The 115343-nt window shown below is 46.3% G+C and carries 92 protein-coding genes, 2 tRNA genes and 3 pseudogenes (2 of these 97 running past the window's edge); 60 read left to right on the plus strand and 37 right to left on the minus strand.

What is annotated here, in order from left to right; translation table 11 throughout:
• The 4 genes from pgi to AC0VXX_RS04510 all read right to left on the minus strand — a co-directional run.
• Positions 1 to 1383, minus strand: the 5' portion of a protein-coding gene (gene pgi / locus AC0VXX_RS04495) for a glucose-6-phosphate isomerase (RefSeq protein WP_475516099.1). The gene continues 255 nt to the left of window position 1, outside the view; 1383 of the gene's 1638 nt are visible here — the first part of the coding sequence; the start codon lies at positions 1381 to 1383; the stop codon falls past the left edge of the window.
• A gap of 15 nt (positions 1384 to 1398) precedes the next feature.
• Positions 1399 to 2355, minus strand: a complete 957-nt coding sequence (gene tal / locus AC0VXX_RS04500; protein ID WP_475516100.1) for a transaldolase — start codon at positions 2353 to 2355, stop codon at positions 1399 to 1401.
• A gap of 266 nt (positions 2356 to 2621) precedes the next feature.
• Positions 2622 to 3716: an OmpA family protein gene (locus AC0VXX_RS04505; protein WP_475516101.1), complete on the minus strand. Its 1095-nt coding sequence runs from the start codon at positions 3714 to 3716 to the stop codon at positions 2622 to 2624.
• Between the two features lie 230 nt (positions 3717 to 3946).
• Positions 3947 to 6310, minus strand: coding sequence for a phosphoketolase family protein (locus AC0VXX_RS04510; protein WP_475516102.1), 2364 nt, complete (start codon positions 6308 to 6310; stop codon positions 3947 to 3949).
• A gap of 431 nt (positions 6311 to 6741) precedes the next feature.
• Between AC0VXX_RS04510 and AC0VXX_RS04515 the strand changes: the two genes are divergently transcribed.
• On the plus strand, positions 6742 to 8220 hold the full coding sequence (locus tag AC0VXX_RS04515) for an alanine/glycine:cation symporter family protein (RefSeq protein ID WP_475516103.1): 1479 nt from the start codon (positions 6742 to 6744) through the stop codon (positions 8218 to 8220).
• 132 nt (positions 8221 to 8352) lie between these two features.
• Complete coding sequence (yaaA, locus tag AC0VXX_RS04520) at positions 8353 to 9126, plus strand: peroxide stress protein YaaA (protein WP_475516104.1); 774 nt, start codon at positions 8353 to 8355, stop codon at positions 9124 to 9126.
• Between the two features lie 137 nt (positions 9127 to 9263).
• Here yaaA and AC0VXX_RS04525 read toward each other — a convergent pair whose 3' ends face one another.
• The gene (locus AC0VXX_RS04525) at positions 9264 to 10667 is read right to left on the minus strand and encodes a M28 family peptidase (RefSeq protein ID WP_475516105.1); all 1404 of its coding nucleotides are present in this window, start codon (positions 10665 to 10667) and stop codon (positions 9264 to 9266) included.
• A 135-nt stretch (positions 10668 to 10802) separates the two neighbouring features.
• Here AC0VXX_RS04525 and AC0VXX_RS04530 point away from each other — a divergent pair, with 135 nt between their 5' ends.
• Positions 10803 to 11099, plus strand: a complete 297-nt coding sequence (locus AC0VXX_RS04530) for an ArsR/SmtB family transcription factor (protein WP_475516106.1) — start codon at positions 10803 to 10805, stop codon at positions 11097 to 11099.
• 149 nt (positions 11100 to 11248) lie between these two features.
• Here the strand turns inward: AC0VXX_RS04530 and rpsT are convergent, their stop codons facing one another.
• Complete coding sequence (gene rpsT / locus AC0VXX_RS04535) at positions 11249 to 11515, minus strand: 30S ribosomal protein S20 (RefSeq protein ID WP_110456555.1); 267 nt, start codon at positions 11513 to 11515, stop codon at positions 11249 to 11251.
• 247 nt (positions 11516 to 11762) lie between these two features.
• Here rpsT and murJ point away from each other — a divergent pair, with 247 nt between their 5' ends.
• The 12 genes from murJ (at position 11763) to AC0VXX_RS04595 (ending at position 25558) form a co-directional block, all read left to right on the plus strand.
• Positions 11763 to 13322 (plus strand): murein biosynthesis integral membrane protein MurJ, encoded by a 1560-nt coding sequence (murJ, locus tag AC0VXX_RS04540; protein ID WP_475516107.1) that lies wholly within the window; start codon positions 11763 to 11765, stop codon positions 13320 to 13322.
• 65 nt (positions 13323 to 13387) lie between these two features.
• Positions 13388 to 14323 carry a bifunctional riboflavin kinase/FAD synthetase gene (gene ribF / locus AC0VXX_RS04545; protein ID WP_475516108.1) on the plus strand — a complete coding sequence of 312 codons (936 nt, stop codon included), beginning with the start codon at positions 13388 to 13390 and terminating at the stop codon, positions 14321 to 14323.
• Positions 14324 to 14356: 33 nt separating this feature from the next.
• Positions 14357 to 17179 (plus strand): isoleucine--tRNA ligase, encoded by a 2823-nt coding sequence (gene ileS, locus AC0VXX_RS04550; protein WP_475516109.1) that lies wholly within the window; start codon positions 14357 to 14359, stop codon positions 17177 to 17179.
• 10 nt (positions 17180 to 17189) lie between these two features.
• Positions 17190 to 17702: a signal peptidase II gene (gene lspA / locus AC0VXX_RS04555; protein ID WP_475516110.1), complete on the plus strand. Its 513-nt coding sequence runs from the start codon at positions 17190 to 17192 to the stop codon at positions 17700 to 17702.
• A 4-nt stretch (positions 17703 to 17706) separates the two neighbouring features.
• Positions 17707 to 18129, plus strand: coding sequence for an FKBP-type peptidyl-prolyl cis-trans isomerase (gene fkpB, locus AC0VXX_RS04560; RefSeq protein WP_475516111.1), 423 nt, complete (start codon positions 17707 to 17709; stop codon positions 18127 to 18129).
• Positions 18130 to 18158: 29 nt separating this feature from the next.
• Entirely contained in the window at positions 18159 to 19088 is a 930-nt protein-coding gene (ispH, locus tag AC0VXX_RS04565) for a 4-hydroxy-3-methylbut-2-enyl diphosphate reductase (RefSeq protein ID WP_475516935.1), read from the plus strand.
• A 229-nt stretch (positions 19089 to 19317) separates the two neighbouring features.
• Positions 19318 to 19857, plus strand: coding sequence for a type IV pilus modification protein PilV (gene pilV / locus AC0VXX_RS04570; RefSeq protein WP_475516112.1), 540 nt, complete (start codon positions 19318 to 19320; stop codon positions 19855 to 19857).
• Complete coding sequence (locus AC0VXX_RS04575; RefSeq protein ID WP_475516113.1) at positions 19858 to 20877, plus strand: PilW family protein; 1020 nt, start codon at positions 19858 to 19860, stop codon at positions 20875 to 20877.
• 11 nt (positions 20878 to 20888) lie between these two features.
• The gene (locus AC0VXX_RS04580; protein ID WP_475516114.1) at positions 20889 to 21323 is read left to right on the plus strand and encodes a pilus assembly PilX family protein; all 435 of its coding nucleotides are present in this window, start codon (positions 20889 to 20891) and stop codon (positions 21321 to 21323) included.
• A gap of 4 nt (positions 21324 to 21327) precedes the next feature.
• Complete coding sequence (locus AC0VXX_RS04585; protein WP_475516115.1) at positions 21328 to 24858, plus strand: pilus assembly protein; 3531 nt, start codon at positions 21328 to 21330, stop codon at positions 24856 to 24858.
• A gap of 8 nt (positions 24859 to 24866) precedes the next feature.
• Positions 24867 to 25265: a type IV pilin protein gene (locus tag AC0VXX_RS04590; RefSeq protein WP_475516116.1), complete on the plus strand. Its 399-nt coding sequence runs from the start codon at positions 24867 to 24869 to the stop codon at positions 25263 to 25265.
• Positions 25262 to 25558, plus strand: coding sequence for a TapY2 family type IVa secretion system protein (locus AC0VXX_RS04595; protein WP_475516117.1), 297 nt, complete (start codon positions 25262 to 25264; stop codon positions 25556 to 25558). Before AC0VXX_RS04590 ends, AC0VXX_RS04595 begins: the two co-directional genes overlap by 4 nt.
• Before the next feature lie 84 nt (positions 25559 to 25642).
• Here AC0VXX_RS04595 and AC0VXX_RS04600 read toward each other — a convergent pair whose 3' ends face one another.
• Both AC0VXX_RS04600 and AC0VXX_RS04605 read right to left on the minus strand, forming a co-directional pair.
• Complete coding sequence (locus AC0VXX_RS04600; protein ID WP_475516118.1) at positions 25643 to 26134, minus strand: GspH/FimT family pseudopilin; 492 nt, start codon at positions 26132 to 26134, stop codon at positions 25643 to 25645.
• A gap of 144 nt (positions 26135 to 26278) precedes the next feature.
• Complete coding sequence (locus tag AC0VXX_RS04605) at positions 26279 to 26791, minus strand: GspH/FimT family pseudopilin (protein ID WP_475516119.1); 513 nt, start codon at positions 26789 to 26791, stop codon at positions 26279 to 26281.
• A gap of 288 nt (positions 26792 to 27079) precedes the next feature.
• Here AC0VXX_RS04605 and AC0VXX_RS04610 point away from each other — a divergent pair, with 288 nt between their 5' ends.
• Entirely contained in the window at positions 27080 to 27418 is a 339-nt protein-coding gene (locus AC0VXX_RS04610) for a P-II family nitrogen regulator (RefSeq protein WP_475516120.1), read from the plus strand.
• Positions 27419 to 27564: 146 nt separating this feature from the next.
• Here AC0VXX_RS04610 and AC0VXX_RS04615 read toward each other — a convergent pair whose 3' ends face one another.
• Entirely contained in the window at positions 27565 to 28587 is a 1023-nt protein-coding gene (locus AC0VXX_RS04615) for a LacI family DNA-binding transcriptional regulator (protein WP_475516121.1), read from the minus strand.
• A gap of 422 nt (positions 28588 to 29009) precedes the next feature.
• Here AC0VXX_RS04615 and AC0VXX_RS04620 point away from each other — a divergent pair, with 422 nt between their 5' ends.
• Positions 29010 to 31631 (plus strand): TonB-dependent receptor, encoded by a 2622-nt coding sequence (locus AC0VXX_RS04620; protein WP_475516122.1) that lies wholly within the window; start codon positions 29010 to 29012, stop codon positions 31629 to 31631.
• Between the two features lie 489 nt (positions 31632 to 32120).
• Here the strand turns inward: AC0VXX_RS04620 and AC0VXX_RS04625 are convergent, their stop codons facing one another.
• A complete protein-coding gene (locus AC0VXX_RS04625) occupies positions 32121 to 32840 on the minus strand; it encodes a SapC family protein (RefSeq protein WP_475516123.1) in 720 nt (239 codons plus the stop codon).
• 174 nt (positions 32841 to 33014) lie between these two features.
• Positions 33015 to 33965, minus strand: coding sequence for an IS30 family transposase (locus AC0VXX_RS04630; RefSeq protein ID WP_475516124.1), 951 nt, complete (start codon positions 33963 to 33965; stop codon positions 33015 to 33017).
• Between the two features lie 928 nt (positions 33966 to 34893).
• Between AC0VXX_RS04630 and AC0VXX_RS04635 the strand changes: the two genes are divergently transcribed.
• From AC0VXX_RS04635 to nagP, 5 genes and pseudogenes are all read left to right on the plus strand, one after another.
• Positions 34894 to 37629, plus strand: a complete 2736-nt coding sequence (locus AC0VXX_RS04635) for a family 20 glycosylhydrolase (protein ID WP_475516125.1) — start codon at positions 34894 to 34896, stop codon at positions 37627 to 37629.
• Between the two features lie 309 nt (positions 37630 to 37938).
• Entirely contained in the window at positions 37939 to 38847 is a 909-nt protein-coding gene (gene nagK / locus AC0VXX_RS04640) for an N-acetylglucosamine kinase (protein ID WP_475516126.1), read from the plus strand.
• 44 nt (positions 38848 to 38891) lie between these two features.
• Positions 38892 to 40022 carry an N-acetylglucosamine-6-phosphate deacetylase gene (nagA, locus tag AC0VXX_RS04645; RefSeq protein WP_475516127.1) on the plus strand — a complete coding sequence of 377 codons (1131 nt, stop codon included), beginning with the start codon at positions 38892 to 38894 and terminating at the stop codon, positions 40020 to 40022.
• Positions 40023 to 40126: 104 nt separating this feature from the next.
• Positions 40127 to 41263: pseudogene (gene nagX, locus AC0VXX_RS04650) on the plus strand (transmembrane glucosamine N-acetyltransferase NagX).
• Positions 41264 to 41506: 243 nt separating this feature from the next.
• A complete protein-coding gene (nagP, locus tag AC0VXX_RS04655) occupies positions 41507 to 42811 on the plus strand; it encodes an N-acetylglucosamine MFS transporter NagP (protein ID WP_475516128.1) in 1305 nt (434 codons plus the stop codon).
• Positions 42812 to 43116: 305 nt separating this feature from the next.
• Here nagP and AC0VXX_RS04660 read toward each other — a convergent pair.
• Positions 43117 to 43192 (minus strand) — tRNA-Thr (locus AC0VXX_RS04660).
• 21 nt (positions 43193 to 43213) lie between these two features.
• Positions 43214 to 43289, minus strand: a tRNA-Phe gene (locus AC0VXX_RS04665).
• A gap of 379 nt (positions 43290 to 43668) precedes the next feature.
• Here AC0VXX_RS04665 and AC0VXX_RS04670 point away from each other — a divergent pair.
• On the plus strand, positions 43669 to 44223 hold the full coding sequence (locus AC0VXX_RS04670; protein WP_475516129.1) for a cytochrome b: 555 nt from the start codon (positions 43669 to 43671) through the stop codon (positions 44221 to 44223).
• Positions 44220 to 44795, plus strand: a complete 576-nt coding sequence (locus tag AC0VXX_RS04675; protein WP_475516130.1) for a YceI family protein — start codon at positions 44220 to 44222, stop codon at positions 44793 to 44795. The genes AC0VXX_RS04670 and AC0VXX_RS04675 overlap by 4 nt, the downstream gene beginning before the upstream one ends.
• A 129-nt stretch (positions 44796 to 44924) precedes the next feature.
• Here AC0VXX_RS04675 and AC0VXX_RS04680 read toward each other — a convergent pair whose 3' ends face one another.
• Positions 44925 to 45566, minus strand: coding sequence for a trimeric intracellular cation channel family protein (locus AC0VXX_RS04680; protein ID WP_475516131.1), 642 nt, complete (start codon positions 45564 to 45566; stop codon positions 44925 to 44927).
• Positions 45567 to 46029: 463 nt separating this feature from the next.
• On the opposite strand from AC0VXX_RS04680, the gene ltaE reads away from it, so the two are divergent.
• The gene (gene ltaE / locus AC0VXX_RS04685) at positions 46030 to 47037 is read left to right on the plus strand and encodes a low-specificity L-threonine aldolase (RefSeq protein WP_475516132.1); all 1008 of its coding nucleotides are present in this window, start codon (positions 46030 to 46032) and stop codon (positions 47035 to 47037) included.
• A gap of 71 nt (positions 47038 to 47108) precedes the next feature.
• On the opposite strand, the gene AC0VXX_RS04690 is transcribed toward ltaE, so the two are convergent.
• The 3 genes from AC0VXX_RS04690 to AC0VXX_RS04700 all read right to left on the minus strand — a co-directional run bounded on the left by AC0VXX_RS04690 (position 47109) and on the right by AC0VXX_RS04700 (position 51247).
• Positions 47109 to 47795 carry a hypothetical protein gene (locus tag AC0VXX_RS04690; protein WP_475516133.1) on the minus strand — a complete coding sequence of 229 codons (687 nt, stop codon included), beginning with the start codon at positions 47793 to 47795 and terminating at the stop codon, positions 47109 to 47111.
• Between the two features lie 268 nt (positions 47796 to 48063).
• Positions 48064 to 49734, minus strand: a complete 1671-nt coding sequence (locus tag AC0VXX_RS04695) for an alkaline phosphatase (RefSeq protein WP_475516134.1) — start codon at positions 49732 to 49734, stop codon at positions 48064 to 48066.
• Between the two features lie 16 nt (positions 49735 to 49750).
• Positions 49751 to 51247 carry an alkaline phosphatase gene (locus tag AC0VXX_RS04700; RefSeq protein WP_475516135.1) on the minus strand — a complete coding sequence of 499 codons (1497 nt, stop codon included), beginning with the start codon at positions 51245 to 51247 and terminating at the stop codon, positions 49751 to 49753.
• 325 nt (positions 51248 to 51572) lie between these two features.
• On the opposite strand from AC0VXX_RS04700, the gene AC0VXX_RS04705 reads away from it, so the two are divergent.
• On the plus strand, positions 51573 to 51941 hold the full coding sequence (locus AC0VXX_RS04705; protein ID WP_475516136.1) for an acyl-CoA thioesterase: 369 nt from the start codon (positions 51573 to 51575) through the stop codon (positions 51939 to 51941).
• Positions 51942 to 52016: 75 nt separating this feature from the next.
• Here AC0VXX_RS04705 and AC0VXX_RS04710 read toward each other — a convergent pair whose 3' ends face one another.
• The 7 genes from AC0VXX_RS04710 to AC0VXX_RS04740 all read right to left on the minus strand — a co-directional run bounded on the left by AC0VXX_RS04710 (position 52017) and on the right by AC0VXX_RS04740 (position 57875).
• Positions 52017 to 52220 carry a hypothetical protein gene (locus AC0VXX_RS04710; protein WP_475516137.1) on the minus strand — a complete coding sequence of 68 codons (204 nt, stop codon included), beginning with the start codon at positions 52218 to 52220 and terminating at the stop codon, positions 52017 to 52019.
• Between the two features lie 223 nt (positions 52221 to 52443).
• Positions 52444 to 52809: a cytoplasmic protein gene (locus tag AC0VXX_RS04715; protein ID WP_475516138.1), complete on the minus strand. Its 366-nt coding sequence runs from the start codon at positions 52807 to 52809 to the stop codon at positions 52444 to 52446.
• Between the two features lie 620 nt (positions 52810 to 53429).
• The gene (cspE, locus tag AC0VXX_RS04720) at positions 53430 to 53642 is read right to left on the minus strand and encodes a transcription antiterminator/RNA stability regulator CspE (protein ID WP_475516139.1); all 213 of its coding nucleotides are present in this window, start codon (positions 53640 to 53642) and stop codon (positions 53430 to 53432) included.
• 792 nt (positions 53643 to 54434) lie between these two features.
• Positions 54435 to 54647 (minus strand): transcription antiterminator/RNA stability regulator CspE, encoded by a 213-nt coding sequence (gene cspE / locus AC0VXX_RS04725; protein WP_475516139.1) that lies wholly within the window; start codon positions 54645 to 54647, stop codon positions 54435 to 54437.
• Positions 54648 to 55229: 582 nt separating this feature from the next.
• Entirely contained in the window at positions 55230 to 56378 is a 1149-nt protein-coding gene (gene yiaY / locus AC0VXX_RS04730) for an L-threonine dehydrogenase (RefSeq protein ID WP_475516140.1), read from the minus strand.
• Positions 56379 to 56796: 418 nt separating this feature from the next.
• Positions 56797 to 57270 carry a LabA-like NYN domain-containing protein gene (locus AC0VXX_RS04735; RefSeq protein ID WP_475516141.1) on the minus strand — a complete coding sequence of 158 codons (474 nt, stop codon included), beginning with the start codon at positions 57268 to 57270 and terminating at the stop codon, positions 56797 to 56799.
• 290 nt (positions 57271 to 57560) lie between these two features.
• Complete coding sequence (locus tag AC0VXX_RS04740) at positions 57561 to 57875, minus strand: GNAT family N-acetyltransferase (protein WP_475516142.1); 315 nt, start codon at positions 57873 to 57875, stop codon at positions 57561 to 57563.
• 358 nt (positions 57876 to 58233) lie between these two features.
• Here AC0VXX_RS04740 and AC0VXX_RS04745 point away from each other — a divergent pair, with 358 nt between their 5' ends.
• Together AC0VXX_RS04745 and AC0VXX_RS04750 are read left to right on the plus strand one after the other, a co-directional pair.
• Positions 58234 to 59388: an efflux RND transporter periplasmic adaptor subunit gene (locus tag AC0VXX_RS04745; protein WP_475516143.1), complete on the plus strand. Its 1155-nt coding sequence runs from the start codon at positions 58234 to 58236 to the stop codon at positions 59386 to 59388.
• Complete coding sequence (locus AC0VXX_RS04750; RefSeq protein WP_475516144.1) at positions 59388 to 62501, plus strand: multidrug efflux RND transporter permease subunit; 3114 nt, start codon at positions 59388 to 59390, stop codon at positions 62499 to 62501. The genes AC0VXX_RS04745 and AC0VXX_RS04750 overlap by 1 nt, the downstream gene beginning before the upstream one ends.
• Before the next feature lie 154 nt (positions 62502 to 62655).
• On the opposite strand, the pseudogene AC0VXX_RS04755 reads toward AC0VXX_RS04750, so the two are convergent.
• Positions 62656 to 63707 (minus strand): annotated as a pseudogene (locus AC0VXX_RS04755) (metallophosphoesterase).
• Between the two features lie 406 nt (positions 63708 to 64113).
• Positions 64114 to 65778: an energy-dependent translational throttle protein EttA gene (gene ettA, locus AC0VXX_RS04760; RefSeq protein ID WP_475516145.1), complete on the minus strand. Its 1665-nt coding sequence runs from the start codon at positions 65776 to 65778 to the stop codon at positions 64114 to 64116.
• Between the two features lie 390 nt (positions 65779 to 66168).
• On the opposite strand from ettA, the gene glyA reads away from it, so the two are divergent.
• The 15 genes and pseudogenes from glyA (at position 66169) to AC0VXX_RS04835 (ending at position 83040) form a co-directional block, all read left to right on the plus strand.
• The gene (gene glyA, locus AC0VXX_RS04765; RefSeq protein ID WP_475516146.1) at positions 66169 to 67425 is read left to right on the plus strand and encodes a serine hydroxymethyltransferase; all 1257 of its coding nucleotides are present in this window, start codon (positions 66169 to 66171) and stop codon (positions 67423 to 67425) included.
• Between the two features lie 123 nt (positions 67426 to 67548).
• A pseudogene (gene nrdR, locus AC0VXX_RS04770) lies at positions 67549 to 68012 on the plus strand (transcriptional regulator NrdR).
• 37 nt (positions 68013 to 68049) lie between these two features.
• Positions 68050 to 69183 carry a bifunctional diaminohydroxyphosphoribosylaminopyrimidine deaminase/5-amino-6-(5-phosphoribosylamino)uracil reductase RibD gene (gene ribD / locus AC0VXX_RS04775; protein ID WP_475516147.1) on the plus strand — a complete coding sequence of 378 codons (1134 nt, stop codon included), beginning with the start codon at positions 68050 to 68052 and terminating at the stop codon, positions 69181 to 69183.
• 26 nt (positions 69184 to 69209) lie between these two features.
• Complete coding sequence (locus tag AC0VXX_RS04780) at positions 69210 to 69881, plus strand: riboflavin synthase (protein ID WP_475516148.1); 672 nt, start codon at positions 69210 to 69212, stop codon at positions 69879 to 69881.
• 67 nt (positions 69882 to 69948) lie between these two features.
• On the plus strand, positions 69949 to 71052 hold the full coding sequence (gene ribBA / locus AC0VXX_RS04785; RefSeq protein WP_475516149.1) for a bifunctional 3,4-dihydroxy-2-butanone-4-phosphate synthase/GTP cyclohydrolase II: 1104 nt from the start codon (positions 69949 to 69951) through the stop codon (positions 71050 to 71052).
• Positions 71053 to 71176: 124 nt separating this feature from the next.
• Complete coding sequence (ribH, locus tag AC0VXX_RS04790) at positions 71177 to 71653, plus strand: 6,7-dimethyl-8-ribityllumazine synthase (protein ID WP_475516150.1); 477 nt, start codon at positions 71177 to 71179, stop codon at positions 71651 to 71653.
• A gap of 14 nt (positions 71654 to 71667) precedes the next feature.
• Positions 71668 to 72072, plus strand: coding sequence for a transcription antitermination factor NusB (nusB, locus tag AC0VXX_RS04795; RefSeq protein ID WP_475516151.1), 405 nt, complete (start codon positions 71668 to 71670; stop codon positions 72070 to 72072).
• A gap of 386 nt (positions 72073 to 72458) precedes the next feature.
• On the plus strand, positions 72459 to 73421 hold the full coding sequence (gene thiL, locus AC0VXX_RS04800) for a thiamine-phosphate kinase (protein ID WP_475516152.1): 963 nt from the start codon (positions 72459 to 72461) through the stop codon (positions 73419 to 73421).
• Complete coding sequence (locus AC0VXX_RS04805; protein ID WP_475516153.1) at positions 73418 to 73912, plus strand: phosphatidylglycerophosphatase A family protein; 495 nt, start codon at positions 73418 to 73420, stop codon at positions 73910 to 73912. The genes thiL and AC0VXX_RS04805 overlap by 4 nt, the downstream gene beginning before the upstream one ends.
• A gap of 882 nt (positions 73913 to 74794) precedes the next feature.
• Complete coding sequence (locus AC0VXX_RS04810; RefSeq protein WP_475516154.1) at positions 74795 to 76369, plus strand: hypothetical protein; 1575 nt, start codon at positions 74795 to 74797, stop codon at positions 76367 to 76369.
• Positions 76370 to 76380: 11 nt separating this feature from the next.
• The gene (locus AC0VXX_RS04815; RefSeq protein ID WP_475516155.1) at positions 76381 to 77655 is read left to right on the plus strand and encodes an ankyrin repeat domain-containing protein; all 1275 of its coding nucleotides are present in this window, start codon (positions 76381 to 76383) and stop codon (positions 77653 to 77655) included.
• Between the two features lie 68 nt (positions 77656 to 77723).
• Positions 77724 to 78674: an IS30 family transposase gene (locus AC0VXX_RS04820; RefSeq protein ID WP_475516124.1), complete on the plus strand. Its 951-nt coding sequence runs from the start codon at positions 77724 to 77726 to the stop codon at positions 78672 to 78674.
• 279 nt (positions 78675 to 78953) lie between these two features.
• Positions 78954 to 80507, plus strand: coding sequence for an acyl-CoA synthetase FdrA (gene fdrA, locus AC0VXX_RS04825; protein ID WP_475516156.1), 1554 nt, complete (start codon positions 78954 to 78956; stop codon positions 80505 to 80507).
• Between the two features lie 2 nt (positions 80508 to 80509).
• On the plus strand, positions 80510 to 81931 hold the full coding sequence (locus AC0VXX_RS04830) for a YlbE family protein (RefSeq protein ID WP_475516157.1): 1422 nt from the start codon (positions 80510 to 80512) through the stop codon (positions 81929 to 81931).
• 173 nt (positions 81932 to 82104) lie between these two features.
• Positions 82105 to 83040: a carbamate kinase gene (locus AC0VXX_RS04835; RefSeq protein WP_475516158.1), complete on the plus strand. Its 936-nt coding sequence runs from the start codon at positions 82105 to 82107 to the stop codon at positions 83038 to 83040.
• A 238-nt stretch (positions 83041 to 83278) separates the two neighbouring features.
• Here AC0VXX_RS04835 and AC0VXX_RS04840 read toward each other — a convergent pair whose 3' ends face one another.
• From AC0VXX_RS04840 to AC0VXX_RS04850, 3 genes are all read right to left on the minus strand, one after another.
• Entirely contained in the window at positions 83279 to 84247 is a 969-nt protein-coding gene (locus AC0VXX_RS04840) for an oxamate carbamoyltransferase subunit AllH family protein (protein ID WP_475516159.1), read from the minus strand.
• Between the two features lie 4 nt (positions 84248 to 84251).
• The gene (locus AC0VXX_RS04845) at positions 84252 to 85109 is read right to left on the minus strand and encodes a LysR family transcriptional regulator (RefSeq protein ID WP_475516160.1); all 858 of its coding nucleotides are present in this window, start codon (positions 85107 to 85109) and stop codon (positions 84252 to 84254) included.
• Between the two features lie 137 nt (positions 85110 to 85246).
• Positions 85247 to 86170: a LysR family transcriptional regulator gene (locus AC0VXX_RS04850; RefSeq protein WP_475516161.1), complete on the minus strand. Its 924-nt coding sequence runs from the start codon at positions 86168 to 86170 to the stop codon at positions 85247 to 85249.
• A 210-nt stretch (positions 86171 to 86380) separates the two neighbouring features.
• Here AC0VXX_RS04850 and AC0VXX_RS04855 point away from each other — a divergent pair, with 210 nt between their 5' ends.
• Positions 86381 to 86866 carry a nucleoside deaminase gene (locus tag AC0VXX_RS04855; protein ID WP_475516162.1) on the plus strand — a complete coding sequence of 162 codons (486 nt, stop codon included), beginning with the start codon at positions 86381 to 86383 and terminating at the stop codon, positions 86864 to 86866.
• Positions 86866 to 88122: a cyanate transporter gene (locus tag AC0VXX_RS04860; protein WP_475516163.1), complete on the plus strand. Its 1257-nt coding sequence runs from the start codon at positions 86866 to 86868 to the stop codon at positions 88120 to 88122. The genes AC0VXX_RS04855 and AC0VXX_RS04860 overlap by 1 nt, the downstream gene beginning before the upstream one ends.
• A gap of 103 nt (positions 88123 to 88225) precedes the next feature.
• Here AC0VXX_RS04860 and pyrI read toward each other — a convergent pair whose 3' ends face one another.
• From pyrI to barA, 7 genes are all read right to left on the minus strand, one after another.
• Entirely contained in the window at positions 88226 to 88687 is a 462-nt protein-coding gene (pyrI, locus tag AC0VXX_RS04865; RefSeq protein ID WP_475516164.1) for an aspartate carbamoyltransferase regulatory subunit, read from the minus strand.
• 16 nt (positions 88688 to 88703) lie between these two features.
• On the minus strand, positions 88704 to 89633 hold the full coding sequence (gene pyrB, locus AC0VXX_RS04870; protein WP_475516165.1) for an aspartate carbamoyltransferase: 930 nt from the start codon (positions 89631 to 89633) through the stop codon (positions 88704 to 88706).
• Between the two features lie 537 nt (positions 89634 to 90170).
• On the minus strand, positions 90171 to 91832 hold the full coding sequence (gene recN, locus AC0VXX_RS04875) for a DNA repair protein RecN (RefSeq protein WP_475516166.1): 1662 nt from the start codon (positions 91830 to 91832) through the stop codon (positions 90171 to 90173).
• A 117-nt stretch (positions 91833 to 91949) separates the two neighbouring features.
• Positions 91950 to 92894 (minus strand): AEC family transporter, encoded by a 945-nt coding sequence (locus tag AC0VXX_RS04880; protein WP_475516167.1) that lies wholly within the window; start codon positions 92892 to 92894, stop codon positions 91950 to 91952.
• 404 nt (positions 92895 to 93298) lie between these two features.
• Positions 93299 to 93556, minus strand: coding sequence for a DUF3319 domain-containing protein (locus AC0VXX_RS04885; RefSeq protein WP_475516168.1), 258 nt, complete (start codon positions 93554 to 93556; stop codon positions 93299 to 93301).
• A 6-nt stretch (positions 93557 to 93562) separates the two neighbouring features.
• Complete coding sequence (locus AC0VXX_RS04890; protein ID WP_475516169.1) at positions 93563 to 94162, minus strand: YjaG family protein; 600 nt, start codon at positions 94160 to 94162, stop codon at positions 93563 to 93565.
• A complete protein-coding gene (gene barA / locus AC0VXX_RS04895) occupies positions 94155 to 96938 on the minus strand; it encodes a two-component sensor histidine kinase BarA (protein WP_475516170.1) in 2784 nt (927 codons plus the stop codon). The genes AC0VXX_RS04890 and barA overlap by 8 nt, the downstream gene beginning before the upstream one ends.
• 116 nt (positions 96939 to 97054) lie before the next feature.
• Between barA and rlmD the strand changes: the two genes are divergently transcribed.
• The 14 genes from rlmD to AC0VXX_RS04965 all read left to right on the plus strand — a co-directional run bounded on the left by rlmD (position 97055) and on the right by AC0VXX_RS04965 (position 112089).
• A complete protein-coding gene (gene rlmD, locus AC0VXX_RS04900; RefSeq protein ID WP_475516171.1) occupies positions 97055 to 98386 on the plus strand; it encodes a 23S rRNA (uracil(1939)-C(5))-methyltransferase RlmD in 1332 nt (443 codons plus the stop codon).
• Between the two features lie 168 nt (positions 98387 to 98554).
• Positions 98555 to 100759 (plus strand): GTP diphosphokinase, encoded by a 2205-nt coding sequence (gene relA / locus AC0VXX_RS04905; RefSeq protein ID WP_475516172.1) that lies wholly within the window; start codon positions 98555 to 98557, stop codon positions 100757 to 100759.
• A 67-nt stretch (positions 100760 to 100826) separates the two neighbouring features.
• Positions 100827 to 101630, plus strand: coding sequence for a nucleoside triphosphate pyrophosphohydrolase (mazG, locus tag AC0VXX_RS04910; protein WP_475516173.1), 804 nt, complete (start codon positions 100827 to 100829; stop codon positions 101628 to 101630).
• Between the two features lie 109 nt (positions 101631 to 101739).
• Complete coding sequence (locus AC0VXX_RS04915; RefSeq protein WP_475516174.1) at positions 101740 to 103377, plus strand: CTP synthase; 1638 nt, start codon at positions 101740 to 101742, stop codon at positions 103375 to 103377.
• 131 nt (positions 103378 to 103508) lie between these two features.
• Complete coding sequence (eno, locus tag AC0VXX_RS04920) at positions 103509 to 104804, plus strand: phosphopyruvate hydratase (protein ID WP_475516175.1); 1296 nt, start codon at positions 103509 to 103511, stop codon at positions 104802 to 104804.
• A gap of 100 nt (positions 104805 to 104904) precedes the next feature.
• Positions 104905 to 105204 (plus strand): cell division protein FtsB, encoded by a 300-nt coding sequence (gene ftsB, locus AC0VXX_RS04925; protein WP_475516176.1) that lies wholly within the window; start codon positions 104905 to 104907, stop codon positions 105202 to 105204.
• Positions 105205 to 105269: 65 nt separating this feature from the next.
• The gene (gene ispD / locus AC0VXX_RS04930; RefSeq protein WP_475516177.1) at positions 105270 to 106001 is read left to right on the plus strand and encodes a 2-C-methyl-D-erythritol 4-phosphate cytidylyltransferase; all 732 of its coding nucleotides are present in this window, start codon (positions 105270 to 105272) and stop codon (positions 105999 to 106001) included.
• A 51-nt stretch (positions 106002 to 106052) separates the two neighbouring features.
• A complete protein-coding gene (ispF, locus tag AC0VXX_RS04935; protein WP_475516936.1) occupies positions 106053 to 106535 on the plus strand; it encodes a 2-C-methyl-D-erythritol 2,4-cyclodiphosphate synthase in 483 nt (160 codons plus the stop codon).
• A 12-nt stretch (positions 106536 to 106547) separates the two neighbouring features.
• Positions 106548 to 107618: a tRNA pseudouridine(13) synthase TruD gene (gene truD / locus AC0VXX_RS04940; RefSeq protein WP_475516178.1), complete on the plus strand. Its 1071-nt coding sequence runs from the start codon at positions 106548 to 106550 to the stop codon at positions 107616 to 107618.
• Positions 107611 to 108360, plus strand: coding sequence for a 5'/3'-nucleotidase SurE (gene surE, locus AC0VXX_RS04945; RefSeq protein ID WP_475516179.1), 750 nt, complete (start codon positions 107611 to 107613; stop codon positions 108358 to 108360). Before truD ends, surE begins: the two co-directional genes overlap by 8 nt.
• Positions 108357 to 108992 carry a protein-L-isoaspartate(D-aspartate) O-methyltransferase gene (locus AC0VXX_RS04950; RefSeq protein WP_475516180.1) on the plus strand — a complete coding sequence of 212 codons (636 nt, stop codon included), beginning with the start codon at positions 108357 to 108359 and terminating at the stop codon, positions 108990 to 108992. The genes surE and AC0VXX_RS04950 overlap by 4 nt, the downstream gene beginning before the upstream one ends.
• 66 nt (positions 108993 to 109058) lie before the next feature.
• The gene (locus tag AC0VXX_RS04955; RefSeq protein WP_475516937.1) at positions 109059 to 109985 is read left to right on the plus strand and encodes a peptidoglycan DD-metalloendopeptidase family protein; all 927 of its coding nucleotides are present in this window, start codon (positions 109059 to 109061) and stop codon (positions 109983 to 109985) included.
• 77 nt (positions 109986 to 110062) lie between these two features.
• The gene (gene rpoS / locus AC0VXX_RS04960; protein WP_475516181.1) at positions 110063 to 111037 is read left to right on the plus strand and encodes an RNA polymerase sigma factor RpoS; all 975 of its coding nucleotides are present in this window, start codon (positions 110063 to 110065) and stop codon (positions 111035 to 111037) included.
• 164 nt (positions 111038 to 111201) lie between these two features.
• Positions 111202 to 112089, plus strand: a complete 888-nt coding sequence (locus tag AC0VXX_RS04965) for an IS982 family transposase (RefSeq protein ID WP_475514308.1) — start codon at positions 111202 to 111204, stop codon at positions 112087 to 112089.
• Positions 112090 to 112235: 146 nt separating this feature from the next.
• Here AC0VXX_RS04965 and mutS read toward each other — a convergent pair whose 3' ends face one another.
• Positions 112236 to 114803 carry a DNA mismatch repair protein MutS gene (gene mutS / locus AC0VXX_RS04970; RefSeq protein ID WP_475516182.1) on the minus strand — a complete coding sequence of 856 codons (2568 nt, stop codon included), beginning with the start codon at positions 114801 to 114803 and terminating at the stop codon, positions 112236 to 112238.
• Between the two features lie 333 nt (positions 114804 to 115136).
• Between mutS and recA the strand changes: the two genes are divergently transcribed.
• A protein-coding gene (recA, locus tag AC0VXX_RS04975; RefSeq protein ID WP_475516183.1) for a recombinase RecA crosses the window boundary here: on the plus strand, positions 115137 to 115343 show its 5' portion. The gene runs 855 nt beyond the window's last position; 207 of the gene's 1062 nt are visible here — the first part of the coding sequence; its start codon is at positions 115137 to 115139; the stop codon falls past the right edge of the window.

Here is a 115343-nt window from a genome sequence, read left to right on the forward strand (position 1 = left end):
GCCTTGCATCACTTTATGTTTAGCGATCAATATTTTTTCATCATGGCTTAATCCGCTAGCACTTAATTCGGCTAAGGCTTCATCATAGGTTCTACCTTGCATCATGGCTTGAGTTTGACCAAAACAGTTTGATGCAAGCTGTACATGATGCTCACCCAATGGATTATGACTTTGTAGCGGCAAAATAAAATCTGCCGGGATCAGTGCCGTTCCTTGGTGAATGAGTTGGTGATAGGCGTGTTGGCCATTGGTTCCTTCTCCTCCCCAGATAACCGGGCCTGTATTGTAGTCAACTTCAGTGCCACCTAATGTCACAGTTTTACCGTTACTTTCCATGTCTAGTTGTTGAAAATAGGCTGGTAGTCCGCGTAAGTAATGGTCATAAGTGAGCACCACATGAGACTGAGCATTATGGAAGTTATTATACAGCAGTGACAACAACCCCATGATAACTGGCATGTTTTGCTCTAATGGTGCGGTTAAGAAATGTTCATCCATCTCTTTAGCACCCTCAAGTAGGGCGTAAAAGTTATCCATGCCGATCAATAGCGCAATAGGCAAACCAATCGCTGACCATAGAGAGTAACGTCCGCCAACCCAATCCCACATAGGGAAAATATTATCAGCGTCCATGCCAAATTCTGTGGCTTTAGTTACGTTAGAGGTAACTGCAACAAAATGTTTTGCAACATCGGCCTGAGTGGCGCCATGGTCGAGAAACCACTGTTTAGCACTTAAGGTATTGGTGAGCGTCTCTTGCGTGCCAAATGACTTTGATGACATCACAAATAGTGTTGTTTCTGGATCAACCAAGCGTAATTTTTCACATAAAGAGGTGGCATCTACGTTGGCGACAAAGTGGCAATTAAGTGACTTATTCCAATAAGGACGAAGTGCCTGAGTCACTATTTTTGGGCCTAAAAATGAGCCTCCAATACCGATGGCAACGATATCGGTAATTGTTTTACCGGTATAACCGCGCCATTTTCCCGAGGTTACAGCATCGACAAATTGGGCCATTTTAGCCTGTGTTTGTTTTACCTCATCAATAATATTACGGCCATCGACCAATACTTGTTGATCTGCATGGGCGCGCAGCGCTGTATGCAATACAGCGCGTTGCTCGGTATTATTGATGATCTCTCCGCTGAACATGGCTTTGATTTTGGCCGTTAAATTGCTCTCATTAGCCAGTGAGAATAATAGTGAAAGCGTTTTCTCATTGGCTCTATTTTTAGAGTAATCAAGCCGTAAGCCACAGCAAGATAATGACATTTTATCAAATCGCAGAGGATCGCTATCAAACAGCGTACGCATATGAGGCAGCAGTGCCGTATGGGCTGCGATGGCAGCCCAAGTGTCGCGTTGAGTTAACTCTGTCATGAGATGCTCCGCCTTTTATGCTTGCAGTTGCGTTTTTAACATCTGTTCAAGTTTGCCTTGATCTACGGCAAAGTTACGTATGCCTTCGGCCAGCTTTTCTACAGCCATAGGATCTTGGTTAAACTCCCAGCGAAATTCGGCTTCTGACATCGGAGTGCCCGGTGCAACGATATCCGTTGTTGGGGTTAACTTTTGTACTACAGGGGTATGACTATTAGCCATCTCTTCAAGGAGGGCTGGACCAATGGTTAAGCGATCGCAACCAGCTAACTCCATTATTTCGCCGGTGTTACGGAAGCTGGCGCCCATCACCACGGTTTTAAACCCATGACGCTTATAGTAGTTGTAGATCTTGGTTACTGATACGACGCCAGGATCCTCGCTCGCCGCGTAGTCTTTACCTGTGTCTTTTTTGTACCAATCGAGAATACGCCCTACAAATGGCGAAATAAGATAAACACCAGCTTCGGCACAGGCCCGTGCTTGTGCAAAGCAAAACAGTAACGTTAGGTTACAGTTGATCCCTTGTTGTTCAAGCTCTTTTGCTGCGCAAATGCCTTCCCAAGTCGAGGCGAGCTTTATCAAAATACGTGATTTATCAATTCCAGCAGCTTCATAAAGCTTGATCAGCTTGTGTGCTTTATCGATAGAACCCGCTTTATCAAACGATAATCTAGCGTCAACTTCGGTCGAGATGCGACCAGGAACAATTTTTAGGACTTCTACACCAATATTGACAGCCAGTTTGTCGCCCGCGTCGGCTATTTGTTGTTCAAGATCGTCGCTCTGAGCCTTAGCCCAGACAATCGCATCATCTATTAGGTGTTGATATTCAGGGATTTGTGCTGCTTTGAGGATAAGTGACGGGTTAGTCGTGGCATCTTGTGGTTGATAACGCTTGATCGCCTCGATATCGCCAGTGTCGGCAACGATAGTGGTGATCGATTTGAATTGCTCTAGTGTATTAGCCATGAAAATTACATCCTTCTTAAGAAGCAGCTTAAGTTTTGTTGTTTACTAACCGCTATTAGACGCGATTTTGCCGATATTTCCAACCATGATTGAAAAAAAATTACAGAAAAGTTGCTAAATATCGTGCAGGTGCCCTAGCGGCGGCATATTGTCTAGCTATTTAGTTTATCTTATTGCTAATTAGTATACGTTGTTAAGTGTGGCAATAAATAAAATCGCTGCCTAAGCAGCGATTTTTATCCTTAATGGATGTGACTAGCAACTAATTACCGCATTACAGGTTCGGTACGCACACCAGTCACATGTGCCTCGATACGGCGGTTTGCTTTGTTTGCTTCAGCAGAGCGACCTTCAATGATTGGTTGGGTAATACCATAACCTTTTGCAGATACGCGATCTCGACTGACACCATATGTGTTTACCAGAATATCAGCAACCGCCATTGCACGGCGCTTTGAAAGATCCATGTTGTAATCGGGATCACCTACATTCGAGGCGTGACCAGAGATAAGTACGGTTGAAGAGGGGTTCTCCTTCATGTATGTCGCAAGTTTCTCTATACGCTCATATGATTCTTGCTTAACTGCTGCAGAGTTGTTGGCGAATAGAATAGAGCCAAGATCACGTTGCTCCGTTACTTCTTTGTAGATAGTACAACCATTGGCGTCGACTTTATGGGTTGTAGGAGTATTGGGGCATTGATCCATATCGTCGGTGACACCATCATTATCAGAGTCAACTGGAGCTGCAACTACAACTGGATCGGGCACGGTATGGCCGAAGCGATAACTTAGTTCAAGACCCCAGTAGTTGCTTTCCATCTCTAGGGTGTTCCATTTATCTTCATCGAGATTTTCATAGCGACGGTATTTAGCTTGCAGTTTGAAGTTTTCAGTAAAGTTATAGCCGATACCTGCACCAACATAGGGGGCAATACCGTTGTCGCTGTAGTATTCGCTACCCCACTGTTTGTTGTTTGAGAGCACGTAGTTCATAGCACCTGCTTCAGCAGAAAGGCTCCAACGATCCGCGAATGGCCAAAAACCAACTAAACCTAAGGTCATGCCTTTAGCGCCAGCATCATTGAGCTTGTTTGCATAATCAACCCACTCGGCGCGGCCAAGATCGCGGTAACCTAGTTCAACGCCGAAATAGTCGTTGAATAGATAACCACCAAAAACGTCCCAAGCATAAGGGTCATCTTCGCCACAGGTTTTCATGGTTTTTTGATCGCAGTTAGGTTCGTAGTTATTTACACCTAATCCACCACCGACATACCATGGGGTAAGTTCTTGTGCTGCATGGGCTGCAAATGGAAGCATTGAGGTCAGCAGAATTGCTTTTAATGTATTATTCATCATTTCAATATCCTTTGATTATTTATCTAGCCCCGAGAGTGTCTATATTGCACGAAAGACACGCTAGCACTTAATGGGGGATCCTTTGCTTTTATCGCTAGCCCTAATATTATCTGTCGATAATTCAGATTTTGCTATTTTTGTTGCAGGTTTTTTGGTTTTTAGTTGTTTTAGTGTAATAAAAAAAGGTGCTCATATGAGCACCTTTGGTCTTTTAGACGGTGAATATTGGCTTAACGAGTCCAGACCCAGTTTTCGATATTGCTTGGGTCAACGCCATTCGCCTTGATGTAATTCCGGTGGTCGACTAAGCGTTGTAGCATATCGGTTGTGATACCTACGTGCTGAGTTTCGTCGATAACGCCTTGTTGGAATAGCTTGTATGCCATATCGATAACAAGGTGGTAGCGAGAAGTACCGTTACGTACTCCCATATCGAATGGAGTCGTAGTCGAACCTTCCTCTTCGTAGCCTTTGATGCGGAATCTGCGGCTGCCTTTGTAATCAAAGACCAACTTTTTAATGGTATTTGGATAGCCGTGATAATTAAATACCACACCTTTATCGGCAGTGAACACTTCATCCATCAACCATGGCTTGCTTTGGAACTCTAGGCTACCTAGACCACTGCTAGTCAACTCAGTTACGCTGACAAAACGGATACGCACTTTTGGTAGTAGCTCTCTAATGAGCACGAGTGAAGCCATTGCTTCTTGTGTGACATAGTCACCACAACCAACAAGGACAACATCTGGATTTTCATCAGAGGCAAAGTCCCAAACCATTACACCATCTTTAGCTTGTTGGCGAGCTTCAGCAAGCGTTAGCCATTGTGGTAATTCTTTCTTACCTGCCACTAAGATGTTGAGCTTGTCACGATCTTGATATGCGCGCTCGGTATAGACTAGCGTGCTGTTACCATCAGCAGGAAGATACGCTGAGATGATCTTAGGATGTTTCTCTAACATCGCCCCTAAGAATGAGGGGTTTTGATGTGAGTAACCGTTATGATCTTGACGTTCAAGCAGAGAAGACAATACCACGTTACATGCAGGCACAGGCTTACGGAAATGTACACCTTGGCTAGCGTATACGTATTTACAGTATTGGTCTGCCATAGACGATACCACTTGCGAGAATGCCTCATATGTGGGGAACATGGCGTGACGACCCGTTACAGTGTAGCCGTGAAGCATACCAAACAGGAGGTTTTCAGACAGCAGCTCAATGACGCGACCATCGCGAGACATATCTTGATCCCAGCTCTCAATCGGCCACTGCCAAGCACGATCGGTTTCTTCAAATACGGCCTGAAGTTGATTTGAATAAGTTTCGTCTGGGCAGAAAATACGTAAGTTACGTTGATCTCGGTTGAGTTTCATCGCATCACGCATCCATTCCCCCATTTTATACATGGATAGACCACGTTGACCACGAGGGGTTTCTGCGCCATAGGCGAGTTTTTCTAGATCAGGTTGGGCTAATGCGCGAACCACTTCACCACCATAACTTAACTTTTGACGTCCGCAAGTGAGTTCTTTTGGAGGAAGTAAAGATTGGATCTCTTCATCAAAAATTAGTTCACCCTTTTCATTGATGCTGTATAGCTCGTCAAATTTATAGCTGGCTAACCAAGCTTCTAATGCATCAAGGTGACCTTTGTCTGTGGCGCACTTGTTAACGATAACTTGGTGTGACTCACAGTTACCTTCCAATTTCTTACCGCCAAATTCAGCAGTACCTGTCCAGCCTTTTGCGGTACGCATAAGGATAACTGGCCAGCGTGGCTTAACCACATCTTCGCCTGAGCGGGCACGCGTTTGAATATCGTTGATCATTGCATAAGACGTATCCATTGCCGCAATCATTTGAGCGTATACGTCTTCTTCAAGCTGATCATCAACGATAATGGGGTGGTAGCCTAACCCTCTAAATTCAAGATCTAGCTCTTCATGACTCATACGTCCCATACGTGTAGGACCTGAGATTTTGTAGCCATTAATATGCACAATCGGTAAAACAGCACCGTTATTTTTTGGTGAAACTAAGCGGTTAGCATACCAAGAAGCAGCTAATGGACCCGTTTCAGACTCACCATCACCAATGAGGCAAGCTGCAATTAGATCTGGATTATCAAGTACCGCGCCCCATGCAACAGAAAGAGAGTAACCTAGTTCACCGCCTTCTAGAATTTGTCCTGGTGCTTCAGGGTTAGCGTGTGATGGGTAACCATACGCTGCTGAAAATTTCTTACAGATATCTTCAATACCCGTCTCATTGTATGGAATGGTTTCTGGGTAGTAATGGCTAAGCGAACCTTCCATGAAAAGGTTCGCTTGTACTGCCGGGAATCCATGACCTGGGCCGACTAAATAGACGAAAGAGCGGTTATGCTTAGCAATGAGGCGATTAACGTTAGCATAAACGAAGTTAATACCAGGACATGTGCCCCAGTGCCCAAGCAGTCTAGGTTTAATATCGCTATGCTCTAAAGGACGTTTGTGAAGTACGTTTTGCTTTAAGTAAATTTGCGATGTGGCAAGAAAGTTGGTTGCTCTAACAAATTTCTTAAGTGCACTGATCTCTTGTTGTGACATAAAGAACCCCATTGATGGTAAGCATTAAAAGTTAATCAAATCTTATGTGGGTCACTATATTTGTAATTTTATTACAAAAACGTGTCCGATATCTTATTTTTAAAAAGTTATAATTTAGTGAGTATGTTAATTGTTTTGGTGTAGCCCTATTGTTGCCTAGGTTATCAGTGTGATTTATTTTTGTGATATTGCGTGATCGGCGTGTCGCATAGATGGGTAATTGTGATCTGGATCACATGGTGGTTTTTTGAGGTTATGCTATTTTGGCGCGTTGAATCCGGTAGGCATGATGTTTAGGCATCATGAAAGGACAATTCGAAAAGAAAATCCTACCGAGATTGTTCGATCAAATTGGGAAGGAAATTAAATACACTGACGCTGAAAGCGAGCCTGTTGGCCGTCTGAATTCGTTCTGGGGATTATCAAGTACTATGTTTGAATCTTTATTAAATTTAGTTGAAACGACGATAAATGCGATAAACGGTGTGCTATGGGGCAGTGTATTGATATACGTGCTGGTGGCTGCTGGGGTATTGTTTACTTTGCGTTTAGGTTTCATTCAATTTCGCATGTTTGGCCATGGCGCTAAACTGGTTATACAAGGTCGCGAGAAAATTAACGGCATTTCGTCATTTCAGGTGTTTTGCACCTCGATGGCGGCGCGAGTTGGCACCGGTAATATGGCAGGTGTTGCCGTCGCCATTACGGTTGGCGGTGCGGGTGCTATTTTTTGGATGTGGCTTATTGCATTGTTAGGGATGGCCACCGCATTTATTGAATCTACCTTAGCGCAAGTCTACAAGGTCAAAGACAGCGATGGTCAATACCGTGGTGGGCCTGCTTATTATATGGAGCGAGGTTTAGGTAAGCGATGGATGGGAACTGTGTTCTCAGTGTTACTGATCATCGCCTTTGGCTTTGCATTTAATGCAGCGCAAGCCAACACCATGACAGATGCGTTAAACAATGCCTTTGGATATGACAAAACCCTTGTTGGTCTGATCATTGTGCTTGCCGCAGCCTACATCATTACGGGTGGACTTAAGAAGGTTGCTAAAGCCTCTGAGCTTATCGTGCCTGTGATGGCGGTGGCTTATTTGGCCATTGCATTAGTGGTATTAGTGATGAATATCGAGCAAGTGCCAGCGGCACTAGAGTTCATCGTTAAAAGCGCCTTTGGATGGGAAGAAGCCGCTGGTGGTGCAATGGGCGCCATGATGGCAGGTATTGCTCGTGGCCTGTTTTCGAATGAAGCCGGTATGGGGAGTGCGGCTAACATTGCAGCCTCTGCAAGTCCTAACCCTAATCATCCTGCCTCTCAAGGTTTTGTACAGATGATTGGCGTATTTGTTGACACCATAGTTATCTGTAGCGCTTCTGCGGCGATTATCTTGTTATCTGGTGTGCTAGATAACCCTGGCGATCAAAAAGGCATTGGCTTGCTGCAGCTGGCGTTAACGAATGAAGTTGGCAACTGGGCGGCGTATTTTGTTGCATTTGCCATCATCTTATTTTGCTTCTCATCGATTATTGCCAACTACAGTTACGCTGAAAGCAATGTGATGTTCTTAACTAAAAGTAAAAAAGTGCTCTATGCGTTTCGTGCATTAGTACTTGCTATGGTGATGGCGGGCTCAGTGGCGTCATTACAGTTGGTGTGGAACTTTGCCGATCTTTCTATGGGAATGATGGCGTTAGTCAACATTGCGGCGATTGTAATGCTATCTAAGGTGGCATTTGCGGTGATTAAAGACTATGAACGTCAGATCAAAGCTGGAGAAACCCCCACATTTCATGCATCAGACTTTCCTGAGATCAATGGCTTAGACGAAGGTATTTGGAAAGGTAAGCCGAGTGCCACAATGCTCAGCAGTGATGAAAAGAAATCGAGTGCTGTACCTGAAGTGTAACTGCATTCAATGGGTTCGATTTAATAATTGAATCAACACTATCTAAAAAACCACGCCGTTTAAGCGTGGTTTTTTTATGGCGGCATCAGTATCATAGGAGCTATTGAATCCTCACCTTTCAAAGGACATCTAATGCTGATTTTAGTGTCGCCAGCCAAAACATTGGATTATGACAATCCCGCTAAAACCCAGGAATATACCCTGCCTGCCTTGCTGCAACACAGTGAGATGTTGATTGAGACTTGTCGACAATTAACCCCTGCTGATATTGCTTCCCTGATGAAGGTCAGCGACAAAATTGCTGGACTCAATGCGGCGCGCTTTGCCTCTTGGACTCCTGATTTTAATCTTGATAATGCCAAACAAGCGCTGTTCGCGTTTCGCGGTGATGTCTATACCGGCTTAGATGCTGATAGTTTATCTGAGACGAGTTTGCAGCGAGCCCAGGCACGTTTAAGAATACTGTCTGGTTTGTATGGCTTGCTGCGTCCATTAGATTTAATGCAGCCTTATCGTCTCGAAATGGGCACCCGCTTAGCTAATTCTCGTGGCAGTAATTTGTATCAATTTTGGGGCGATATTATTACCGAGCAGGTCAATAAGGCGATCGCAGAGCAGGGTGATGAACTGATTGTCAATTTAGCGTCTAATGAATACTTTAAATCGGTAAAACCTAAACAGTTAAATGGGCAACTGATCACCCCTATTTTTAAAGACCATAAAAATGGTCAGTATAAAGTCATTAGTTTTTATGCCAAAAAAGCCCGCGGTATGATGGCGCGTTATCTGTTAGATAATGATGTTAAAGATTATCAAGGGTTGATTAAATTCGATAGTGCAGGTTACTACTATAGTGAAGCCGAATCGACATTGCATGAGCCGGTCTTTTTGCGTGAAGCGCAGTAATGGAGTGCATAAAAGGCAGGCAACAGGCTAATGTTGAGCGATTAAAAGTTAAGTGATCGGTTAAGCTGTCTTTAACGGTAAAGAAATCCAATATCAGCGATGATATTGGATTTTTTGTCTGTGGTGCTGCCCTTGCCTTATTGTGACTTAGTCAGAGGTCTTAAGGGGATGTCTGATTGCGCCATCAAATAGGCAAATTGAGCATAGGCTGCCACATTTTGCGCTAACGCCTTAGGATCGATTTTATCTAGGGTATCATTAGGCGTGTGATGATAATCGAAATAGTCGCTGCCATCTTGGCGTAATGAAGCAACTGGGACGCCATAGCTAGGCAGCATAGAAACATCTGGTCCCCCTGAGGCGCTATTATTGCCAGGAGCGACATCATTGGCTTGCATAGATTGGGTCAGTTGTTGTAATGGGTTAAACGCATCGGCAGCCACGTTAAAATCAATTTGATAGATGCGTCCAGCACCAAAGTCAGACTCAGCAGCGATATAGTGTTTAGCTAACTCTTGTTGATGTTCTTTTGCATAGGTTTTGCCACCGATTAAGCCAATCTCTTCTGCTGCATACAGTACGACTCTAACCGTACGCGCAGGCTTGGTCGGTAGCTGTGAAATTAAATGGCCAGCAGTGGTGACAATCGCCACACCTGCGCCATCATCGATAGCACCTGTTCCTTCATCCCATGAATCTAAATGGGCACCAATCAGTACAATCTCATCGCGCTTGCTGCCGCCAGTGACTTCAGCAATCACATTGTAGGAGGTGGCATAACCTAAATTTGTCGGTGACATGTGCAATTGCAGCACGACATTGGGATCGCGTTTTAACATCAATCCTAATAAATCTGCATCTGGCGCCGACATGGCGGCCGCTGGGATTTTCGTTACCCCTTCTTGATAACGCATCATTCCAGTGTGCGCCATGCGGTCATGATCGGTGCCAATAGAGCGAATCACTATGGCTACGGCGCCTTTTTGGGCGGCAGCGACAGCGCCTTTAGAGCGGCCGCCAACGGTTTGACCGTAGCCTTTGCCAGTTTTAAAACGAGGGGTGCGATGATCGATAAATACAATTTTGCCTTCGACTTGCTGCCTGTCGGCTTGTTGGAGTGCGGCAAGATCTGCAAATTGAACAATCGGAGCGCTTATCCCAGCCGCTGGAGTCGCCACACTGCCACCAAGGGCGGTTATCACGATAGGTTGGGGATAGGGAGATACCACGCGAGCGCTAGCCTCACCACGTTGCCATACGGGGACTTTTACCGGTTCTTTATAGACCTTATCAAACCCTAATGAATTGAGTTTGTCTTCGGCCCATTTGACCGCAAGTAAATCTTGTTTACTGCCGGGTAAGCGAGGGCCCACTTCAACGGTTAATGATTCGACAATATCAAAGGCTAATGTTGAGTTTAATGCTTGTTGTTGCAGTTGCTGGCTCACCTCTTGATGATCATCTTGTGCGGGTGTTTGTTGGCAACCAATTATTCCAGCAAAAAGAGCACCGGAGAGTAGAGTAAGGGCAGAGCGTTTCATGAGTTTCCTTTGTTTTTATTACGTATGTCCCATTTTTGAAAACAATCTACTAAAAAGTGTGCTTTATGTCCCGACTATATCTTTAAGTCAACGCTATATTAGTGCCGGGGTTTGTTTTAGGAGAGATTGCTCGTAATGAATATAGAATTGATGCAACAACGAGCTGACAATGCTGTTGTATTGCTCAAGGCATTGGCCAACGAACGTAGGTTATTTATCTTATGTTACCTTCTGAGTGAAGGTGAGATGTGTGTAGGTGAGATGAATAAAAAGTTAGGCCTAAGTCAATCGGCGTTGTCACAGCACTTAGCGTGGCTTCGTAAGGATAATTTAGTTGAAACGCGTAAAGAAGCTCAAACCGTATTTTACTCGCTAAAGAGTGAAGAAGTGTCTGAGATCATTAAGCTGCTCAATACTATCTACTGTCATTAACCTTAAATGGTTAGCATTGCAGGCAAAACTGGCATAGCGAAAGCGTTGTCAGTTTTTTTATTGCCTTTAATGAGGCAATAAAAAGTGTTTGACTTATTTTAGATACAAAAAAACCGGCTTAAGCCGGTTTTTTTATGTCGCCAACAGAATTAAGCAGCTAGTGCTTTGATTCTGGTGTTCAAGCGAGACTTTTGACGAGCAGCTTTATTCTTGTGAATAAGGCCTTTAGTCGCCATACGGTCAACAATTGGTTGTGCAACATTAAATGCTTCAGTCGCCGCTTTGTGATCGCCAGCGTTGATAGCTGCGATAACTTTCTTAACGTATGAACGTAACATTGAACGACGGCTAGCATTATGCTGACGACGTTTTTCAGATTGAAGCGCGCGCTTCTTTGCAGACTTGCTATTAGCCAAGGTGCAACTCCTAAAAGGGTTAGATATTTTTAAAGGTCGAGGAATATGCCTTTTTTTAGTCACTTTGTCAATGACCATGATCGGATCTTTATCTTAAAGATAAATTAATCAGAGCATACTTGGCGTTCTTCAACCTAACTCGTGTAATATGGTGCGCAATTCTAGCAGCAAAAGCTGCGTTGGGACAGAGGATAAATAGACTTTTCGGTTTATTTTGTCGCTGTCTGTGCTCAGTTCAGGGGGCGTTTTGAGCAAGAAACTATTTAAGTCTGGCATGATTGTTAGTGCCATGACATTGATTTCTCGTGTTTTAGGGCTTGTGCGCGATGTGGTTATCGCTAACTTAATGGGGGCAGGTAGCAGTGCCGATGTGTTCTTTTTTGCCAATAAAATCCCTAATTTTTTAAGGCGTCTTTTTGCCGAGGGGGCCTTTGCACAAGCTTTCGTGCCAGTATTAACGGAATATCAAGAAAAACATAACGCGCAGGAGGTACGTGAGCTGCTGTCGAAAGTGGCTGGTACACTCGGTATTTTAGTGACGATAGTGACTTTGGTCGGGGTATTGGCCTCGCCAGTATTAACAGCCTTGTTTGGTGGTGGTTGGTTTTTAGCTTGGTTAAATGATGAGCCTAATGGTGAAAAGTTTGAACTGGCTTCATTAATGCTTAAAATTACCTTTCCTTATTTGTGGTTTATCACCTTTACTGCACTGGCTGGCTCAATTCTTAACACTCGAGGTCGCTTTGCAGTGTCGGCTTTCACGCCTGTATTTTTAAATGTGGCCATTATCGCGGCCGCTATCTATCTCGCACCAACATTACAAAAACCTGAAATTGGTCTCGCTTGGGGCGTCTTTTTCGGTGGCGTGATCCAGTTTTTGTTTCAAATCCCCTTTTTGTTACGTGAGAAAGCATTAGTTAAGCCATCATGGGGTTGGCACCATCCTGGGGTGGTGAAAATTAGAACCTTGATGATCCCGGCGTTATTTGGGGTGTCTGTGTCGCAAATAAACCTGCTGCTCGATACCTTTATTGCCAGCTTCTTGGTAACAGGCTCTATCAGTTGGCTCTATTATTCTGACCGCTTATTAGAGTTTCCCCTTGGGTTATTCGGCATTGCCATTGCAACTGTGATTTTACCTGCATTATCTAAACGGCATGTGAATGCGCAAGACGAAGGGTTTTCCCAGACCATGGATTGGGGGGTAAAAGCCATTTTATTGCTTGGACTCCCCGCCATGTGTGGCTTAATTGTGCTGGCTAAACCTATGTTGATGGTGTTGTTTATGCGCGGAGCCTTTAGCCTTGAGGATGTTAATATGGCGTCATACAGCTTGATGGCTTACGGCGCGGGATTACTCAGCTTTATGTTGATCAAAGTGCTAGCGCCAGGCTATTACTCTCGTCAGGATACCAAAACTCCAGTGCGCTATGGCATTATCGCTATGGTTAGTAATATGGGATTTAACCTGATTTTCGCCATTCCCTTTGGCTATGTTGGTTTAGCGATTGCCACTTCTATGTCGGCGTTGTTGAATGCCGGCTTGTTATATAGTGGTTTGCATCGTGCTGGTGTGTATCAAGTTAGTAAGCAGACTTTCATCTTTTTTATTAAAACCTTGGTTGCAGCCAGCTTGATGGTAGCTGTGTTATTACTACAATTACCTATTATAGAACAGTGGCTTGGCATGTCGTTCACTGCGCGAGCTATGACCTTGTCAAGCCTTATAGGACTCGGAGCTGTGGTCTACTCATTGACTATGATATTGTTAGGAATTCGTCCTTGGAGAGTGAAAGCTGGCTTTTGAGTGCTGATTATCGCGCTTAGCTGGTATATAATCCGCCAACTTATGCTTGCTAGTTATTGAATGTAATGGAACTGATCCGCGGTATACATAATATTTTACCTAGACACCATGGCTGTGTGCTGACGATTGGCAATTTCGATGGTGTCCATCGTGGCCATGCCGAAGTCATTACTGCGCTAGTCAAAAAAGCGCAGCAACATGGTGTCCCGGCAACGTTAATGACGTTTGAACCTCAGCCTCAAGAGCTGTTTCAAGGTGATAGCGCGCCTGCGCGCTTGAGTCTGCTGCGTGATAAAATTGTGTTGCTAGAAGAGTTAGGGATTGACCGTTTACTGTGTGTTAACTTTAACCGCAAGTTTGCCGCGATGCCTGCCGAAGCATTTATCGAACAATTATTAGTTAAACAGCTTGGGGTAAGATACTTAGTTGTTGGCGACGATTTTTGTTTTGGCCAACATCGAAGCGGTAATTTCGACATGCTTAAGCGTGCGGGCGAAAAGTTTGGTTTCGCGGTGGTCAGCACGGCAAGTTTTGTCCTTGGAGACAAGCGTGTCAGCTCCACCGAAATTAGAAAGCAGTTAGCACTGGGCAATTTAGAGCAAGCTAGGCGTCTACTAGGGCACCCTTTTACCCTGTGTGGCCGAGTTGCTCATGGCGAAAAAATTGGTCGTACTATCGGTTTTCCGACGGCCAACATAGCCTTAAAACGTAAAGTGTCTCCGGTGCGGGGCGTATTTGCTGTTAAGTTGTTTTGGGCTGGAAGTGATATCTATGAAGGTGTCGCCAACGTTGGTTTTAGGCCGACAGTCAATGGACAGCATTGTCAGTTAGAAGTCCATTTGTTTGATTTTGACGGTGATCTGTACGGAAAAACCGTTGAAGTTGAATTGGTGGCAAAAATTCGCGATGAACAGCCATTTAAATCGTTAGATGCGCTGAAGCGACAAATTAAAAATGATGCTGACAGAGCACTGGCTCTGCTTGGCTTTGATGCAGGCTGAGCTCTTTTAGCTAAATAAACGGTATAGGATCAAATGAGCGACTATAAATCTACTCTGAATTTACCGGAAACAGAATTTCCGATGCGTGGTAACTTGGCTAATCGTGAGCCAGAGATGTTGAAATCTTGGACCGAAAAAGGTCTATACCAAAAGATTCGTGAAAGTCGCACTGGGGCTAAGCCTTTTATTTTGCATGATGGTCCTCCATATGCAAACGGTGACATTCATATTGGTCACTCTGTTAACAAAATCCTTAAAGACATTATTATCAAGTCTAAAACCATGTCGGGTTTCGATGCCCCTTATATTCCTGGTTGGGATTGTCATGGTCTACCGATTGAACTTAAGGTTGAGCAGAAAGTCGGCAAGCCAGGTCATAAGGTTTCAGCAGCAGAGTTTCGTCAGCAATGTCGTGAATATGCCGCCAAACAAGTCGATGGTCAGCGTGAAGATTTTATCCGCTTAGGTGTGTTTGCTGATTGGCAAAATCCCTACCTAACCATGGATTTTAGCACCGAAGCCAACATCGTTCGTTCGCTATCTAAAGTGATTGAAAGTGGCCATTTACACAAAGGCGTTAAGCCAGTGCATTGGTGTACCGATTGTGGTTCTGCTTTGGCTGAAGCAGAAGTGGAATATGAAGACAAGATGTCGCCAGCTATCGATGTGGCATTCTCAGTGGTTGATAAACCTGCGCTATTAGCTAAATTTGGTTTAAGCGATTATCAGCATAGTATTTCAATGGTTATCTGGACTACCACACCGTGGACATTACCAGCTAACCGCGCCTTATCGGTCGCGGCTAACATTGAATATACCTTGGTTGAAATCACTATAGATGGTCATACTCAAGCCTTAGTGTTAGCCGATGAACTGGTCGAGTCGTGTGTTGAGCGCTATGGCGCACAAAGCCATACTGTGCTGGCGAAAGTAGCTGGCGCTGAACTAGAGCTATTACGTTTTAACCATCCCTTCTACGACTTTGATGTGCCGGTTATTTTAGGCGAACACGTAACTGTTGATTCTGGTACTGGTGTGGTGCATACCGCGCCTGGTCATGGTCAGGACGATTTCGTCGTTGGTCAAAAGTACGGTTTAGAAGTAGCGAATCCTGTTGGTGATAACGGGGTTTATAAAGCCGATACAGAGATCTTTGCCGGTCAACATGTATTTAAAGCCAACAAGAGTGTTATTGCGCTGCTCGAAGAGAAGGGCGCCTTAATGAATCATGTGGCGATTAATCACAGCTATCCGCATTGCTGGCGTCATAAAACGCCAATTATCTTCCGCGCTACGCCGCAGTGGTTCATCTCAATGGATCAAAAAGGGCTACGTACGCAAGCATTGAGCGAAATTAAACAGACTCAGTGGATCCCTGATTGGGGCCAAAGCCGCATCGAAAAAATGGTCGAGAACCGTCCTGACTGGTGTATTTCACGCCAGCGTACTTGGGGCGTGCCGATTACCTTGTTTGTACACCGTGAAACTGAAGAGTTACACCCAGACAGCGTGGCATTGATGGAGCGCGTGGCGCACCGCATTGAGCAACAAGGTATTCAAGCTTGGTGGGATCTCGATGCCGCAGAACTGCTTGGTGATGAAGCGGAGCAATACCGTAAAGTCACTGACACCTTAGATGTGTGGTATGACTCAGGTTCGACCTTCTCATCGGTTGTTGCAGCACGCCCAGAATTTCATGGTCATCCCATTGATCTGTATTTAGAGGGAAGCGATCAGCATCGTGGTTGGTTTATGTCATCGCTGATGATCTCAACCGCCATGAACGGTAAAGCCCCATACAAGCAAGTATTGACCCACGGTTTTACCGTTGATGGTCAAGGCCGCAAGATGTCTAAGTCTGTTGGTAACGTGATTGCCCCGCAGCATGTCACCAATAAATTAGGGGCTGACATTCTTCGCCTGTGGGTCGCAGCCACCGATTACAGCGGTGAAATGACGGTTTCTGATGAGATCTTAAAGCGTAGCGCCGATGCCTATCGTCGTATTCGTAATACCGCTCGTTTCTTGCTAGCTAACCTTACTGGTTTCGAGCCGGCAACCGATATGGTCGCCGTCGAAGACATGGTGGCGTTAGATCGCTGGGTTGTGCGCCGCGCCGCAGCACTGCAACAAGAACTGCTTGAAGCGTACGATCAATATAACTTCCACTTAGTGACGCAAAAACTGATGCAGTTCTGCTCTGTAGAGCTGGGCAGTTTCTACCTTGATATCATCAAAGACAGACAATACACCGCTAAAGACAGCAGCCATGCTCGTCGTAGCTGTCAGTCAGCCTTGTATCTGATTTCAGAAGCCATGGTTCGTTGGATTGCACCAATCTTAAGCTTTACCGCAGATGAGATTTGGCACTTACTACCGGGTGAACGTGGTGAATTTGTATTTACCGAAACCTGGTTTGAAGGTTTGCAATCGGTGACGCTTGAGTCTGACTTGAGTGATGCCTATTGGCAGCAACTGCTGAGCGTGCGTGATGAAGTCAACAAAGTGATTGAAAATGCGCGCCGTGAAAAACAAGTGGGTGGCTCGCTAGAGGCTGAAATTACTCTTTATGCCGACGAGACTCTTGCAAGCGCATTAAACACATTGGGTGACGAGCTGCGCTTTGTGTTACTCACCTCTAAGACCACAGTGGTTGATTTAACACAGGCACCTGCCGATGCCATAGTGACTGAATTGACAGGCCTGAAGTTGGGCTTGCACAAGTCGACTGCTCAGAAGTGTGAGCGTTGCTGGCATCACAGAGAAGATGTTGGCCAAGTGGCTGAGCATCCAACCTTGTGTACGCGCTGCGTGACTAACATCGAAGGTGACGGCGAAGTTCGTCAATTCGCGTAAAGGAATCGTTATGCCATCAAGCTGGAAAGAGAGTGGCTTACGTTGGTATTGGATAGTTGTGTTGGTGTTTATCGCCGACCAACTTTCCAAACAATGGGTGTTAGCCAAATTTGACCTGTATGAGTCAATCAAGTTGCTGCCATTTTTTAATTTCACCTATGTGCGAAATTATGGCGCAGCCTTTAGCTTTTTGAGTGATGCAGGTGGTTGGCAGCGTTGGTTATTTACCCTAGTGGCCGTTGGTTTTAGTACACTGCTGACTGTGTGGCTGCGCAAGCAGCACCGCGGTCTGTGGCGATTAAACTTGGCCTACACCTTGGTTATTGGTGGTGCATTAGGTAATTTAATCGACCGATTACAACATGGATTTGTTGTCGATTTCCTTGATTTTTATTGGAATACGAGTCATTTTCCTGCCTTTAATATTGCCGACTCAGCTATCTGTGTCGGTGCAGGGCTTATCATTATTGATTCGTTTATTACCGAGCGTAAACCAAACGGCGAAAGCGCCGCAAAGGGGTAATTAAGTGTCTGTATCTCGTTCGTTATTGTGCCACATGAATATAGTACTTGAAGATGGCTCGACTGCCGATAGTACCAAAGCATCGGGCAAGCCGGCTAAGTTAAACATTGGTGATGAGACGTTAAGCCCAGCTTTTGAAGCTGAACTTATCAATTTGGCTCAAGGCGATAAGCACAGCTTTACATTGCAAGCGGCCGATGCGTTTGGTGAGTCAAACCCAGATGCTATTCACCATATGGACAGAACAAAATTCCCTGCCGATATGAATTTAGAAGCTGGCGTGATAGTCAGTTTTGCCGGCCCTGGTGGCAGCGAAATTCCAGGAATAGTGCGTGACGTGTTAGGTGACTCGATAACGGTTGATCTTAATCATCCGTTGGCAGGCCGTGCCGTTACCTTTGAATTAGAAGTGGTTCAGGTACTTTAATTATGGCGATGACCAACCCTCCGCAAAGCTTGCAAATCAAACTGGCCAACCCTCGTGGTTTTTGTGCTGGCGTCGATCGCGCCATCAGCATTGTTGAGCGTGCGCTTGAACTGTTTTCACCGCCAATTTATGTGCGTCATGAAGTCGTGCATAACCGTTACGTGGTGCAAAACTTAAAAGATAGAGGCGCCGTGTTTGTCGATGAGCTAAATCAGGTTCCCGATGACAGCATAGTGATCTTTAGTGCTCATGGTGTTTCGCAGGCCGTTCGCGCCGAAGCTAAACAACGTGGTCTACGGGTTTTTGATGCCACCTGCCCATTGGTGACTAAGGTGCACTTGCAAGTGACTCGAGCAAGCCGTAAAGGCATCGAATGTATCCTTATTGGTCATGCTGGACACCCTGAAGTTGAAGGCACCATGGGTCAATATGATAACCCAGAAGGTGGGGTTTTACTGGTTGAGTCTCCAGCCGATGTCGAAGCTTTAGTGGTAAAAGATCCTGATAACTTATGCTTTGTCACCCAAACTACGCTCTCTATGGATGACACCGCCGACGTGATTGATGCTTTACAAAAGCGTTTTCCGTCGATTCAGGGGCCACGCAAAGATGATATCTGCTATGCCACCCAAAACCGTCAAGATGCGGTGCGCAATGTGGCCGATGATGTCGACTTGTTTATCGTGGTGGGCTCTAAAAACAGCTCAAACTCAAATCGATTAAAAGAGCTGGCGATAAAGAAAGGTACTCAATCATATTTGGTCGATAATGCTGACGATATCGTTGCCGCTTGGTTTAATGGAGTAGAGAAGGTGGCTGTGACTGCTGGAGCCTCGGCGCCAGAAGTCTTAGTTAAGCAAGTGATCGATGCTATAGCGCAGCTAGCGCCAAGCGTGATTACCGAAGTGGAAGGGCGCAAAGAAGACACCGTTTTTGCCGTACCTGCAGAGCTTAGGTAATTAACTCACTGTTTTGACAAAATAAGGAGGCCTAGCCTCCTTTTTTGTACTTAGAATTTGCTCAAATAATCGTTTTTATTCAATTCAGATTGACATATTACTAGCGAGTAACATTCGACTAATCTATCATTAACTAGTATAGTTTGTGATCAAGCTAACTTTCAGATTTTGTAGACTAAATCACTGAAATGGCTGTCAAAATAATGGCGTATATCGGAGAGTTGACACCATGAAAAACAATGGGGAAGGGTTTTCCCTGATAGAAGTGATGGTATCGCTAGTCATTTTAGTTATTGGCTTGGTGGGTATTTTTAATCTTCATGTTGTTGCCAAACGAGGCAGCTTTGAATCATTCCAGCAGACCCAAGCTTCTTATTACGCTAACGATATCATTAACCGCATGAAGTTAAATAGAGGCGAGATAGCTAGTTATGCTGGGGCCTATTCGGGAGCACCTTCTGCTGCGGGGAAAGAGTGTAAGGGGACTGCTTTATGTGATCCTGCTGAACTCGTTGCATGGGATTTATATGAGTGGCGTGCTTCTTTTGTAGGGACTGCAGAAACCCTGGGTGGGAAAAATGTTGGCGGATTAGATACGCCAACGGGGTGCATTAGCGTTGCTGATAATACGGTGACCGTTGTGATGGCATGGCGAGGCATAAGGGAAACACAAATTGATGCCGACTCACCCATTATCGACACATCACCAAAGTGCGCTGCTAGCACTGAAAACCGTCGTATCTATTCTATTCAAACAGTGATTATATAGATGAAAAATAAGTCAGGTCGTTATTATTTACAGTCAGGGCTATCACTTGTGGAGTTGATGGTTGCCTTGGTGATTAGCTTATTTTTAACTGCTGGCATATTCACCATGTTTAGCATGTCCTCCTCTAATGTCACCACCACCAGTCAATTTAACCAACTGCAAGAAAATGGCCGTATTGCCTTGGCGATTATGGAACGCGATCTTTCACAACTTGGGTTTATGGGAGATATGACGGGTACTGACTTTATCGTCGGTACAAATACCATCGTAGATAATGAGATTACAGGCGCTGATTGTGTCGGTACAGGGGCAAGGTCTGGTTTAAATAATGCCAGTTTACCCAATGATAAGCCGGCTCATTTTCGCCGTTTGTGGGGGTATGAGGCTGGTGTAAGTGGCGGTTCATTAACGTGTTTAGCGTCGTCAGGGGTAAATAATGCAACGGATGTACTGCAAATAAAACGTTTTATTGGACCAAGTGCAGGACCTGGTGATGGGAGTGTGCCTTCGGTTGGAGATGGCGATCATTACTTTGTATCTGCAACGTCTAGCCAAGCAGTATTTTTTAATGGCATCAACCCCTCTACTAATTTAACAAACTCTCGTGTATGGGAGTTTCAACATCATGTTTATTTTATTGGTGACGATGCTAATGGAATCCCCGTGTTACGCCGTAAAACCTTGACTGATACTGGAATGGATAACAACGAACAGCTAGTCGAAGGCATCGAGAATATGCGTTTTCTCTATGGATTTGATAATAATGGCGATGGTACGCCAGATCGTTACATTGCAGAGTCAGAGGTGACATCATTAATGTGGGATAATGAGTCTTTTCAGCGATTGGTGGCTATAAAAGTTCATTTATTAGTACGCTCTGTTGAACAGGATAGAAGTTACACGAACGAGACAGTATACACACTTGGTGATAAGACGATTGCTGCTCCAAAAGATAATTTTAGGCGCAAAGTGTTATCTACGACAATCATTCTCGAAAATCCCGTACTCATTAATAGTTAAGTAGGTATCAGATGAATAATCAAAAGGGTATTGTGCTTTTCTTCTCACTTATTGTACTCGTTATTATGACCGTTATTGGTATTGCACTGGCCGTTAATTCGACCCAATCACTGCGTATGTCGGGAGCTGGTGCAGAAAGAATAGAAGCAAAGGCAATTGCAGACGGTGGATTAGAACAGGTTATTGCAAATAATGCAGGCTCCTTACTTGCCAACATGTCTGCGCCAACATCGGCGAGTGAGTTTAATGCAACTCAGGTGATAACACCGCTACCAGAAACGGGAGTTCGAGATGTTGGGTGTCAAAGAACAACGAACGCAACTGGTGCAAATTTAGTTAGCTGTAGACGGTCTGAAGTGACGAGCAGTGTGGCATTCGGTCGTAATAATCTAGGGTCATTGACAGTCGCTGCCGGAGTTGAGCAGCAAGTGCTTACAGGGATTTAATATTATGTTTAAACAATTATTATGCAGCGCAGTCGTGGCTACCGTTATGGTTTCTGGAGTCAGCTTTGCTGACGATACCGAGCTCTATTTAGTCGATTCAACTGTGAGGACGGGCAAACGGCCGCAAGTATTATTCATCTTTGATAATTCGGGCAGTATGTCTACCGAAGATCAAAACGCGGTGAGTAACTACTGTTCGGCGGAGGCTGAGCGAAATAATGAGTGTGAATATGCCGACGGATTTGATGACTATCTCGAAGGTTATTCTGGTTATATTAATGATAAAGGTACCTATTGGAATGCGGGCGGAATAGATAACTCGAGTACTATGCCTACCCCTGATGAGCCTAAAGATGCTCGCCGTTTCTATGCAGAGAATAATAACTGTAACACCGCAGTAAATGCGCTAGCTGAGCGGGGGCGTTATACTGGCTATTTAAGAGAATACAAAAAATCTGGAAATACAGGCAAATGGGAGCCTTTAGCTAATAATAACGGCTTTAATCAAAATCAAATAGTTGATTGTTTTGAAGATATAAATAATCGCGATCCCAAAAACCCAGGGTTTGATAAGAGTAAACCGTTTGAAAATGGTTACCCTATTGATAGCACAGCGCAATATATTTATGGCTCATCAGAACAAGACAGACAATACAGTCTCGATAATAGTGAATTTGGTTTAGGTTCTCCGGTTACGCTTTATACCGCCCATTATTTGGTGTGGAATAAATGGGTAACAAGTACATCGGATGGTCAAAGTAGTGGTGGAACAGGCACTCGCTTAGAAGTAGCTAAAGAAGCGATAAAAAGTGCATTAAATGGCTTGAAAATCCCGATAGATGCAGGGTTAGCCGTTTTTAATTTGAATTACCCTAGTGATGGCTATGCCGATGGCGGGCGGATAATCTCTAGCATTAAACCAATGAACGATACGAATAAAAATGACCTTATTGCCTTGGTCGATAGCATGCCTGCAGAGACGAACACACCGTTGTGTGAGACATTATTTGAAGCTTATCAATATTTTAGTGGTGGCCCAGTTACATTTGGTAACGATGATAGCCAAGGTAGTCCGAATAATAAAATTAAGGATTATGTCCCCAATTCACCACCTAATATTTTGAGCTCGGGTAACTATAGTTCGCCTTTCAAAAAGTGCCCCGATACCGCCTACGTCATCTATATTACCGATGGCGCACCGACAATGGATAGTTCTGCAAATGGTGCCATTAAGGCGTTAACCGGTTCGGCTAAAGTCGCTGCCAATTATGACGGTTTTAATTTTGTTAATTCCAAAGGTAAAACAGAAACCAGTTATTTACCCGCACTAGCGGCTTATATGTCCAATAACGATTTAGTAACAGGAATAAAAGATGTATCGGGTGTTGATAATCGTCAAAATGTAAGGCTATTTACCATAGGGTTTTCGGATGGCGCTGATGTTGCTGCCTCTTTATTAGAAGAAGCGGCATTTCGAGGGGGAAATCCAAGAGACGATAATGGGGTGTCTAAAGGATATTATGTCGCTAAAACCGGGCTTGATTTAGTTGAGGCCATGGATGATGCATTAAAATCAATTTTATCTATTGATTCGTCATTTACCTCTCCGAGTATTGCCAGTAATAATTTCGATAAAACACAAACGTATAATTCAGCTTATTTTGCGATGTTTTTACCTAGCAGTGGCCCAAGATGGAGTGGTAATCTGAAGAAGCTTAAAGTTAACTCATCAGGGGAAATTGTTGGGCCTGGTGGTAGCTCAAAGGCGATCGACTCTAACGGTAATATTGCAGCCTCGACTTGCACCTTCTGGAACACTTGTGCCGCCAATAATATCGACGGTAATAAAGTTAATGCGGGAGGGGTTTTGCCAGCACTCAGAACAGCACTAAAAGGGCGTAATATTAAGACCAATAGTGCCGGAGCACTAATTGATATAGATGGTTCTCGATTTACGACCACCCATTCGCAAGTTGATCTTGATTGGCTCTATGGTGTCGATGTAGATGATAATGATAATGATGGTAGTGTGGTTGATGCCAGAGAAGATATCATGGGAGATCCGCTGCATTCGAAACCGCTGGCCATCAATTTTGGTGAGAAACCCAATCCAGACGGCACTGAAAATCTCGATGTTCGTATTTTAGTAGGTACCAATCAGGGGTTAGTGCATATGTTTAAAGATTCTGATTCAGGTAGCGATGATTATTCGGTTGGTGACGTGACGGAGTCTTGGGCATTTATACCTGATGAGCTGTGGCATAATGTTCCGACTTTAAGAGAGAATACCCCCACAGGAAGCCATAGTGTCTATGGAATGGATTTGTCACCCGTGGCCTATACAGAAACAGGGACTGATGGGAAAGTGAATAAAGCATGGGTTTTCCTCGGGATGAGGCGAGGCGGTGCATCTTATTACGCACTAGATATCACCAATCCAGACGCACCTAGTTTTAAATGGATGATTAATTCAGATACTGTGGGATTAGAAGATCTTGGACAAACTTGGTCTGAACCGACGGTTAGCTTTGTACCTGGCATAGAAAGTCCAGTGTTGATTTTTGGTGGCGGGATGTCATCCGCAGCAGGAAATGGGCAAGGGATATTTATTGTGAATGCAGAAACGGGGAATTTTATCAAAAAATTCACTGCAGACGATATGGGGAGCGTGCCTAATAAGGTTGCGATACTTGATAGTAATAATGATGGCATTACCGATAGAGTATACGCCTCTGATATTTCAGGTAATATCTGGCGAATGGATCTACCGTCTGCGGTTCAGAGTAGTTGGTCAGTGTTTAAGTTTGCATCGATTAGTGAAGGTCTGTCACCTAACAATAGGATGTTCTTTTCTGAACCCACTGTCGCACAAACACAGTTTAATAACATAAATAGTGAAGATGATGTTATTAGCTATCAAAATATTCCTTATGATGCCGTTACCATTGGTACCGGTAATAGAACGCATCCTAAGGACAAATCAACAAATGATATGTTTTATGTGTTTCAAGACCGTAATGTTGTCACTAAATCATACTTAGGTGATAACGCGCCTGCGCCATTGACGTTATCTAATTTGTATGACGTGACTTCTGCCGCCCCGAATACCCAGGCTGAAAATATTGCATTTGGTACTAAAAGAGGTTGGTACTTCAATTTTGAAGCAGCAGGCGAAAAGAGTCTATCTGCGTCATTGATTTTTAATGGCAAAGTGTATTTTACCTCATTTGTTCCTCCTGCAGAGTTAGAAGTCGATTTGGATGCTGGAATATGTGGTTTCTCTGGTCAGGGGCGTTTACGCGATTTCGATCTGCATCGTGGTACCCGTAGTTACAGTGAACCTTATTACGATATTGGTGAAAGGGTACCAGATACTCCACAAATTGTGATTCCTAAACCTGAAGATGGCGAAGAGTCAACGGCCTATATTATTGGTGTGGGTAAAGGGGAGTGCGAAAATGGCGAATGCAAAGGCACTATAGGACTGGGTGCAGGTTTAACCACCAATAGAATTTATTATCATTTAAATGAGTAAGCGAGTTAATGAAAAAAACTAATTTAGACGGCTTCACTTTGATAGAACTGATGATAACGGTAGCTATTATCGGTATCTTGGCGTCAATCGCTTACCCTTCATATATTGACTATATTACTAAAAGTGGTCGTGCTGAGGGGGTTGCCGCGATACTGAGGGTCGCTAACTTGCAAGAACAGTACTATTTGGATAACCGTACCTATGCGACAGACATGACTAAGCTTGGCCTTGCTGCAAGCCCGTTTGTGACCGAAGCGGGTCATTACTCTGTCACCTCGGCAGATACCAGTTCTTTTACCATCACAGCAACGGCGCAGGGGAGTCAAGCTCGCAGGGATACGAGTTGTGCGACAATCACCATGACATCTGCTGGTGTTAAAGGCCCGTCAACGGAGTGTTGGAAATGATTAAATTTATTATCGTAATATTATGTGCCGTGCCCCTTTTCGTTCTAGCTGAGGGGGGGAATAACAAACAAGATTATAAATGCCATATTAATACCGCCAAGGGAGATAAGGTGGTTTTTTATCGTTGGAAATCACAAGGTGTGGCGCTCAAAATCGCATCGCTTCCCGGTAAGCAATTAGTGGATACCAAGGGGAAAAAATATTTTATTCAAGATGTTGTTGAGTGTGTACCGTTAACAGAAGTGTTTAGCAGCGATAATTCTAAAGCGTTAGATGAGCGAACATTAAGATAGGCTTCGATAGCTATTAATATAAAGCCCTGTCATAACGACTTTTAGTCGTAATATGTTCAGGGCTTTTTATTATTTTGGTCGTGTTTATGAGCAAGTAATACCTGTCGAACCATAAGATATCAGCCCGCTGCTACTAATATTGATACTCTGTGATGAGTCGGCTTTACCGTTAGGGCAGTAGATAATGGTTCCTCCAGTTGATAAGCCTTCTGATGAAAAGGTGATGTTACCGCTAGGCCCTTTTATAGCATCCTGACTGTTAAAACCGTCGATCGCCCTCAATTCAGTTTCGGCGCCATTTGCGTTAATAAACACCCTAATGCCACCGCTCCAATCTGTTGTCGAACCACAAGAGGTTGCACTTGCAAATGGGCAGACATTGACCGTTGTGCCGTAACTAATTGCCTGGTTACGTGCAAATGCCATGATATTATGAATTTTTTCAATATTATTATTGGCACGAACACCTTCATAAATAGATATTAAAGAGGGAACGCCAATGGTGAGTAATATGCCAGCTATCACGATAGTGACCATGAGTTCGACTAGGGTGAACCCTTGTTGCGGATGTCGCATTGATATTGTCCTCGTTGTTATCGGGTTAAGTATAAGCGAGAACTTTTTCAATTTCAGTATATATAACTTATTCTTTTTAATGCCAATAAATTGGCATTAAAAAGGTTATCACACAATATGTGGCGTCGTGGGAAGAGGTTGGCATTACTTAATGCAGTTGATATCTTTTTTATTTGAAAACCGAACCCGACCAGCTTGATTAACTATAACGGCTCGTGCATTTGGGTTATCGGTAGAACTCGGGCAATAAATGAGTGTTCCATTCGTTCCTGAAGCGAGCCCGTCGGGTAAAAAACGAATCGCATCCCGATTATAAGTTACGCTATCGTTAGAATTAAATGGGCCTGTGGTTAATAGTAATTGGTCACTATTATCAAGTTGATTGAGCACGCCTGAATCGGTAAACACGGTTAATCCGTTCTGCCAATTGTCATCGCATTGGTTATCTTTTAGTGGGCAAATGGTGACGCGCAATCCGTAACTTATCGCCGCATTTCGGCCAAATTGTAATGTTTGTTGAATCTCTCTGATTGCGCTGTTTGCCCGCTGTGCATCATAAAGGTTACTTAAGCTTGGTGCGGCGATTCCGATTAAGATGGTGGCGACAACTAAAGTCACCATTAATTCGATGAGATTAAATCCATGATATTTTTTCATACTTCATCCCTGTGCGTACATAGTGATCGTATCCTGTGATCACATTCATGGGGTGTAACTTAGTGGGTCGGTTATATCGGCTGACTTAAAAATTGGCAGCAGAACTAAAGTATAGTTGTTGGAGGTTGTCGCCGCCCATTTGTTGTAGGATGTTGGTTGGTATTGTTCTTCGCCGCGGATTTTACTTCTGCTTGGTGTTGTAGATATTCAACTTCTGCGTAACCATATAGCGTGGTAAGCTAATAACAATATGTTGTTATTGCCAAATTAAGTTAAAGGGAGCGTTTGATGAAGAAAGTTGAAGCCATAATTAAGCCATTTAAGTTAGATGACGTACGGGAATCTCTGGCTGAAATTGGCATTACAGGCATGACAGTTTCTGAAGTCAAAGGTTTTGGGCGCCAGAAAGGTCACACCGAATTATATCGCGGCGCCGAATATATGGTCGATTTTTTACCTAAGGTAAAAATTGAACTTGTTATCCAGGACGAGCAATTAGAGCAGGCTATCGAAGTGATAGTCGATACCGCTAGAACGGGTAAAATTGGCGATGGTAAGATATTTGTTACCGAAATTGAGCGTGTTATCCGTATTCGAACTGGTGAAGAAAACGAAGAGGCGGTGTAATTATCGTGACTGCTACTAGTGACAGACCTTAGTCACTGGGACATCTTGTTATTGGTTGCCGTTAATCATCAAGCTATTAAAAAGCCGTTGCTACTAAACAACGGCTTTTTATTGCCTGCGTCGCGCGTCCATAACTAAGTTAACTCTTAGGATAACAGTGGGCTTGCAGAGGAATCTCTGATCACGGGCTCTGGCATAAACATATGCTCGGTTGGGGTGTCTTCTTGTTTGTTTTGCTGCGCAATGAGTAACTCGGTAGCGGTTTGGGCTATCTTATCGTTTGGCTGATGAACAGTGGTGAGTTTAGGCCAAGTTTGCCGCGAAAAAGGACTGTCTTCAAAGCCTACAATGGACAGTTCGGCGGGAATTGACACACCTTCTAAACGTGCTGCAAATAAGGCTCCTGCGGCAATTTCATCATTACAGGCGACAATAGCAGTCGGTCTTTCAGAGTTGCTTAACAGTGCTTTAGCACCTTCAACCCCAAATTCAAAAGAGTATTGACCATTAATGATATAAGTTTCATTAACGGGTAACTGGTTGTTTTGCATTGCTTGCTTAAAGCCAGCTAAGCGCTCTTTTGTCGATTCGTGCTGCTGATCACCGCTAAGAAAGGCGATCTGTTTATGGCCAAGATCGATTAAATGTTGGGTAATCGATACAGCGCCCTGTCTGTCGTTAACCAGTACGGTTAAGCCGCCATATTGATCTGCTGCTTCACCGGCAATAATACGCACATAATTAGCGTTAATGTTATCCAGTGCCGCGAGCACTTTGGGATCTTCTGACAGAGGCGGAGTGAGTACTAAGCCCGATAGGCGTGCGTGGCGCACCATATCTGTTAGTTCTTGGCAGATATTTTCGGACGTTGCGTCACAAGGATGGATCAGTAGCTCGTACCCCCTTTGTTTGCATGCTGATAAAATACCATTTTGCATATCAATGACATAGTAGGCATTTGGGTTGTCATACACAAAAGCGATGACATACGATTTGGTCCCTGCTAGGTTACGCGCGGCCACATTGGGTTGGTAGTTAAGCGCCGTAATGGCTTGATTAACCTTATCAATGGTGGCCTGCCTGACCGACGGCTCCTTGTTGGTGACTCTGGATACCGTCTTTATTGAGACTCCAGCGTACTTGGCGACATCATTTATGGTTACTTTCATCTAGTGGACACTCATTGTGATAGCTGCTAATTGCAGTCTACAGAATTTAATTTTTTCAAACGATGTACTGTATGACGACACAGCAGATCTCACTTCCCCTACCGACAATATTGCTAATTTTTATCTGATTAAGCAATCATCAAATCGATTTTAGCATTTTATTCGAACGATTCTCCTTAATCGATACTAAATCTAAACATTATTTTAAATGAATATTATCAGCAGCTTATATTCTATTTTCTAAATTAATTCTTTTTGGGTTTGTGATGGGGTAGACGATATTTTATCTCATTTGGTTATTTTGTTGTGGCGCAAGTGTTAATTGTTGTGTAATCTTTGTACTCACATGACAGCGTTGTCATTCCTGTTGAAGGAATGGGCATGAAACTAAAACGATAATAAAGTTATGGAAGGGATACGAGATGCGACCATCTACTTTTAAGAAAAGTATACTAGCTACAAATATTGCACTACTGATGAGCGGTGCAATGTCGGTTTCAGCCATCGCAGCGGAAGCTGAGGTAGAAACCGTTAATACCGATAATATTGAAAAAATCGAAGTGCGTGGTTTACGTGCATCGATGAAAGCGTCTATTAACGCTAAGCGCTTTTCTGATGCAGTTGTCGACGCTGTTACCGCTGAAGATATTGGTAAATTTCCCGATGGCGATGTGGGTGAGTCTTTAGCCCGTATCCCTGGTGTGACAGTTAATCGTCAATTTGGTCAGGGGCAGCAGGTGTCTATTCGTGGTGCTTCATCACAACTTACCCGAACGCTGCTCAATGGTCACTCAGTTGCCTCAACTGGCTGGTTTGATCAACAGGCTATTGACCGTAGTTTTAACTATTCACTACTGCCACCTGAGATGGTGAGCGGTATTGAAGTGTATAAGTCTTCACAGGCTGACATCACCGAAGGTGGTATCGGCGGCACTGTCATCGTTAAGACCCGTAAGCCGTTAGATTTAGATGCCAACACTGTGTTCCTAAGTGCTAAAGGTGATTATGGAACTATCTCAGAAGAGACAGATCCGGCGCTTTCAGGACTATACAGTTGGAAAAATGACAACGAAAACTTCGGTATTCTAGTGTCGGCAGCAGGCTCTCAAACTGAATATCAACGCAATGGTATCGAGACTTTATTGGGCTGGGGTGAAATTGTCCCCACGACATTCCAACAAGACAGAGAGCGTACGGCATATAACGTTGCAGCGCAGTATCGTCCTACAGATAAATTAGAGTTTGGCCTCACGGTAACCAGTATGGATTTAAAGGCGGATAACGCTAATACTTCTATTTTCTTGTTTCCAACTCAACAAGGTGTAAGTACCTGTAATCAAACCAATGCAGCCGGTGTTTGTACTGATATTACTCATACAGGTGAAGGCGGGTTTGCATGGGCACAAACTTGGGCTCGTCAAGCTGAGATGTCGTCTGACACCTATGACTTTGACTTTAAGTATGAAGCGGATAATTTCACTCTAGAAGGTCGTGTTGGTAATACCAGCTCAGATGGTGGCACGAGTCTAACGTCTAATTATGGTAATTCAATTGGTCAACCAGGTGACTTTGCTGGCCACTATGATGCTACCGGCGAAAAGATTCTTATCGATATTGCAAATAAAGATTTTGATGCCAGTGACTTTAATGAAAAACTGGCAACGGCTGGTTGGGCATTGAAAAAACAACCTAATACAGATGAAGAGACTTATGCGCAAGTCGATTTAACCTTCCCTGTTGACTTTGGGGCTATTACTTCAATTAAAACCGGTGTGCGCTACGCCGACCATGATGTGACTCAAGAAACTGATGCCGCTATTGTGGGTGATATCGCCGAAAAAGACGCCTCGGCTTATTATTCAGGTACCATGTCTTCAGGTGCTGGTTTTACGCTACCTAAGCCCAATTTTGATGCGATGATCAATGATGCATATGCCGCTGTTGATGGCTTTACTCGCGATAAGTCGGGTTACGGAACCTTGAACGAGAAAAACTTCGCGGCGTACGCGATGGCGAATTTTGAGGCCGATGGTATTCGCGGTAACTTTGGTTTGCGCTTTATCTCTACCGATGTCGAATCAGATTACTATGCATTGAGTGATTCAGGCCAATTTGCCGATGAGATGAGTACTGATAAGTCTAGCTATAACGATGTGTTGCCAAGTGTGAATATCGCATTTGATTTAGCTCCAGATCTGATTTTACGTACCTCTGCGGCGCAAGTTATATCGCGTCCTAACTATTCTGAGCTTTTTGCTACATCAACCTTACCAGGCTGGAATGACAACACGCCAAGCAATGAAAAACTAAACCGTGGCTCAGTTTCATTAGACCCGTTTAAAGCCACGCAAGCAGATCTTAGCTTAGAGTGGTATTTTGGCGGTGAAGGCTTAGCGTCGGTCACTTACTTTATTAAAGATGTCAGCTCATTTATTACCACTCGTCAAGAGTTGAAGCAGCAGATTGGTATTGAAGACAATAACCTTATCGCTCAAGGTGGAAGCGAATGCGGCGTTGGAATTTACGATTGCTGGACCGTCAGTGAAAAGTACAATGCCGATGGTGGTCGTATCGAAGGGATTGAATTACAACTTCAAGACTCATATGACAACGGTTTTGGCTACTCGGTTAACTACACCTTTGCCGATGCGGGTTCACCAGCGGAGAACTATCCTGATCAAGTAGGTGTCTTCTCTGACTCGTCTAAGCATACTGTTAACTTAGTCGGTTACTATGAGATGGAGAGCTTCAATGCTCGCTTGGCTTACAACTGGCGTAGTGAGTACATGATGCGTGAACTGCCAGGATTTTATGGCAACCGTCAACATGAAGACTATGGTTCACTCGACTTAAGCATGAACTACAGTATTACTGATTGGATGGACATTACCTTCGAAGCAGTTAATTTAACCGAAGAAGATAGCATACAAACAGGTGTTGCTCCGCTAGATGCCGAGGTTATCCCTGAATTTAAGGCCGATTATCCAGTGTGGAGCTTCGAAGGTGAAGCTCGATACAAGGTGGGTGTAGCACTTAGGTTCTAATCTCTGTTCTGATGATCTATCGTCATAAGCCCAGCATCTGCTGGGCTTTTTATTGGCAGCATGGCAAGGCTAAAACTCTTGCTATTAGGCTTGATAGGTCAGCTTGAAAAGCTAATACATGGGGATTTAGAGTGTCGTTATCATCACGGTGAGCGCAAAAGTGGCTTGGTAGGAGGCTGGGCGACTTACCGCTAATGATGGCTAGGTTAGTCGATATCTTGCACGGGCATAGGGCCTGCTCACATACAATTACTCGCTGTGTCATCACGACAAGGTCAGATGATAACAACTGATTCCGTGGTGTAGCTTGCTATTCTTGCTGAGTGAAGTATCAATAGAGACAGCATTATACGCTCGATATAACGCTGTCATATGACTTATTTTAAGGCGCTGCTAATAGGTTTAAACGAAGCGCTTGGCGATATGACTTTGTGTTATATCACCAAGTGTTAATGACGATTTCTCCCCACTAGATCATCGCGTGATGAGTTATTGTGGGCTGTCGTATTTATTCTGCTCAGCAATTAGTCTTGCTAATTGGTTTAACGAAGCTCTGTGAGCGTAGATAAGGGGCAGCAATCCTTTGTTTTTAAGAGCTAAAAAGTCGTCATCACTGATAGCATTAAGGTTTTCATCATCGATAACATATACGCCACTAATGTTGATGTGTTGTACGTCTTCGCCTCCCTTAATGGTGAGTTGTTGAGGGCTAAGCAGATTTTTATCAGCCAGATATTGGCATATAGCCTGTGTTTGTTGATGTAGTGCTGCAATATCCATTAAGGCGTTGGTTCGAGCAATAAGATAGTCGGTCTGTTCACCATTATCGGTAAAGAGTCTGATCCCTTCATGTTGTGAGAGTAAGGGGCTCTGCTCATCGATACAGATGATGAGTTCATCGCTTTGTGCAGATGTTTTTGCGATGGACAGAGGAGCATTACTAAACCCTAATGGGGTTACCGGCGAATGCCATTTTGCAGACTGACAATAGAGGTTTATTTTAGGTTTAATGCCCATCATTGCCACAGGGGTAAATTGACCAGTCTCGCTATTTTTCACAAACACAATCGGGAATTCAGCGGCTAAATTGGGGATCTCTCGCGCAACAACAGGGATTAAGTGCTGAGTTGAAAATCGACTGTAGTCTGTTGATTGAGCTAACTTGAAGTGCAAGTGTTTTTGTGAGGAAAGCGGTACGATTTGTGTCATTGCAGGTTACCTTTATTCAATGCATAGGCGTTAGTTTGAGTTGGCTAAAGTCAAATAGCCGCCTTTAACATTATCTCTAACGCTAATTAGTTTTATTAATTTAATGTTTTTTATTTGGCATTTTACTTTGATTGTTATTCGCGAATTCAACTCCGAAGTGCACCACTCGCTAAATTAGGCTGCCTTGCGTAATTCATTGAATACCGCAACAGGTTGCCTGAAGCCGAGGCACTTTCTCGGTCTGGCATTTAATGCCCGTTCAATCTCACTAATTTGCCTATCTGTTACCGTCCGCAAATCGGTGCCTTTCCGTATGTATTGCCGCAGCAAACCGTTGAAGTTTTCATTCAGTCCGCGTTCCCAGGACGAATAAGGGTTAGCGAAGTAGACATCCGTTTTAAGCTTTTCTGCGACCTGTTCGTGGTCACAGAATTCGCTGCCGTTGTCTGCAGTGATAGTTCGAACATAACCTCGATATTTCCACAACATGCCAACCATTGCCCGGGCCACATCGGCTGCGCTTTTCGCTGGCACTTTGCGTATCAGGTACAGCTTACTTTTCCGCTCAACCAGGCTGACAATCGCGCCCGTACCTTGCTTGCCCAGAACCGTGTCAGCTTCCCAGTCTCCGAACCGCTTTTTCTTGTTCACGATAGCGGGACGATGCTCTATGCCAACGCGATTCGGGATAATCACACGATTCGCGCGGTTACCTTTACGGTATCTTCGGTGACTCTGGCGTAGCTGTTTGTACAACTTGCCGCCGCATAATTTATCTCGCTGGACATAGCCATAAATCCACTCGTGACTGACGTTATATCCGATGATTTTACCGACACCGGCTATTTGTTCTGGACTCCACTTCTCATTGAGACCGAACTCAACAAAGGTGATGGTCAGTCCAGATACTCTAGACTTCGCGGACTGACAACGGCGTTTTAATGCCTTCGCCTGAGCGACTTCCGGCAAGTAATGGTTATCCCGAATTCGATTGCGATTTACTTCCCGGCTTATTGTACTGTGACTTACTTTCAGACGTTTTCCTATCTCCCGATAACTGAAACCCTCGCGTAAATAGGCCTCAATCTGGTATCGTTGTCCCTCGATCAACTGCTTGTAATTCATGGTAACTACTCATGTTTGTTTGGCGACTACAGAGTATCACCAACAGGCAGTTGATCTCTCCTCACCGTTTAACCATGAGTGGTGCACTTATTATCTGAATTCGGGTTTTGCTAATCGAGCTAATGTTGCTCGTTTTACCCCAAATAGTAAGAGCCGGTTTTATTGGCACCATAATGTCTAGTCATTAAGCAATTATTTTCTTTGCGCTAAAATAAGTGATTGCGGCGTTCACGTGTATGTTTATTAACGCATTTATTATTCGCGTAAGCATTGCATCCCTAGGCGTGATGGTCGAATAAACTGAGCTCAATTGTTACCGCACCATTAACCTCGCTTGGGTTACATTTAAGAGTAACACGACGATGTTATCAATTGTTGATTGTATTGTTGTGGAATTGTTGCTTTATTTTGTAACTCTAGATTGTGCCAATCTGGATGGATATATCAATGATTAAGTTAAAAAAAGCATGTTTTGTCAAAAAAATGTAGATATTCTGTTTTTTGTTGTGTAAGTTTACAGATGACAGCGTTGTCATTTGCTTGTGTGGCATCTCTGTTTGTAAGGTTTGCATGATGTAGGAAGAGGTCTCTTACATGCATGTGTTTGGCAGTTACCGCTTGGGTCAATCAAGCGTAATTGTGTTTGATGTTTCCTATAGTCTCTCCCCAGATGCTAGAGATAGCTAGGTGCTTTATTCTGTGAATAACAGTTACTGCACCTAGCATTTTTTTATGGCGATTTTTAGTGATTAATAGCGAAGCATCATAGTGGCTAACGGCCTTTAAAGTCGCTGTCGTGAAACCATTATTCGGCGTCATTGGCATGCAAAATACTGTGTTAATCATAAGTTGAATATATGCCATTGCGTATCGCTAAAGCCCGCAAATTCGGTATCACGCTTTGTGGATAAGATAATAGAGGAAGCCCATGAATAATAAACTTGTCGCAATCGCGGTGATGCTCACCTTATTCGGTGCAGCGTGTAGCGAAAACCCACTCGAGGTGATATCTCAGCCAAATCTTCAATCTGAATCTCAGCCCGCAGCAACGACCAATGCTGCCGCTGCCATTACGCCTGCATCTCAAAGCGGCACGATATCGCAACAGCAGTTACATGATTTTGCCAACACCTTGGCCGTCACCTATGCAACGCTGACTAACTATCCGCAGCAATGCACCAGTAGCGGTGTCGATGGGCGCTGTTTTGCCGCGCAAATCACTTTTACATCGACAATTGATTTTAAAGCGCGCGACTGGGCGATTTATTACAGCCAACTGCGGCCAGTTAAGGCGGTGTTATCACCGCAGCAATCGCCCGAGTTATCACCAGAGTTTGCTATTACCCATGTCAAAGGTGATCTACATAAAATTACCCCCACCGAGCAGTTTGCCGGTTTTGAGGCCGGGCAAACATACACTGTGGATTTTATCGGGGAGTTATGGCAATTATCTGAAACGGATGCGATGCCTAATTACTATATTGTGGCGCCTGGACTTGAGCCTGAGGTGATTGCCAGCACTCGCTTGGGTATCGATCCTGATACTGGCATGGAGACGCGCCCCTACGCCGTGGCATTTGTCAGTGAGCAAACTCAATATAAGCGCAGTGATACCGATACGCTTAAATGGGCCAAGGCTGAGGTGTTATTTGAGGCCAATGCCCAGGTGCAGCCGGAGCCGACACTTGCTATTAACACCATAATTCCTACACCTAAATCGCAAATTATCGACAGTGCTGCACCAGCGGTGTCACTCAGTTCTGGCTATAAGTTATCAGCTACAGAGGTCAAGCGTAGCGCAATTGATGCAGCATTGGCACGCCTTGAGCGCCTTGGTGTTACCGAGCAAAAGCAGGGGATATCGTTGACGTTACGCCCCTTAACGAAACCACTGATGGCAGGCGGTTATCAACTCTCCATCACACCTGATAACATTACGATCCGCGCTGGCGATGATGCCGGATACGCCTATGGTATCGCTTCGCTCACTAGCCTTATCGATGTGAATACGCTTAGCGTAAATACCATGCAGATTGAAGATGAGCCAAGATATGCCTTTAGAGGCATGCATGTCGATGTGGCGCGTAACTTTCACAGCAAGCAGTTTATCTTAGATCTGCTCGATCAGATGGCAGCCTATAAGCTTAACAAGCTGCACCTGCATATGGCCGATGACGAAGGCTGGCGATTAGAGATTGATGGCCTGCCCGAATTAACCGACATTGGCAGCAAACGTTGCCACGATTTGCAGGAAAATCGCTGTCTGTTACCGCAGCTGGGCAGTGGCCCCGACGCCGCGAGCGCTGTTAATGGTTATTACACTAAAGCCGATTATATCGACATCCTTAAATATGCTAACGCGCGCCAAATCCAAGTGATCCCCTCGATGGATATGCCTGGACATTCGCGCGCTGCCATTAAGTCGATGGAGGCGCGCTATCGTAAGTTGTTGGCAAAAGGTGATATTGCGGCGGCGAATCAATATCGTTTAATCGATCCCCAGGACACCACACAATACGCCTCAATCCAATATTATGACGATAATACGCTTAACGTGTGTCTGGAGTCTTCATTCGATTTTGTCGGCAAAGTGGTCGATGAGATAGCCCTGCTACACCAGCAGGCAGGCCAGCCATTGACCGTCTACCATATTGGCGCCGATGAAACGGCAGGCGCTTGGATTGAGTCGCCAGTATGCCAAGCGTTTTTACGCAATAACGATAAAGGCGTGGCCAGTAAGCAAGATTATGGCGCCTATTTTATCGAGCGCGTCGCCAATATTCTGGCTGAAAAAGGCATAGAGGCAGCGGGGTGGAGCGATGGCATGAGTCACACTCGCCCAGAGCGGATGCCGGCTAATATCCAGAGCAATATTTGGGATGTGATCTCCCATGACGGTTTTAAGCGTGCACACAAACAAGCTAATTTACAATGGGATACTGTGCTGAGTAATCCTGAGGTGCTCTATTTTGATTTTCCTTATGAGGCCGATCCGAAAGAGCATGGCTATTACTGGGCAAGTCGTAATACCAACGAGCGCAAGATTTTTAGCTTTATGCCCGATAACCTCCCCGCTAACGCTGAGCAGTGGACCAATATCGAAGGCCAACCTTTTACCGCTGACGACACCATTAAACTCAATGAGCAAGGGCAACGTCTCAGTGGTCCCTTAGCCCAAGGGATGACATTTCGTGGCCTTCAAGGGCAAATATGGAGCGAGACTATTCGTAGTGACGATGTTGCCGAATATATGATTTTTCCGCGTTTATTAGTACTGGCTGAGCGTGCTTGGCATCAAGCCGACTGGGAAGTGCCATATCAGTACCAAGGGGCTATCTATCATCAAGATAGCGGCTTCTTTACTGATGATATGCGCGCCAAGCAGCTGGCTCAATGGCAGGTATTTGCCAACACGCTTGGTCATAAAGAGTTGCTAAAACTTGATATGGCCAATATTGCCTATCGAGTGCCGACCCTAGGGGCGCGTATTAAAAATAGCATGTTGCAGATTAACCACTTCTATCCTGGTTTGCAGGCCCAATACCGACTGAATGGGGGGCAGTGGCAACCTTATACTCAACAAGTCGAGGTTGAGGGCAAAGTCGAGGTCAGAGGCGTGGCGGCGGATGGGCAGCGCAAAGGGCGCATACTCAGCGTCAATTAATCAGCTGGAATTTGAGAGTGACAACCTACTATCAGGGGCACTCTTTTCCTGCTCCACCATCAACTGGCCGCGGCATGACTGAGCCTTTTTGATGTGGTTTTACTTAGGTTTTCGATGCGAAGTTTGCAATATCAAGAGCAATAATCAATTCGATGCTAGATGGCATGTTAGTTGTCTATCGATAGCAATAAAATAAATGACAACGCTGTCATTGTTGTTGTAACATTGTATTAACTTGCAGTAGCGACCCAAAGTTATGGTTTCGATTAACGGTAATTTTGGATATTAACACGGTAAAAGAGGTCCGTAATGGGATTGAATCAGACGAAGGATACGCCCTTATACATAGGTATAGATGGTGGGGGAAGTAAATGCCGTGCGACCATCTATACTGCAGATAATCGTATTTTAGGCAGCGGCGTTGCAGGGCGCGCTAATCCACTTCATGGTTTATCGCAAACCTTTGAGTCGATTCAACAGTCGACCGCGCTGGCGTTAACCGATGCAGGATTAGCCTTAAGCGATAGCCGCCAGCTCATTGCCGGATTAGGGCTAGCAGGGGTTAATGTGCCGCACCTATACCAGCAAGTAGCAAACTGGCAGCATCCCTTTGCGCAAATGTATGTCACAACCGATCTACACGCCGCCTGCATTGGCGCCCATAATGGAGGCGATGGTGCGGTTATCATCACCGGTACGGGGTCGTGTGGTTATGCCCATGTCGGTGAGCAATCTTGTTGCCTGGGTGGCCATGGCTTTATGTTAGGCGATAAGGGCAGCGGCGCTTGGTTAGGGCTAAAAGCGGCCGAACAAGTGCTGTTACACCTCGATGGCTTTGCGCCGCCAACGGCGCTAACTGAGCGTTTACTAGCATATTTTAAGGTGCACGATGCCATGGGGATCGTGGCGCATTTAGCCGGACAATCCTCCAGCAGCTATGCCACGCTGGCACGGACGGTGTTAACCTGTGCCAATGATAATGATGAGGTCGCCAAAGCGATTGTGACCGAAGGCGCCGCTTATTTAAGTCAGCTGGCCCATAAACTGTTTGAGCTTAATCCACCACGTTTTTCAATGATTGGGGGCTTAGCCGAACCGTTAGTACCTTGGTTAGATAGCGATGTTGTGGCCAACATAGCGCCGGTGATCGCGCCGCCAGAATTTGGTGCCGCTTACTATGCCCGCCAGCAGGTGGCCGCACAATCCACCACACGTTAACTATTGCACGCCGCCAGCGTTAACGGCTTCAGGGGACATTAGTTATGCTACAAACTTTCATTGCTGAACGGCTGTTTGATGGTGAGCAGTTTCATCATCAGCTGCCCATCACGCTAGAAGATGGTCATATTCGCGTATTTGATACGGTATCGGGCGTTGAGCCCATTAAACTGACTGGCACCTTAGTGCCTGGGTTTATCGATATACAGGTGAACGGCGGCGGTGGAGCACTGTTTAATGCCGACCCCAGTGTTGAGTGTATTAACACCATAGGCCGGGCTCACGCGCAGTTTGGCACGACAGGATTTTTACCCACCCTGATCACCGATAAGGTAGAGGTGATGCAGCGTGCTGCCGATGCTGTAGCCCAAGCGATAGCTCAAGGTTGTCATGGTGTGCTTGGGGTGCATTTTGAGGGCCCGCACTTATCGGTGCCCAAAAAAGGGGTGCATCCGCAATCGCATATTAGGCGTATTTCTGATGCGGAATTAGCCATCTTTAGCCGCAACGACTTAGGCACCAAAGTCGTTACCTTAGCACCAGAAAATGTCTCCACTGAAGTGATTGAGGCATTAGTCGCGCAAGGGGTTAGGGTCTGCTTAGGCCATTCTAACGCCGATTATGACACGGTAGTAGCAGCCTTGGCTGCGGGGGCCACCGGCTTTACGCACCTATTTAATGCCATGTCACCAATGGGGTCGCGGGAGCCAGGCATGGTCGGCGCCGCCATCGAGAGTCGTGACGCCTGGTGCGGGTTGATTGTCGATGGTCACCATGTACATACCGCTGCCGCTAAAGTCGCGATTTACGCTAAACCTAAAGGTAAGGTGATGCTAGTGACCGACGCCATGCCGCCTGTCGGTATGGCGCAAGATGCCAGTTTCGAACTATTTGGCACGCAGGTGGTTCGCCAAGGCTCGCGTTTAAACGCGGTGACAGGTGAACTGGCGGGCTGTGTACTTGATATGATGGGAGCGGTGAATAATAGCGTCAACTTACTCGGATTATCACTCGATGAAGCACTGCGCATGGCAGCTCTCTATCCGGCGCAGTTTATCGGACATCAGGCGCAGCGGGGACAGCTGAGTGTTGGCGCCAAGGCCGATCTGGTACTGTTAGACCAGCACAAGGTACAGCAAACCTATATTGCTGGGCACTTGGTGTATCAAGGCTAACGCATTTGAATCAATAACAGGCCCTAAAAGTCATGCTTTTAGGGCCTCGCGCTATCTAGTGATAGATAAACTACATCTTTATAAACATCATAGGAAGTATGCCGATGCAAGCCGAACAGGCCAAGATGGCTAAGCCGAGATTAATGTCACTCGATGCTTTACGGGGCTTCGATATGTTTTGGATCTTAGGCGGTGAAGCCCTATTTGCCGGCCTCTTCGCTTTGACCAGCTGGCAAGGTTGGCGCATTGCCGATGCTCAGATGCAGCACAGCCAATGGCACGGGTTTACCTTTTATGATTTGATTTTTCCGCTATTTATTTTCCTTTCGGGCGTTGCGCTTGGCTTATCGCCTAAGCGGCTTGATATTTTGCCTTGGTCTGCTCGCTGGCCTGTGTATCGTCACGCAGTAAAACGTTTGTTATTACTGCTATTTTTGGGTGTGCTTTATAACCATGGTTGGGGTGTCGGGGTGCCGGCATCCTTGGATGATGTTCGTTATGCCAGTGTACTTGGGCGCATTGCCTTTGCCTGGTTTTTTGCCGCCATCTTAGTGTGGCATACCAGTTTGCGTACTCAAATTATCGTGGCGCTGGGGTTGCTGATTGGCTACGGTGCGATGCAATTGCTGCTGCCAGTACCGGGTGGGGGGGCAGGTGATTTATCGATGGCGGGTTCGATTAATGCGTATGTCGATAGTCATTTTCTCCCCGGGATCACCTACCAAGGACGAGCGACGGATCCCGAAGGGATACTATCCACTTTACCCGCGGTGATTAACGCCCTTGCTGGGGTGTTTACCGGGCGCTTTATTGTTAAAACGCACCCCAAAGGGGAGTGGACTAAAGTGGCGCTGTTGCTGCTGATTGGCGTTAGCGTATTAACCTTAGGCTGGTGGTGTGATGGCTTTTTGCCAGTAAATAAAGATCTGTGAACCAGCTCGTTTGTGTTGGTCACTACCGGCTGGAGCTTGTTGTTACTTGGCGTATTTTATGCGCTGGTGGATGTGCTGAAATGGCACAAATTGGTTTATGTTTTCGTGGTCATCGGCTGTAACGCCATCATCATCTATTTAGCCTCTAGTTTGGTGAAATGGGACTATATGGCACGCAGTCTCTTTGGTGGACTCATCGATGCATTACCCGCCAATGCGCAGATGTTGCCCGCCACGCTCGCCTTATTGCTGGTGCAGTGGTTGTTACTTTTTTGGATGTATAAGCGTGACATCTTTATTAAGGTGTAATTGTTGCGGCTGAGTGGGTTGCTAGGCTTTAGCCTGTTAAATCCAGCTGTTAGTGGTAAATTTAATAAAAACCCAAAATGACAGCGTTGTCTTTTTGGGTTTTATGTTTTAACATCGGTGAAACAAGGTGGCAAAAAGTCTGGTTGGATAAGCGTCGCCATTGTCATAAGTACCATTATCAATACTGAGCCGGTATAGGTTAATCCCATACCAATATATTAATTACTATAAGAAACTTGGCTTATGGAAATGACATTAAATAGCGAAAATAAGCGCAGCAGCGTGATCCCGATGGCGATTGTCGCAGGACTGTTCTTTATCTTAGGTTTTGCGACGTGGTTAAATGGGTCGTTAATGCCTTACCTCAAACAGATCCTACAACTCTCTCCCCTACAAGCGTCGTTAATCCTCTTCTCTTTTTATATTGCGGTGACATTTACTGCCTTACCCTCGGCATGGGTGATCCGCAAAGTAGGCTACAAGAGTGGTATGGCTTTAGGTATGGGGATCATGATGTTGGCGGGCTTACTCTTTATTCCCGCGGCTAAAACACAAATATTTGCGCTGTTTTTATTGGCTCAGTTAGTGATGGGGACTGGGCAAACTTTACTGCAAACAGCGGTAAACCCTTACGTGGTAAGAATTGGTCCAGAAGAATCGGCAGCAGCGCGCGTTAGCGTAATGGGGATTTTAAATAAAGGTGCGGGTGTGATTGCCCCTATGGTGTTTACCGCACTCATTTTAGACAGCTTTAGTGATCGCGTCGGCATAGAGCTTACCCAAGTTCAAATTGATGAAATGGCTAATAGCCTAGTGTATCCCTATATGGGAATGGCGTTATTTATCGGCTTTTTAGCCATTTTAGTGAAGAAGTCGCCATTACCTGAGCTGGCGAAGGAAGATGATGAAACCTTAAGCGGTAAAGGGCACACTCGCGAAGCGTTATCGCACCCTAATCTTGCCTTAGGTGTGGTTGCGCTATTTTTCTATGTCGCGGTTGAGGTCATTGCTGGCGATACCATAGGTATTTTTGCCTTAAGTTTAGGGATCGAAAAATACGGTGTCATGACCTCATATACCATGATCTGCATGGTGTTAGGTTATATCTTAGGTATATTAACTATTCCGCGCTTTATCTCCCAACCCACGGCATTAACCATCTCGGCAGTATTAGGTATCTTGCTGACGATGGGGATTTTATTGGGGAGTAATGAGTCCTATGTGATAGCCAACGCCCTATTGGTACCCTTAGGTGGAGTCATGCTGCCCGACACCTTGTTGATGATCGCCTTTTTAGGTTTAGCTAACGCCATTGTGTGGCCTGCTGTGTGGCCTTTGGCGTTGTCGGGTATGGGTAAGTTGACCAGTACAGGCTCTGCGTTACTGGTGATGGGGATTGCCGGTGGTGCGTTTGGTCCTTTATTCTGGGGGATAACCAGCTCTGCCACCTCTTTGGGATTACAAGGCGGCTATATGGTGATGCTACCTTGTTATCTGTTTATTCTGTTTTATGCCCTGAAAGGCCATAAGATAAAAAGCTGGAAGTGAGCCAGTGATTGAATAACATGATTATCAAAAGGAGCGCAGGCTCCTTTTTTTATGCGCTATTTTTATTGATAACAAGGCGCTATCTTTTGCTTATTTAAAGCCATTCAAGGGCAGGTTGGTATTGCGTGGCAGAGGATTACTTGGGCGTGGAACCATGACGTTTGCCTTTCGCCACACAAGCAAGGGCGCTTAGATAAATACATGATAAGCTTGGCTTAATCAATACCGCTTGACCGCTTGTTGATAAGCTTATGATAAATTTTAGGCATAAAAAAACCACTCAAAGAGTGGTTTTTTTATTTTTATGGTGCCGGCACCAAGAGTCGAACTCGGGACCTACTGATTACAAGTCAGTTGCTCTACCAACTGAGCTATGCCGGCTTAACTGTTACATCTAAATAGTGGTGCCCGAACCCGGAATCGAACCAGGGACACGAGGATTTTCAATCCTCTGCTCTACCGACTGAGCTATTCGGGCAACTAAACTAAGCGTTAGTTAACTACTTCAAACCAGGTGTTTGTAACCCGTCTCGTTTGGAGTGCGCGTATAATATAGCGATGATATTTTTCCTGCAAGTGCTTTTTTAGATAAATTTAACTGCATGGTCAGTTAGTGTGCTAAGTGGTTTTTTTTTATCAAAAACGCTGTTTTTTGATACTGATTTTGTGCGTTACCAGTATCGAAAGTGGCCTCAATCGCAACTGTTTTCGGCAAAAGCTTGCCTCGTTTGAGTCGAGTTATCTGGTGATTGTCAGCTAATTCTAAAAAATAGAACGTTATTGGCTAAATTACGCGCTATTCCCCTATTAAAATCGAAAGTAATATTAGCAACAGAATGAAGTGATAGGTTAAAACCATGATTAAGAATACGCAGAACCGTTATGGTGCGGTCAGTATGGTATTACATTGGGCATCGGCACTGGTGGTGATCGGCTTATTTGGGCTGGGTTTCTGGATGGTGGAATTAACGTATTACAGTAGTTGGTACCAAACGGCGCCAGCATTACACAAGAGTATGGGGATTCTACTGCTGCTTGCCACCGTTGTTCGCTTGATGTGGCGCTGGGGCAATCCTAAACCTTTGCCGTTACCACAGCATAAGCGTTGGGAAAAGCGGCTCAGCTCTTGGGTGCATGCTCTGCTGTACCTATTGTTAATGGCCATTTTTGCCAGCGGCTACCTGATCTCTACCGCCGATGGGCGCAGCATACCAGTATTTGAGTTGTTAGAGCTGCCCAGTATGGGCGAGTTATTTGCAGGCCAAGCCGATATAGCAGGCTTGGTGCATCAATATTTGGCCTATAGCCTTATTGGTTTAGTTATTGTTCACGCCCTAGGGGCGATTAAGCATCATATAATAGATAAAGATTCTACATTAATCAGAATGACTACATTTAAGGAGATAAAATGAAACAGGGTATGTTAAGCAGCGTTATTGCAGGTGCACTTATGATGTCGGCCCAAGTAAATGCCGCCGATTATATTATCGACACGCAAGGCGCCCATGCCTCGGTGCAGTTTAGTGTGAGTCACCTAGGTTACAGCTTTGTGGTGGGGCGTTTTAATGACTTTTCAGGTGATTTTAGTTTTGATAACAGCGATATTGGCGCCTCTAAGGTCAATGTCACTATCAATACTGCCAGCATCGACTCTAATCATGCTGAGCGTGATAAGCATCTGCGTAGTAGTGATTTTTTAAATGTGGCTAAGTTCCCTAAAGCTACCTTTACGTCGACATCTGTAGATCCACAAGGTGATGGCGAGTTTGTACTTAAGGGGCAGCTGAATCTTAACGGTGTGACCAAAGATGTCGCTATCGATGCCCATTTGGTGGGTGAAGGTCAAGACCCTTGGGGCGGTTATCGTGTTGGCTTCGTTGGCCAAACTGAACTCGCACTAAAAGATTACAATATTAAGATGGACTTAGGGCCAGCCTCCAGTCATGTTACTTTAGACTTAGTGGTTGAAGGTATTCGCCAGTAAGCTTAAAGCTTAGGTAGGTTCATCATGGCTTACCTGCTTGCTAATATAAGTAAGCAGGTAAGCTAAATAGCAATAAGTGAAAGCCTCGAGACCCAGTATCGTACTGCGGGTGCCGAGGCTTTTTTATACTTAACTTACTTCATTATCTTGATGATATTGGTAGTTAAACTTTGGCATGCTCCAGTGATAACGAATGGCTAGCATTCTAAAGCCAAAACCAAAAGTCAGTGACAGGGCTAAATTAAGCCAACTGGCTACCGCATAATGATCAAGGACGATATACAGACTCGCCGTGAGCAAGGCCACTAAGGCATAGAGCTCTTTTTGGAACACCAATGGCACTTGGTTGCATAAAATATCTCTGATCACGCTGCCAAATACCCCAGTGACTACCCCCATCACAATTGCCATAACGGGGCTAAAACCCAGCATTAAGGTCTTCTGCGCGCCAATGATTGAAAACACGGCTAAGCCGAGTGCATCTATGGTTAAAAATAATTTGGATAAATAGCGCATCACCGGCGCAATGATCACTGTTAGTAGTGAGGCAAAGGCAATAGCGACCAAGTAGTGCACATTTTCAACCCAGATTAATGGGTAGTTACCCAGCAACATATCTCTGAGTGTCCCGCCGCCAATGGCGGTAGCACAGCCGATGATCACCACGCCAAACAGATCCATTTGTTTGCGCCCAGCACAGAGTGCGCCGGTCATGGCTTCGGCGATGATGCCAATAAACCAAAGTAAGGTGATAAATTCAGCTTGTTGCATCTTTTGCTCTCGTTGATCAAATGGAGCCGGATTTTGCCTGATGACAAGGCAAATTGACAACGATATTTTTTATGGTTTTTGATTAGTTTTGTTAATGCTGCTTGGGTGCACCGTTGGACGTTTTTACTGATGTTGCGCGGCATCTTGCTCGATTTTCTTTTGTTTTTTACTTAGGGATTTTTATGTGTGGCCATGGCTTCTCATCGCGATTAGGTGTTGATCTAGATCTTGGTACCATTTTAGGGCTGACAGATTAAAGCACTTTGTGTAACCACTCACTTTACTGGATCTTTAAAGGCTTTGGTTTTAAAGGCTCTGGTTTTTAATCAAAGAAAAGGTTTTATAACGCTTTTTTCAATAAGGCGCTGTTTCAATAAAAAATCCTCTCCTATGCTGGCGAGGATTTCAGCCGAGGAGTAAGATGCCTGCACTGTGTATTGTGTAGCGATAGGATAGGGGAATAATGATAGATTTTCGCAGTGATACGGTAACCCAACCAACAGTGGCGATGCGTAAAGCGATGGCCAGCGCCGAGGTTGGCGATGATGTCTATGGAGACGATCCCACGGTTAACCGATTAGAGGCGATGGCGGCAGAACGCTTTGGTTTCGATGGCGCCCTGTTTACCTCGTCGGGCACTCAAGCCAATTTGCTGGCGCTGATGTCGCATTGTGAACGGGGCGATGAATACATTTGTGGGCAACAGGCGCACAACTATAAATTTGAAGGGGGCGGCGCCGCAGTACTTGGCAGTGTGCAACCGCAGCCATTAGCCAATCAGGCCGATGGCTCTATATTGCTGAGCGATATTGAAGCGGCCATTAAACCCGATGATATTCATTTTGCTAAAACCCGACTGCTTAGCTTAGAAAACACCATTGGTGGCAAGGTGTTGTCGGCACAATACCTAGCAGATGCCCAAGCGCTAGCATTCAACCATCGTCTTAAAATCCATCTCGATGGTGCCCGGATTGCCAATGCGGCAGTGGCCCAAGGCGTAGCGATAAGTGAACTTACCCAGTATTTTGATTCTGTGTCTATCTGCTTGTCAAAAGGTTTATGTGCGCCAGTGGGCTCGCTGTTGTTGGGTGATGAGCGTTTAATTAACAAGGCGCGGCGTTGGCGTAAAATGCTCGGTGGTGGCATGCGTCAAGCTGGCATACTGGCCGCCGCCGCAGAGCTGGCACTTAACGAGCAAGTCGAGCGTTTAGCCGTAGATCATGACAATGCCCATTATCTTGCCGAGCAGCTTCAGGGCGTGGCAGAGTTTGAGGTGAATGTCGCCGAGGTGCAGACGAATATGGTGTTTGCTAAAGTCAGCGATAAACTCGACATTACCGCTATTGCTAACTCATTAAAAAAACAAGGGATATTACTAAGCCCTGGTTCGGTGATGCGCTTAGTGACCCATGCCGATATTAGCCGCAATGATATCGATACCTTTATTACGGCACTTAAAGCCCTGCTTTAAACTAGGGTCGTTAGCCACTAGCCACCCATGGGCTGGCTTGTAGCTAACGATATAAAGGCTATTTGCCCACGCTAATGATGGTGGCCGCCGCTTGTCGGCTGAAGTTTTTCGCCATCTGACGAATAAAACCCAGAGCTGCCGTGCTGAATAAATCCTTGAGTGATCATTTTTGCGATAAAGGGATCGGATTCACTGTCACCCACATCGGCAAAATCAAGATCTTGATAGCCAGCGATAAGCCGATTAAAGCTATCGCTATCAATCGCTTTTAGTGTCGTCAATTGATAGCTTATGCGTTGATCTCCCGTATCGATTGTCAACGACTTAGGCAGTGATAGCTGTGGTAACCAGTCAATGCTGACTAATGGCTCTGCATCATCCTTGTTATGAGTATTGCGATATTGCTGCTGTGCGTAGCATTGGCTTTGGCTGCTGTCCACGAGAGAGAGCTGCGCTAGGGTATGGGGGGCGATAAGGTGAAATTGTCTGTCGATATCAGTGGCGATGTTCAGTGCGAGCAGATCGCCACGGCGATAGCTAATCGAGCGTTTTTCGGCGGGGAAATAACGCACATACTGCCCATTTTTATGCCACGCTTCAAAGCTGACTTGGTTATGTTGGTGGAGGATGTTGTCGTTAAAACGAGTCAGAATTAACCCTGTATGCTGCTGCGTATTGGTATGACGATCTGTGGTGGTGATCTGATAGCTTGCTTGAAATTGACTGCCGCTGATCGCGGTATCACATGGCTCATCCATGTCGGTTGCGATATTAGCCCCTATCCTTGGTGACGTTATTGATTGAGTGGCGTAAGCGCTATTGCATATAAGCATTAACGCGCACAATAGAGACATAGTTATTGCACTGCTTATCGGCTTCATGAGCGGTTGAGGGTGGCAATACATCGAAAGCTCCTTAGTCTTATTATATGCAATCAGTAAGTTGTAATTAATAAACCGCAGCCTAGGGCATAACACAAGATCACTCTTGTTGTTCTTCACTCATAGGCTGCAGTGCTTGCAATAGCTACTGCACGGCGGCATTAGCCTTATTGACTAAGTCGCCAGCGTAATTCATCACGTGAAAGAGATGATTTTGCTCCACGGTTCCCTCAATCAGGCTTGCACCAGGACCGCGAGCAAATATTGCCACATCTTCACCAGCGTGGGTTTCACTACTTAGCGGTACTAACGCCTCTTGATGAAAGCCCGCGCTTTGGGTATCGGTGTAATTAAGATCGACTCGCCCGGCCAGCGCCGCGGTGTTGTAACGCTCATCGCCTCCAGTTGCTAGCGATGCGAAGCCTAAACCGTTGGCGTAACCGACAGTGGTGTAAGGCATTCCGTTGGCATCGGTGGCGTTGGTTGCCGAGGGCAAGCCGTTGGCATCGTTACTTTTTACTAACCCTAAAATAGGGTTGCCGCGGGTGGGATAACCGGCAATCGTAAGCACGTGGCTATGATCAGCCGTTACCATCAACAAGGTATCGTTTGCCGACGTTTTTTCCATGGCAACACGAACGGCCTCTGACAGGGCAATGGTGTCGTGTAGCGCCCGTGCAGCATTACCTGCATGGTGTGCATGGTCGATACGGCCAGCTTCAACTATTAATACAAAGCCTTGATTATTTTTGCTGAGAATATCGATACTTTTTGCGGTCATCTCCGCCAATGAAGGCTCGCCTTTTACGCCGGTTTCGACTCGATCATAGTCATATTCCATGTGAGATGAGTTAAACAGCCCAAGCAGATGGTCGGTACTGGCTGGATCTAAGTTAATGAAACCGTCTCGATCGCTGACATATTTAGCGTTAGGGTAGAGAGCTAACCACTCGGCCGTTAAGTCTCGGCCATCGCTGCGCTTACCTGCTTTACCTGTGGCATCAACCATAGTACTAGGGATAAACGCACGGCGTCCGCCGCCCATGACCACATTGACCCCTTTGCCTTGGTTAAAATCTAATAGCTGCGCGGCAATATCTTTACAACCATTGGCCACCGCTTCGGCGGGCAGGTTGCTGTCTGCTTCCCAATCACGCTCGGGCACGTGGGCATAGGTTGCGGCGGGGGTCGCATGAGTGATACGCGCCGTTGACACTACGCCCGTAGATAGTCCCGCTATTGAGGCTAATTCCAGTGACGTCATGAGATTTTGTCCCGATGTTGATGCGCAGTCACCGCGCGTGACACCTTCGGCTTGTGAAATAACCCCGACATCGGTTTTCACGCCAGTGATCATCGCCGTCATTGTGCCTGCCGAATCGGGAGTTTGACCATCGACATTATAGGTTTTAGCTAAGCCAAGGTGGGGTAGGGTTTCAAAAGAGAGTGAGTTCTCCTCCCCTGTGGCGCCATTTAGTTGGCCTTCTAAGATGCGCGCGGCGGTGACTGTCGATACCCCCATACCATCGCCCACGAACAAGATGATGTTCTTGGCGGCGCCAGCATCAGTATTAGGCGTATAGTCAGCGGCTTGGGTGACTCTATTTTGCCCCTCGATATACCATTGGTTCACCGCGCTCCAATCTTTACCGTTTTGACCATTTGTACTATTTGTACTATTTGTACCATTTGTACCATTTGTACCATTTGTACCAGCCGAACCATCGGTGCCGTTTATGCCATTGTCACCATCGTTACCACAGGCCGTTAGTCCCAAAATGGCGGCGATAGACAGTACCAGTAATGTGTTGTTCATGGTTATAGCTCCTAAATTAATACTTAGTACCGCCAAGCGATTGGGCTTGGTTGATAATGTGGAAAATGACATTTTGCTCCATTACGCCTTTAACCAAGTTAGCTCCCGGCCCAGTGGCGTGTAGGCTAATATCTTCACCGGCGTGAGTTTCGCTACCCATAGGAATGAGTGCTTGCTGCATAAAGTCGTTTTGCTGGGTATCAACGGAAGTTAAATCATCACGTTGACCAATAACGGCGCCAGGGCCGTTGGTGTAGCCCAGTGTGGTGTAGGGCTTGCCGTCTAGGGCGGTTGATAAATTGCCATCAACATCATGCACTAGCCCCAAAATAGGGTTGCCGCGTTTAGGGTAGCCTGCGATGGTAAATACATGGCTGTGGTCGGCAGTGACCAAAATGAGGGTCTCTTCTGGGTTGGTGTTGTCATAGGCGGCTTGGACCGCATTGGACAGTTCCACAGCATCCATCAAGGCGCGCTTAGCATTACCAGCATGGTGAGCATGATCGATACGACCCGACTCGACAATCAACAAGTAACCGTTATCATTTTTATTAAGTAATTCAATGGATTTGGTTGTCATCTCTGTGAGAGAGGGCTCACCAGCCACATCGTTAGCTCGATCGAGTTCATATTCCATATGTGATGAATTGAATAGCCCTAGCAGGTGGTCGGTGTTGGCAACATCGATGGCATCGAAATCATCTTTATTCCACACGTAGGCGGCGTTATCGAAATTATCGAGCCACGCTTGGGTCAGATCTAGGCCATCTTTGCGGCTACCGTTTTTGTTTTCACCGTCGGTAACGGTATTGGGGATAAAGGCGCGGCGGCCTCCGCCCAGAGCGACAGACAAGGCATGGTCTTTGTCACGCATGACCATCTGATAAGCAATATCTTTACAATCATTAGCGAGGGCTTCGTCTGAAAGGTTACTGTCGGCTTCCCAATCTCGTTCTGGGCTATGGGCGTAGGTGGCGGCTGGCGTGGCATGAGTGATGCGCGCAGTACTGACGACACCGGTCGATAAGCCTTTGGCATTGGCAAGATCGACCAAAGTCACTAATTCATTCCCCTTAGATGATAGGCAATTGCCGCGTAAGCTAGTATCGGAAACCGATAGCACGCCAGCTTTAGATTTTACGCCTGTCGCGATAGCGGTCATGGTGCCAGCACTATCGGGAGTTTGTTGGTTAGTGTTATAGGTTTTGACTAATGCCGTGTGGTTGAACTGCTCAAAGCTTAAGGCGTTTTCTTCGCCGCCTTGGTTACCTGTGATCTGTTGACCTTGGTAGATACGCGCCGCGGTCAGGGTTGAAATTCCCATACCATCGCCGACAAATAAAATCACATTTTTAGCGTGGGTCTTGGTGGTTAAGTTGGCCTTATCCATAACCAATTGGGCACTATCGGTAAACCAGGGGCTGTTTGACTGAACGCTCGGTAGCACGGCGCTGTTGGCGGCCATGGTTACTAGGCTACACGAGATCAACGCCGCTACTCTTTTTATCATCATCGCTTCATCATCCGTATGTTGATTAAAATTAGTTATCAGTTGAGATAACGCGCGGTGATTGTCTGTTATCAAGATGACAGAAATGGGTCAGCAGGATTGCAGTTATATGAATAGCAAGCGCTTTTTTTGGGGGAGGTTATGGTTGAGTTTGGTGCAACTAGCACCAAAACGGTGCCGTCATTAGCGCTAAGCGATTTTTAACCAACTGATTATAAATAAATTATTATGTTGGCCTGATTGTTGATTAGGGATAAGAGAAGGATATTGGATGAGAGCAACGATTTACCTGGAGAGGGTGGATCATTTGTAAAATGGGAGAGCATAAATGAAATACTACAGCCGACGTTTTGTTAAACCAGAGCACCTCAATCCAGCAAATACGCTATTTGGTGGCCAATTACTCAGTTGGATAGATGAAGAAGCGGCCATTTTTGCTGCCTGCCAGATGCGCAGTCAAAGTATAGTGACCAAGATTATTTCAGAAATTAACTTCATGACGCCCGCTAGGCAGGGTGATGTCATTGAATTTGGTTTGGAGTTGATTAGTGCGGGGATGACATCGATCACGGTGCGCTGTGAGGTGCGCAATAAGGTCTCCTTATTACCTGTAGTGAGCATCGACAAGCTTATTTTTGTCAATGTCGATGAGCATGGTCAGCCTAAGGCTCATGGTGTGCGCGCCAATGCGGCCTAATGTGTCACCAGCTGGCGCTTATACCGTAAGCGCCTTATTTTATGATGTTACTGACGGGCATGTGACTAAGGTTTGTTAGTCTTCTTTGCTCAGGTCTTCTTTAACTGAAATGACGGCATCACGAGAGGCGTGACCAATTGCTCGGGTGACATCACGAGTGGTATGGCCGATTTCAGTGGTGACATCGCGGGTTGTATCGCCGATGGTGCGGCCAGTATCTTTTAATTCGGCGCAGCCACTAATGCTAATCAACGCCGCAAGGATAATAATGGTTTTCATGTGAGCTTATCTCGATAGGTAGTACGGCCATTCTAGCCCTTTATCTAACTCAGTAAAGTTATGTTTGCTGAATCGTAACCTTGAAAGCTTATTACCTATGGAGTGGATTAACGTATAGGTTGATTATCCAATTGACAGGCTGTGAGGGGTAAACGCTATAGGTCAAAATAAACTACCTCCGATGGTGGAGGTAGTATAGGGATGCTGGGAACTATTCTTGATGTTAGTCCAGTTTAGATAATCTCTGCTGATAGTCTTTGATCAGGTGCGCCATGATTTCTTGTACTGAAGTATCTTTAGTGAAGTCATCCATATAGATCTTAAAGGTGACTAAAATATGGCCGTTGCCTTTAAGACGACCACTGCTCATCGAAAAATAAGAGCTTTCACCGTCAGCTTCTCTGACAACAAACCCTTCTTGTTCAAAGATACGATGACCGGAGCGATCGTGCCATTTAGTGATGCGGTTGAGACCTATTTCGCATGATTCGTTAAATTCGACATGGTTTTGCCATGTGGTGGGATGAGCAGGATCTTTAATGTGTGGGCATCGAACTGTGTAGTTGTAAACATGAGAGATTGCTGTCATAAATTACCTACCTGAATTATGGATATCAATGCCATCATAGGCATCGCGTTTCTTTTCGGTCAATGTTTATTAGACTCAAAACATAGAGAAAACTGATTGAGCACTTGGAGTTATAACTCACTGTCGATCTTTTGTAACACGACTACAGCATGCATAACCTGTGCAATGTCTCATTTCTTATAGTCTTAAGTGTTTTACATTATCACTGCTTAATAAAGCAACAGCTAATCGAGTCGTGTCAAATATAGGGGCTGCAGAAAACGGCGGAGTGGCGTTTGATAACTCAAAGACAGTGACGGGAGTGGTAAAACATCATGCAAACAGGTCAACATAAACGCGAGGCGAACACAAAGCGAGTAAGTGAGAGATTAAAGCATTACAACAAGCAGGCCTGTTGTTTTTAGTTTTTTGTTTTGAACTTAACCACTACAGTATACATAATGCATGTCTTGAGGCATGTCGCATATCTTGAGGTATTTCATAGGTATGTATAGTTATCGCATACATTGTCGGTCGTTATTTATTATCTTTAGGGATAAAAGAGCAGCATGAAAAGCAGATACAAAAAAGGCGACCTAAGGTCGCCTTTTGTTCGCAGTTAAGCGGGGTAATGTAGCTGCTTATGCAGGAACTACGTTAGCCGCTTGAAGGCCTTTTTGACCTTGCTCAACTTCGAAAGAAACTTTTTGGCCTTCTTCTAGGGTCTTGAAACCGTCAGAAGTGATAGCACGGAAATGAACGAACACGTCAGCGCCGCCATTTTCTTGAGAGATAAAGCCAAAACCTTTATCTTCGTTAAACCATTTTACAGTACCAGTAGTTGTATTAGACATTATGTGTCCCTTATTTAAATTCATTAAAAAGTATCGCGATAGTGCGATGTGCTGAGTAGCTGAATTATTAAATTATTACGAGAAGCTAAGGGAAACGCTGAGTACAAAAAGGGTAAGGATTTGGCTTAGGGTTTTACTTTTACTTTTACTTTTTTAATAACTCTTGAACAACAGAGCGAGTGCATAATAACAGTCTTTGCAGAATTTGCACGCTTTATTTTTGCCACTCCCCTAGTGATTTAGGGTGAATTTTAGCTAATGCGATAGCAATCATCATCTTAAGCCTCAGTATTTTGCTATTTTATTTTTGCGCTGTTATCTCGTAATCGGCATTTAGCCGTTACCCATCTCTTAAAGTGGCATGGTGATATGGATTTTTAGGTCATAATACGCGTCAAAAAATGCGTAATACGGCTGAGGGTAAGTAGGGTTAAAAACGACGATAGGTTTATCCCTCTGCCTAACACCAACAATAGCCAAGCTTAAGCACCAGTATTAAGCAAAAATACTAAGCAATTGGTAGCGCTTGTGTGTCGCTCCCAAACTTGGTGCTTATGTGCGGGAATATGCGAGTCGGATCAAGGGGCAAATGGCTGCAGCGATAGCCGCTGTAATGCATATTTGATGAGCTAAGGACTGCCGCAAGCGACAGGGTTAAAGAGGAGCGCGTGCGTATTAAAGACAGTCTATCGATAAGGAATTATCGATAATGAGCGTTGATGATATTACAGATACAAAAAAGGCGACCTAAGGTCGCCTTTTGTTCGCAGTTAAGCGGGGTAATGTAGCTGCTTATGCAGGAACTACGTTAGCCGCTTGAAGGCCTTTTTGACCTTGCTCAACTTCGAAAGAAACTTTTTGGCCTTCTTCTAGGGTCTTGAAACCGTCAGAAGTGATAGCACGGAAATGAACGAACACGTCAGCGCCGCCATTTTCTTGAGAGATAAAGCCAAAACCTTTATCTTCGTTAAACCATTTTACAGTACCAGTAGTTGTATTAGACATTGTGTGTCCCTTATTTAAATTCATTAAAAAGTATCGCGATAGTGCGATGTGCTGAGTAGCTGAATTATTAAATTATTACGAGAAGCTAAGGGAAACGCTGAGTACAAAAAGGGTAAGGATTTGGCTTAGGGTTTTACTTTTACTTTTACTTTTTTAATAACTCTTGAACAACAGAGCGAGTGCATAATAACAGTCTTTGCAGAATTTGCACGCTTTATTTTTGCCACCCCCTGATGATTTAGGCCATATCTTGGCTAATTTCATAAAAATCATTGCGTTAAGTTGACATATTGAGTCGTTTTATTTTTGACTTAAATAGCGATAACCGCTTATTACCTAAAAAAGGGCGGGGGCGTGACTATATGTATGCTCTTTATCCATGTACTTTTGTTGGGCTTATTTTGTGCTCCGCACCAATAGAAAAGCGCGCCAAGTCGTCGACTGAGGCGCGCTTATAGCAAGCAAAATCGTTGCAGGGAAAAAGCAAGCTAAGGCTATTTTAGCGTAAATACAACTAAAGGACTGGTTGTGTGTTGTCCGCCAGCGTGCTTTATTCCGTGCTAGCTAAGATCTACAGTATTATTAAAGAGCCCGCTCAAAAATCTGACAAATCTCGGCGTGGGTTGCTTGTTTTGGATTAGTAAAGCCACAAGCATCCTTAAGTGCATTATCGGCAAGTGTTGGAATGTCTTCTGCTTTAACACCGAGTTTACTCAGATTCTCAGGGATCTTCACCGCAACCGAGAGTGTCTTAATTGCATCAATTGCCGCCTGAGCACCTTGTTCATCACTCATTGTACTCACATTAACTCCCATAGCTTTGGCCACATCTTTTAGACGAGTCGCTGCAACTTGTGCGTTATAAGCTTGCACATGAGGCAGTAGCAGCGCATTACATACACCATGGGGCAGATCGTAAAAGCCACCGAGCTGATGCGCCATTGCGTGCACATAACCTAGGCTTGCATTGTTAAATGCCATGCCAGCTAAAAATTGAGCGTAAGCCATCTGTTCACGGGCATTAATGCTTTTACCATTTTCAACGGCTTCTATAAGATTTTCCTGAATGAGCTCGATAGCTTTTATTGCGCAGGCGTCGGTAATGGGGTTAGCTGCCGTTGAGACGTAAGCTTCTACAGCGTGAGTCAAAGCATCCATTCCTGTAGCAGCCGTTAGGCCAGCAGGCTTAAGTAGCATTAACTCAGGATCGTTTACCGATAAGATTGGGGTGGTGTGTTTATCAACAATGGCCATCTTAATGTGGCGCGCTTCATCGGTAATAATACAGAAACGGGTCATTTCACTGGCAGTACCGGCAGTGGTGTTAATGGCAACTAAGGGTAATTGTGGCTTAGTTGACATGTCTAAGCCTTCGTAATCTTTAATACTGCCGCCATTAGTCGCGACTAAGGCGATCCCTTTAGCGCAATCATGGGATGACCCTCCACCTAACGAGATGACAAAGTCACATTTATTGGCGGTGAGCAGTGTCAGGCCCGCTTCGACATTAGTTAATGTTGGATTAGGTTGCACGCCGTCAAATACGGTTGAAGTAATACCGGCGTTTCCCAGTTTTTCTGCCATTTGTCCAACAAGGCCAATATCCACAAGAGGCTTGTCGGTTACGATCAATGCTCGTTGAAAGCCTAATGTTTTGATATCACCGATAGCATCGTCAACTGCACCTTGTCCTAACACGTTAACCGATGGGATAAAAAATTTAGCAGCCATTAAAATCTCCTTATCATTGGTTGGTACCTAAACGTTACCTAGTTATCTGAGCTAGGTATCTCATTTAGGCATGTAAACGTTCTGCTTTGGCTGTCCCTAACCTAACAACCTCACCTAAGTAAAAGCGTGATCTAGATCGGGTATTTGCCGGGGGTAGACGAATCGGGGGGAGGAGATGACGATAAATACGACAAACAATGTAAATTAACTAATGATAACTTACCCACTTGTCTTTTAAGGATTTTTTTGTTATCAAAATATGGTGGCGCAAGCCAGTTTATGGGATGTTTGTGTCGAAACGATGCAATCGTAAGCCTAAAACGAGCACGCTTTTGTCCCCTACGGCTAATGGCGTGTAGAGGGTGTCGTCCATGCCCCCTATTTAGCTTTAATATGTTCGAGCTGAGTAGGTCAATAATCAAAGCAGCAGCGCAGCATCTATCTCATGAAACTGATCCGTCGCATCGATTAGTGCTTTGGCCGTCAATTTGGGTACGCCATATACTTGGGTTTTTAATGCATATTTTTGGTTGATGTGTTGCAGTAATAATGCAAAATCACCATCACCAGAGAGCAAAATAATGCTGTCGACTTCATTAGCTGATTCCATGATATCAATGGTGATGCCCACGTCCCAGTCGCCTTTAGCACTGCCATCACTGCGCTGAATAAACGGCTTAAGTTTCACATCGAAGCCTATGTGTTTGAGCGCATCTTGAAACTTCAGCTGGCCATCGTCCCCCCTATGAATGGCATAGGCATTAGCGATGACAATATCGCCTTCATAGCTTAGGTGTTGCCACAACTTACGGTAGTTAAATTGGCGGCCATAAGCTTCTTTACAGGTGTAATAGATATTTTGCACATCGACAAATACGGCGAGTTTTTTCAAGGAGTGTTCCGAAGTTGAGCATGATTGCGCCACTATAGCACAAGGGCTGCGTAGCCACAGTCTTCACCTCGCACTAGCCATAAGCATCGCGCCTAATCACTCGTACTTTTGTTGTACCATGCAGCTGCAGCACTGTGGTGAATTATGACTCCTTTGTGTCATTTTCTGGTAATTAGGTGGCAAGTTAACATCGGGACTTAGTGTTAAAGTACATGGGCGTGAGTGATTTTCCTTGATTAAGGTAACGTTGATGTAATTGCGCTATTTCAACGGGGAACACACCTTCGCTGCTAAATTGATGTTGCCGATAAAACGGCACTAGCTCGGGGAGTGCAAATAAAAAGCTGGCGCAAGTATTGAGCTCTGGCGACAGTGCGCGCTACGCCTTGGTTGCGATGGTTTGGATGCACCAACATGCCGGTTAATAACTGATATGGCCCTATGGGCCTTAACCTTACCGCGGCAATCAATGGCTCTTGAGGATTATCATTGAGGTATTTCACCGCAAGGTGCTCTTTTTTTCGCAGTCGAGCATGAGGCATATGACGCTTGTAAAAAATAAACGCCTGTTGGCGCATCGAAGGGGCGAGCCAATAAAGCGTCACGGCTTATCCTATGAAAGTCTTATTCTTGTATAAAGTTCACTAAGCCTAGCAGAATGCGTTGGCGCTCGAAATAGCCAAGTCTTTATCTGTTATTTGTCATTTACGGTTGCCATCGCCAGAGATATTAACCATGACGATAGCGATAGCGTGAGCGGGATTAAGTGATTTTTGTGTGATATTTGTTCGCTTGTTTTGATTGAGTACCGTTTAAGTTGTCAGTTGTGCTTTTATGTTGTTTTCGTGTTGCTTTTCGGCGCTAATTTGCTTGTATTTACACTGATTTACCCTATAAGCGATGATTTGCCTTTAAAATGACGGCCACTCTCCAATGGCCTTTTTAATCGACGAATAATCAATAATGAAAAAACCGCGTTTAACTACCAGTACGATTATTATTTTAAGTTTATCTGCCGCTCTAATTTTTCAATTTATATCTCATTCAAACCAAGCTGCTCAAGCTGGTGGAAGCCGCGATAAAGGGGTTAAAAAATCGCGAGTCATTCCTGTGGTGACATCAGTCGTTACCGAGCAGAAGTTGAGCCAGCATCTGTCACTGGTTGGCAAACTTGAAGCTAATCGCTCGGTGCAGATAGCCGCCGAAGTAGCGGGAAAAATCACTCGTATTAATGTGGATGCTAACCAAGCAATAGTCGCGGGTCAGACCTTAGTGGTGCTCGAACACACCCGAGCTAAAGCCAATGTGGCTCAGGCGCAAGCCTATTTTCAAGATGAACAACGCAAGCTAACAGAGTTCCAAAAGCTTATTGGTAATAACGCTATCACTCAAACCGAAATCGATGCCCAAAAAGCCAGTGTCGATATCGCCTTGGCACGCTTGCAAGTGGCGCAAGCCGAGCTGGATTTTCACCTGATCAGCGCACCTTTTTCGGGGACGGCCGGGCTGGTGGATTTTAGTGTTGGTAAGATGGTCAGTGTGGGCAGCGAGCTGCTCAGCTTAGATGATCTGGCTTCAATGCGACTGGATATTCAAGTCCCCGAACTCTATTTGTCACGTTTACAACTCGGCATGTCGGTCACCGCAACGAGTCGAGCTTGGCCAGATGAGCGCTTTGTGGGCAACGTAGTGGCAATCGATCCGCGCATCAACCCAGAGACCCTAAACCTTAAGGTGCGGGTCAATTTCGACAACCCACAGCAGAAGTTAAAACCGGGTATGTTGATGTCAGCCAATATTGGTTTCTCACCCGTTAAACAACCAGTCGTGCCAGTGCAAGCATTGGAATATTCAGGCACTAAGCGTTTTGTTTATGTTATCGACAGTGACAATGTTGCGCGGCGAACACAAGTTACCTTAGGTGCACGTATTGACGATAAAGTGTTGATAAGTGACGGCGTTAATAGCGGCGATAAGATAGTGGTGCAGGGGCTAGTCAATATGCGTGATGGCCTGAAAATTGAAGAGGTTGCCCCAGCCAATTTAAGCCCTCAGGAGGCCTTGGCCAGCAGTGATGATATGAGTGCCACGCCTGCAGCTCAAGGAGGGCGTGGCTAATGTTATTGTCTGATGTCTCAGTTAAACGCCCGGTGGTTGCTATCGTTCTGAGCTTGCTATTATGCGTGTTCGGTATGGTCTCTTTTTCTAAGTTGGCAGTGCGGGAGATGCCCGACGTTGAAAGCCCTGTGGTAACTGTGATGACCACCTATGAAGGTGCCTCAGCGACCATTATGGAAAGCCAGATAACCACAGTGCTCGAAGATGAGCTTACTGGGATCAGTGGTATTGATGAGATCACCTCCACCACGCGTAATGGCATGTCACGTATTACCGTGACGTTCGATCTTGATTGGGATCTAACCGAAGGGGTCAGTGATGTACGTGATGCGGTGGCCCGTGCTCAGCGCCGCCTGCCTGAAGAAGCAAACGACCCTATTGTATCTAAAGACAATGGCTCGGGTGAGCCTTCGGTTTACATTAATTTAAGCTCATCGACCATGGACCGTACTCAGCTGACCGATTACGCGCAGCGGGTGCTCGAAGACAGGTTTAGCCTGATCAGTGGTGTCAGTTCCATCACCCTTTCTGGTGGATTATACAAAGTAATGTATGTGCAGCTTAATCCTGAGCAGATGGCTGGGCGTAACGTCACCACCAGCGATATTATTACCGCGCTGCGTAATGAAAATATTGAAAGCCCAGGGGGCGAGGTGCGCAATGATGTCACCGTCATGACGGTTCGTACCGCTCGCCTGTATCATCAGCCAGAAGATTTTGACTACCTGTTAGTGCGTACGGCAAGCGATGGCACTCCAATTTACCTTAAAGATGTGGCCTCGGTGTTTATTGGCGCCGAAAATGAAAACTCCACCTTTAAGAGTGACGGTGTACCTAACCTTAGTTTAGGCATAGTGGCGCAGTCAGATGCCAACCCACTCGATGTTGCTAAAAAAGTGCACCTTGAGGTCGATAAGCTGCAAAAGTTTTTACCTCAAGGGACGCAATTGGTGGTCGATTATGACTCCACCATCTTTATCGATCGCTCCATCAGCGAGGTATATAACACCTTGTACATTACTGGCGCGCTGGTGGTACTGGTGCTGTATATCTTTATTGGCCAGGCACGCGCCACGCTTATTCCCGCTGTGACAGTGCCAGTATCGCTGATCTCTTCTTTCATCGCAGCGCACTACTTTGGCTTTTCGATTAACTTACTGACCTTGATGGCGCTGATCCTCTCAATCGGCTTAGTGGTTGATGATGCCATCGTGGTGGTGGAAAACATTTTCCATCACATCGAAAAAGGCGAGCCGCCACTGCTTGCGGCTTATAAAGGTGCTCAAGAGGTGGGGTTTGCTGTGGTGGCAACGACGGCGGTATTAGTCATGGTGTTTTTGCCTATCTCTTTTATGGATGGCATGGTCGGGCGCTTATTTACCGAATTTTCTGTCATGTTGGCGATGTCGGTGATCTTCTCGTCCATAGTTGCGCTCACATTGACCCCAGTGCTTGGCAGCAAAATGCTCAAGGCCAACGTTAAACCTAACGGTTTTAACCGTTTCATGGACAGGCTCTTTAGCCGCTTAGAGCAGCACTATCGCTACTGGGTTGCTAAAGCTGTTAAGTGGCGTGCTGGCGCTCCGCTGGTTATCTTAGCTTGCATTATTGGCTGTGCTCTATTGCTGCAACAGGTACCAGCACAATTTGCGCCACAAGAAGATCGCGGCGTCATTTTTGCTTTTATTAAAGGCGCTGAGGGCACCAGTTATAATCGCATGACTGCCAATGTTGATATTGTTGAGCAACGTTTAATGCCGCTGTTAGGTGAGGGTATTATTAAGTCATTTAGCATCCAAGCCCCCGCCTTTGGCGGCCGAGCGGGTGATAAAACTGGCTTTGTGATCATACAGTTGGAAGATTGGCAAGATCGCAGCGTCAATGCGCAGCAAGCATTGGCCGTGGTCGCTAAAGCATTAAAAGGGATCCCCGATGTGATGGTGTATCCGCTCTTGCCCGGGTTTCGTGGTAAATCCAGTGAGCCTGTGCAATTTGTGCTTGGCGGCGCCGATTATGATGAGTTGTTTAAGTGGGCCAGTATTATGCAGCAGGAGGCTCAATTGTCTCCAATGCTCGAGGGCGTTGACTTAGACTATGCGCAAACTACGCCTGAGTTGTTGGTCACCGTTGACAGAGTTCGCGCCGCGCAATTGGGCGTTAGCGTCGCTCAAGTGTCGCAAACACTAGAGGTGATGCTGGGTGGGCGCAGCGAAACCACCTTTATCGATCGCGGTGAGGAATATGATGTCTATCTGCGGGGAGATGAAGACAGCTTCAACAGCATGGCGGATTTAAGCCAAATCTATATGCGCACTGCCACAGGGGAATTGATCTCACTGGATGCTATCACTCATATTGACGAGGTGGCTTCGGCTCACAAACTGAGCCATAACAATAAGCAGAAGTCGATCACCCTTAAAGCCAGTTTAGGTGAAGGTTACACCTTAGGCGAAGCGCTTGATTTTCTTGATGCCAAGGCGATTGAACATTTACCCAGTGACATTTCGGTGAGTTATACTGGCGAGTCGAAAGATTTTAAAGAGAATCAAAGCAGTGTGATGATAGTGTTCGCGTTAGCCTTGCTGGTGGCCTATTTGGTATTGGCGGCGCAATTTGAGAGCTTTATCAATCCACTGGTGGTGATGTTTACTGTGCCTATGGGGGTATTTGGTGGCTTCCTCGGGTTATACCTTACGGGCCAAGGGCTGAATATTTATAGCCAAATTGGCATGATCATGTTGATCGGTATGGTGACCAAAAACGGTATCTTGATCGTGGAGTTCGCCAACCAACTTCGGGATCGTGGTAGCGATATTGAGCAAGCGATTATCGATGCATCAGCCCGGCGCTTACGGCCAATCTTAATGACCGCATTTACCACCTTAATTGGTGCTGTTCCTTTAATTATGTCTACTGGTGCTGGGGCCGAGAGCCGCATTGCGGTGGGGACTGTGGTGTTTTTCGGTATGGCTTTCGCCACCTTTATCACCCTGCTGGTGATCCCTGCGATGTACCGCTTAATCTCGGGTCACACGACTTCACCAGGTTTTGTCGAGGCGCAGTTACAGCAGGCTATCGAGGCTCAGCAACAAGGGACTAAAGCTTTAGGCTAGGGGAAGGTTTTTCAGTCTAGCTTGACCAGCCATACCGCTGTCATTGACAGCGGTATGGCGTATTCATCTGTAATGCCTAACGGCAGATAAACCACTCTTTTATCATACCCATTAACCGTTTTACTCACAGTGGCTTGCTAGAGGTAAGGTACAGTTACAATATTGAACGCGCGCCATCATAGTGGCCACGGATTAATTGATTATCCTCGATAATCAGCAGTTCACCCGACTCACCTAGCTTGATGCTACTATCGACCGCGATCACTTGGTTATCAAACAGGCCTAACACTTGTGATTGCGAGGTATGGCCCACCACAATCCGCTTTACTTGAAAGTAAGCCAAGATGTTGTCTAGCTCCTGCTGATTAAAGTTAGCTTTAAAGTAGCCACGGTACCAAGTGGACCATTGCCGAAAAATAAAAAGTTAAGCAAATCATCTTGCTTCAGTTCGGGCTTAGACGTATCGATATGTTGTCGATATAAGGCATTGGCACGGCTTAAGGTTAATTTACGATCGATCCACTCTTGGCTTATGCCACCGTGTAAAAATAGCGTGTCATTAATTTTGACTATGGTGTGCTTACTTCTAAGCCATTGGCCTAGTACTGTGTCATTAGCATAGAGTGCATCATAACTGCGCCCCAGTTGTTCGCTGGCGGTGTGATAGCGCGGATGCACATAGCGGAGGTCACCGCGCATCACCATCTGTTCGTGATTGCCCATTAACAGATGCAGTTGGCCACCGGCCGCTTGGGCTTGCTGGTCAAGTTGATACATAAACCACAATACTTCATTAACCTGATGGCCACGGTCAAACATATCGCCTGTCATCACCAAGTGCGCATCTCCTGCGGCCCAGCGCTGCTGATTATCGATAACCTTATGACGACGCAGCAAGTTAATCAGTACATCGTATTGACCGTGAACATCGCTCAGGGCAATAACTTTGTTTACTCCTTCATAAGTATCGGGTAACAGCGCTGTCGCATGGGGATTCAGTGTGAGTTCGGGTAATTGGGCGCAATCACTGGGGCGGCGCAGCTTGGCTTGCTTAATCGGGGTTTGGGCCAATTGATTGTGGCAGATCCAGTGCGCCGTTTGTGGCTGGGCAGTCCCAGGTTCGATAAACACATAGGGGCCATCATGGATAGGCGTATTATCTTGCGCCTGTGGAGTAGCAAGCGAACTGTTACTGAGTAATAACAGCCAAAACAAATGGATAAATTGCAGGGGTTTCAAAGGTCTCTCTCTTTTATTCTGTCGACGCTAACGGGGTATTTGAGCGCACGAATGATCGGTTTTTCGCTGTGAGTTGCTGCCTGAGATGTTAGCACTATTTTGCATTGTTGTGTGTTTTTGTAGGCGGCGCTGGGGGATGAGGAGCAGAGGAGTTGCCTGAGACCTGATGAAACTCAACTCGTTTAAGCCTGTTCACTTCTGCCTTAAACTTCAGCCTCAAACACACGTCATTTAAAATAAGCTCCTTAAATATGCCTAAGTTGATGTTAATAGAAAACGGAGACCCTAGGGTCTCCGTTTGGTCGCTTTAAGCCGTTATCTATTAACCTTCGCTCGCCAGCATGAAGCCTGGTGATTTCGAACGTAAATGAGATTAGCTGATGCGCTTGTATTTTAGGCGATGAGGCTCGATGGCATCGGTGCCTAAGGTCTCTTTTAACCACGTGGTGTACTCGGTGTAGTTACCTTCGTAGAAGTTCACTTGGCCTTCGTCGCGATAATCTAAAATATGGGTAGCGATTCTGTCGAGGAACCAACGGTCATGGGAGATAACCATGGCGCAACCTGGGAATTCAAGCAGAGCTTCTTCCAAGGCGCGTAAGGTTTCGACGTCTAAATCGTTGGTGGGTTCATCGAGTAACAGTACGTTACCGCCCGCTTGCAACAGTTTGGCTAAATGAACTCGGTTACGCTCACCACCCGAGAGGCTGCCGATAATTTTTTGCTGATCGCCACCACGGAAGTTAAAGCGACCCACATAGGCGCGACTTGGGATCTCGGTGTTGTTGATCCGCATGATATCTTGGCCGCCAGAGATCTCTTGCCAAACGGTATTTTTATCATTCATCGAATCACGGAACTGATCGACCGAGGCAATCTTCACCGACTCACCAATTTCTATGCTGCCACTATCAGGCTGCTCGGCGCCGGTAAGCATCTTAAACAGGGTCGATTTACCCGCGCCGTTGGCACCGATAATACCCACGATAGCGCCTTTAGGCACTGAGAAGCTTAAATTGTCGATAAGGACGCGATCGCCATAAGACTTGGTCAGGTTGTTAACTTCAATGACCTTGTCACCCAAACGGGGTCCAGGTGGAATAAAGAGTTCGTTCGTCTCATTACGCTTTTGGTAATCGTTAGTATTAAGCTCTTCAAAACGCGCCATACGGGCCTTGCCCTTAGATTGACGGCCTTTAGCCCCCTGGCGAACCCATTCAAGTTCTTTGGCAATGGTTTTTTGGCGGGCGTTTTCGGTGGCCGACTCTTGTTTAAGGCGGGCATCTTTTTGCTCAAGCCAAGAAGAGTAGTTGCCTTCCCAAGGGATCCCTTCGCCACGGTCAAGTTCTAAGATCCAACCAGCGGCGTTGTCGAGGAAGTACCTATCGTGGGTAATAGCCACAACGGTGCCAGTGTAATCTTGTAAGAAGCGCTCTAGCCAAGCAACCGACTCGGCATCCAAATGGTTGGTCGGCTCATCGAGCAGCAACATATCGGGTTTTTCGAGCAGTAAACGACACAAGGCCACACGGCGACGTTCACCCCCAGATAAGACTTCAATTTTAGTGTCCCAATCTGGTAGGCGCAGCGCATCTGCGGCGCGCTCTAAGATGTTATCGAGGTTGTGAGCGTCTTGCGCTTGAATAATGGCTTCGAGGCGGCCTTGTTCTTTGGCCAACGCATCAAAGTCGGCATCGGGCTCGGCGTACAGCGCATAGACTTCATCTAAGCGAGCAAGGGCATTTTTCGCCTCGCTGACCGCTTCTTCAATCGCTTCACGTACGGTTTGCTGTTCATCCAGCTTAGGCTCTTGGGGCAGGTAACCGATTTTAAGGTCCTGCATGGGGCGGGCTTCACCCTCAATTTCGGTATCGAGGCCGGCCATAATGCGCAGTAGGGTCGATTTACCTGAGCCGTTGAGACCCAATACACCAATCTTGGCGCCAGGAAAAAAGCTTAAGGAAATATCTTTTAGGATCTGCTTTTTAGGTGGGACAATTTTGCCCACTCGTAGCATGCTATAAACAAATTGTGCCATAACAAATTTACTCTCCGACAAAACAATGGCGCCAATTCTACTGCAATCGTGTATGAACTTAAATCGTATTTTAGAAGATGGGCGCCGGCGGCGTGTGCATCAATTGCTTTTGGGCTGACTTTTCGGTTTATGCCACCCAAGGTTTATCCTAAAACGAAAACAGTGTTTTTTATCAAAGTGCTGTAAACAGTCACTTTTATGGCTTGTAACAGAATCCGCTTGCCAAACAATGACTCGCTTATGGCGTTGGCTGCAGTGGGGCGCTTAGATGAATATTTCTAAGCCTGAATTACGGCTAATTTCATGTTGCTAATGCTGGGATTGTGATCAATTGCACTGTAGAATACCGCGCAACCCTACTTAATAAGACTTTAACAGCTGGAGTGACCAATGCTGAAAAAAGAGATGAATATTGCGGACTTCGATCCACAACTGTTTCAAGCGATCCAAGATGAAACTCGTCGCCAAGAAGAGCACATCGAGCTTATCGCCTCTGAAAACTACACCAGTCCTCGTGTATTAGAAGCGCAAGGTTCTCAGCTGACTAACAAGTATGCCGAAGGTTACCCTGGTAAGCGTTACTATGGTGGTTGTGAGTATGTGGATATCGCTGAAGAGCTCGCTATCTCTCGCGCCAAAGAGCTATTTGGTGCCACTTACGCCAACGTTCAGCCTCACTCTGGTTCACAAGCTAACTCAGCGGTATTTATGGCGCTACTTCAAGGCGGCGATACCGTTTTGGGTATGAGCCTTGCCCACGGTGGTCACTTGACCCACGGCTCTCACGTGAGCTTCTCGGGTAAATTGTACAATGCCGTGCAGTACGGTATCGACGAAACCACTGGTAAGATTGATTACGCCGAAGTTGAGCGCCTTGCCGTTGAGCATCAACCTAAGATGATTATCGCCGGTTTCAGTGCCTACTCTGGTATTATCGATTGGGGCAAGTTCCGCGAAATCGCAGACAAAGTCGGTGCTTACCTGTTTGTCGATATGGCGCACGTTGCAGGTCTAGTGGCTGCGGGTATCTACCCTAATCCACTGCCACATGCACACGTGGTGACCACCACAACCCATAAGACTCTGGCTGGCCCACGTGGCGGCTTGATCTTGTCGGCCTGTGATGATGAAGATATTTACAAGAAGCTAAACTCAGCGGTATTCCCAGGTGGCCAAGGTGGCCCATTGATGCACGTTATCGCGGCTAAAGCGGTGGCGTTCAAAGAAGCATTAGAGCCTGAGTTTAAAACGTACCAAGAGCAAGTGGTAGTTAACGCGAAAGCGATGGCAAACACCTTTATCCAGCGCGGTTATGATGTAGTGTCTGGCGGTACCGACAACCACTTATTCCTGCTTGATTTGATTGCCAAAGATATCACAGGTAAAGACGCTGATGCTGCACTTGGCCGTGCCAACATCACAGTGAACAAAAACTCAGTGCCTAACGATCCTCGCTCACCTTTTGTGACCTCGGGTCTGCGTATCGGCTCGCCAGCGATCACTCGTCGTGGTTTCAAAGAAGCGCAAGCGATTGAGTTAACTAACTGGATGTGTGATGTGCTTGATGACATCAACAACGAAGCCACTATCGAGCGGGTGAAAAACCAGGTCCTTGATTTGTGCGCTAAGTTCCCTGTTTACGGTTAACCTTAAGGGTTAAATCAGGTAAACTTCGATGGCCGCTATTATAGCGGCCATTTTTGTATCTCTCAGTTGGCTTTTTTATGTATGCCAACCGATCTATTTAAGTGCTTTTATGCTGGAGGCTCAATGTATTGTCCGTTTTGCAGCGCAACCGATACTAAGGTGATCGATTCTCGCTTGGTTGCCGATGGCCATCAGGTTCGCCGTCGCCGTGAATGCCTAGAGTGCCATGAAAGATTCACCACTTTTGAAGGCGCCGAGTTAGTAATGCCGCGAGTGGTTAAGCAAGACGGTAGTCGCCAGCCGTTCGATGAAGAAAAGCTGCGGGGCGGCATGTTACGCGCAGTCGAGAAACGTCCGGTATCTATGGATGAAATTGAGCAGGCACTAAGTAAGATAAAGTCGACGCTGCGCGCCACCGGTGAGCGCGAAGTCACCTCTGAGATGATAGGTAATTTGATGATGGACCACTGGTCCACCTCGATAAAGTCGCCTATATCCGCTTCGCTTCTGTGTATCGCGCCTTTGAAGATGTGTCCGAGTTTGGTGACGCCATTGCGAAACTGCAGAGTCCTAAGTCGACCAAATAAACCGATTTTTAATCATTAGATTGCATGGATATGGCACATGGCGTGGTCAAAATTTGACATTGAAATGATGGCAAAAGCCATCAAGTTAGCGCGTAAAGGGCGCTATACCACTCGACCTAACCCGAGCGTGGGCTGTGTTATCACCCTGGCGGGCAAGGTGGTCGGCGAAGGTTATCATATTGCCGCGGGCGGCCCCCATGCCGAAGTGCATGCACTGCGCATGGCTGGCGAGCAAGCCCAAGGGGCAACCGCTTATGTCACTCTAGAGCCGTGTAGCCACTATGGCCGCACCCCGCCGTGTGCACAGGCGTTGATCGATGCGCAAGTGGCGCGGGTGGTGGTAGCGGTAACCGACCCTAATCCGCAGGTGTCTGGACGTGGTATCAAGATGCTGCAGCAAGCCGGCATTGAGGTCGATATCGAACTACTGCGTGATGAGGCGGCCGCGCTGAATCAAGGCTTTATGAAGCGTATGGCGACAGGATTGCCTTGGGTGAGCATTAAGTTGGCCGCCAGTTTAGACGGTAAAACGGCGCTGTCCAATGGCACATCGAAGTGGATAACGGGCGCTAATGCCCGTCGCGATGTGCAGCGAATGCGCGCGCGTCATTGTGCGGTGATAACCGGCATCGATAGCGTATTGCAAGATGATCCCAGCATGAATGTGCGCCATCAAGAGCTTGGCAGCCTAGCCGATTCTCTGCCTGCTGAGCTGTTAAAGCAGCCATTGCGGGTTGTGCTCGATAGTCAGGCGCGCTTAGGTAGCCAAGCAAAATTATTGGCCATCCCATCACCTATCCTATTGGTGTCTTGCACGCCTTATAGCCCGTCTGTACAGGCCTTCTGGCCACAACATGTGAGCCATTTACAGCTTGACGCCCAAGAGGGGCGCGTGCCGCTCGCAGCATTGCTGGGGCATTTAGGGCAAACGTGCAATAGCGTGATGGTCGAAGCTGGCGCTACCTTGGCGGGGGCTTTTATGGCACAGCAACTGGCCGATGAATTGGTCTTATACCAAGCGCCTAAATTGCTTGGCAGCCACGGGCGTAATTTACTCCAGTTACCCGACTATACTCAGATGACGCAACTGCCTAAGTTAGTGTTAACTGATGAGCGCAAAGTCGGTGACGATAGGCGTTTTACATTTAATTTAAGTGCACACTCCTGTTAAAGTGCAGAGCAACTAAGTAGGTAAAGATGTTTACTGGGATCATTGAGTCAGTAGGAAATCTAAGGAAAATTGAGCGCCGTGGCGACGATATTCGTCTCACCGTGGCCAGTGGAAAGCTGGACTTAAGTGATGTCAAACTTGGTGATAGCATTGCCACCAATGGCGTGTGTCTCACCGTGGTCGAATGCTTAAGCGACGGTTATGTTGCCGATATCTCAGCCGAGACAGTATCACTGACAGGCTTTGCCCATTATCAAGTGGGGCAAGCGGTTAATTTAGAAAAAGCTGTCACACCGACCACACGCTTAGGGGGTCATATGGTGAGCGGTCATGTGGATGGGGTCGCTTACGTCGACGACAGACAGTATCGTGGTAAGGCTATCGAATTTTGGTTAACACCGCCTCAAGGCTTAGCGCGCTACATCGCCCATAAAGGCTCCATTACTATCGACGGGGTTAGCCTGACGGTGAATGAGGTACAAGGCGAACGCTTTCGATTAACCATAGTGCCGCATACCGCGGGTGAAACCACCCTTATCAACTTAAAAACCGGCGATAGCGTCAATATCGAGGTGGATCTGATTGCTCGTCATTTAGAGCGTTTAATGACGTATTCGGGGCACAATGCAGATGAAAATGTTAGCAAAGCCCCAGAAGTGACGATGGATCTGTTAGCTCGCTCAGGCTTTTTAAGATAGAGGCTGGTAATGCCCGCTAATAGCAGATTAAATATTTATTACTAGAAGAACATTTCAAGGTCTAACAATGGCACTACATAGCATAGAAGCGATTATCGAAGATATTCGTTTAGGCAAAATGGTTATCCTGATGGATGACGAAGATAGAGAAAACGAAGGCGATCTTATCATGGCGGCAGATCTTGTCACCCCTGAGGCGATCAACTTTATGGCCACTTTCGGACGCGGCTTAATTTGCCAAACCATGACGAAAGCCCGCTGTCAGCAGCTGAATTTACCCTTGATGGTCACCAACAATAACGCGCAATTTTCGACTAACTTTACCGTGTCGATTGAAGCTGCTGAAGGGGTGACAACCGGTATTTCTGCTCAAGATAGAGCCGTGACCGTTAAAGCGGCTGTGGCGAAAGATGCTAAGCCAACCGATATTGTGCAGCCAGGGCATATTTTCCCGCTGATGGCCCAAGAAGGTGGCGTTTTAGTGCGTGCAGGTCACACCGAAGCGGGCTGTGATATTGCCCGTCTTGCAGGTTTAGAGCCTTCAGCTGTTATCGTTGAAATTCTTAATGATGATGGCACCATGGCGCGTCGTCCCGATCTTGAGATTTTTGCCGAAAAGCATGGCCTAAAAATAGGAACCATTGCTGATTTAATCGAATACCGCAATACCAAAGAGACCACTGTGGTGCGCGAGGCTAAGTGCAAATTGCCAACCCGTTTTGGTGAGTTTGAGATGATCACCTACCGTGACACCATAGACAACCAACTTAACTATGCCCTTATTAAAGGTGACGTTAAGCCAAACAGCTTAGTGCGGGTACACCTGCAAAATACCTTTAATGATTTACTGCACTCTGAGCGCGACGAAAAGCGCAGCTGGCCACTCGAAAAAGCCATGGCGCGTATTGCCGATGAAGGTGGCGTATTAGTCTTACTGGGTCATCAAGAGCACAGCAGTGAAATTTTGGCCAAGGTCAAAGCATTTGAGGCCCAAGACAAAGGCGAAGCCGCAGCCCCTGCACAATGGCAAGGCACCTCACGCCAAGTGGGCATTGGCTCGCAAATATTGGCCGATGTGGGCGTCACCACAATGCGCCTGCTGAGTTCGCCAAAGCGTTACCATTCGCTGTCGGGCTTTGGGTTAGAAGTCACTGAATATATTGCTGATTAATACTCATGTGAGTAAATTCACTCATTTGGTTTAAATTGCATGGGGATCAACGTCGTGTGCTGTGGTATTATACGGCCTCTTTTTTCCCGTGCCGGGTTTGTTAAAGCTAATTTAGGTAAGATAAATGAACGTAGTTCAAGGTAATATCGAATCGAAAAATGCCAAAGTTGCCATCGTGATCTCACGCTTCAACAGCTTTGTTGTTGAGAGTTTGCTTAATGGCGCGTTAGATACGCTAAAGCGCTTTGGTCAAGTTGCAGATGACAATATCACGATTGTACGTGTGCCTGGCGCTGTAGAGTTGCCTCTTGCGGCTCGTCGTGTGGCGGCAAGCGGTAAATTTGACGGTATCATTGCGCTAGGCGCTGTGATCCGTGGTGGTACTCCCCATTTTGATTTTGTTGCAGGCGAATGTAACAAAGGTTTGGCTCAGGTAGCGCTTGAGTTTAATCTTCCTGTTTCATTTGGTGTGTTGACCACAGATACCATTGAGCAAGCCATTGAGCGCTCAGGTACTAAAGCAGGTAATAAGGGCGGCGAAGCGGCTCTTAGTTTGCTTGAAATGGTCAATGTTCTGCAAGAACTAGAACAGCAGTTGTAAGATTAGGAACAAGAATGAAACCTTCAGAGCGCCGTAAAGCCCGCCGTCTAGCGTTACAAGCTATCTACTCATGGCAGCTAAGCGGAAATAATGTTGCCGATGTGGAGCATGAATTCCTCACTGAGCAAAAAATCGATGGTGTCGATGTTAGCTATTTTCGTGAATTGCTATCGGGAACCACCATCAAGTGCGCCCAGTTAGATGAGTTAATTACCCCTCATATTGAGCGTCCGTTCAATGAGGTTTCACCTATCGAAAAAGCGGTATTACGTCTTGCGACGTATGAGCTGACTTTCCGCAAGGACGTGCCTTTCAAGGTTGCGATTAACGAAGCGATTGAGCTAGCTAAGGCCTTTGGTGCCGAAGATGGCCATAAGTTTGTTAATGGCATTCTCGATAAGATAGTCGGTAGAAAGTGATAGTCGAAACGGTGTCCTAGGATGCCGTTTTTTTTGTTATCATCGCTAGGAACTGTTGATTTTTCACGCTTGTTTCTGCGCCTTGATGAGTGATGTTGGCAAGGTGTGGCTATGACTTGAGTGATACTTCGCCAATGGCTTAAACAGCACAATACTCGCTAAGCCTTGCGGTTATAGTGATTCGTCTCAATGCAGTACGCCATGATGAGCTTTTGGCTTAGCTTTTAAGCCTTATGTCTCAAGCTTTATGATTTAGGTTTTATGATTTAAGTCTTGCTCTTAACGCATCGAGTTCGAACCATCACTAAGCTCGAAAAACAATATTCCCTAGGTGTCGCCCGCATGGATGTGGGGTAAGACATTAACTTTATAATGGTTGTCAAACTGTGAAAGAGTTTAACGTAATTGAGCGTTTTTTTTCAGAGCGCGGTCAAGCTCGCCGCGACGTAGCATTAAGTGTCGGCGATGACTGTGCCTTGGTTAATCCAGCTGAACATAAATCTATCGCTATCTCATGCGATACTCTCGTTGAAAATGTCCATTTCTTGGCCGATATGCCCGCTAAGGCATTAGGTTATAAATCGGTGGCCGTTAATCTATCTGATTTAGCCGCCATGGGGGCTGAGCCTGCATGGATGACCTTGGCCATTACTCTGCCCAACATAGATGAAGCTTGGCTCGATGATTTTAGCCAAGGCTTAAGCGATGCTGCCCAGTATTATGGCGTGGCGTTAGTGGGGGGCGACACCACGCGTGGCCCGAAATCCATCACCATCACCATTAATGGCCAAGTCCCTAAAGGCAAAGCGTTAACCCGCAGTGGTGCTAAAAATGGCGATTGGATCTACGTGACCGGCACCTTAGGTGATTCAGCGTTAGGCTTAGCCATTTTACGGGGCGAGCAAGCGCTGAGTGGCGATGCCGCGCAGTATTTAATTCAACGTCATTATTATCCAACGCCAAGAGTTTTGGCGGGGCAATCGCTGCGGAATCTCGCCTCGAGCGCCATCGATCTATCCGATGGTTTGGTGTCCGATATTGGTCACATCCTCAAACACTCTAACGTGGGTGCGATTGTCGATGTCGATCAGCTACCGCTGTCGGCAGCCATGAGCGAGTCGGTTGAGTATGAGCAAGCGCTTAGCTATGCCCTGACGGGCGGGGAAGATTATGAATTACTCTTTACCGTGCCAGAATCACAGCGCGGCGCCCTAGAAACGTCACTGGCTCATGCCGGGGTCTCTTTTGCTAAAATTGGCCAGATCTCCACAGGCAACAAACTGCGTTTGATGAAAGAGGGCGCCACATTTAAGCCAACCAATTTTAGTTTTGAGCATTTTATATCATGAAGTTACGCTCGACCGATCCACTGCTGCGCAGACTCTCTCTTACTAATCCTATCCACTTTTTGGCGTTGGGCTTTGGCTCGGGTCTACTGGCTAAAGCGCCGGGAACCTATGGTAGTTTGGCGGCCATTCCGCTCTACCTACTGATGAGCTACCTCTCGTTACCTTGGTATCTTGGTGTGACGCTGCTATTGATGCTGGTGGGGTTTTATATTTGTGATAAAGCCTCTAAAGATATGCGTGTGCATGATCACGGCGCCATCGTGTGGGATGAAATTGTCGGTATGTTAATCACCCTGGCTGCTGCGCCCGCAGGCTGGGAATGGTTGCTGCTGGGATTTGTGCTGTTTCGCTTTTTCGACATCCTTAAGCCATGGCCGATCAAATGGCTCGATGCCAAGGTGCATGGCGGTTTTGGTATCATGATTGATGATGTCTTAGCTGGGGCCTTTGCGTTTTTGTGCCTGCAAGGGGTGGTATACTTCGCAGGTTAGGGGCGCCTTTGAATGAGAGTACTGGCTTGCTTAGCGTTTGCTTGAGTCGCATGACTGAGCTGAGTGTTTAAACTCGCCCCTTTATCTGGTGTGATGTTGAACGTTAGCCACGAGCTTACTTTGCTGTTTAGCCTATCTAGCCTATTTTGTTGCGCAAAGGCAAAATAGGCTAAATACAATTTTGACTTTTGACTTTTGACAATCTAGTTAGTCACACAGTCGATAACACAGGACCGCAATCAATTTTCATTGCAGTGAAAAAGTGAATAAAACCTCTTATCTGCATCAAATTTCACGTCACTATTTACCTGAATCATCTAAAGCATCTAAAGCATCTAAAGCATCTAAAGCATCTAAAGCATCTAAAGCATCTAAAACATCTAAAACATCTAAAACATCCTGATTATAACTTTGAATTACAATAGGTTAAATCTCATTACTGGCAAACCCTAGTAATTTATTTGCTTGGTTTTTCTCCTCTCAAAGTTTCCTTTCTACGTCTACTTCGGTGGTTGGTTATATCAAGATTGCTGGGCATCAACGTGCGAAGGTGATGTGGCGCGGTATAAAGGCAAGGTTGCGCAATAATCAAAAAAGACCAATGTGACATAGGTCATGCTTTGTTTGATTGTCTGTGAGGGGAGGGCGCCAGTCTAAGGGTGAGGCGGGTCACATAATTTAACCCTAACTTTATTACGTGTTATCAGCTTGTTGTGTTTTTGTTGTTATTTTGATCTTAAATTGTTTGTTTTGTTGTGGGTATCGGTAAAGCTAATCTTGGCCATTTAGTTTCCTAATTTATTGTGTCGCCTTAATTTTGTTAACTTTGGGGGGTTCGTTATTAACTCAAGTTAAATAATTAAATCACAATAGGACAGCGATATGGACATAAGTGATGTATGGCGCAAAGGTGATTGGGCCGCCTTCTTTGGCTTATTTACCAATAATTTAACCAATTTACTGACTATGATGGGCTTGTTGCTTTTTGTCGTCGGTTTACCTAAAGAATTTGTTATGGGGCAGGTCGCCCCGGCGTTTGGTTTGGCTGTAATGTGTGCCAGTATATTTTATGCTTGGTTCGCGTATAAATTAAAAAAAGAAACCGGTCGTGATGATGTGACTGCACTGCCATCTGGCCCGAGTGCCCCGTCTATTTTCACCGTGACCTTCTTGGTGATTATGCCAGTTTATCACACGACACAAGATGCCGCGTTTGCCATTCAAATCGCACTGGTCTGGTGTTTTGTTGAGGCGATGATCTTATTGGTCGGCTCATTCTTCGGTGACACTATCCGTCGCATCGTGCCTCGCACCGTACTGCTGTCTTGTTTGGCAGGCTTAGGCCTTACACTGTTGGCGCTTAACCCTATGCTGCAAGCGTTTTCAACGCCTGTAGTGTCGTTCGTCGTGCTGGGGCTTATTTTTATTAACTGGTTTGGTAAAAAGCCGCTGTTTCCTAAGATCCCAACCGGACTATTACTGATCATTGTCGGTACTGCGCTGGCTTGGATGTTTGGTTTGCAGTCTCCTGATGCGATTGTTGCCTCACTGTCGGATGCGGGCTTTAATCCTCCACAGCTGCATATCGACAGCTTTATGGAAGGGGTGCCACACGCCTTACCTTACTTGGCATCTGCTGTGCCACTGGGTCTAGCTAACTATGTGTTTGACCTTGAAAATATCGAAAGTGCCGATGCCGCTGGTGACTCTTACCCTACACGTAAAATCATGATGGTTAACGGCTGCGCATCAATGCTAGGTGCCTTTATGGGTAACCCTTTCCCTGTGACTGTGTATGTGGGTCACGCGGCGTATAAAGAGATGGGGGCAAGCATTGGTTACACCCTATTTAATGGCGTGATCATGTTCTTAGTGTGCTTGTTTGGTTTAGGTGCGCTGCTACTGAGCCTGATTCCAGGTGCCGCTATTGCGCCAATCTTAGTCTACATAGGTATTGTCACAGCTAACCAAGTGGTTCGCGAAACACCTAAATTGGAAGTGCCTGCCATCTTCGTTTGCTTGTTCCCTTGGATTGGCTACTGGGCATTAACCTTGTTCAAAAACACCTTGGCGACAGCCGGTACTAATGCCCATGAGGTCGGTATTGAAGCATTAGCGGCAAAAGGTATCTATTACCAAGGCATGGTGGGCTTAGGCAATGGTGCTCCGCTCGCGAGTCTGTTGTGGGGCTGTATGGTGGTCTTTGCTATCAATAATACACCGCAACGCGCCGTGGTTGCCGCCTTAGTCGCTGCTGGTCTATCAATGGTCGGATTCATCCATGCCAATGGGGTTGGCTTTGCTCAGCCTGAGTCGATGATGTATGTCTACTCCTACTTAATGATGGCCGGTCTGTTTGGGGTTAAACATTTTTACAACCTTAAAGAGAGTGCTAGAGAACCTTTAAGCAAGCCTGTGCCTGCGACCCCTGCAACTGAAGCTACTGAAGCCGCTTAAGGAGTTAACATATGAATGCAAATGCCCCTATGTCGTTGCATCAGCTGGTAAGTCACAATCGACTCGATGATGTGTTGGCCTATTTAACCCAGCAAGTTGATGTAGATACCCGAGATGAAAACGGCTGCACAGCCTTGATGATAGCCGTACAGCAAAACAACTTGGCGCTAGCTAAAGTGCTAATTGAACATGGCGCCGATGTGAATGCGCGTGATGTAAACCAGTTGACGCCTTATTTGTGCGCTGGTGCTAATGGCTTTCATGCACTCTTATCATTGACCTTAGCCCATGGCGCCGATGTTACTAGCGTTAACCGTTTTGGCGGCACGCCACTGTTGCCCTCGAGCGAAAAAGGCTTTTTACGTACGGTTCAGGTCAGCTTGGATGCGGGGATCCCGGTTAATCACGCCAATAAACTGGGCTGGTCTGCCTTATTAGAGGCAGTGATTTTAGGTGATGGCGGTTATTTATATGCCGACGTGATTGAGGTGTTACTCGACGCTGGTGCCGACATTCACCTTCAAGACCGCGATGGTCTGAGCGCGCTCGAGCATGCTAAAGCCCTGGGCCAGCACAATGTGGTCGCCTTGATGACCCAAAACGAGCAGGTTAAGCAAGGCTACAGTGCGTCACTGCGTTTGGTTAAACAGCATATTCGTCAGTTTGAATACCAAACTGCGCTGGCTATATTAACTGCAAATCGTCATGACTTTGCCAACCCAGCAGATTACTTCTACTACTGTGGTTATGTGCTGACAGAGTTAGCGCGCTTTGAAGAGGCGATAATCGCCTACCGCCAAGGCTTGGCTCTGAGTGATAATAAAGCGCAGTTTTATCTGTATATCGCTAATAGCTATCGACTTGCCAAACAACCTCAGCTTGCTCTGGCTGAATTTGATAACGGCGTTGCCGCACAACCAGAGTCGCCGTTTGTGCTGTACCACAAGTCTAACTATTTACGTGAGCTAGGCATGCATGAGGAAGCGGTCGCTGCGATGACCCAGTTATTGTCACAAAAACCTCATCGTTATGATTACTCCTTCCATCAAGCAAATAGTCTGCGTTCGCTAGGGCGACACTATGAGGCGATTGTTGCCATAGAAAATGCCATTAAACATGATAATCGCAACGGGCTTTATTATCAGCATAAAGCCAAGTCATTAGAAATAATGGGCCAGCTTGAACAAGCCATTACGGTAATAAAGCAAGCTATCGAAATTTGTGATGACGTTAATGAATTGATTGAGATCCCGAATTCAGATAATAAGTGCACCACTCATGGTTAAACGGTGAGGAGAGATCAACTGCCTGTTGGTGATACTCTGTAGTCGCCAAACAAACATGAGTAGTTACCATGAATTACAAGCAGTTGATCGAGGGACAACGATACCAGATTGAGGCCTATTTACGCGAGGGTTTCAGTTATCGGGAGATAGGAAAACGTCTGAAAGTAAGTCACAGTACAATAAGCCGGGAAGTAAATCGCAATCGAATTCGGGATAACCATTACTTGCCGGAAGTCGCTCAGGCGAAGGCATTAAAACGCCGTTGTCAGTCCGCGAAGTCTAGAGTATCTGGACTGACCATCACCTTTGTTGAGTTCGGTCTCAATGAGAAGTGGAGTCCAGAACAAATAGCCGGTGTCGGTAAAATCATCGGATATAACGTCAGTCACGAGTGGATTTATGGCTATGTCCAGCGAGATAAATTATGCGGCGGCAAGTTGTACAAACAGCTACGCCAGAGTCACCGAAGATACCGTAAAGGTAACCGCGCGAATCGTGTGATTATCCCGAATCGCGTTGGCATAGAGCATCGTCCCGCTATCGTGAACAAGAAAAAGCGGTTCGGAGACTGGGAAGCTGACACGGTTCTGGGCAAGCAAGGTACGGGCGCGATTGTCAGCCTGGTTGAGCGGAAAAGTAAGCTGTACCTGATACGCAAAGTGCCAGCGAAAAGCGCAGCCGATGTGGCCCGGGCAATGGTTGGCATGTTGTGGAAATATCGAGGTTATGTTCGAACTATCACTGCAGACAACGGCAGCGAATTCTGTGACCACGAACAGGTCGCAGAAAAGCTTAAAACGGATGTCTACTTCGCTAACCCTTATTCGTCCTGGGAACGCGGACTGAATGAAAACTTCAACGGTTTGCTGCGGCAATACATACGGAAAGGCACCGATTTGCGGACGGTAACAGATAGGCAAATTAGTGAGATTGAACGGGCATTAAATGCCAGACCGAGAAAGTGCCTCGGCTTCAGGCAACCTGTTGCGGTATTCAATGAATTACGCAAGGCAGCCTAATTTAGCGAGTGGTGCACTTCGGAGTTGAATTCGCGATTAAAAATAGCCTGCTGAATAACACTTAGTAAAGAGTCTTGTTAAGGATATTTAATTCTGTGATTAACTTTGATTTAGTAGTCGGTTTTAATTCGATCTTAATTAAAAGGTCAAAGCGTTTAGTTATTATTTACTCTTTTAAATAAAAGTCATACTCACCATGGGTGTAATAGTTGTTATGTACTGTATTAACTATTGCGTGGGCTATTACACCTTTTTTGTTGAAATATAGTAGAGGCTAATATGGTCGTAAAATTAATTGTAAAAAAGAATACCTATTTCGATTCGGTTTCATTAATGGCATTAACGACCAAAGTTAATGAAATTAATGATGTTGAACAGGCGTTTGTTGCCATGGCAACCGACATGAATAAAGGGGTGTTAGCCAACGTCGGTTTACTGTTACCCGAAGTGCAAACCGCCAACAGTGGCGATCTGTTTATCGTGGTGAAAGCGGCCACCGAGGAAGTGTGCGAAGCGGCGCTGGCCGAAGTGGAAGTGCTCCTTAAAGGGGATGATAAAGCGGCCACAGGTTTAGGTGCCAGTGAGAAAAAACATGTCACCTTAAAAAGCGCATTAAAGCACGCCCCCGATGCTAATCTTGCCGTTATCTCTGTACCGGGTGAGTTTGCCAAACGTGAAGCACTCGCGGCGCTGAATAACGACTTACACGTATTGATGTTTAGCGACAACGTGTCGGTGGCCGATGAGGTAGAGCTTAAAACCCTTGCCCACGAAAAAGGCTTGTTAATGATGGGCCCAGATTGCGGCACCGCCATTATTAATCATGTTGGTCTGTGTTTTGCCAACAAAGTCCGCCCTGGCAGCATAGGTATTGTCGGCGCATCAGGCACGGGCAGCCAAGAAGTGGCGGCGCGCATTCATGACTTTGGCGGCGGTATTTCGCAGCTGTTAGGTACTGGCGGACGCGACTTAAGCGCCGACGTGGGCGGCATCATGATGCTTGATGGCCTGCGCGCATTAGAAGCCGACCCTGCTACCGAGGTGATCTTAATTGTCTCTAAACCAGCGGCGAAAAGCGTTGAAGCTAAGGTGCTTGAACTGATTCAAAGTTTCAGCAAGCCAGTGGTGGTTTGCCTGTTAGGCGGTGAAGAAGCGCCAGTGGTTGCGGCGGGAGCTCATTTTGCTAAAACTACTAAAGAAGCCGCGTTACAAGCGGTTGTGTTAGCGGGCATCGATGAGGGCAGTATTAATAAGCGCGCCTTGAACTTACCGCTGATTGAAGAGATTAAAGCCAAGTTAGCACCTGAGCAAAAGTACATTCGCGGTTTATTCTGCGGAGGCACCTTATGTGAAGAAACCATGATGCTGGTGCGTGAGACTCACAGTCAGGCGTATAGCAATATCGCCAAAAAACCAGAGCAGCGCTTGGCGGACATTAATGTTAGCCAGCAGCATACCTTTATCGATTTTGGTGACGATGATTTTACCAATGGGCGTCCACATCCGATGATCGATCCATCATCGCGTATCGAACGTCTGCTCAAAGAAGCAGACGACCCAGAAGTAGGGGTGATCATTCTCGATTTCGTTATCGGTTATGGCTCACATCAAGATCCCGTCGGCGTCACCTTACCAGCCATTATCGAAGCTAAACAAAAAGCGGCGGCCCGTGGTCAGCACTTAGAGATCTTAGGTTACGTGCTAGGTACCGATCTGGATACGCCAAAACTGAGCGAGCAAGTCGATAAACTCGCCTCGGCAGGGGTCACCATTTCAAGCAGCAGTCAAAACACCGGGCTATTGGCAAGCGGGTTTGTGAGCAAGGGAGAATAACCATGAGCAAGATGACAGCACTATTTTCAAACTTAAACGTGATTAATGTAGGCCTTGAGTTCTTTAAAGACGATATCAGCAAGCAGCAAGCGCCGGTGACTCATGTGAGCTGGCAACCCATTGCCGGTGGTAATACCAAGGTGATTGCGGCGCTCGATAAATTGGCGCAGCCAGAGATCGCGCAAAAAATCGAGGCGGCCAACGAAGAGGCAGTCAATCGTATTATTAAATCACACCCTGTGTTGGTGGGTTATGAAAGAGCGATTGATGTGGTTCCAGGCATGACCAAGACCACCATTTTACATGCAGGCCCACCAGTATGTTGGGAAGATATGAACGGCCCAATGCGCGGCGCTGTGACTGGCGCACTGGTATTCGAAGGCTTGGCATCGAATCTTGATGAAGCGTTTAAATTAGCGGCATCGGGTGAGATCACTTTCTCGCCATGTCATGAGCACGATTGCGTCGGCTCTATGGCGGGTGTGACGTCGGCGTCTATGTATATGCACGTGGTCAAAAACATGACCTACGGTAATATCGCCTATACCAACCTCAGCGAGCAGATGGCGAAAATTTTACGCATGGGTGCCAACGATGAAAGCGTCGTCGAGCGCTTAATCTGGATGCGCGACGTATTAGGTCCAATGTTAAAAGCGGCCATGGATAAATCTGAACCTATCGACTTGCGCTTAATGCTCGCCCAAGCGTTGCATATGGGGGATGAATGTCATAACCGTAATAACGCAGGTACTGCCTTGTTATCACAGGCATTGACCCCTTTGATTTTAGAAACCGATTTCACCACCAAAGAAAAGCGTGAAGTGTTTGATTTTATTGCATCAAGCGATTACTTCTCTGGCCCAACGTGGATGGCGATGTGTAAGTGTGCCCTCGATGCTGGTCATGGGGTCGAGCACAGCACGCTGGTGACCACTATGGCGCGTAACGGCGTTGAATTTGGTATTCGTGTCAGCGGTATGGGTGGCTTTACTTGGTTTACCGGGCCTGCTCAAAAGGTTATCGGTCCACTGTTTGCCGGCTTTAAGCCTGAAGACTCGGGCTTAGACATAGGTGACAGTGCGATCACCGAAACCTATGGTATTGGTGGGTTTGCCATGGCGACCGCCCCTGCGATTGTGGCACTGGTTGGCGGCACGGTAAATGAGGCGATCGATTATTCTATCCAGATGGATGAGATCACTACCGCCAAGAATCCGAATGTCACTATTCCGTTATTAAACTTTAAAGGTATCTCATCGGGTATCGATATTAGAAAAGTGATGGAAACGGGGATTTTACCTATTATTAATACTGCTATTGCACATAAAGAACCCGGTGTAGGTATGATAGGTTGTGGTATTACCAATCCGCCAGTGGAATGTTTTGAAAAAGCTATTATTGCCTTTGCTAATAATATTTCATAACAGCTATTAATTGTGGTGTAGATATAAAAGCCGGCTCTGTTTTAATTTGTGTTTAAGGCAGGGGTGGGCCGGCTTTTATTATTTTTCTAAATTTTCTTTATTACCATTTATTGCAATGGCGTGTTTATTGTCTAGCACCATCATTGTGTATGGAATAAATATTGAGGTTCCCCATGAGAATTGTACTAGCCCTTGGTGGTAATGCGCTATTAGAGCGCGGTCAACCGCTCACCGCGACCAATCTTCGTAATAATATCAAAAAGGCTGCGGCATCAATTGCGGCCATTGCTAGAGAGCATGATGTGGTGATTGTGCATGGTAATGGCCCGCAAGTGGGGCTGCTGATTGAGCAAAATTGCGAATACCAAAAAGTGAATAGTGCGGTCACCGCCTATCCAATGGACGTATTGGGCGCCGAAACCTGCGGCATGGTCGGCTATATGTTGCAACAAGAGTTATTTAACAGTGACAATAAGTTAGATATCACCACTATTTTGACCCAAACCTGTGTCGATATAGACGATTCAGCGTTTAATGATCCGACTAAATTTGTTGGCCCCGTCTATAACGAAGACGAGATCGAGCGAGTTAATATTGCTAACCCGTCGACGATTTTTAAGAAAGATGGCGATTATTACCGCCGCGTTGTGTCTTCCCCTATGCCACAAGATATTGTCGAATCTAAGCAGATCAGTAGCCTGCTTGAAAATGGTAACACTGTGATTGCCTGTGGCGGTGGCGGCATTCCGGTATTTAAGGCTGACAATGGCAACCTAGTTGGCGTTGAGTGTGTTATCGATAAAGACTTAACGGCGGAGTTACTTGCCGAGCAAATTCAGGCAGATCTGTTTATTATTCTGACCGATGGGGCGGTTTACCTTAATTACGGTAAAGCCAATCAGCAGGCGATTAAAAATATTACCCCTGAAGAGCTCGATAAATACCATTTCCCGGCGGGTTCTATGGGCCCTAAAATTGATGCTGTGTGTAAATTTGTTTCTAAGGGATTGGGCGACGCAGCCATTGGCGCCTTAGATGAGTTACCCGCAGTGATTGCTGGGCGATCAGGTACGCGCATCACACTGGGCGAAACTGTTGAGTATTATTAAACATTACCGCTCATTTAGCCTGCGCTAGGAGCGAGCCAGTTTGCTCATTCGTCCATCGATATAAGCGCTCGCTTATGCTTTAAAAGCCTCAATATTGAGGCTTTTTTATTGCCAGCTTAAAAATTTTTAGCCTAAAACCTGCGATTTCACTCCGTCGGCTCTGTACCAAGAATGTGGTCATCAAGCAGATTTGTCCTGCGCTTTATTCGCTGGCCACTCAGCACACCGTCTTGTGTGATCAATCTATTGCAGCAGCGCCGAAGAGGGTTAAGCCCAAGTAGATACCACACAGGGTGTCGTGGCCCGAAGAGTGGCCATAGGCGATAACCTCATCGAGAACCTCGTTGAGCGCGGTATTGAGCCTATCATCTGATTTATGGGGCTGATTTAAACAGGCATACAGCTCGACGATCTCTTGGTTATATTGCTTGAGCGTGGCGTGCATTAACATGGCCTGACTCACATCTGTGGTTTGCGCCGCATTAGCTTGTACCGCTTGGGCCAGCGGATGAAAGTAAGGGTGCTGGCTAAAGTCGAGCCAGGAGAGTATACCCACCAGTAGATCGTCCATCGAGGGGGTTAGCCCGGCACCAAAGCCGATAATGGATTTAAGCGCAATCGTTGGGTTTTTCTGGGTTAACTCGGTGATAAATGCTTGTAGATGCGGGGTAATATATTTAGTCATCATCTCAGGTTGATACACCAGATGAGTGGCGATGTTGAGCTGAGACTGCTGACACAACAAGGGATAGATCCCCAGTGGCTTTTGATTGCGCTGCAAAAAATCAGCAATATGGGATTGAAGCTTCAATTGAAGGTTAAGCGCTCTTGGCAAAGCCACGGGTAAGCTGGGGCTAAAGCGTTCAATCTGCTCACTGACAATGGTTGTGCCTGTGCCTAAGTTAATATGCAATCTCAGATTATCGATATTGGCCCCTAACGCTAATAAAGCTGGGTCTATGCTGGTGTTATGGGTACAACGTAGCTCTACCTTAGTACCGACAATAAGCGATTTAAAATGGACCCCTTGCGGCAATAAGATGGCACTGGGGTTCATCTTTTTGGGTTGCGTCAGCAGGGATATCAAACCATAAGGGCTGTGCAGATTGCAGGCGGCGTTAAACACCGAATGCACGCTTGTGGTTATTGAGCCATGGTGGATGAGTTGAGCATAAATCGGCTGAGCAAGGGTTATCTTGGTCATCATCAGCTTAATAGGTCTTATGGTGCTTTAAGTTAAAGGTATTGATTATCTCATCGGCTATCTTAGTAACAATCATGTCATGAGTGTTATTAACATATAAGGCTAAATAAAAGTCATTGGGTGGGGCATAGGTTTGCAGCTCATCGATGACGCTATGTTCGGCCGTTTTACAGGTTTCCGGTAACAGGGTGATGCCAAAACCGATAGACGAAGCGGTAATAATGGCCGATAAGTTACTGCTGCAGTAGTTAATTTTGCTGCAATAACCCAATTGATCCATGGAGTTGAGTATATGTTCACGATACAAGGCTCCCGTGGGAAATAGCACTAACGGGATCATCTTGCTATTAAAGGTGGGGTGCGCCGCGCTGTCGAGCCATAAGAGCGGCTCTGTGCGATAGGCGTAGGCATTACCGAGTATGGGCTGCTTGACCAAAATAAGATCGTATTGGCCCGCTTGATAGGCCTGATACAGGCTGTTGCTCAGCCCCGAGGTAAATTCAAATAAGATATTGTAGTTATGTTGAAACTTCACAATGGCCTTGGTGACATCGACCGACAGATCGTCAGGCACACCTATCTTGATGATATTTTGCTCTGACTTTTCATGAAAGTTATCGACCATAGAGGTGTTCAAGTCGATAATTTTATGGGCATAACGTAGAACAAATTCCCCTTGCTCCGTTAGCGTTACCTTTTGCGGCGTGCGCATTAATAGCGTGCTGCCGAGCATAGATTCGAGACGGTTTATCTGTTGGCTAATGGTCGACTGAGAGTTATGAATTCTTTCTGCTGCGCGGGTAAAACTGCCAGTTTCACACACGGCGATATAGGTTAAAAATAACTGCGGTGGAATAAACTTCATGATGGGTCACCTACGTTTAGCTTGTTATTATATTTTTCGTAAAATGTGCTGTACCATTTTGAATGGGTTACTGACCGTGTTGTTTCACGCCCGACAACGCCTTACCGTGTGGGCGCTTAGTCGCCGAGTGTCGAGCTTTAGTTTTTTGCCCCCTTATCGCAGTCCAGTGTCTTACTGGTAAGGTGTTGCTTTTGTTGCCCCACTTGCTGCTCAAAGACAGCTTCTCGGTTGACCAGTATGCGGCCTATGCTGTCGGCGAGTTCGCTAATAATGGCATTGCCGTCATTAGTGTATAGCGACAGCGTCATGGGCTGCTCGTTACCTAAATGCGGGCAAGGAGTGACTCGCCGCCCGGCGGTAGCTCTTACGGGGAGCAGGCTATAACCTAAGCCTGCTTCGACGGCGCTAAGCAGATTATTTAAGCTGCCGCTGGAAAACGCCACATACCAGAGTTTACCCTCATGGGTGATGCGCTCAAACATGGTGTCGCGGTAGAGCCCGCCAGGAGGAAACGCGATTAAGGGTAGCGGCTCACTCCACTGGGGTTGGGTATCGAGAGATTGATACCAGGCCATGGGTTCGCTGATGGTCAATCTATGATCATCGGCGGCGTGGGTTTCTTTGACCACTAAAATATCAAAGTCGCCATTGCGGTATCTGTGGGTTAATTCGATGCTGAGACCTGTGGTGACATCGAGCCTAATTTCCTGATGCTGTTTAGCAAAATCGGCAAACACACCTATCATCTGCTCGGTGGCGATATCATCAGGGATGCCAATTTTTATTAGCGCGCTGCCAGCTGAGTTAGCCACCAATGCTTGGGCTTCGCATTGCAGCGCTAAAATTTTGCGCGCATAGCCGAGGAGTTTCTCACCTGAGTTAGTTAACTGAATAGGGCGTTGAGTCCGATCAAATAATGCCTTGCCGACGGCGGCTTCGAGGCGGTTTATCTGCTGACTTATTGTCGATTGTGTTAGGTGTAAATGTGCTGCTGCTAAGGTAAAGCTGCCAGTATCAGCAAGCACTACAAAAGCGCGCAGTAGACGAGGTTCAAACATCATGACACACCATCATCCATAGCATTAATCCTGTCTTTCGAGGGGGCTGACATTCAGCCGATAAATAGTAAGACCTTTAACTTAGTAAGGGAAATAGTATTTACGTTATGAATGGTTTCTATTTAAAAAAATCATTTTTTACCCGTCATGCTCACCTTTATAGTGTCAGCCTAGAGCAAGTCATGCTGCAATTGCAGTAGCAAAGGTGGAAAAATGCACAAATCAGATCCCTTTATTAAGCAAGCGTTAGCCCTTGCTGAGCAAAATGTGGCCGCCGGTGGCCGTCCTTTTGCTGCCATCGTAGTGAAACAAGGTGAGGTGGTAGCCACTGGGGTCAATCGTATTCTTCAAGAGTGCGACCCAACCGCTCACGCCGAGTTGCTGGCCCTAAGGGCCGCAGGTAAAGCTTTAAATGCCACCAGCCTTGAAGGCTGCAGCGTGTATGCCAGTGGCCAGCCTTGCCCTATGTGTTTGGCTGCCATGCGCATGGCGGGAATTAACCATTTGGTGTTTGCTTATTCGAACCAACAAGCACAGCCATATGGCTTGTCTACGGCGCATATTGCCATGGAGCTTACGCCGCCCCTTGAGCAGCAAAGCTGGCTGTCGGTCGAGCAGTGCTCGCCAAGTGATGCCAATGACAGCGAGTTGTATGCTAAGTGGGCAGAGCATAACGCGTCTAAACAGAAGGTAGACTAATGGGCCGTCAATTAAGTGTACGCACTCAGTCGTTATCTTTGCTGTTATTAATTGTCTTAATCGGTCTCAATCTGCGGCCATTTTTAGTGGCACCTGGGCCGCTGCTAGGCAGTATCGTTAATGACACCGGCCTCAGTTATTCCCAAGCGTCGATGCTAACCTTGCTGCCTATGATGTTAATGGGTATTGGGGCCTTTGTGGTGGCGGCTCGGCCTGCACTTATTGGCAGCCATGTAGGCTTGTTACTGGCGTTGGCGTTGATGACGCTAGGCTCAGCGCTACGCTATTTCGTCAGCGATGGCAGCATGCTTATTATCACCGCGCTGCTGTGTGGTGTGGGCGTGGCATTTATACAATCTATTTTACCGGGCATGATTAAACAGTTTTTTGCCCAGCACTCGGCGGTGGTCACCGGGCTTTATTCGGCGTCATTGATGATTGGCGGTGCGCTGGGCGCACAGCTAATGCCGATGTTATTACAATGGGGTTATCATTGGCAGCATGCTCTGGCTTTGCTGGCGCTGCCCTGTTTTGCGGCCTTGGTGGCGGCTTGGCTGGTACTTCACCTGCGTAAACAGATGCCGCCTACCCAGTGCGACGTTTTACCTGAAGTATCGCAAGCGCCTCAGTCAGCATTACAGGCAAGCTTATCACCACGACCGCTAAAGCGTTTACTGGCGCGTCCGCGAACGTGGACCCTAATGGCCGCCTTTGGCATAGTCAACGGCGGGTATGCTTCATTAGTCACTTGGCTGGCGGCCTTTTATCAGCAGCGTGGCTGGGATAATGTCAGCAGCAGCCATTTAATTGTGGTGATGGCGGTGACTCAAGCCTTGTTCGCCATTGGCTTACCAGCCTTGGCCAGAGGTTACACCGATAGACGCCCTTGGTTGTTGTTGGTGTTAGTGATGCAGGCCATCGGCTTTTGGGGATTTGCTTTTTATCCCGATAGCGCGCCGCAGTTATGGTCAATCTTGTGCGGCGCTGGGCTGGGCGGGGCATTTTCATTAACCATAGTCACAGCCCTTGATCATCTGCCTGCGGCGAAAAGTGCTGGGGCGCTCACCGCATTAATGCAAGGTGGCGGTTTTTTGATTGCCGCCGCCTTTCCGCTGATGTTTGCGCAGCTATTGCAATGGAGTGGTGATTTTGGCTATGGCTGGATGATGCATCTGGTGATGGTGTTAATGACCATGGTTATTTGCATCAGCTTTAATCCGAAACGTTATGCCCAGGTGATGTGCGCTACTGATTGAGAAGAGTTTTATTAGCGGGCATATGACTGATACAAGTAAAAGGGGAAAGCCTGCTCAATGTTGAGCAGGCTTGTTAGATGTGAGTGGCTGAGAAAATAGCGGCTTAGTGACGCTCAGTCACTATTTCACGTGAGAACACTTTCTCACAGTATTTACATTTTAGTTGTACATCTTGTTTTTTGGCGCTGACACTAAAGCTGCTGTCTACCGGCTCATTATGGGTGATGCAGTTGGTATTTGGGCACTTAAAAATGGCGTTGATCCGCTCAGGTAACGACAGGGTCAGCTTTTTAACGACCTCATAATTTTCAATCTGATTAACCGTAGCGTTAGGGGCGTACAGGGCCAATTGATTCGCCTGATCTGGGCTGATAAAAACATTTTCAATTTTAATCAGATCTTTAGCGCCCAAAGCAGAGGAGGGCAGATTAAGACCAATCGTGACTCGCTGATTGGTTTTATGCATCTGAAACAGCTTTAGCACTTTAATCCCCACATTGGCAGGAATATGGTCGATAACAGAACCATTCTTTATGGCTTCAACTTGTTGCGTTTCCTTGGTCATGGTGATTATCTCCTGCTTAAAGTTGTTCGTTCAGTACTAATGCCAGCAGTGCTTCACGGGCGTAAACGCCGTTTTGCGCTTGCTGGAAGTAATAAGCGTGCTTGGTCTTATCGACATCGACAGTGATTTCGTCAACCCTTGGCAATGGATGCAATACCTTTAGGTTGTCGCGCGCGTCAGCTAGCATGGCTGCATTTAGAATATAAGCGGCTTTCATGTGCGCATACTCTGATTCATCAAAACGCTCTTTTTGAACTCGGGTCATGTACAGTACATCAAGCTCAGGGATCACCTCTTCCATAGTGGCATGCAGGCTGTAACTGATCCCTGCTTGGTCTAACTCTTCACAAATGTAATCTGGCATGGCTAAAATTTCGGGAGCCACAAAGAAGAAGTTAATGTTATTAAACTTAGACAGTGCTTGGGTCAGGGAGTGGACGGTGCGACCATATTTTAGATCGCCAACGAAGGCGATATTTAAGTTATCTAATCGCCCTTGAGTTTCAAAAATAGAGAAGAGATCCAATAAAGTTTGTGTTGGGTGTTGGTTGGCACCGTCACCACCGTTCACAATCGGTACGCCGTTAGAGAACTCTGAGGCCAGACGGGCTGCGCCCTCTTGTGGGTGACGCATTACAAATGCATCTACATAAGATGAGATCACCTGCACTGAGTCTGCTAGTGTCTCGCCTTTTTTGGCCAGCGAGGTGTTGCCACCGTTATCAAAGCCAATCACAGTGCCGCCTAGGCGTTGTACTGCGGTTTCAAAAGAGAGGCGAGTACGTGTTGAGGGTTCAAAAAAACAGCATGCCACGACTTTATTTTTTAATAGTTCTGGATTTGGCTCTGCTTTTAATCTTCCAGCAGTTTCAACGATGAGTTCAAGTTCATTTCGGTTTAATTCCGGAATGGAGATGATATGTTTTTGAAACAACGAGTTCGCCATGGCTTCTCTTCCCTATAAATAGATAACGGATACAAATGGTTTTAAACTTTTTCTGCCACTGACATTCGAGATGAGCATCGAATAGCCTCGGGCAGATAGTCGTTTAAACTTGCCGGCTCTACGCAAAAAGCAGACAAAAAAAAGCCCCCTTAAGCAAGGAGGCTTTTTTTTGAAATCGAAAAACAGAAACATAAAACCAACGCCGCTTCTCGACGATAATGAGTCAAGTTGTGCTTAACTGTCTGGTTCATTGTTGCTCTCTGTTTTGAAAAATTCCGAGGGATTATACGCCCATTTTTTGCGATCGCAAGAGTTTGTATGAACTCGTTATTTTGAAAGCTTGGTGTCGCAGTGAATCAATTAAATGCTGCTTAAGACTTCGGCCGAGTCGTGACTTATATGGTTTTGTTTTTTCTTGCTAGGAGTTATGGAGAGCGCAATTCGCTCATTAAGTACAATGGGATGAGTGAGTTTAAATAGTGAAACACCGATATCAAAAAGCGAAGGTATTTCCTTCGCTTTAGGTGTTGCCAGTCTTTAACCTCTGAGTAGTTCTTTGGCGTTGGCTAGGGTGTTACTGGTAATGGTATCGCCGCCAAGTAAGCGGGCGAGCTCCTCGATGCGTTGGGTTTTATCCAGCGCTACCATAGAGGTCTCGGTTTGTCCGGCTTTACTTTGCTTATTCACAAACATGTGTTGATGACCATTTCCGGCGACTTGGGGCAGGTGGGTTACACATAGCACTTGAGTCGATTCACCCAGTGAGCGTAGCATTTTTCCCACCACAGCAGCAGTTGGCCCCGAGATGCCCACATCCACCTCATCGAAAATAAGCGTTGGTGTGGCGACCTTTTTCGCCGTGATCACCTGAATGCCAAGGCCGATACGTGACAGTTCCCCGCCTGATGCGACTTTCGAGATAGGTTGCAGTGGCTGCCCTGGGTTAGTGGTGACTTGAAACTCGATGGTGTCACAACCGTTGGGCGACATGATCGCTTCGTTAAAGCGGATATCGATAACAAATTTACCCTTAGGCATGCTGAGTTCATGAATCGATTGGGTCACCTGCTTGTCAAGTTCTTTGGCATAACGGCTCCGGCTTTGGCTGAGCTTTTTAGCATGAGCAATGAAGCCTAGCTTGCAGCTTTGCAGCTGCTCAGCGATTTCGTCAAGCTTCTCTTCGTCTGAGTCTAAGCTGCTTAGCTCTTGATTTAAGGCTTGATGGTGCTGATAAAGATCTTTGGCACTTACGTGATGCTTGCGCGCCAACTGCATGATTTTAGAGAGGCGCTGTTCAAGGTAAGCAAAGTGATCTGGGTCGAGCTCTAATCCATCGAGGTAGCGTTGCAGCTCGCTGCTGCTCTCTTGCACTTGGATTAAGGCGTCATTGAGCATATTGCCAATGCTGTTAAGGGCGGTGTCATAGCCCTCAAGCTCTTGAGCTTGATCTATGGCTAAGTTGAGCACCGATTCTACCGCACCTTGCTCGTTGTCTTGCAATAGGAAGAGGGTGTGTTGGCAGGCTTGCACTAAGGCGGTGCCGTTAGCGAGTTTTTTATGCTCGGCTTCTATCTCGTCAAATTCGTGCTCGCCTAAATCAAAGTCATTAAGCTCCTCAACTTGGTATTGCAGCAGTTGCTTACGGGCGATGCGCTCATGTTGCGACTGTTGTAGCTGTTTAAGCTCTTTTTCAATCAGTTTGTAGCGTTGATAGCTCGCACTGACGCTGTCGAGCAGCATGCGGTGGTTAGCATAGCTGTCGAGCAGTGTCAGTTGATGCTCGCTCTTTAACATGGCGTGATGGGCGTGTTGTCCGTGGATGCCGATCAGTAATTGTCCAAGTGCGCGAAGTTGACTAAGCGGTACTGGATTGCCATTAATGTAGGCGCGTGAGCGGCCGTCACTGTTGATGGTGCGCCTGAGTATGCATTCATCATCAAGATCAAGGTCGTTATCTTCGAGCCAGCGCTTTGCCAAGGGAATATCGAGCAGAGAAAAGCGGGCGCTGACCTCGGCTTTATCTGCGCCGGGTCTAACGGTACTGGCTTCGGCGCGATTACCCAGACACAGGCCTAGGGCGTCGATAGCGATAGATTTTCCGGCACCGGTTTCACCTGTGATACTGGTCATACCGGCTTTGAAGTCGAGCTCTAAAAAACGAACAATGGCAAAGTTATTGATGCTGAGCTGGCAAAGCATAATGACATCCTTTTACAAAGTACTGTATTAATGCACAGTATATACTGATTTTTTATACAGTAAATACCTGTGTGCTTTTTGTTCGCGAATTTTGTTGAATTTAAGGGTATGGCAGCGCTACAGCAAATGGTCAAGTAGTGGCAGTACCGCAAAGCTCAGTACTATCCCTAGGCTGATATTTTGCGCGCTGACGGTGGCATTAGTTTGAAAGCGGTGCGCCAATAGGTAGACGCTAGCAGCGGTGGGCAGCGCCGCTAGCAGCACTGCCATCTTAAGCAGTGGGCCGTTAACGCCAAAGGCTTTACACAGTAGGTAGGCAAGCAGAGGTTGTAATAGTAATTTTAATAGGTTGAGCAGGGTGAGTTCGGCGCCTGTAGAAAGCTTGCGCGGGGCGTTGCGGCCCTGCTGTTGGTTGGCTTTGCACAACACCATGCCAATGGCAAACAGGGCGCAGGGGCTAGAGGTCATGCCAAATTGGCGGATGATGCCGCTAATAGGGGCATAAAGGGTAATATTGGCCGCTGAAATGGCGACACCAATTAAGCTGCCGATGATGATAGGATTTTGCAGCAATGCCAAGCTTACAGTCTTAAGGGCGTTATCGGTTTGCCCTTGATACAGCGCGAGTTGGGCCAATACGATAGCAAATACGGTCACCGAGAGTAGGCTAGCAATGGCGGCTGCGGCCAGCGCCAACTGGTTGTTGGGGTACAACATCATCATTAACGGGATCCCGATAAACGAGGTGTTGCCAAAGGTGGTGTTAAGCGCTCGAATCGCCGCGAGATCGCGCTTCTTGTCGCGCCACAGCGAAATCCCCATAGTCAACAGGTAGATAATGGTCATCGCTAAGCTGTAACCGGCAATAAAGCCCCAGTCGGTGATCTGTTCAATTGGGGTTTCGGCTAATACAATCAGCATGATAGCCGGAAAGGCGATGTAATAGACGTACTGGTTGAGTACGTTATCTGTCTCTTGTGGCAAAATACGTGCTTTTTGTACTATGAAGCCTGATAGCATGATGCCAAAGACGATAAACAGAGGTGACAAAATAGGTAGCATACGACAAATTTATCCATAAATTGTGCTGGTGGTTAAACTAAGGGGCTTTCCCTCTCAGGCTGTTTTTATCCGTTAGCTTGTGACGTGGGTGGCTCAGTGTTGATGACATAGCCATCTGATATTATCCATCCACTGTGGCTCAGTATCAGTGCCTCAGTATCAGTGGCTCAGTATCTGTGCCCCAGTATTCGTTGCTCTGCATCATAATGATTAAGCCCAGCATAAACGCCAAAGACTAGCCGACCCTAACATAATTACCTGGAGACTCGCTATTGAGCTAAGGTCTAATCTGGCTTAACGTAAAGCCGCTTGACTCTATGTTATGGCGTTAATGGGGCGGTATTAGGCTAAGCCACTGAAGTAACTAAAACCACTAAACCACTAAACCTCTTAGCGTCATTCAGCTAACTGCGCTTATTGGAGCGGCGAGTGTCAGTTTGGTGAATATTAGCCTTAGGCGAGCTAGGTTGCGCGCTTCGCTCGGTATTCGCGGTGGGGGCGTTGACTGGTGGCAGCACGCCCAGTTCTTGATAGAAGTGTATCTGACGCCGTAATTCAAATAGGGAGCCACTGCGACGTTGCTCCCCTATGGTAAGTATCCAAGAATCGGTTAAGCCATCGTTGTTGGTTAACAGATAACCTTGGTAGATGAGCTTCTTCATGTGCAGTTACGCGACTGAAATGCCAATATTAGATACACCGGTTTCAATAATTTCTTTACGAAGGCCTTTAACAAAGTCGGCGCTGATCTTTGGATTTTGTTCAATGATATCCAGTAATGATGCCTGCAGCTCTTTTTCTTCGACCATTACGGGATGGTTAAAAATAAACTCATCTAAAGTGGCTTCATCCATTTCATCTTCGATTGTGGCTTCAATATAATTGGCGACTGTGCTCGAAGAGAGTTTGCTGATGTTGATAATATCGTCTTCCACTTTACTTTGCAGCGCGCTCAATAGTGAGGTTAATGCGACTGCGGCATCCATGGCAGGATAGACTCCATAAACGTCAAAGTCACTTGGCTCAGGAGTATTGAGATCGAGTCGTTCGAGATAGATGTCGATGTTGAGTTTCAATTTTTTGTCATACATTGACTGCCATAACAGGTTTAGTACTGTGTCTAATACCTGTGGATCGCCAAACTCACACACTTCACTAAACAGTTGGTAGTTGGGGTACATGCGCTGACACAGCGCGATAGCAAACAATTTTTTTTGCTCAAGCTCTAACGCTTTTAATCGTTTGAAGAACCCTGGTTTATTACTCATCGATCACATCCATAGATAACTGGGATATTACTTGGTTAGTGGCAGATTCTACCTTAGAAAGCTCATCAAGTAACTCTAGTATTTCAGGTTCTACCTCTTCAACACTGGCGCCATTTTTAAGTGATGACTCAATTTCTTTACATAAGCGTTGGGTAGTGGGTACGCCGCAGTAGCAGCTGGCGCCATGGAGTTTATGCACATGGGCTAGCATCGCTTTGGCATCGAGGGTATCAAGCGCCAAGGTAAGTTGATTACGGGTTTCTGGCAGCGAGTCTAACAACATCTGTAGCATCTCTAGTGCCAAGTCGGCTTTTTGATTCGCCTGAGTTAAACACAGTTCCCAATTGAGTGTCTGCTGTTCAAAGTGGGTAAACTTGGGGCGCACCTTCCAACTGTTAATGACCCCTTTAAGCGCCGCCTCGTCGATGGGCTTGGGCAGGTAGCCGTTCATGCCACTTTGGTTAATGCGTTCACGCTCTTCGGCGATGGCATGGGCGGTGACGGCAATAATAGGGGTGTTGCGATTTAACGAATGCTCACGGATCTGTTTAGTGGCGCTAAAACCATCGATTCCGGGCATCTGAATATCCATAAAGATTAAATCGAAGTGGCGTGATTTTGCGAGCTCCACAGCCGCCTTACCGTTATTGGCGACCGCCACGTGGGTGACTAGCTCGCGCAGCAAAGTGTCGATTAATTTAAGATTGGCCGGATTATCATCCACCGCCAGTACGCTAAGTGGCTCGCGGTTTAATGCTGGCACAACTTGTAATGGCTTAGGTTGTGACTCCGGCGGCGCACGGTAAGGATGGATAAGAGTGTTAGCTAATTCGCGCTCGCCAATAGGAGCATGCACAATTTTGTCGACAGCCGACTGGATCACATCAATATTGGTGGCGCTGTTGTTACTGCTACAGACATAGAGTGAGTAATCGCTAATGTGTCTAATCCGTGTCAGGGTATCGAGCAGTAAGGGGCTCTTGGCCAACTCGTTACAGCTAATGATGGCGTAATCGAAATGCAGGTCAGTGTTCTCCATCAACTCGTTGAATTGTTGCAAGGTGGTAACGGGCGTCACCTGCATTAGCCAGTGCTGCAGTAGGCGTTCATGCACCTGGCGTGACAGTTTTCTGGGCTCAAATAGTAAAATGGATTTATCTTTGAGCTTATGGGTATCTAAAGGCTGACTAATCGGATATTGGCTCAGTTTGAGCGGCAAGGTAAACCAAAATGTCGAGCCTTTATCTGGTGTGGAGTTGCACCCAATTTGGCCACCCATCTGATTGATCACCCGTTTGGTGATGATGAGCCCTAAGCCTGTGCCGCCAAAGCGACGTGATATGGATGAGTCAGCCTGACCAAATGCTTGAAATAGCTGATTTTGATGATGCTTGTCGATACCTATGCCGGTGTCGGTGACTTCGCAGCGAATAATGACCTTATCGGGCTCGGTGCCGGTAAGGCGCATCTTGAGGTGTACGCTACCTTCATCGGTAAACTTAATCGCATTACCCACTAGGTTAGTGAGCACTTGCCCCACCCTTAAGGCATCGCCAGAGACATTGTCGTTGATGGCGGGCTCGATATCGACCACCAGCTCTAACTCTTTCTCTTTGGCGCTGTTAGCTAACATAGAGACTGTGTCATCAACCACTTCACGCAAGGCAAATGGCATGTTTTCTAACACCATTTTGCCGGCTTCGAGTTTAGAGAAGTCGAGAATATCGTTAATGATACTAAGCAGGTTACTGGCGCTTTTTTCGATGGTTTTAATATAATCTTGCTGGCTGGTGTGCAGCGGGGTTTTTAGCAGTTGCTTAGCAAAGCCGATAACGCCATTGAGCGGGGTGCGCAGCTCATGTGACATGTTGGCTAAGAATTCTGATTTAATTCGGCTAGCTTCTAAAGCGCGTTTTTTGGCTAAGTCGAGTTCGACGTTTTGAATTTCAATTTGCTCTAAGGTTTCGCGCAGATCTGAGGTGGCTTGGTCGATGTTTTGCTGCATCTCCTCATGGTAATCCGACAGCGAGCTGGCCATGGCATTAATGCCGCGTTTGAGTAGGTCGAGCTCACCAATGAGATTGCCATCAACACGCGTATCGAGTTTTCCTTCACGTATTTTGGCGACTACGCGCACCATATCTGTGATCGGCTGAGTCACGTTTTTAACTAATCTAAAGGTAAATAGCAGGTTTAGTTGTACCCCAATTAGCACCATGATAAAGGCCGCCACCGCAGCGCGGTGCTGCTCTAGTAGGGCATTTTCTTTATTGAGTAAGACTGCGATATAACCCAATTTGGCTGAGTTAACTTGATCGGTGTTAGAGTAGTTCTCAAACGAACTGACGATCAGCTCGCGTTGGCTAGAAAGAATAGGGCTGCGCAAAATTAGGCTATCGCCAAACTGCTCAATATCGATGCCGTTTAATGAGTCTATGGGTTGGTTGTAACGCATAAACTCGTGACTTTTGTAGTGATGCGAGGTCACGATCACCCGGTTGTTAGTGTCGAAAATGGCGATAAATTGCACCAAGTTTGACTTATTGAGCTGTACCGAAGTAATGAGTCGTTTGGTGGTTTCAAAGTTTTTGGTTTCTAGACCTATTTCGGCGGCGATCGCCAAGGGTTCAATGATATTGCTACCACGTTCAATTAAGCTTTGTTCCAGCTCATAGAAGCGATTTATGGTAAAGTAACTGCCAAGTAAAATACCAACCAAAATAGTGGGGGCTAACGCCAGCACAAGAACCCAGGCTCTTAAGCTGTATTTAGTCATATTGTCGGCACTATTCATGGTGTTGGCTAATTTATAATGTTGTAGCGTATAGGTTACATTAAACTGCCTAACTTTGGGCAGTGTTTACTCCTATTTTTATCGTTTTAGAGGCCTAAATGGCGCAATTTTTTAAAGCTAAACCCAATAAAGCTAAGCAAATGTCAGCGAAGCAGCAATTTAATATCACTGAGCTTGATCATCTTGGCGCAGGGGTCTCTGAGGCGCAAGGCAAAGTGGTATTTGTGCCCGGCGCCTTGCCAGGAGAGACGGTCACGGCGCAATTAATTGAGCAAAAGAAACGTTTTGCTAAAGCAAAGCTGCTACGCATCGATGTGGCATCTAACCATAGAGTCGCCAGTGGCTGTGCATTCTATGGTCAGTGTGGTGGCTGCGATCTGCAGCACTTAGCAGTGCCAATGCAGCGCGAGTATAAGCAGCAAGCCTTAGTTAATTTGCTCGACAAAATGGGCCAAGCACAGGCGCTGCAGTTGGCTGAGCCACTGGTGGGTGAAGCGTGGGGATATCGGCGCAAGGCAAGACTTGCCACTCAGTATCAACGCGACAGTAAAACGTTGAGTTTAGGTTTTCGCGCTTTAGCGAGTAATCAGGTGGTCTCGATCGATCAATGCCCTGTGTTGGCGCCAGCACTATCGCAACTCATCGCCCCGTTAACCTTGTGCTTAAATACGCTAGAGGCCAAGCGCAGTTTGGGCCATGTCGAGTTAGTGGCGGTAGAGTCGGCCAATATGGTGGTGCTACGCATTACCCAAGCGCTAAGCGATGCCGATATCGCTCGCCTGCGTGCCTTTGGTGTTGAGCACGGCGTGCGCCTAGTGCTGCTCGATGAACATGGCCACATCGACAACCTAGATGGTGATACTAGCCTGCCGTATTACCGTTTGGATGACGGCAGTCAATTGGGCTTTTCACCGGGTAACTTTATTCAGGTTAATGCCGATGTGAATCGCAATATGGTAAAGCAGGCCATTGAGTGGCTAGATATTAAGCCTAGCGAGCGAGTGCTGGATCTTTTTTGTGGTGTAGGCAATTTCACCATTGCGCTGGCCAAAGCGGGCGCGCAAGTGGTGGGGGTTGAAGGTGTGCCTGCTATGGTGGCAACGGCCAAAGACAATGCGGTTGCCAGCGGCGTTAGTGGCGTTGAGTTTTACCATGCCGATTTGAGCGCCGATCTGTCTGAACAACCTTGGCTGGGGCAGATTGATAAACTGCTGCTCGATCCTGCCCGCGCAGGCGCGTTCGAGAGCTTACAATGGCTTAAGCAGATGAAACCTAAGGCCGTGCTGTATGTCTCTTGTAATCCGGTCAGCTTGGCCAGAGACAGTCAACAACTGCTGAAACAGGGTTATCGACTGCAAAAGCTGGGGCTAATCGATATGTTTCCGCAAACACATCATATTGAGGCGATGGCACTATTTGAGCGAGATTAAGGGGTTAAATACGCCTTTAGTGTAAATAACGACGCGAGTCGATTGACAATGTGGGCGTAATCCTCAAGATAGTGGCTTTGGTTTTTAGGTAATAGAATGATATTTCACCGCTGGCGATCCTGTGGTGAGCGCGCGCCGCCAATATCAGCAATAAAGGACAATCATTAGATGGTATCTATTAGAGAAGCACATTTTAATGACAAAGATTTTCAATTAACTGAGTGGGTTAATCGCTACATCGATAACGAGCAAGAAGCTGGTATTCTGCTCGATTTGATGAAAAAAATTGAAGGACTGGTCGTTAAAGAAGGGGCTCAACGCCATTTACTCAATCAGCGCGGCCGCGAGATGATTGAGATCCTAGCTCCGCTCAATATGGATATCGAAACCCTGCAAGCTGCGGTTATTTTTGTGGTGTATGACGCCGGACTGATAAGCGCCGAGCAGTTGCCTGAACTGTTTGGTGAAAAATTAGCGGTATTGGTAAAAAGTGTGGTGACCATGAATGCCATTGGCGCGCTCAAGGTGAACGAGCAAAGCCGCAATGCCGAGCCGCAAATCGATAATATTCGCCGTATGTTACTGGCCATGGTGGAAGATGTGCGCGCTGTGGTGATCAAGCTGGCCGAGCGGATCTGCCTACTGCGAGAAGTGAAAAGTGCTGACGAGGAGACGCGGGTCTTATTGGCTCGAGAGATTGCCGATATCTATGCGCCGCTGGCTAACCGCTTAGGAATAGGCCAATTAAAGTGGGAGCTCGAAGATATCTCATTTCGTTACCTGCACCCCGAAACCTATAAGGAAATTGCTAAACAGCTCGATGGTAAGCGGCTCGATCGCGAAAGCTACATCGACAATTTTGTGAAGCAGTTACAGCAGCGCCTCGATGAAGACCAAATTCGAGCCAAGGTGTATGGCAGACCCAAACATATTTACAGCATCTGGAAGAAGATGCGCGGTAAAGATCTGACTTTCGATGAGTTATTTGACGTGCGCGCGGTACGTATCGTTACCGACCGCCTGCAAGATTGCTACGGTGCCCTAGGGGTGGTGCATACCCTTTGGCATCATATTCCTAAAGAGTTTGACGATTATGTCGCCAACCCTAAATCGAATGGATATCAGTCAATCCATACCATAGTGGTTGGCCCCGAGGGAAAAACGGTCGAAATCCAAATACGTACCGAGCAGATGCACGAAGATGCCGAGCTTGGGGTGGCGGCTCATTGGAAATACAAAGAGGGCACCACAGGTAAGCAAAGCGGTTACGAAGAGAAAATCAACTGGCTGCGCAAGATTTTGCAATGGCAAGAAGATGTGGCCGAAAGTGGCAACTTGGTCGACGAGGTACGCAGTCAGGTCTTCGAAGACAGGGTGTATGTGTTTACCCCTAATGGCGAAGTGATTGATTTACCCATGGGCTCTACCGTACTGGATTTTGCCTATTATATTCATTCCCACGTCGGCCATAAGTGTATTGGGGCCAAGGTCGATGGCCGTATAGTGCCGTTTACTTATCAAGTTGAAACCGGTGAGCGTATTGAGATCATCACCTCGAAAACCCCCAACCCTAAGCGTGACTGGCTTAACCCTAATTTAGGCTATATTCGCACCTCGCGAGCGCGGTCGAAAATTCAGCATTGGTTTAAGCAGCAAGATAGAGATAAAAACATTGTCGCTGGGCGGGAGATGCTCGAAGCCGAATTAGCGCGCAGCAATCTTACCCTTAAAGATGCCAAAACGGCGGTCGAGCGTTTTAACATGGTCAGCATGGACGATCTGCTGGCGGGCATTGGTGGCGGCGATGTGCGTCTTAATCAGGTGGTCAACCATGTGCAGAGCCGGATGCGCATCAATGAGCTGTCAGAAGAGGAAGCCGTTGAGGACTTACTCAAGAAAAATCAATCTCGTACAGACCATAAAAGTAGAGGTCAGGTCGAGGTTAATGGCGTAGGGAACTTGATGAGCCATATCGCTAAATGCTGTCAGCCTGTCCCCGGTGATGATATTTTTGGTTTTATTACTAAAGGCCGCGGGATCTCGGTACACCGCGCCGATTGCGAGCAAGTGAAAGAGCTGATGAGGGTACATCCCGAGCGCAGCGTGGATGTGGTGTGGGGTAAAAATTACTCCGGTGGCTATAAGCTGCGTTTAAAAGTGTTTGCTAACGACAGAAATGGCTTGCTGCGAGATCTGACCTCAGTGCTGGCCGCCGAAAAATCGACGGTACTGGCGATGAGCTCATCTTTAGATGTTAAAAATCAAACTGTCATCATTGAGCTCGAGCTCGAGTTATATAATTTAGAGGGACTCTCTCGGGTGATGGCTAAGCTATCGCAAGTCGATGGGGTGATGGAAGCGCGGCGTACCTAATCGTGTCGCCCACAAACAGATAAGAGATAAAGGCGGCGAGAGTCGCCTTTTATTATGAGGTTGTTCGATGAAGGTCAATAACGATATTAACCGTTTACTCGAGATCATGAGTCAATTGCGCGACCCACAAACTGGTTGCCCATGGGATAAAGCACAAACCTATCACACCATAGTGCCATTTACTCTCGAGGAGGCCTATGAAGTGGCCGATACCATTGAACGTGCAGCGTTCGATGAATTGCCAGGGGAGCTTGGCGACCTGCTGTTTCAAGTGATCTTTTATTGTCAGTTAGCAAAAGAGCAGGGGTTATTTGACTTTGGTGTGGTGGTAGACAAAATCTGCCGCAAATTAACTGAGCGCCACCCCCATGTGTTTGGTGAATTGCCCTTAACATCAACAGCAGAAGTCAAACAAAGCTGGGAAAGCATAAAAGCCAGCGAGCGTGCTGGGCGGTCATTGCATTCGGTGCTTGATGATATTCCATTAAATCTACCTGCATTAAGCCGCGCGGCAAAAGTACAAAAACGGGTGGCCAGTGTGGGGTTCGACTGGGATGAATTGGCCCCTGTGGTGGCGAAAATTCACGAAGAGATAGCAGAGGTGCTAGAGGAAGTTAACGCACCAGAGCAGCAACCGCAAAGGATTAGTGAAGAGATGGGCGATCTGCTATTTGCGGTGGTTAATTTGTCTCGCCATTTAGGTGTGGAGCCCGAGCAAGCACTGCGCCTTGCCAATGGCAAATTCGAGCGGCGCTTTCGTGGTGTTGAAGCATTAGCTAACGCCGCCGAAAAGCCGATGAAGGCGCACTCCTTAGCAGAATTAGACGCTTATTGGGATCAAGTAAAGCGGGCCGAAACGGCAAAAGAGTAAAATATATCGCTTTGTTGTTTGTCGAATCAGCTGGGCTTTGGTATAATATTGCCCCGTCCTAGTGCTTTCATACAAGCACATATTTCCAACTCATTTTCTCAGGTTCAGCATGACTACAAGGTATATCTTCGTTACTGGTGGCGTGGTTTCATCACTAGGTAAAGGCATTGCAGCAGCATCATTGGCAGCAATTTTAGAGGCTCGGGGCCTTAATGTAACCATTATGAAGCTGGATCCTTATATCAACTTGGATCCCGGTACCATGAGCCCGACTCAGCACGGTGAGGTTTTCGTGACTGAAGATGGCGCTGAAACTGACCTCGACTTAGGTCACTACGAGCGTTTCATCCGCACTAAAATGAACCGTCGTAACAACTTTACCACTGGCCGAATTTACGAAGAAGTATTGCGTAAAGAGCGCCGTGGTGACTACCTTGGTGCAACCATTCAGGTTATTCCGCATATTACTAATGCGATTAAAGAGAAGGTGCTTGAAGGTGGTGAAGGTCATGATGTGGCAATCGTTGAGATTGGCGGCACGGTAGGTGATATCGAATCATTACCTTTCCTTGAGTCTATTCGCCAGTTAGGTGTTGAGCTAGGACGCGATCGTACCCTATTTATGCATTTGACCTTAGTGCCTTTCTTAGGCGCGGCGGGTGAAGTGAAAACCAAACCGACGCAGCATTCGGTAAAAGAATTACGTTCTATCGGTATCGCACCTGATGTATTGGTGTGCCGTGGCGACCGTGCGATACCTGCTAACGAAAAAGCCAAAATTTCGCTATTTTGTAATGTAGAAGAGCGCGCGGTTATCTCACTGAAAGATGTGGATAGCATCTATAAGATCCCAGCGTTATTGAAGGCACAAGGCCTTGACGACTTGGTCACCAAGCGCTTTGGTATCGACTGCAAAGAAGCGGACTTAAGCGAGTGGGAAAAGGTGATTTACCAAGAAGCCAATCCAACCGGTGAAGTCACCATTGGTATGGTAGGTAAATATATCGAACTACCCGATGCCTATAAATCTGTTAACGAAGCACTTAAGCATGCAGGCTTATTCAAGCGTGTGTCGGTTAACATCAAGTATATTGACTCTCAAACGGTAGAAGCTAAAGGTGTTGAAGTTCTCGAAGGCCTTGATGGTATTTTGGTTCCAGGTGGTTTTGGTGAGCGTGGTGTTGAAGGTAAGATTTTAGCGGCGCAATATGCCCGTGAAAACAACCTGCCTTATTTCGGTATCTGTCTAGGTATGCAAGTGGCATTAATCGAATTTGCTCGCCATGTTGCGGGACTTGAAGGCGCACATTCTACCGAGTTTAACAAAGAGACCCCTCACCCAGTAGTTGGACTTATTACTGAGTGGATTGACGAAGAAGGCAACGTTGAGCAACGCCATGAAGAGTCTGATTTAGGCGGCACCATGCGCCTTGGCGCTCAGCTATGTCACTTAATTGAAGGCACGAAAGCGGCCGAAGCTTACAAAGGCTTGACCTGTGTAGAGCGTCATCGTCATCGCTATGAAGTGAACAACACTTACAGAGAGCGTTTAGAAAAAGCCGGTTTAGTATTCAGTGGACTATCATCTGATCGTCAGTTGGTTGAGATGATTGAACTGCCAAATCACCCTTGGTTTGTGGCGGGTCAGTTCCACCCTGAATTTACATCAACGCCTCGCGATGGTCAGCCATTGTTTGAAGGCTTCATTGGTGCAGCCATCGCCTACCAAAAACGCGATTTAGGCTAAGCTATAGTGAACAGCCGCTTCCGGTTATCGGAAGCGGCTTTTTTGTTCCAGATGATGTAAATTTAACGACAAGTATTTTTTAGTTTTGTATTAACTTTTCATTTTAATCTTAAACTTAAGTCGAGGAAATTATGGCTAAAATTATCAATGTCATTGGTCGTGAGATCATGGATTCACGCGGCAACCCAACGGTTGAAGCTGAAGTGCATTTAGATGGCGGGTTTGTTGGTATGGCGGCTGCGCCGTCTGGAGCCTCTACCGGTAGCCGTGAAGCACTAGAGCTACGTGATGGCGACAAGAGTCGTTACATGGGTAAAGGTGTGTTAACGGCAGTCGCGAACATCAATGGTCCAATTCGCGATGCATTGCTGGGTAAAGATGCAGCAGCTCAAGCCGAGCTTGATCAGGTGATGATCGATCTTGATGGTACAGAGAACAAAGACAAGCTAGGCGCTAACGCGATTCTGGCTGTTTCTCTTGCTGCTGCTAAAGCCGCCGCTGCTTTTAAAGGCATCCCACTTTACGCGCATATTGCCGAGCTAAACGGTACTCCAGGCCAGTACTCTATGCCTGTGCCTATGATGAACATTCTTAATGGTGGCGAGCACGCCGATAACAACGTTGATATCCAAGAGTTTATGGTTCAACCTGTTGGTGCTAAAAGCTTCCGTGAAGCACTGCGCATGGGCGCGGAGATCTTCCATAATTTGAAGAAAGTGCTGCAAGATAAAGGGCTAAGCACCGCTGTTGGTGATGAAGGTGGGTTTGCACCTAACCTAGCATCTAACGCGGAAGCGCTAGCCATTATCAAAGTTGCAGTTGAAAAAGCCGGTTATACTTTAGGTGAAGACGTTACCCTAGCACTTGACTGCGCGGCTTCTGAGTTTTACAAAGATGGTCAATATGATCTGGCGGGTGAAGGTAAAAAGTTTGACTCGAACGGTTTCTCTGATTTCTTAAAATCATTGACCGAGCAATATCCGATTGTGTCTATCGAAGATGGCCTTGATGAGTCAGATTGGGATGGTTGGGCGTACCAAACACAAATCCTTGGCGACAAGATCCAACTTGTGGGTGACGATCTGTTTGTTACTAATACCAAGATTTTACAACGCGGCATCGACAACAATATCGCTAACTCAATCTTGATTAAGTTTAACCAGATTGGCTCTCTAACTGAGACCCTTGCGGCTATCCGCATGGCGAAAGCGGCTGGCTACACTGTTGTTATCTCTCATCGTAGTGGTGAAACGGAAGATGCAACCATTGCCGATCTGGCTGTGGCGACTGCAGCGGGCCAAATCAAGACGGGTTCACTGTGTCGTAGTGACCGTGTTGCCAAGTACAACCAATTGCTACGCATCGAAGAGCAGCTGGGTGAAAAAGCACCTTATAAAGGTCGCCTAGAGATTAAAGGGCAAGCATAAACGCCACTTTAACCAATAAATTATTAAAAGGTCACCACTTGGTGGCCTTTTTTGTTGTAATATCAGTGCAGAATTTCTAATAGTGATATAGCCATTAAGGATGAAGCGTCTTCTCATTGCCATGACCGTTTTATTTGGTCTACTTCAGTATCGACTCTGGTTTGGGCAAAATAGCCTGCCAGAATCATTTCAGCTGCAAGAGCAGATCGCGTTGCAGCGACAAAGTAATGCCAAATTGATCGAGCGTAATCAAGTTCTCAAAGAGGAGATTATCGATCTTCGTCGTGGAACCGAAGCACTCGAAGAGCGTGCGCGTAACGAACTTGGCATGGTCAAAAAAGGCGAAACTTTCTTTCGTGTTGTGGCCGAGCCCCAACGCAATGCAGATATTCATCGCTAACCGTATTTTATTACGTACCTTGGTACTAGGTGAAATCGGATCACCCGTGACATGAGTTTTGATTAATGACACCAATTATTGAACACCTAGTTGCAATTGTTCCCGCTGCTGGCATTGGCAGCCGCATGGGTGCCGATATCCCCAAGCAATACTTGATGTTAGAACATCAACCTATTATTGCTCATACCTTAGATGTACTGTTGCAACATCCTAGGATCGCCCAAGTAATAGTGGCGCTGAACCCAGATGATGTTTTTTTTGAATCCTTGCCTCAGGCTCAACACCCTAAACTAAAAGTGGTACAAGGGGGCAAGGAGCGAGCAGATTCGGTACTGGCGGGCTTATCGCATGTAGGGCAACACAGCTGGGCGTTAGTGCATGATGCGGCGCGGCCTTGTTTACACCCAAGTGATATTGATAAGTTAATCAGTGCTGTCGAGCAGCAAGCAGATAGTGCGCCTCAAGGGGCAATTTTAGCTATGCCAGTGCGTGACACCATGAAACGCAGCAATAAAGATGGCAATATTGATACCACTATCTGTCGCAACAACTTGTGGCATGCGCTCACCCCGCAACTGTTTCCTGCCACCTCGCTTAAGGCCAACCTCAGTAACGCGCTAGCGCAAGGGGTGAATATCACAGATGAGGCATCAGCGATGGAGTGGGCTGGTGCGGCGCCGCAATTGGTGGTTGGCCGCGCTGACAATATCAAGGTGACTCACCCTGATGATTTACGCTTAGCGGCACTGTTTCTCAACAGTCGTGATTCATTGACGGCTTTCAATCACAAACAATAAGCGTTAACAGCAGTAAGATGAGCTGCAACGCGGGGATGACAGGTAAGTATGATGAATATTCGCATTGGTCATGGTTTCGATGTCCATAAATTTGGTGGTGATCTGCCGCTGATTTTAGGTGGTGTTGAAGTCCCCTACGATACGGGCCTAGTGGCGCATTCCGATGGGGATGTGGTGTTACACGCGATTAGCGATGCCATTTTGGGCGCGATGGCGTTAGGCGATATTGGCAAGCACTTTCCTGATACCGATGCCGAGTTCAAAGGCGCCGACAGCCGAGTATTACTGCGCCATTGTTACCAACTTGCCATCGATAAAGGCTATCGCCTTGGTAACCTCGATGTCACAGTGATCGCACAGGCCCCTAAGATGCTGCCTCATATTGAAGCGATCCGCGCCTGTTTAGCCGCCGATTTAGACAGTAATATTGACGCAATAAATGTTAAAGCCACTACCACAGAGAAGCTGGGGTTTACTGGTCGAAAAGAAGGTATCGCGGTGGAAGCCGTAGTGCTGATGACGAGCAATAGTTAACAAGAGAATTTTATGAGTTCATTGCATTATTTACATGGCCAACCGCAAGCGAGCGCCGATCTTCGCACCCACAATCGTGATTTCATTGTTGAGGAGATTTTACCCTTTCTGCCTACCGGAGAAGGCGAACATCACATGCTGCATGTGCGTAAAGAGGGGTTAAATACCGCCGATGTGGCCAAAATGTTATCTAGTTTTGCGAAGGTCCATCCGAAAGAAGTCACCTTCGCCGGACAAAAAGATAAACATGCGATCACCGAGCAATGGTTTGGGGTCCGTATTCCGGGTAAAGAAACGCCAAAGTGGGATGAACTCAATAGTGAGCAATTGACCATATTAAGTAGCAGTCGCCACAGTAAAAAGCTGCGCACTGGTGCGCTGGTGGGGAATCGTTTCACCTTAACCTTACGTGCAGTATCAGATATTGCTGATGTCATTAAACGGATTGAATTAGTTAAGCAAACTGGCGTCCCTAACTATTTTGGCGAACAACGGTTTGGTCATGATGGTAAGAATCTCATTTTTGGCCGACAGATGTTGGCTGGCCGTAATGTGAAAGATCGAAACAAACGCAGCATGTATTTATCGGCTGTGCGCTCTAATCTCTATAACGAAGTGGTTTCTGCTCGTTTGGCAAAGTATGGTACCCAAGTGCTTGAGGGCGACTGTGTGATGTTGGCTGGCAGTAAAAGTTATTTTGTAGCCAACCCATGGGACGAGGCGTTGCTTGAACGTTTAGCCCAAAAAGACATTCAATTATCGGCACCATTATGGGGTCGTGGTCAACCGTTGTCACAAGCTGAAGCATTAGCATTTGAAACCTCCATTTCAGAGCAGTTTGCTGAAGATTGTAATGGACTCGAACAAGCGGGACTTAATCAAGAGCGCCGCACCTTGCTGCTTGAGCCGCAACATTTGAGTTATGAAACCGACGAAGATGCGCTAGTCATTAAGTTTATTTTGCCCGCAGGCTGCTTTGCCACATCACTGCTCAGAGAGTTGGTCGATTACCAAGACGTTAATGAGCGAGAGTTTAATGCCAGACTAACTGCTCGTGCAGAAGGTGTAGCCCAAGATGATTAAGATATTGGTGAGTAATGATGATGGTGTTACCGCGCCAGGCATCGCCGCCTTATCTCAGGCGTTATCAGCACAATATGATGTGATGACTGTTGGGCCCGATCGTAATTGTTCTGGTGCGAGTAACTCCCTAACCTTGACTAATCCATTGCGAATTAATAAGTTAGACAATGGGTATATCTCAGTTAGCGGTACGCCCACCGATTGTGTGCATCTGGCGATTCGCGAGTTGTACGAGCAAGAGCCTGATATTGTGGTCTCAGGGATCAACGCTGGTGCAAACATGGGCGACGACACTCTCTATTCAGGCACCGTAGCCGCTGCGATGGAAGGGCGTTTTTTGGGATTACCAGCTATTGCCATCTCTTTGGTGGGGCGCGAGCTCAATCACTATGACACAGCTGCAGCGGTGGCGTGTAAAATCGTGGCTGGCTTGATTAAGGCGCCGATCGCGCAAGATCAAATTTTAAATGTGAATGTGCCTGACTTACCGCTTGAACACATCAAGGGGATTAAAGTGACCCGCCTTGGCGCCAGACACAGAGCTGAGGGAATGGTGAGAACCTTAGATCCTGCAGGACGAGAGATATTCTGGCTAGGCCCTCCAGGTCAAGAGCAAGATGCCAGTGAAGGTACCGACTTTGATGCCGTCGCTAAAGGTTACGTATCTGTCACACCTTTGACAGTGGATCTGACCGCACATGAACAAATTCCAAAACTGAAACAATGGATTGAGCAACTATGAATGGTGTAGCCACCGCATCGGCATTGAATTTGGCAAGCGCTCTACGAGGTGCTGGGATCGGCAATCAAGCCGTATTGTCTGTCGTGGCAAAAACGCCCAGAGAGCTGTTTCTTGATGCAGCCTTGGGCCATAAAGCGTATGAAAATACAGCCTTGCCTATTGGGCAAGGTCAAACCATTTCGCAACCCTATATTGTTGCCAAGATGACCGAGCTGTTGCTTGAATCCAAGCCCAAAAAGGTGTTAGAAATCGGTACGGGCTCGGGTTATCAGGCGGCGATACTTGCTCAATTGGTAGATGAATTATGTACCGTTGAGCGGATTAAAAGTCTGCAAATTCAGGCGCGGCAACGCTTAAAACGTCTCGATTTACACAATGTGTCGTTTAAGTACGGTGATGGTTGGAAAGGTTGGGCTAATAAAGGTCCATTCGATGCCATCATGGTCACTGCGGCGGCGGCCAGTATCCCGCAAGACTTGTTGGCCCAGCTAAGTCCACAAGGCGTGTTGATTATTCCTGTTGGTCAAGAAACACAACAGCTGCTGCGCGTTACCCGTTATGGCGATGACTATCGGTCTGAAATGATCGAAATGGTCAAGTTTGTGCCGCTGGTTAATGGTGAACTGGCCTAATGCCAGTACAGATATCATATGCTTAGCCTTAGGCATATCGTGTCTGGCACAGTCGGCTGCACCTGCATGTGTGGCGGCAGACTTTCTGTGAGCGCTGGAGCGATACGATACCTGTTATTGCTTATGCTATTGCTGCAGCTCACGGCTTGTAGCTTTCAAGCGGATAGACCTGCACCTGTGGTGAGTATTAATTCCCCTGTTAAAAAACAGTATCAAAAAGGTGGTCTGACCTCTGAGCGTTACCGAGTCAAAAAGGGTGACACCTTGTACTCAATTTCGTGGGCTGCTAATAAAGATTTTGTTGATATCGCTAGGCACAATGGGCTTAAAAAGCCATATACCATCTATCCAGGACAGGTGCTAAATCTGAAGCTGACAAAGCCTGTTACAACTAGAGTTAAAGCTCCAAATCGGAGCGGAAATACGCCTAAAGTTGCAGTTAATCCAGTTAAAGCTGTTAATAAACAGGTGGTTATCGGTTCTGGTGTGGTCGGTGCCACGAAAGTAAGCGTCGCAAAAAAATCACTTGATCAGACCTCAAATTCTGCGTACCCTGTACCAACTAGTCAACAATCTGTTAACAATGTTATCCACAAGCCAAAGTCGACCTTGCCACAGAAAGTGCACCGTTGGCATTGGCCTGTAAAAGGAGCGTTGATTGGTAAATTCTCAGCCAAAGAGCAAGGGAATAAAGGAATTAAGATAGCCGGAACGCGAGGTGATCGCATTCAAGCAGCGGCAGATGGACGAGTCGTCTATGCAGGAAATGCACTTCGAGGTTACGGTAACCTAGTGATTATTAAGCATAGTGATGATTATTTAAGTGCTTATGCTCATGCAGATAAAATCTTAGTTAAGGAAAAGCAATTCGTAACAGCAGGACAAGCGGTTGCGAGTATGGGGAAAACGGGTACCAATCGGGTCATGTTACATTTTGAAATCCGATACCATGGTAAATCAGTCGACCCACTTAAATATTTGCCTAAAACATAATTTTTTTAGGAGCCATTTTGGCAATTGGAGGATAAAAACGTGCAGTAATTCAGTGAGTAAAATTTGGGAGAACTATTATGGGTCGTAAAAAATCTACCGCGGTGGCGGAGACCTTAGTTGACTTATCTAAGAATGAGTCTGATGTTTCACTGTTAAATAACAAAGAGAGCGTAAAAGAAGCCGAACTGGAACAGCAAGTACAAGATGACTTGCAAAAGAATTTAGATGCCACACAGCTGTATCTAAGTGAAATTGGATTTTCCCCCCTATTGAGTGCGGAGGAAGAGGTTTATTTTTCACGCAAGTCCCTTAAGGGCTGTGCTAAATCTCGTAACCGTATGATTGAGAGTAATCTCAGACTCGTCGTAAAAATCGCTCGTCGTTACAACAACCGTGGTTTAGCGTTACTCGACCTTATTGAAGAGGGGAATTTAGGCTTGATCCGCGCGGTAGAGAAATTTGACCCAGAGCGTGGTTTTCGCTTCTCAACCTATGCCACTTGGTGGATAAGACAAACGATAGAACGTGCCATTATGAATCAAACTCGCACGATTCGTTTGCCCATACATGTGGTCAAAGAGCTCAATGTTTATTTACGTACTGCCCGAGAGTTAGCGCATAAGTTGGACCATGAGCCAACCGCCGAAGAGATTGCTGAGAAGCTAGATCTTCCCAGTGCTGATGTGAGTCGTATGTTGAAGTTAAATGAGCGCATTACCTCGGTAGATACTCCGTTAGGCGGTGACAGTGATAAAGCTCTGCTCGATGTATTGGCCGATGACGACAGTGTCGGGCCTGACTATAAAGTACAAGATGAGGATATGTCTAAATCTGTGGTTCGCTGGTTAGATGAGCTTAACAGTAAGCAGCGTGAAGTATTAGCGCGCCGTTTTGGTTTATTAGGATATGAACCTTCAACCCTAGAAAATGTGGGCAAAGAGATTGGCTTGACTCGAGAACGAGTTCGCCAGATCCAAGTAGAAGCATTGAAGCGCCTTAAAGACTTACTTGGTGCACAGGGATTGTCGGTAGAAGCTATTTTTCGCCCATAAGGTCGCAATACTATCGAGTATTAAGTATCTGAGTCCGATCTTGCATCTCAGGGGTAGCATATAAGTTAAAATAGTTAACCTGAACTCGGGATAAGAAATTGAACTAATAGCCCTCTTTGTGATCAGATCTCTCGACCAAGATTAATCAATCACGCAGAGGGCATATGAATAATTTAGTGGATGTATTTTGTGATGTCGATGATTTTTGTAATGCTTTTATTCCTCAATGGGAACAACAGTGCCTAACCGATGGAACTCGCAAGCGTAAGCGCGCAGGCAGAATGACGATGAGTGAAATTATGACAATTATCATCGCCTTCCATATGTCTAATCATCGTGACTTCAAGAATTTTTACACAGGATATCTGGCTCGTTTCTACAAATCTGATTTTCCAAACTTACTCAGCTACACTCGATTTCTTGAAGTCATGCCGAGTGCAGTCATTCCAATGTGCAGTTATTTTTCCTCTTTAAAAAGCGAACCGACAGGCATCGAGTTCGTTGACTCAACGAGCATTAAGGTTTGTCATAATTTACGAATTCCAAGGCATAAAACGCTAGCAGGTCTCGCCAGCCGAGGAAAAGGCACGATGGGCTGGTTCTATGGTTTTAAACTTCATCTTATTGTGAACCATCGAGGTGGCATCGTTGCAGCCAAAATAACACCTGCGAATGTTCATGACACGAAACCCGTAAAAGATATGGTCGTTGAATCAATGGATAAACTCTATGCTGATAAGGGGTATATCGGCAAAGCGTTAGCAGGCGACCTATTAGAACGTGGGGTAACTATCGTTAATAACGTGCGTAAAAATATGAAAGCAAAGGCTTTATCATTATGGGATAGAGCCATGCTTTCTAGACGATTTATTATCGAAACAATCAATGACCAGCTAAAAAACATCTCACAAATAGAGCATACACGGCACCGCAGCGTACATGGTTTCATGCTTAATGTGATAGGTGGTTTAGTGGCTTATCAACTCAAAGAGAATAAGCCACAACTCAATATTACATCAGCAGAATTCAACGTGATTTCAGTGTTACGTTAAACCGATCTGAGGTTAGTTAAGCCTGATTGCCGTTATTATGGATATTGTAGAATATAAAAAAGCGCACCAAAACTGGTACGCTTTTTTGCTTTTAGCATTGAGTGTCAGGCTCAATAGCCTTACAGAGCCTTAGTTTTCACATTCGGTTAACGTAATTGCTTCAGTTGATATAGCAAATCCAGTGCTTGTTTAGGCGAGAGTTGATCGGGGTCGATACTGTCTAAGTGTTTAAGTGCTGCCGATTCTTCTGGCGCACTAAAGCTCATGACCTGTTGTGTATCACTTGGCAATCCATTATCTCTATCGCGGCTCTCTAAATGATGTAATTTGTGTTTAGCCGCTTGAACCACTTTACTTGGTACCCCCGCTAATGCTGCGACCTGTAGCCCATAACTCTTGCTCGCCGCCCCTTCTTGCACTGCATGCATAAAGGCAATGGTGTCTCCATGTTCAATGGCATCAAGGTGGACATTAACCACATTTTCCAGTAATTCTGGCAACTGAGTTAATTCAAAGTAATGGGTCGCAAATAGCGTCATCGCTTTGAGGTTATTGGCCAGGTGTTCAGCGGCAGACCATGCCAAAGATAAACCATCATAGGTCGAGGTCCCGCGGCCAATTTCATCCATTAAGACTAAACTTTCTGGCGTTGCATTATGTAAAATATTGGCAGTTTCTGTCATCTCGACCATAAAGGTTGAGCGACCCGAAGCCAGATCGTCGGCGGCGCCAATGCGAGTGAAAATACGATCTACCGGCCCAATGGCTGCGCGCTGTGCAGGCACAAAGCTCCCGATATGAGCCATTAGGGTGATCAACGCGACTTGACGCATGTAGGTAGACTTACCGCCCATATTGGGACCTGTTACGATTAACATGCGCCGCTGCGGGCTTAAGTTAACCGGATTGGCAATAAAGGGCGTTTGGCTAACCTGTTCGACAACCGGATGGCGCCCAGCATCAATATCAATACCGTTATGTGCGGTCAGTTCGGGGCGATGGTAATTGAGCAGATCGGCGCGCTCAGCAAAATTGCTGATCACATCTAACTCGGCAGCAGCCCTAGCAAATTGTTGTAGCTCATGCAGTTTAGGCATGAGCAAATCGAACAACTCGTCCCAGAGTTGCTTTTCAAGCGCCAACGCCTTGCCTTGGCTCGAGAGCACTTTCTCCTCATGCTCTTTGAGTTCGGCGATAATGTAGCGCTCGGTATTTTTTAATGTTTGGCGGCGTTGATAGCTTAGCGGCACTAAGTCAGATTCTCTGCGGCTAATCTCAATGTAATAACCATGTACGCGGTTATAGCCCACCTTGAGGGTCGATGCCCCGGTTGCTTGTTTCTCTCTGGCTTCCAGATCTGCTAGATAATCGGTGGCACCTTGGCTAAGTGCACGCCACTCATCGAGTTCTTGATGGTAGCCAGGTTTTAATACACCACCGTCACGGATCAGCATGGGGGGATTATCGACAATGGCACGGCTCAGCAATGCGTGCTCTTCGGGAAATTCTCCCAGCATTATCGCAAGGTTAGTCAAATGTTGACTATGGCAATTAGCTAATAGTTGTTTGATTGCAGGCAACAAGGATAACGATTGACGTAAGCGAGCAAAGTCGCGAGGACGAGCACTGCGTAGGGCTAAACGGGCGGTGATACGCTCAATGTCTCCCAAGGCTTTTAATTGCTCGTGTAAAGTTTCAACGTCGCCAGAGCTGAGTAGTTCTTCGACCGCATCATGACGGGCGCGAATAGTGTGATGGTTGCGCAGTGGCTCGTGTATCCAGCGCTGCAACATACGGCTTCCCATTGGGGTTGCCGTGTTGTCGAGGATAGCGGCTAAGGTGTTATCGAAGCCACCTTGCAGGTTTTTAGTCAACTCGAGATTACGGCGTGTCGCCGCATCGAGAATAATACTGTCACACTGATTAAAGCGAACAATCGAATTGATATGGGGTAAGGCGGTGCGCTGGGTGTCTTTAACATACTGCATCAGACAGCCCGCGGCTTGAAGCGAGAGCCTAACGTCACCTAACCCAAAGCCATAAAGATCTTTGGTGCCAAATTGTGCCAGTAATAATTGATAGCTAGTGTCGTAGTCAAATTCCCACTCTGGGCGCCGACGTTTGCCATTAAAACTGGCAATAAGGCCCATCTCACTAAAATCTTCACTGTGCAACAGTTCGGCAGGATTAGTGCGCTGTAATTCAGCTTCTAACGCTTCTCTGCTGGGAAGTTCAGTGACAACAAAACGTCCTGAGGAGACATCTAGCGTGGCATAACCGAAGCCGACTTTGCCATGATATACGGCTGCCAATAAATTATCTTGCCGCTCTTGTAATAAGGCTTCATCGGTTAAGGTGCCAGGCGTGACGATACGCACCACTTTGCGTTCAACTGGGCCTTTGGACGTAGCCGGGTCGCCCACTTGTTCACAAATGGCCACCGACACACGTAATTGCACCAATTTTGCTAGGTAGCCTTCGACCGCATGATAAGGAATACCCGCCATAGGGATAGGGTCTCCGCCACTCTTACCGCGAGCGGTTAATGAGATCCCCAGCAGCTCAGAGGCTAACTTGGCATCATCATAGAACAACTCATAAAAGTCACCCATACGATAAAACAGTAACATATCAGGTGCTTCGGCTTTTAGCGTCAGATATTGACGCATCATTGGGGTGTGTTTCTCGAGGTTTTGAATATCAACTGCGTTCATGAAGTAACCAAGGTATCCTGCAAAAAAAGCTCAGCATAACAACCCTTGGGTTGCTAGCGTATGATTGGCGCCAATATTAGCAATAATTTCACTTTAACGGGCGTATTTATCCAGCAAAAATTGTATTATTTAAACTCAACTGAGCTCACCCTTAGGCTAAGTGGCTGTTTTAAATTTAGTAAAAAATAATCATCAACAGCACTTGATACTGTATGATTGTACAGTATACTAGTCAGCATATTGAGACACATAAAGCACAGCTCGTTGTAAGCGCTATGCTTTATCCTAACGGATTTACCACAGCGCAACGCCTGTGATAGAGAGGAAAGCACCATGAAGATAGATGCAAATAAAGAGAAAGCCCTTAACGCGGTTCTAGGTCAAATTGAAAAACAATTTGGTAAAGGATCCATCATGAAGTTAGGTGAAAACCGCTCTATGGATGTTGAGACTATCTCTACAGGCTCTCTATCATTAGATATTGCACTCGGTGCAGGTGGTTTACCCCTAGGCCGTATCGTTGAAATTTATGGCCCTGAG

The sequence above is a fragment of the Shewanella sp. QJM3NY_23 genome (assembly GCF_056173105.1).

Excerpts from the sequence above, each read along its gene's own strand:
- tal (WP_475516100.1), bottom strand. The coding sequence starts at position 2,355 with ATGGCTAATACACTAGAGCAATTCAAATCGATCACCACTATCGTTGCC.
- AC0VXX_RS04505 (WP_475516101.1), bottom strand. The coding sequence starts at position 3,716 with ATGATGAATAATACATTAAAAGCAATTCTGCTGACCTCAATGCTTCCA.
- AC0VXX_RS04510 (WP_475516102.1), bottom strand. The coding sequence starts at position 6,310 with ATGTCACAACAAGAGATCAGTGCACTTAAGAAATTTGTTAGAGCAACC.
- AC0VXX_RS04515 (WP_475516103.1), top strand. The coding sequence starts at position 6,742 with ATGTTTGAATCTTTATTAAATTTAGTTGAAACGACGATAAATGCGATA.
- yaaA (WP_475516104.1), top strand. The coding sequence starts at position 8,353 with ATGCTGATTTTAGTGTCGCCAGCCAAAACATTGGATTATGACAATCCC.
- AC0VXX_RS04525 (WP_475516105.1), bottom strand. The coding sequence starts at position 10,667 with ATGAAACGCTCTGCCCTTACTCTACTCTCCGGTGCTCTTTTTGCTGGA.
- AC0VXX_RS04530 (WP_475516106.1), top strand. The coding sequence starts at position 10,803 with ATGAATATAGAATTGATGCAACAACGAGCTGACAATGCTGTTGTATTG.
- ribF (WP_475516108.1), top strand. The coding sequence starts at position 13,388 with ATGGAACTGATCCGCGGTATACATAATATTTTACCTAGACACCATGGC.
- ileS (WP_475516109.1), top strand. The coding sequence starts at position 14,357 with ATGAGCGACTATAAATCTACTCTGAATTTACCGGAAACAGAATTTCCG.
- lspA (WP_475516110.1), top strand. The coding sequence starts at position 17,190 with ATGCCATCAAGCTGGAAAGAGAGTGGCTTACGTTGGTATTGGATAGTT.
- pilV (WP_475516112.1), top strand. The coding sequence starts at position 19,318 with ATGAAAAACAATGGGGAAGGGTTTTCCCTGATAGAAGTGATGGTATCG.
- AC0VXX_RS04575 (WP_475516113.1), top strand. The coding sequence starts at position 19,858 with ATGAAAAATAAGTCAGGTCGTTATTATTTACAGTCAGGGCTATCACTT.
- AC0VXX_RS04580 (WP_475516114.1), top strand. The coding sequence starts at position 20,889 with ATGAATAATCAAAAGGGTATTGTGCTTTTCTTCTCACTTATTGTACTC.
- AC0VXX_RS04585 (WP_475516115.1), top strand. The coding sequence starts at position 21,328 with ATGTTTAAACAATTATTATGCAGCGCAGTCGTGGCTACCGTTATGGTT.
- AC0VXX_RS04590 (WP_475516116.1), top strand. The coding sequence starts at position 24,867 with ATGAAAAAAACTAATTTAGACGGCTTCACTTTGATAGAACTGATGATA.
- AC0VXX_RS04595 (WP_475516117.1), top strand. The coding sequence starts at position 25,262 with ATGATTAAATTTATTATCGTAATATTATGTGCCGTGCCCCTTTTCGTT.
- AC0VXX_RS04600 (WP_475516118.1), bottom strand. The coding sequence starts at position 26,134 with ATGCGACATCCGCAACAAGGGTTCACCCTAGTCGAACTCATGGTCACT.
- AC0VXX_RS04605 (WP_475516119.1), bottom strand. The coding sequence starts at position 26,791 with ATGAAAAAATATCATGGATTTAATCTCATCGAATTAATGGTGACTTTA.
- AC0VXX_RS04610 (WP_475516120.1), top strand. The coding sequence starts at position 27,080 with ATGAAGAAAGTTGAAGCCATAATTAAGCCATTTAAGTTAGATGACGTA.
- AC0VXX_RS04615 (WP_475516121.1), bottom strand. The coding sequence starts at position 28,587 with ATGAAAGTAACCATAAATGATGTCGCCAAGTACGCTGGAGTCTCAATA.
- AC0VXX_RS04620 (WP_475516122.1), top strand. The coding sequence starts at position 29,010 with ATGCGACCATCTACTTTTAAGAAAAGTATACTAGCTACAAATATTGCA.
- AC0VXX_RS04625 (WP_475516123.1), bottom strand. The coding sequence starts at position 32,840 with ATGACACAAATCGTACCGCTTTCCTCACAAAAACACTTGCACTTCAAG.
- AC0VXX_RS04630 (WP_475516124.1), bottom strand. The coding sequence starts at position 33,965 with ATGAATTACAAGCAGTTGATCGAGGGACAACGATACCAGATTGAGGCC.
- AC0VXX_RS04635 (WP_475516125.1), top strand. The coding sequence starts at position 34,894 with ATGAATAATAAACTTGTCGCAATCGCGGTGATGCTCACCTTATTCGGT.
- nagK (WP_475516126.1), top strand. The coding sequence starts at position 37,939 with ATGGGATTGAATCAGACGAAGGATACGCCCTTATACATAGGTATAGAT.
- nagA (WP_475516127.1), top strand. The coding sequence starts at position 38,892 with ATGCTACAAACTTTCATTGCTGAACGGCTGTTTGATGGTGAGCAGTTT.
- nagP (WP_475516128.1), top strand. The coding sequence starts at position 41,507 with ATGGAAATGACATTAAATAGCGAAAATAAGCGCAGCAGCGTGATCCCG.
- AC0VXX_RS04670 (WP_475516129.1), top strand. The coding sequence starts at position 43,669 with ATGATTAAGAATACGCAGAACCGTTATGGTGCGGTCAGTATGGTATTA.
- AC0VXX_RS04675 (WP_475516130.1), top strand. The coding sequence starts at position 44,220 with ATGAAACAGGGTATGTTAAGCAGCGTTATTGCAGGTGCACTTATGATG.
- AC0VXX_RS04680 (WP_475516131.1), bottom strand. The coding sequence starts at position 45,566 with ATGCAACAAGCTGAATTTATCACCTTACTTTGGTTTATTGGCATCATC.
- ltaE (WP_475516132.1), top strand. The coding sequence starts at position 46,030 with ATGATAGATTTTCGCAGTGATACGGTAACCCAACCAACAGTGGCGATG.
- AC0VXX_RS04690 (WP_475516133.1), bottom strand. The coding sequence starts at position 47,795 with ATGGATGAGCCATGTGATACCGCGATCAGCGGCAGTCAATTTCAAGCA.
- AC0VXX_RS04695 (WP_475516134.1), bottom strand. The coding sequence starts at position 49,734 with ATGAACAACACATTACTGGTACTGTCTATCGCCGCCATTTTGGGACTA.
- AC0VXX_RS04700 (WP_475516135.1), bottom strand. The coding sequence starts at position 51,247 with ATGATGATAAAAAGAGTAGCGGCGTTGATCTCGTGTAGCCTAGTAACC.
- AC0VXX_RS04705 (WP_475516136.1), top strand. The coding sequence starts at position 51,573 with ATGAAATACTACAGCCGACGTTTTGTTAAACCAGAGCACCTCAATCCA.
- AC0VXX_RS04710 (WP_475516137.1), bottom strand. The coding sequence starts at position 52,220 with ATGAAAACCATTATTATCCTTGCGGCGTTGATTAGCATTAGTGGCTGC.
- AC0VXX_RS04715 (WP_475516138.1), bottom strand. The coding sequence starts at position 52,809 with ATGACAGCAATCTCTCATGTTTACAACTACACAGTTCGATGCCCACAC.
- cspE (WP_475516139.1), bottom strand. The coding sequence starts at position 53,642 with ATGTCTAATACAACTACTGGTACTGTAAAATGGTTTAACGAAGATAAA.
- cspE (WP_475516139.1), bottom strand. The coding sequence starts at position 54,647 with ATGTCTAATACAACTACTGGTACTGTAAAATGGTTTAACGAAGATAAA.
- yiaY (WP_475516140.1), bottom strand. The coding sequence starts at position 56,378 with ATGGCTGCTAAATTTTTTATCCCATCGGTTAACGTGTTAGGACAAGGT.
- AC0VXX_RS04745 (WP_475516143.1), top strand. The coding sequence starts at position 58,234 with ATGAAAAAACCGCGTTTAACTACCAGTACGATTATTATTTTAAGTTTA.
- AC0VXX_RS04750 (WP_475516144.1), top strand. The coding sequence starts at position 59,388 with ATGTTATTGTCTGATGTCTCAGTTAAACGCCCGGTGGTTGCTATCGTT.
- ettA (WP_475516145.1), bottom strand. The coding sequence starts at position 65,778 with ATGGCACAATTTGTTTATAGCATGCTACGAGTGGGCAAAATTGTCCCA.
- glyA (WP_475516146.1), top strand. The coding sequence starts at position 66,169 with ATGCTGAAAAAAGAGATGAATATTGCGGACTTCGATCCACAACTGTTT.
- ribD (WP_475516147.1), top strand. The coding sequence starts at position 68,050 with ATGGCGTGGTCAAAATTTGACATTGAAATGATGGCAAAAGCCATCAAG.
- AC0VXX_RS04780 (WP_475516148.1), top strand. The coding sequence starts at position 69,210 with ATGTTTACTGGGATCATTGAGTCAGTAGGAAATCTAAGGAAAATTGAG.
- ribBA (WP_475516149.1), top strand. The coding sequence starts at position 69,949 with ATGGCACTACATAGCATAGAAGCGATTATCGAAGATATTCGTTTAGGC.
- ribH (WP_475516150.1), top strand. The coding sequence starts at position 71,177 with ATGAACGTAGTTCAAGGTAATATCGAATCGAAAAATGCCAAAGTTGCC.
- nusB (WP_475516151.1), top strand. The coding sequence starts at position 71,668 with ATGAAACCTTCAGAGCGCCGTAAAGCCCGCCGTCTAGCGTTACAAGCT.
- AC0VXX_RS04805 (WP_475516153.1), top strand. The coding sequence starts at position 73,418 with ATGAAGTTACGCTCGACCGATCCACTGCTGCGCAGACTCTCTCTTACT.
- AC0VXX_RS04810 (WP_475516154.1), top strand. The coding sequence starts at position 74,795 with ATGGACATAAGTGATGTATGGCGCAAAGGTGATTGGGCCGCCTTCTTT.
- AC0VXX_RS04815 (WP_475516155.1), top strand. The coding sequence starts at position 76,381 with ATGAATGCAAATGCCCCTATGTCGTTGCATCAGCTGGTAAGTCACAAT.
- AC0VXX_RS04820 (WP_475516124.1), top strand. The coding sequence starts at position 77,724 with ATGAATTACAAGCAGTTGATCGAGGGACAACGATACCAGATTGAGGCC.
- fdrA (WP_475516156.1), top strand. The coding sequence starts at position 78,954 with ATGGTCGTAAAATTAATTGTAAAAAAGAATACCTATTTCGATTCGGTT.
- AC0VXX_RS04830 (WP_475516157.1), top strand. The coding sequence starts at position 80,510 with ATGAGCAAGATGACAGCACTATTTTCAAACTTAAACGTGATTAATGTA.
- AC0VXX_RS04835 (WP_475516158.1), top strand. The coding sequence starts at position 82,105 with ATGAGAATTGTACTAGCCCTTGGTGGTAATGCGCTATTAGAGCGCGGT.
- AC0VXX_RS04840 (WP_475516159.1), bottom strand. The coding sequence starts at position 84,247 with ATGATGACCAAGATAACCCTTGCTCAGCCGATTTATGCTCAACTCATC.
- AC0VXX_RS04845 (WP_475516160.1), bottom strand. The coding sequence starts at position 85,109 with ATGAAGTTTATTCCACCGCAGTTATTTTTAACCTATATCGCCGTGTGT.
- AC0VXX_RS04850 (WP_475516161.1), bottom strand. The coding sequence starts at position 86,170 with ATGATGTTTGAACCTCGTCTACTGCGCGCTTTTGTAGTGCTTGCTGAT.
- AC0VXX_RS04855 (WP_475516162.1), top strand. The coding sequence starts at position 86,381 with ATGCACAAATCAGATCCCTTTATTAAGCAAGCGTTAGCCCTTGCTGAG.
- AC0VXX_RS04860 (WP_475516163.1), top strand. The coding sequence starts at position 86,866 with ATGGGCCGTCAATTAAGTGTACGCACTCAGTCGTTATCTTTGCTGTTA.
- pyrI (WP_475516164.1), bottom strand. The coding sequence starts at position 88,687 with ATGACCAAGGAAACGCAACAAGTTGAAGCCATAAAGAATGGTTCTGTT.
- pyrB (WP_475516165.1), bottom strand. The coding sequence starts at position 89,633 with ATGGCGAACTCGTTGTTTCAAAAACATATCATCTCCATTCCGGAATTA.
- recN (WP_475516166.1), bottom strand. The coding sequence starts at position 91,832 with ATGCTTTGCCAGCTCAGCATCAATAACTTTGCCATTGTTCGTTTTTTA.
- AC0VXX_RS04880 (WP_475516167.1), bottom strand. The coding sequence starts at position 92,894 with ATGCTACCTATTTTGTCACCTCTGTTTATCGTCTTTGGCATCATGCTA.
- AC0VXX_RS04885 (WP_475516168.1), bottom strand. The coding sequence starts at position 93,556 with ATGAAGAAGCTCATCTACCAAGGTTATCTGTTAACCAACAACGATGGC.
- AC0VXX_RS04890 (WP_475516169.1), bottom strand. The coding sequence starts at position 94,162 with ATGAGTAATAAACCAGGGTTCTTCAAACGATTAAAAGCGTTAGAGCTT.
- barA (WP_475516170.1), bottom strand. The coding sequence starts at position 96,938 with ATGACTAAATACAGCTTAAGAGCCTGGGTTCTTGTGCTGGCGTTAGCC.
- rlmD (WP_475516171.1), top strand. The coding sequence starts at position 97,055 with ATGGCGCAATTTTTTAAAGCTAAACCCAATAAAGCTAAGCAAATGTCA.
- relA (WP_475516172.1), top strand. The coding sequence starts at position 98,555 with ATGGTATCTATTAGAGAAGCACATTTTAATGACAAAGATTTTCAATTA.
- mazG (WP_475516173.1), top strand. The coding sequence starts at position 100,827 with ATGAAGGTCAATAACGATATTAACCGTTTACTCGAGATCATGAGTCAA.
- AC0VXX_RS04915 (WP_475516174.1), top strand. The coding sequence starts at position 101,740 with ATGACTACAAGGTATATCTTCGTTACTGGTGGCGTGGTTTCATCACTA.
- eno (WP_475516175.1), top strand. The coding sequence starts at position 103,509 with ATGGCTAAAATTATCAATGTCATTGGTCGTGAGATCATGGATTCACGC.
- ftsB (WP_475516176.1), top strand. The coding sequence starts at position 104,905 with ATGAAGCGTCTTCTCATTGCCATGACCGTTTTATTTGGTCTACTTCAG.
- ispD (WP_475516177.1), top strand. The coding sequence starts at position 105,270 with ATGACACCAATTATTGAACACCTAGTTGCAATTGTTCCCGCTGCTGGC.
- ispF (WP_475516936.1), top strand. The coding sequence starts at position 106,053 with ATGAATATTCGCATTGGTCATGGTTTCGATGTCCATAAATTTGGTGGT.
- truD (WP_475516178.1), top strand. The coding sequence starts at position 106,548 with ATGAGTTCATTGCATTATTTACATGGCCAACCGCAAGCGAGCGCCGAT.
- surE (WP_475516179.1), top strand. The coding sequence starts at position 107,611 with ATGATTAAGATATTGGTGAGTAATGATGATGGTGTTACCGCGCCAGGC.
- AC0VXX_RS04950 (WP_475516180.1), top strand. The coding sequence starts at position 108,357 with ATGAATGGTGTAGCCACCGCATCGGCATTGAATTTGGCAAGCGCTCTA.
- AC0VXX_RS04955 (WP_475516937.1), top strand. The coding sequence starts at position 109,059 with ATGTGTGGCGGCAGACTTTCTGTGAGCGCTGGAGCGATACGATACCTG.
- rpoS (WP_475516181.1), top strand. The coding sequence starts at position 110,063 with ATGGGTCGTAAAAAATCTACCGCGGTGGCGGAGACCTTAGTTGACTTA.
- AC0VXX_RS04965 (WP_475514308.1), top strand. The coding sequence starts at position 111,202 with ATGAATAATTTAGTGGATGTATTTTGTGATGTCGATGATTTTTGTAAT.
- mutS (WP_475516182.1), bottom strand. The coding sequence starts at position 114,803 with ATGAACGCAGTTGATATTCAAAACCTCGAGAAACACACCCCAATGATG.